This is a genomic window from Streptomyces taklimakanensis, assembly GCF_009709575.1.
Taxonomy (GTDB): domain Bacteria; phylum Actinomycetota; class Actinomycetes; order Streptomycetales; family Streptomycetaceae; genus Streptomyces; species Streptomyces taklimakanensis.
In genome coordinates this window covers 2283015-2397857 of the sequence record NZ_WIXO01000001.1, presented here as the reverse complement: position 1 = coordinate 2397857, position 114843 = coordinate 2283015, and the positions used below count along the sequence as shown (strand labels likewise).

Annotated in this window: 98 protein-coding genes, 2 tRNA genes and 5 pseudogenes (2 of these 105 running past the window's edge); 56 read left to right on the top strand and 49 right to left on the bottom strand. The window is 72.9% G+C overall.

Features of this window, described 5'->3' with window-relative positions; genetic code table 11:
* Positions 1 to 1659, top strand: a pseudogene (gene afsK, locus F0L17_RS10405) (protein serine/threonine kinase AfsK) (it extends 889 nt beyond the left edge of the window).
* A gap of 212 nt (positions 1660 to 1871) precedes the next feature.
* Entirely contained in the window at positions 1872 to 2366 is a 495-nt protein-coding gene (locus tag F0L17_RS10400; protein WP_155070854.1) for a hypothetical protein, read from the top strand.
* A gap of 74 nt (positions 2367 to 2440) precedes the next feature.
* Here F0L17_RS10400 and F0L17_RS28040 read toward each other — a convergent pair whose 3' ends face one another.
* The 4 genes from F0L17_RS28040 to F0L17_RS10385 all read right to left on the bottom strand — a co-directional run bounded on the left by F0L17_RS28040 (position 2441) and on the right by F0L17_RS10385 (position 7856).
* A complete protein-coding gene (locus F0L17_RS28040) occupies positions 2441 to 2569 on the bottom strand; it encodes a hypothetical protein (RefSeq protein WP_274389092.1) in 129 nt (42 codons plus the stop codon).
* A gap of 193 nt (positions 2570 to 2762) precedes the next feature.
* The gene (locus F0L17_RS10395; protein WP_155070853.1) at positions 2763 to 2921 is read right to left on the bottom strand and encodes a sigma-like protein; all 159 of its coding nucleotides are present in this window, start codon (positions 2919 to 2921) and stop codon (positions 2763 to 2765) included.
* Positions 2922 to 3143: 222 nt separating this feature from the next.
* Positions 3144 to 6113, bottom strand: a complete 2970-nt coding sequence (afsR, locus tag F0L17_RS10390) for an SARP-family global regulator AfsR (RefSeq protein ID WP_238419319.1) — start codon at positions 6111 to 6113, stop codon at positions 3144 to 3146.
* A gap of 207 nt (positions 6114 to 6320) precedes the next feature.
* Entirely contained in the window at positions 6321 to 7856 is a 1536-nt protein-coding gene (locus F0L17_RS10385; protein WP_155070851.1) for a CehA/McbA family metallohydrolase, read from the bottom strand.
* A 368-nt stretch (positions 7857 to 8224) separates the two neighbouring features.
* Here F0L17_RS10385 and F0L17_RS10380 point away from each other — a divergent pair, with 368 nt between their 5' ends.
* Both F0L17_RS10380 and F0L17_RS10375 read left to right on the top strand, forming a co-directional pair.
* On the top strand, positions 8225 to 10843 hold the full coding sequence (locus F0L17_RS10380; protein ID WP_155070850.1) for a bifunctional FO biosynthesis protein CofGH: 2619 nt from the start codon (positions 8225 to 8227) through the stop codon (positions 10841 to 10843).
* Between the two features lie 214 nt (positions 10844 to 11057).
* The gene (locus tag F0L17_RS10375; RefSeq protein WP_162466036.1) at positions 11058 to 12182 is read left to right on the top strand and encodes an ADP-ribosylglycohydrolase family protein; all 1125 of its coding nucleotides are present in this window, start codon (positions 11058 to 11060) and stop codon (positions 12180 to 12182) included.
* Between the two features lie 210 nt (positions 12183 to 12392).
* On the opposite strand, the gene F0L17_RS10370 is transcribed toward F0L17_RS10375, so the two are convergent.
* The 3 genes from F0L17_RS10370 to F0L17_RS10360 form a co-directional block, all read right to left on the bottom strand.
* On the bottom strand, positions 12393 to 12602 hold the full coding sequence (locus F0L17_RS10370; RefSeq protein WP_155070849.1) for a DUF397 domain-containing protein: 210 nt from the start codon (positions 12600 to 12602) through the stop codon (positions 12393 to 12395).
* A 199-nt stretch (positions 12603 to 12801) separates the two neighbouring features.
* The gene (locus tag F0L17_RS10365) at positions 12802 to 13662 is read right to left on the bottom strand and encodes a Scr1 family TA system antitoxin-like transcriptional regulator (RefSeq protein WP_162466035.1); all 861 of its coding nucleotides are present in this window, start codon (positions 13660 to 13662) and stop codon (positions 12802 to 12804) included.
* 259 nt (positions 13663 to 13921) lie between these two features.
* Positions 13922 to 14683 carry a GOLPH3/VPS74 family protein gene (locus F0L17_RS10360; RefSeq protein WP_155070848.1) on the bottom strand — a complete coding sequence of 254 codons (762 nt, stop codon included), beginning with the start codon at positions 14681 to 14683 and terminating at the stop codon, positions 13922 to 13924.
* Between the two features lie 233 nt (positions 14684 to 14916).
* Here F0L17_RS10360 and F0L17_RS10355 point away from each other — a divergent pair, with 233 nt between their 5' ends.
* On the top strand, positions 14917 to 17058 hold the full coding sequence (locus tag F0L17_RS10355) for a serine hydrolase (protein WP_162466034.1): 2142 nt from the start codon (positions 14917 to 14919) through the stop codon (positions 17056 to 17058).
* A 69-nt stretch (positions 17059 to 17127) separates the two neighbouring features.
* Positions 17128 to 18168, top strand: a complete 1041-nt coding sequence (locus F0L17_RS10350; RefSeq protein WP_155070847.1) for a YihY/virulence factor BrkB family protein — start codon at positions 17128 to 17130, stop codon at positions 18166 to 18168.
* On the opposite strand, the gene F0L17_RS10345 is transcribed toward F0L17_RS10350, so the two are convergent.
* From F0L17_RS10345 to F0L17_RS10330, 4 genes and pseudogenes are all read right to left on the bottom strand, one after another.
* Complete coding sequence (locus F0L17_RS10345) at positions 18133 to 18528, bottom strand: DUF3618 domain-containing protein (RefSeq protein WP_155070846.1); 396 nt, start codon at positions 18526 to 18528, stop codon at positions 18133 to 18135. The genes F0L17_RS10350 and F0L17_RS10345 overlap by 36 nt on opposite strands.
* Positions 18525 to 18947, bottom strand: coding sequence for a phage holin family protein (locus tag F0L17_RS10340; protein ID WP_155070845.1), 423 nt, complete (start codon positions 18945 to 18947; stop codon positions 18525 to 18527). Before F0L17_RS10340 ends, F0L17_RS10345 begins: the two co-directional genes overlap by 4 nt.
* Before the next feature lie 145 nt (positions 18948 to 19092).
* Positions 19093 to 19254 (bottom strand): annotated as a pseudogene (locus tag F0L17_RS28310) (helix-turn-helix domain-containing protein); the annotation flags it as partial.
* Positions 19254 to 19832, bottom strand: a complete 579-nt coding sequence (locus tag F0L17_RS10330) for a hypothetical protein (RefSeq protein WP_155070843.1) — start codon at positions 19830 to 19832, stop codon at positions 19254 to 19256. The gene F0L17_RS10330 and the pseudogene F0L17_RS28310, both read right to left, overlap by 1 nt.
* 292 nt (positions 19833 to 20124) lie before the next feature.
* Between F0L17_RS10330 and F0L17_RS10325 the strand changes: the two genes are divergently transcribed.
* The 6 genes from F0L17_RS10325 to F0L17_RS10300 all read left to right on the top strand — a co-directional run bounded on the left by F0L17_RS10325 (position 20125) and on the right by F0L17_RS10300 (position 23325).
* Positions 20125 to 20565: a helix-turn-helix domain-containing protein gene (locus F0L17_RS10325; RefSeq protein ID WP_155070842.1), complete on the top strand. Its 441-nt coding sequence runs from the start codon at positions 20125 to 20127 to the stop codon at positions 20563 to 20565.
* A gap of 341 nt (positions 20566 to 20906) precedes the next feature.
* Positions 20907 to 21323 (top strand): hypothetical protein, encoded by a 417-nt coding sequence (locus F0L17_RS10320; RefSeq protein ID WP_162466033.1) that lies wholly within the window; start codon positions 20907 to 20909, stop codon positions 21321 to 21323.
* Between the two features lie 97 nt (positions 21324 to 21420).
* Entirely contained in the window at positions 21421 to 22005 is a 585-nt protein-coding gene (locus tag F0L17_RS10315) for a phage tail tube protein (protein WP_155070841.1), read from the top strand.
* A gap of 127 nt (positions 22006 to 22132) precedes the next feature.
* The gene (locus tag F0L17_RS10310; RefSeq protein ID WP_155070840.1) at positions 22133 to 22423 is read left to right on the top strand and encodes a hypothetical protein; all 291 of its coding nucleotides are present in this window, start codon (positions 22133 to 22135) and stop codon (positions 22421 to 22423) included.
* 215 nt (positions 22424 to 22638) lie between these two features.
* Positions 22639 to 22890: a hypothetical protein gene (locus F0L17_RS28305; RefSeq protein WP_338018028.1), complete on the top strand. Its 252-nt coding sequence runs from the start codon at positions 22639 to 22641 to the stop codon at positions 22888 to 22890.
* Between the two features lie 213 nt (positions 22891 to 23103).
* The gene (locus F0L17_RS10300; protein WP_155070838.1) at positions 23104 to 23325 is read left to right on the top strand and encodes a hypothetical protein; all 222 of its coding nucleotides are present in this window, start codon (positions 23104 to 23106) and stop codon (positions 23323 to 23325) included.
* Positions 23326 to 23370: 45 nt separating this feature from the next.
* Here the strand turns inward: F0L17_RS10300 and F0L17_RS10295 are convergent, their stop codons facing one another.
* Positions 23371 to 23778 carry a DUF3592 domain-containing protein gene (locus F0L17_RS10295; RefSeq protein ID WP_155070837.1) on the bottom strand — a complete coding sequence of 136 codons (408 nt, stop codon included), beginning with the start codon at positions 23776 to 23778 and terminating at the stop codon, positions 23371 to 23373.
* A gap of 142 nt (positions 23779 to 23920) precedes the next feature.
* On the opposite strand from F0L17_RS10295, the gene F0L17_RS10290 reads away from it, so the two are divergent.
* From F0L17_RS10290 to F0L17_RS10245, 11 genes are all read left to right on the top strand, one after another.
* The gene (locus tag F0L17_RS10290; protein WP_155070836.1) at positions 23921 to 24466 is read left to right on the top strand and encodes a hypothetical protein; all 546 of its coding nucleotides are present in this window, start codon (positions 23921 to 23923) and stop codon (positions 24464 to 24466) included.
* 30 nt (positions 24467 to 24496) lie between these two features.
* The gene (locus F0L17_RS10285; protein WP_155070835.1) at positions 24497 to 25711 is read left to right on the top strand and encodes a phage tail family protein; all 1215 of its coding nucleotides are present in this window, start codon (positions 24497 to 24499) and stop codon (positions 25709 to 25711) included.
* A 64-nt stretch (positions 25712 to 25775) separates the two neighbouring features.
* Entirely contained in the window at positions 25776 to 27107 is a 1332-nt protein-coding gene (locus F0L17_RS10280) for a hypothetical protein (RefSeq protein WP_155070834.1), read from the top strand.
* A gap of 25 nt (positions 27108 to 27132) precedes the next feature.
* Positions 27133 to 28086, top strand: coding sequence for a phage distal tail protein (locus F0L17_RS10275; protein ID WP_162466789.1), 954 nt, complete (start codon positions 27133 to 27135; stop codon positions 28084 to 28086).
* 46 nt (positions 28087 to 28132) lie between these two features.
* Complete coding sequence (locus F0L17_RS10270; protein WP_155070833.1) at positions 28133 to 29260, top strand: hypothetical protein; 1128 nt, start codon at positions 28133 to 28135, stop codon at positions 29258 to 29260.
* Positions 29257 to 30357, top strand: coding sequence for a hypothetical protein (locus F0L17_RS10265; protein ID WP_155070832.1), 1101 nt, complete (start codon positions 29257 to 29259; stop codon positions 30355 to 30357). The genes F0L17_RS10270 and F0L17_RS10265 overlap by 4 nt, the downstream gene beginning before the upstream one ends.
* A 3-nt stretch (positions 30358 to 30360) precedes the next feature.
* A complete protein-coding gene (locus F0L17_RS10260) occupies positions 30361 to 31071 on the top strand; it encodes a hypothetical protein (RefSeq protein WP_162466032.1) in 711 nt (236 codons plus the stop codon).
* Between the two features lie 41 nt (positions 31072 to 31112).
* Positions 31113 to 32570, top strand: a complete 1458-nt coding sequence (locus F0L17_RS10255; RefSeq protein ID WP_155070831.1) for a phage tail protein — start codon at positions 31113 to 31115, stop codon at positions 32568 to 32570.
* A gap of 121 nt (positions 32571 to 32691) precedes the next feature.
* On the top strand, positions 32692 to 33579 hold the full coding sequence (locus F0L17_RS10250; RefSeq protein ID WP_155070830.1) for a peptidoglycan-binding protein: 888 nt from the start codon (positions 32692 to 32694) through the stop codon (positions 33577 to 33579).
* A 35-nt stretch (positions 33580 to 33614) separates the two neighbouring features.
* Positions 33615 to 33740: a hypothetical protein gene (locus F0L17_RS28035; RefSeq protein WP_274389091.1), complete on the top strand. Its 126-nt coding sequence runs from the start codon at positions 33615 to 33617 to the stop codon at positions 33738 to 33740.
* Entirely contained in the window at positions 33737 to 34000 is a 264-nt protein-coding gene (locus F0L17_RS10245) for a hypothetical protein (RefSeq protein WP_155070829.1), read from the top strand. The genes F0L17_RS28035 and F0L17_RS10245 overlap by 4 nt, the downstream gene beginning before the upstream one ends.
* Positions 34001 to 34059: 59 nt before the next feature.
* On the opposite strand, the gene F0L17_RS10240 is transcribed toward F0L17_RS10245, so the two are convergent.
* From F0L17_RS10240 to F0L17_RS10220, 5 genes are all read right to left on the bottom strand, one after another.
* Positions 34060 to 35142: a C40 family peptidase gene (locus F0L17_RS10240; RefSeq protein ID WP_155070828.1), complete on the bottom strand. Its 1083-nt coding sequence runs from the start codon at positions 35140 to 35142 to the stop codon at positions 34060 to 34062.
* A 22-nt stretch (positions 35143 to 35164) separates the two neighbouring features.
* Complete coding sequence (locus F0L17_RS10235; RefSeq protein WP_155070827.1) at positions 35165 to 35647, bottom strand: poly-gamma-glutamate biosynthesis protein PgsC/CapC; 483 nt, start codon at positions 35645 to 35647, stop codon at positions 35165 to 35167.
* The gene (gene pgsB, locus F0L17_RS10230; protein WP_162466031.1) at positions 35644 to 37416 is read right to left on the bottom strand and encodes a poly-gamma-glutamate synthase PgsB; all 1773 of its coding nucleotides are present in this window, start codon (positions 37414 to 37416) and stop codon (positions 35644 to 35646) included. Before pgsB ends, F0L17_RS10235 begins: the two co-directional genes overlap by 4 nt.
* Positions 37417 to 37422: 6 nt before the next feature.
* On the bottom strand, positions 37423 to 39684 hold the full coding sequence (locus F0L17_RS10225) for a cache domain-containing protein (protein ID WP_155073437.1): 2262 nt from the start codon (positions 39682 to 39684) through the stop codon (positions 37423 to 37425).
* A 231-nt stretch (positions 39685 to 39915) separates the two neighbouring features.
* On the bottom strand, positions 39916 to 41148 hold the full coding sequence (locus F0L17_RS10220) for a CapA family protein (RefSeq protein WP_420802405.1): 1233 nt from the start codon (positions 41146 to 41148) through the stop codon (positions 39916 to 39918).
* A 53-nt stretch (positions 41149 to 41201) separates the two neighbouring features.
* Between F0L17_RS10220 and F0L17_RS10215 the strand changes: the two genes are divergently transcribed.
* From F0L17_RS10215 to F0L17_RS10205, 3 genes are all read left to right on the top strand, one after another.
* A complete protein-coding gene (locus tag F0L17_RS10215) occupies positions 41202 to 42119 on the top strand; it encodes a hypothetical protein (RefSeq protein WP_155070826.1) in 918 nt (305 codons plus the stop codon).
* Between the two features lie 136 nt (positions 42120 to 42255).
* The gene (locus F0L17_RS10210; protein ID WP_155070825.1) at positions 42256 to 43659 is read left to right on the top strand and encodes an FAD-dependent oxidoreductase; all 1404 of its coding nucleotides are present in this window, start codon (positions 42256 to 42258) and stop codon (positions 43657 to 43659) included.
* Positions 43660 to 43734: 75 nt separating this feature from the next.
* The gene (locus F0L17_RS10205; protein WP_155070824.1) at positions 43735 to 44415 is read left to right on the top strand and encodes an HAD family hydrolase; all 681 of its coding nucleotides are present in this window, start codon (positions 43735 to 43737) and stop codon (positions 44413 to 44415) included.
* Between the two features lie 175 nt (positions 44416 to 44590).
* Here F0L17_RS10205 and F0L17_RS10200 read toward each other — a convergent pair whose 3' ends face one another.
* The 3 genes from F0L17_RS10200 to F0L17_RS10190 all read right to left on the bottom strand — a co-directional run bounded on the left by F0L17_RS10200 (position 44591) and on the right by F0L17_RS10190 (position 46892).
* Positions 44591 to 45067 (bottom strand): subtilase-type protease inhibitor, encoded by a 477-nt coding sequence (locus tag F0L17_RS10200; RefSeq protein ID WP_155070823.1) that lies wholly within the window; start codon positions 45065 to 45067, stop codon positions 44591 to 44593.
* 1347 nt (positions 45068 to 46414) lie between these two features.
* Positions 46415 to 46573, bottom strand: coding sequence for a hypothetical protein (locus tag F0L17_RS10195; protein WP_155070822.1), 159 nt, complete (start codon positions 46571 to 46573; stop codon positions 46415 to 46417).
* A 157-nt stretch (positions 46574 to 46730) separates the two neighbouring features.
* Entirely contained in the window at positions 46731 to 46892 is a 162-nt protein-coding gene (locus F0L17_RS10190) for a hypothetical protein (protein ID WP_155070821.1), read from the bottom strand.
* 270 nt (positions 46893 to 47162) lie between these two features.
* On the opposite strand from F0L17_RS10190, the gene F0L17_RS10185 reads away from it, so the two are divergent.
* A complete protein-coding gene (locus tag F0L17_RS10185) occupies positions 47163 to 48092 on the top strand; it encodes a helix-turn-helix transcriptional regulator (RefSeq protein ID WP_155070820.1) in 930 nt (309 codons plus the stop codon).
* A gap of 57 nt (positions 48093 to 48149) precedes the next feature.
* Here the strand turns inward: F0L17_RS10185 and carB are convergent.
* From carB to F0L17_RS10140, 9 genes and pseudogenes are all read right to left on the bottom strand, one after another.
* Positions 48150 to 51452: pseudogene (gene carB, locus F0L17_RS10180) on the bottom strand (carbamoyl-phosphate synthase large subunit); the annotation flags it as partial.
* Complete coding sequence (carA, locus tag F0L17_RS10175; protein WP_155070819.1) at positions 51445 to 52581, bottom strand: glutamine-hydrolyzing carbamoyl-phosphate synthase small subunit; 1137 nt, start codon at positions 52579 to 52581, stop codon at positions 51445 to 51447. The gene carA and the pseudogene carB, both read right to left, overlap by 8 nt.
* A complete protein-coding gene (locus tag F0L17_RS10170) occupies positions 52582 to 52908 on the bottom strand; it encodes a branched-chain amino acid transporter permease (protein WP_155070818.1) in 327 nt (108 codons plus the stop codon).
* A gap of 2 nt (positions 52909 to 52910) precedes the next feature.
* Positions 52911 to 53639: an AzlC family ABC transporter permease gene (locus F0L17_RS10165; RefSeq protein ID WP_155070817.1), complete on the bottom strand. Its 729-nt coding sequence runs from the start codon at positions 53637 to 53639 to the stop codon at positions 52911 to 52913.
* A gap of 138 nt (positions 53640 to 53777) precedes the next feature.
* The gene (locus F0L17_RS27025) at positions 53778 to 53924 is read right to left on the bottom strand and encodes a hypothetical protein (RefSeq protein ID WP_155070816.1); all 147 of its coding nucleotides are present in this window, start codon (positions 53922 to 53924) and stop codon (positions 53778 to 53780) included.
* Positions 53925 to 54049: 125 nt separating this feature from the next.
* Entirely contained in the window at positions 54050 to 55885 is a 1836-nt protein-coding gene (locus F0L17_RS10155; RefSeq protein WP_155070815.1) for a carbamoyltransferase family protein, read from the bottom strand.
* A 61-nt stretch (positions 55886 to 55946) separates the two neighbouring features.
* Entirely contained in the window at positions 55947 to 58103 is a 2157-nt protein-coding gene (locus F0L17_RS28300) for an iron-containing redox enzyme family protein (protein ID WP_162466030.1), read from the bottom strand.
* A gap of 183 nt (positions 58104 to 58286) precedes the next feature.
* Positions 58287 to 59315, bottom strand: coding sequence for an SGNH/GDSL hydrolase family protein (locus tag F0L17_RS10145; protein WP_155070814.1), 1029 nt, complete (start codon positions 59313 to 59315; stop codon positions 58287 to 58289).
* 152 nt (positions 59316 to 59467) lie between these two features.
* Positions 59468 to 60631, bottom strand: coding sequence for a trans-sulfuration enzyme family protein (locus F0L17_RS10140; protein ID WP_155073434.1), 1164 nt, complete (start codon positions 60629 to 60631; stop codon positions 59468 to 59470).
* A gap of 282 nt (positions 60632 to 60913) precedes the next feature.
* Between F0L17_RS10140 and F0L17_RS10135 the strand changes: the two genes are divergently transcribed.
* Positions 60914 to 61927: a PDR/VanB family oxidoreductase gene (locus F0L17_RS10135; RefSeq protein WP_155070813.1), complete on the top strand. Its 1014-nt coding sequence runs from the start codon at positions 60914 to 60916 to the stop codon at positions 61925 to 61927.
* 262 nt (positions 61928 to 62189) lie between these two features.
* Here F0L17_RS10135 and F0L17_RS10130 read toward each other — a convergent pair whose 3' ends face one another.
* Both F0L17_RS10130 and F0L17_RS10125 read right to left on the bottom strand, forming a co-directional pair.
* Positions 62190 to 62906 (bottom strand): hypothetical protein, encoded by a 717-nt coding sequence (locus F0L17_RS10130; protein WP_155070812.1) that lies wholly within the window; start codon positions 62904 to 62906, stop codon positions 62190 to 62192.
* Positions 62907 to 63210: 304 nt separating this feature from the next.
* Positions 63211 to 63435: a cold-shock protein gene (locus F0L17_RS10125; RefSeq protein WP_155070811.1), complete on the bottom strand. Its 225-nt coding sequence runs from the start codon at positions 63433 to 63435 to the stop codon at positions 63211 to 63213.
* A 217-nt stretch (positions 63436 to 63652) separates the two neighbouring features.
* On the opposite strand from F0L17_RS10125, the pseudogene F0L17_RS27020 reads away from it, so the two are divergent.
* Positions 63653 to 64771: pseudogene (locus F0L17_RS27020) on the top strand (IS630 family transposase); the annotation flags it as partial.
* Positions 64772 to 64846: 75 nt separating this feature from the next.
* Here F0L17_RS27020 and F0L17_RS26805 read toward each other — a convergent pair.
* The gene (locus F0L17_RS26805) at positions 64847 to 65224 is read right to left on the bottom strand and encodes a nuclear transport factor 2 family protein (protein WP_162465597.1); all 378 of its coding nucleotides are present in this window, start codon (positions 65222 to 65224) and stop codon (positions 64847 to 64849) included.
* A gap of 54 nt (positions 65225 to 65278) precedes the next feature.
* On the bottom strand, positions 65279 to 65818 hold the full coding sequence (locus F0L17_RS10115) for a hypothetical protein (protein ID WP_162466028.1): 540 nt from the start codon (positions 65816 to 65818) through the stop codon (positions 65279 to 65281).
* Positions 65819 to 65861: 43 nt separating this feature from the next.
* Between F0L17_RS10115 and F0L17_RS10110 the strand changes: the two are divergent.
* Positions 65862 to 66489 (top strand): annotated as a pseudogene (locus F0L17_RS10110) (tyrosine-type recombinase/integrase); the annotation flags it as partial.
* Positions 66490 to 66560: 71 nt separating this feature from the next.
* On the opposite strand, the gene F0L17_RS10105 reads toward F0L17_RS10110, so the two are convergent.
* Together F0L17_RS10105 and F0L17_RS10100 are read right to left on the bottom strand one after the other, a co-directional pair.
* Positions 66561 to 66633, bottom strand: a tRNA-Arg gene (locus F0L17_RS10105).
* A 97-nt stretch (positions 66634 to 66730) separates the two neighbouring features.
* Complete coding sequence (locus F0L17_RS10100) at positions 66731 to 68539, bottom strand: glycoside hydrolase family 3 protein (RefSeq protein WP_155070810.1); 1809 nt, start codon at positions 68537 to 68539, stop codon at positions 66731 to 66733.
* A 376-nt stretch (positions 68540 to 68915) separates the two neighbouring features.
* Between F0L17_RS10100 and F0L17_RS10095 the strand changes: the two genes are divergently transcribed.
* From F0L17_RS10095 to F0L17_RS10085, 3 genes are all read left to right on the top strand, one after another.
* Positions 68916 to 69584 carry a TetR/AcrR family transcriptional regulator gene (locus F0L17_RS10095; RefSeq protein ID WP_155070809.1) on the top strand — a complete coding sequence of 223 codons (669 nt, stop codon included), beginning with the start codon at positions 68916 to 68918 and terminating at the stop codon, positions 69582 to 69584.
* 143 nt (positions 69585 to 69727) lie between these two features.
* On the top strand, positions 69728 to 71314 hold the full coding sequence (locus F0L17_RS10090; RefSeq protein ID WP_155070808.1) for an MFS transporter: 1587 nt from the start codon (positions 69728 to 69730) through the stop codon (positions 71312 to 71314).
* Between the two features lie 490 nt (positions 71315 to 71804).
* Positions 71805 to 72821 carry a sigma-70 family RNA polymerase sigma factor gene (locus tag F0L17_RS10085; protein ID WP_155070807.1) on the top strand — a complete coding sequence of 339 codons (1017 nt, stop codon included), beginning with the start codon at positions 71805 to 71807 and terminating at the stop codon, positions 72819 to 72821.
* A gap of 153 nt (positions 72822 to 72974) precedes the next feature.
* Here the strand turns inward: F0L17_RS10085 and F0L17_RS10080 are convergent, their stop codons facing one another.
* Positions 72975 to 74045 carry a P1 family peptidase gene (locus F0L17_RS10080; RefSeq protein ID WP_155070806.1) on the bottom strand — a complete coding sequence of 357 codons (1071 nt, stop codon included), beginning with the start codon at positions 74043 to 74045 and terminating at the stop codon, positions 72975 to 72977.
* A gap of 92 nt (positions 74046 to 74137) precedes the next feature.
* Here F0L17_RS10080 and F0L17_RS10075 point away from each other — a divergent pair, with 92 nt between their 5' ends.
* Entirely contained in the window at positions 74138 to 74341 is a 204-nt protein-coding gene (locus tag F0L17_RS10075) for a hypothetical protein (protein WP_155070805.1), read from the top strand.
* 64 nt (positions 74342 to 74405) lie between these two features.
* Here F0L17_RS10075 and mscL read toward each other — a convergent pair whose 3' ends face one another.
* The 6 genes from mscL to F0L17_RS10045 all read right to left on the bottom strand — a co-directional run bounded on the left by mscL (position 74406) and on the right by F0L17_RS10045 (position 80587).
* Positions 74406 to 74954 (bottom strand): large conductance mechanosensitive channel protein MscL, encoded by a 549-nt coding sequence (gene mscL, locus F0L17_RS10070; RefSeq protein ID WP_155070804.1) that lies wholly within the window; start codon positions 74952 to 74954, stop codon positions 74406 to 74408.
* 159 nt (positions 74955 to 75113) lie between these two features.
* Positions 75114 to 75452: an RcpC/CpaB family pilus assembly protein gene (locus tag F0L17_RS28295; RefSeq protein ID WP_338018027.1), complete on the bottom strand. Its 339-nt coding sequence runs from the start codon at positions 75450 to 75452 to the stop codon at positions 75114 to 75116.
* A 644-nt stretch (positions 75453 to 76096) separates the two neighbouring features.
* Positions 76097 to 76957: an S-methyl-5'-thioadenosine phosphorylase gene (locus tag F0L17_RS10060; protein ID WP_155070802.1), complete on the bottom strand. Its 861-nt coding sequence runs from the start codon at positions 76955 to 76957 to the stop codon at positions 76097 to 76099.
* 97 nt (positions 76958 to 77054) lie between these two features.
* Positions 77055 to 77378: an FmdB family zinc ribbon protein gene (locus F0L17_RS10055; RefSeq protein WP_162466027.1), complete on the bottom strand. Its 324-nt coding sequence runs from the start codon at positions 77376 to 77378 to the stop codon at positions 77055 to 77057.
* A 66-nt stretch (positions 77379 to 77444) separates the two neighbouring features.
* A complete protein-coding gene (locus F0L17_RS10050) occupies positions 77445 to 78821 on the bottom strand; it encodes an MFS transporter (protein ID WP_162466026.1) in 1377 nt (458 codons plus the stop codon).
* Between the two features lie 284 nt (positions 78822 to 79105).
* A complete protein-coding gene (locus F0L17_RS10045; RefSeq protein WP_155070801.1) occupies positions 79106 to 80587 on the bottom strand; it encodes a potassium/proton antiporter in 1482 nt (493 codons plus the stop codon).
* 405 nt (positions 80588 to 80992) lie between these two features.
* Here F0L17_RS10045 and F0L17_RS10040 point away from each other — a divergent pair, with 405 nt between their 5' ends.
* Complete coding sequence (locus F0L17_RS10040; protein WP_155070800.1) at positions 80993 to 83827, top strand: penicillin acylase family protein; 2835 nt, start codon at positions 80993 to 80995, stop codon at positions 83825 to 83827.
* Positions 83828 to 83910: 83 nt separating this feature from the next.
* On the opposite strand, the gene F0L17_RS10035 is transcribed toward F0L17_RS10040, so the two are convergent.
* The gene (locus tag F0L17_RS10035; RefSeq protein ID WP_162466788.1) at positions 83911 to 84480 is read right to left on the bottom strand and encodes a 5-formyltetrahydrofolate cyclo-ligase; all 570 of its coding nucleotides are present in this window, start codon (positions 84478 to 84480) and stop codon (positions 83911 to 83913) included.
* A gap of 328 nt (positions 84481 to 84808) precedes the next feature.
* Between F0L17_RS10035 and galU the strand changes: the two genes are divergently transcribed.
* The 8 genes from galU to F0L17_RS09995 all read left to right on the top strand — a co-directional run bounded on the left by galU (position 84809) and on the right by F0L17_RS09995 (position 91716).
* A complete protein-coding gene (gene galU / locus F0L17_RS10030; protein WP_155070799.1) occupies positions 84809 to 85711 on the top strand; it encodes a UTP--glucose-1-phosphate uridylyltransferase GalU in 903 nt (300 codons plus the stop codon).
* A gap of 4 nt (positions 85712 to 85715) precedes the next feature.
* Entirely contained in the window at positions 85716 to 87146 is a 1431-nt protein-coding gene (locus F0L17_RS10025) for a molybdenum cofactor synthesis domain-containing protein (protein ID WP_162466025.1), read from the top strand.
* Positions 87147 to 87219: 73 nt separating this feature from the next.
* Positions 87220 to 87729 carry a cyclic pyranopterin monophosphate synthase MoaC gene (moaC, locus tag F0L17_RS10020; protein WP_155070798.1) on the top strand — a complete coding sequence of 170 codons (510 nt, stop codon included), beginning with the start codon at positions 87220 to 87222 and terminating at the stop codon, positions 87727 to 87729.
* Complete coding sequence (locus F0L17_RS10015) at positions 87726 to 88322, top strand: MogA/MoaB family molybdenum cofactor biosynthesis protein (protein WP_155070797.1); 597 nt, start codon at positions 87726 to 87728, stop codon at positions 88320 to 88322. The genes moaC and F0L17_RS10015 overlap by 4 nt, the downstream gene beginning before the upstream one ends.
* Positions 88319 to 88963 (top strand): GNAT family N-acetyltransferase, encoded by a 645-nt coding sequence (locus F0L17_RS10010; RefSeq protein WP_155070796.1) that lies wholly within the window; start codon positions 88319 to 88321, stop codon positions 88961 to 88963. Before F0L17_RS10015 ends, F0L17_RS10010 begins: the two co-directional genes overlap by 4 nt.
* Positions 88964 to 89135: 172 nt before the next feature.
* Entirely contained in the window at positions 89136 to 90281 is a 1146-nt protein-coding gene (gene sepX, locus F0L17_RS10005) for a divisome protein SepX/GlpR (RefSeq protein WP_162466024.1), read from the top strand.
* A gap of 104 nt (positions 90282 to 90385) precedes the next feature.
* Positions 90386 to 90459: transfer RNA gene (locus F0L17_RS10000), tRNA-Ala, on the top strand.
* Between the two features lie 630 nt (positions 90460 to 91089).
* Positions 91090 to 91716: a class F sortase gene (locus F0L17_RS09995; protein WP_338018026.1), complete on the top strand. Its 627-nt coding sequence runs from the start codon at positions 91090 to 91092 to the stop codon at positions 91714 to 91716.
* A 69-nt stretch (positions 91717 to 91785) separates the two neighbouring features.
* Here F0L17_RS09995 and F0L17_RS09990 read toward each other — a convergent pair whose 3' ends face one another.
* Complete coding sequence (locus F0L17_RS09990; RefSeq protein ID WP_155070794.1) at positions 91786 to 92265, bottom strand: GNAT family N-acetyltransferase; 480 nt, start codon at positions 92263 to 92265, stop codon at positions 91786 to 91788.
* Between the two features lie 22 nt (positions 92266 to 92287).
* On the opposite strand from F0L17_RS09990, the gene F0L17_RS09985 reads away from it, so the two are divergent.
* The 3 genes from F0L17_RS09985 to F0L17_RS09975 all read left to right on the top strand — a co-directional run bounded on the left by F0L17_RS09985 (position 92288) and on the right by F0L17_RS09975 (position 94785).
* Positions 92288 to 93085, top strand: coding sequence for an exodeoxyribonuclease III (locus F0L17_RS09985; protein ID WP_162466023.1), 798 nt, complete (start codon positions 92288 to 92290; stop codon positions 93083 to 93085).
* A gap of 710 nt (positions 93086 to 93795) precedes the next feature.
* Complete coding sequence (locus tag F0L17_RS09980) at positions 93796 to 94083, top strand: GntR family transcriptional regulator (protein ID WP_238419315.1); 288 nt, start codon at positions 93796 to 93798, stop codon at positions 94081 to 94083.
* Between the two features lie 453 nt (positions 94084 to 94536).
* Entirely contained in the window at positions 94537 to 94785 is a 249-nt protein-coding gene (locus F0L17_RS09975) for a GntR family transcriptional regulator (protein WP_155070793.1), read from the top strand.
* 145 nt (positions 94786 to 94930) lie between these two features.
* On the opposite strand, the gene F0L17_RS28290 is transcribed toward F0L17_RS09975, so the two are convergent.
* The gene (locus F0L17_RS28290; RefSeq protein WP_338018025.1) at positions 94931 to 95281 is read right to left on the bottom strand and encodes a peptidoglycan-binding domain-containing protein; all 351 of its coding nucleotides are present in this window, start codon (positions 95279 to 95281) and stop codon (positions 94931 to 94933) included.
* A gap of 359 nt (positions 95282 to 95640) precedes the next feature.
* Here F0L17_RS28290 and F0L17_RS09965 point away from each other — a divergent pair, with 359 nt between their 5' ends.
* Positions 95641 to 96165, top strand: coding sequence for a hypothetical protein (locus F0L17_RS09965; RefSeq protein ID WP_155070792.1), 525 nt, complete (start codon positions 95641 to 95643; stop codon positions 96163 to 96165).
* Positions 96166 to 96246: 81 nt separating this feature from the next.
* Here the strand turns inward: F0L17_RS09965 and F0L17_RS09960 are convergent, their stop codons facing one another.
* On the bottom strand, positions 96247 to 97473 hold the full coding sequence (locus F0L17_RS09960) for an FUSC family protein (RefSeq protein WP_162466022.1): 1227 nt from the start codon (positions 97471 to 97473) through the stop codon (positions 96247 to 96249).
* Positions 97474 to 97705: 232 nt separating this feature from the next.
* Here F0L17_RS09960 and F0L17_RS09955 point away from each other — a divergent pair, with 232 nt between their 5' ends.
* From F0L17_RS09955 to F0L17_RS09930, 6 genes are all read left to right on the top strand, one after another.
* A complete protein-coding gene (locus tag F0L17_RS09955; RefSeq protein WP_162466021.1) occupies positions 97706 to 98533 on the top strand; it encodes a nucleotidyl cyclase domain-containing protein in 828 nt (275 codons plus the stop codon).
* Entirely contained in the window at positions 98530 to 100854 is a 2325-nt protein-coding gene (locus F0L17_RS28030; protein WP_155070789.1) for a hypothetical protein, read from the top strand. Before F0L17_RS09955 ends, F0L17_RS28030 begins: the two co-directional genes overlap by 4 nt.
* 1 nt (position 100855) lies before the next feature.
* Positions 100856 to 102598, top strand: coding sequence for a vWA domain-containing protein (locus F0L17_RS09945; protein WP_155070788.1), 1743 nt, complete (start codon positions 100856 to 100858; stop codon positions 102596 to 102598).
* Positions 102599 to 102719: 121 nt separating this feature from the next.
* On the top strand, positions 102720 to 103397 hold the full coding sequence (locus tag F0L17_RS09940) for a vWA domain-containing protein (RefSeq protein ID WP_155070787.1): 678 nt from the start codon (positions 102720 to 102722) through the stop codon (positions 103395 to 103397).
* Between the two features lie 11 nt (positions 103398 to 103408).
* Entirely contained in the window at positions 103409 to 104398 is a 990-nt protein-coding gene (locus F0L17_RS09935) for a protein phosphatase 2C domain-containing protein (RefSeq protein ID WP_155070786.1), read from the top strand.
* Positions 104395 to 106065: a hypothetical protein gene (locus F0L17_RS09930; protein ID WP_155070785.1), complete on the top strand. Its 1671-nt coding sequence runs from the start codon at positions 104395 to 104397 to the stop codon at positions 106063 to 106065. The genes F0L17_RS09935 and F0L17_RS09930 overlap by 4 nt, the downstream gene beginning before the upstream one ends.
* A 20-nt stretch (positions 106066 to 106085) precedes the next feature.
* Here F0L17_RS09930 and F0L17_RS09925 read toward each other — a convergent pair whose 3' ends face one another.
* Together F0L17_RS09925 and F0L17_RS09920 are read right to left on the bottom strand one after the other, a co-directional pair.
* Positions 106086 to 106793 carry a Crp/Fnr family transcriptional regulator gene (locus tag F0L17_RS09925; RefSeq protein WP_155070784.1) on the bottom strand — a complete coding sequence of 236 codons (708 nt, stop codon included), beginning with the start codon at positions 106791 to 106793 and terminating at the stop codon, positions 106086 to 106088.
* A gap of 275 nt (positions 106794 to 107068) precedes the next feature.
* Positions 107069 to 107815, bottom strand: coding sequence for a MerR family transcriptional regulator (locus F0L17_RS09920; protein ID WP_420802469.1), 747 nt, complete (start codon positions 107813 to 107815; stop codon positions 107069 to 107071).
* 365 nt (positions 107816 to 108180) lie between these two features.
* Here F0L17_RS09920 and F0L17_RS09915 point away from each other — a divergent pair, with 365 nt between their 5' ends.
* Genes F0L17_RS09915 through F0L17_RS09905 form a run of 3 tightly spaced genes read left to right on the top strand, consistent with a single transcriptional unit; the run spans position 108181 to position 111551 of the window.
* Positions 108181 to 109722, top strand: a complete 1542-nt coding sequence (locus F0L17_RS09915; RefSeq protein ID WP_155070783.1) for a flavin-containing monooxygenase — start codon at positions 108181 to 108183, stop codon at positions 109720 to 109722.
* A complete protein-coding gene (locus F0L17_RS09910) occupies positions 109719 to 110666 on the top strand; it encodes an alpha/beta fold hydrolase (protein ID WP_155070782.1) in 948 nt (315 codons plus the stop codon). Before F0L17_RS09915 ends, F0L17_RS09910 begins: the two co-directional genes overlap by 4 nt.
* Positions 110667 to 111551: an SDR family oxidoreductase gene (locus tag F0L17_RS09905; protein ID WP_155070781.1), complete on the top strand. Its 885-nt coding sequence runs from the start codon at positions 110667 to 110669 to the stop codon at positions 111549 to 111551.
* A gap of 71 nt (positions 111552 to 111622) precedes the next feature.
* On the opposite strand, the gene F0L17_RS09900 is transcribed toward F0L17_RS09905, so the two are convergent.
* A protein-coding gene (locus F0L17_RS09900) for a S41 family peptidase (protein WP_155070780.1) crosses the window boundary here: on the bottom strand, positions 111623 to 114843 show its 3' portion. Its footprint extends 190 nt past the window's final position; 3221 of the gene's 3411 nt are visible here — the last part of the coding sequence; the start codon falls outside the window, past its right edge — the gene reads right to left on this strand; it ends in the stop codon at positions 111623 to 111625.

The window sequence follows — 114843 nt, the reverse complement described above, 5'->3', positions numbered from 1 at the left end:
GCGGCCGGTCGCGCCCGGTGGGCCCGCCGTCCGGGGAACCGGGACACGGGCCCCGCCCCGAGCCCCACCCCGGCCCCCGGCACCGGGCCCCGCGGCACGCCTCCGCCCCGGAGCCGGCCGCGGCGGCGCGGCGCACGGCGGCGACTGGCGTCCCCGTCGTCCCCGCCGGTCGACCCGCGCGGCGGGGGAGCGCCCGCCGCGGCCGTGGCCGCCCCGCCCCACGGCGCGCCGATCCCACCGCCGCCCCCGTCGCCTCCCGCTCCTCCCCCGCACGCGCCGAACGACGGCCCCGTACGGCTGTCGGGCGCTCCGGTGCCCATCGGTCCCGGGCCGCGCCGCGTCCTGGGCCGCGAGCCGGAGGTCGGCGCCCCGACGTCATGGGTGCTGCGCGCGCCGAACGGCCCGAACGACCGGAGCGGCGGAACCGGGGGCGCGGGCGGCGGGGTCGGCGGTGGAGTCGGTGCCACCACCGGCGCCACCGGCGGCGCGACGGTGCCCCACGGCCCGTCCGCGGGCGACACCGCCGCCCCGCCGCGCTGGCGTCCGTGGCGCTTCCGGATGTCGAACGACGTGTGGGGCACGCCGGTCGTCGCGGACGGCCTGCTGTACGTCACCTCCTTCGAGGTCCACGCGCTGGACGTGGCCACCGGTCGCCGCCAGTTCAAGACCCGCGAGGTGGCCTGGTCGATGGCCGTCGCGGGAGGACGCGTCCATGCCTCCGACGGTCCCGGCCTGTACGCGCTGAACGCCCGGGACGGCTCCGAGCACTGGCGGGCGGCGGCGGACGGCTGGGTGTACGCGCTGGGCGCCGACCGCGGCACGGTGGTCACGGCCACCCGGGGCGGCGGCGTCCAGGTGTGGGAGGCCGCCACCGGGGAGAGGCTGTGGGAGCTGTCCGGCGCGCAGACCGAGTTCGAGACCGCCGAGGCGGGACCGGTGATCCGGAACGGCTCGGTCTACGTGTGGGGTGACGGACGGCTGTACGCGCTGGAGGCGCGCACCGGCGCCGAGCAGTGGTCGTACCCGGTCGGCGACACCTCGGCCACCGGCGGCGTCGCGGTACGGCTGCTCCCGGCCGACGACGGCGTGGTGTACGTGAGCGCGGGCTCGCGCGTCTTCGCCCTGGACGCGGCGACCGGCACGGAGCGGTGGCGCTTCGACGCGCCCGCCGCGTTCCTGTGCCCGCCGGCGTTCGTGCCGGGCGCGGCGATCGCCGGGGGCGGCGTCTACACGGTGGACTACCTCGGCACGGTGTACGCGCTGGACGCCGTCAACGGGCACGACCGCTGGCGGATCGCCACGGAGGCGCGCCAGTCCGTCGAACCGGTGGTGGTGGCCGACGGGCTGGTCCACCTGGGCAGCGGCAGCGCGCTCTACACCCTGGACGCCGTCAGCGGCACACCGCGCTGGCGCTTCGCGACGGGCGGCGAGATCACCGGGGCCCCGGTGGTGTCGGACGGCCGGGTCCACTTCGGCTCGACGGACCACTGCCTGTACACGGTGGACGCCGTCGGCGGACAGTTGCGTTGGAAGCTCGCCACGGAGGGCGAGATCACCGGATCCCCGGTGGCGGCGGACGGAGTGGTCTTCGCGTGCAGTCGGGACCGTTGCGTCTACGCGCTGGACGCGGCCAAGGGGACGGGACAGGCGCGCTCCTGAACGTCCGGGGCCGAGGCGGGGCGGGGCAGCGGGCTTCGGGCGCCCCGCCGTCCGGTCGTGCGCGGTTCCGGCGCCTCCGGGGGAATCCGCTCCCGACTCCCTCCGGGTGGAACCCCGGTGGGGGAGCGGCGCGTGAACCATGGTGGAAAACGCGGGAGTTCGCGCCGGGTGCGCGAGCACGCACCGTCACGTCCTCCGGGGGAGAAGCGGACATGCAGCATCGTGTGAGGCGCCATCTGAAGCTGGTCGCCGTCGTCACCGTGGTGACGTTGGCCCTGTCGGGCTTCAGCCAGGCGCGTTCGTCGGGTGGGAGCGGCAAGAGCCGCGGCGGCGGCAGCAGCAGTGGCGGTGGCGGCTGCGGCAAGGACACGTCGTCCGGCCGGTCGAGCCAGAGCAGGAGTTACGTCGACACCGACGGCGGATCGTCGAGCGGCACCTCCGGTTCCTCCTCACGCGACCGCGAGCCGAGGGTCGAGATCGTCGACTGTCTGGCCACGGACGGGAAGACCGTGGTGGAGATGGTCTCCCGGGGCGGTACCGAGTGGTACACCGTCCACGTCTCCTTCCTCGACGACGGCGGCGCCATCGGAACCGGTTCGGAGCGCGTGCGACTGGGCGCCGGTGAGACCAGGCGCGTCGAGATCGACCCGAACGACCCGGGCATCGCGTCGCGGGTCGACGACTGCGAGATCACCAGGGTGGTGTGAGCCGGGTCGGGTCGGAACCACGGCAGTGGTTCCGACTCCGACGGGTGTTTCGGTCCGCTGACGGAGCGGGTGTCTCAGAATCCGGCCGGCTGGGACGGCGCGGGGGAGTAGGCGTGGTTGTCGGCCAGCGCCGGTGCCGCACCCACACCGACCATCGCCACCGCCACCGTCAGGGCGGTCAGGATCTTCTTCAAGCGGGTCATGCCGACTCCTCGGTGATAACAGAAAACGAGACATGCGGTTGGCAGAAGCGAAGACGCTCTTCGCGGCTGTGTCTACCTTCTTTCCGCATGTCATTGTCCGATAATCGCTTTTGTGTACATGACAGGGACCGGCCACGGCGGCTCCCCCTCATGCCGCCGGGACCGGTCCCGTGCATCCCCCGTGATGTGTGGTCTACTGCGCACCCTCGCCGGACGCGTGGTTCTCCTGGGTGGAGAGCTCGCTGCCCGAGGCGTGGTTCTCCTGGGTGGTCGGTCCACCCTCACCCGGGGCCGAAGCGTGGTTCTCGAGCTGCGGGCCGTCCTTCGCGGTCTTCTTGGCGATGTCGCTCATGCGGGCCAACTCCTATGGTCGGTGGCGGGGAGTTCCCGGGTGCGTCCAGCGGCTCCCCCGTGGGCCGCCGGACGCACCCTCTGGGCCGCTCATCCTGATGGTGCAGGGTTGCCGGGCCCGCCGACCCGCTTGCCCCCCGACGCGGCGGATCGACATGTACGAGCATGTCGGATGGCGATAAACGATCGATGAACGCCCGCTGGGCGGCGCGGGCACGGCCGTTCACGCGGCCACGGCGGGCGACAGCAGCTTCCGCACCTCGTCGGCCTCGGGGGAGTCCAGGGACTCGAAGATGGCGAGCGCCTCCTGCCAACAGGCCCGCGCCCGGTCGGTCTGGCCGAGCGCGTCCAGGGCGCGGCCCAGCACCGTCAGGACGTTGCCGCGCCGCCAGTCCCCGCCGATCACGCGCAGCGCCAGGGCCTGTTCGGCGTGGGTCGCCGCCTGTGCCGGGCGGCGCGCGACCATGTAGGCCTCGGCCATCCGCAGATGGGTGGCGCCCTCCCACATCGGTTGGCGGCTGTCGCGGAAGAGGGCGAGGGCCTGGTCGAGGTGGTCGAGGGCCTCGGCGGCGCGTCCGGCTCCCGTCAACGCGATCGCCAGGGCGTAGCGGGCGTTCGCCAACCGCATGGACATGCCCAGTTCGGCGTAGATGGCCACGCCCTGCTCGGCGAGCCGGATCGCGCTGTCGGTCCGGCCCAGCCCGACGTGGATCCGCGACAGGTTGCACAGCACGCTGGCCTCGCTGGGGCGGTTCCCGTCGGACCGGAACACCTCGATGGCCTCCTTGAGGTACTCCTCGCCCTCCTCGTAGCGGCTGCGGGAGAGGGCGACGATGCCGCGGTCGTTGGGGGCGTAGCCCCCCGCCATCGGGTCGCCGGTGGAGCGGGCCAGCTCCATGGCGCGCCGCGCGTTGTCGTCGGCCCGGTCGAAACGGCCCGTCACGCTGTGCACGTGGGTGAGCATGATCCGGGCGCGGCCCTCGGCCCAGGCGTCCCCGGCCTCCTGCGCCGCCCGGCACACGGCGTCGGCGGCCCGCTCGTAACGCAACGAGTGGATACCGGAGTCGGCCAGGTCCTTGGCGGCGATCAGGAGGTCGGCCGCGCGCCGCAGGGCGCCGCGCTCGGCCGCCTGCTGCACGCAGGCCAGCAGGCAGTCGGCCTCGGCGAAGAGCCAGTCCAGCGCGGCGGCGCGGTCGTCGAAGGAGAGCCCGGGGTGTTTCGCGGTCGTCAGGTGGGCCACGGCGCGGTCGCCGGGGCGCGACAGCGCGAAGACCTCGTGCCCGGTGGCGAGGTAGAAGTCCAGCAACCGGGCCATGGCGGCCTCGCATCCCTGGCCTTCGGCACGGGCCGCCCCAGGGGGCGGCTCGTCGCGCTCGGCGCAGGTGCGCGCGTAGAGCCGCACCAGGTCGTGGTAGCGGTAGCGGCCCGGGGCCGCCGACTCCAGCAGGGAGGCGTCGACCAGGGACTCCAGCAGGTCCTCGGCGTCCTCGACGGGACGGTCCAGCATGGCGGCCGCGGCGTGGACGGAGATGTCGGGGCCGTCGGCCAGGCCCAGCAGGCGGAAGGCACGGGCCTGCTCGGGTTCCAACTGGCCGTAGCCCAGCTCGAAGGTGGCCTTGACCGCCTGGTCCCCGGCCTGGAGCTCGTCCAGCCGGCGGCGCTCGTCGGCCAGCTTGCGGGCCAGCACCGAGACCGTCCAGGTACGGCGAGCGGCCAGCCGGGAGGCGGCGATGCGGATGGCCAACGGCAGGAAACCGCAGGCCGCGACCACGTCCATGGCGGCCTCGCGCTCCGCGCCCACCCGTTCGGACCCGACGATCCTGGTGAAGAGCGTCATGGCCTCCTCCGGGCTCATGACGTCCAGGTCCACCAGGTGCGCCCCGGCCAGGTCCACCATCCGCGTCCGGCTGGTGATCAGCGCGGCGCAGCCCTCGGTGCCCGGCAGCAGCGGACGTACCTGGGCGGCGTCGCGGGCGTTGTCCAGCAGGGTCAGGATGCGGCGGCCGGCCAACAGCGATCGGTAGAGCGCGGCGCGTTCCTCCACCCCGTCGGGGATGGTGGAGTCCGAGGTGCCCAGGGCCCGCAGGAACGAGCCGAGCACGGCCTCGGGCTCGGCCGGGGCCGGGCCCGCGCCCTGCAGGTCGACGTAGAGCTGACCGTCGGGGAAGTGGTCGCGGGCGGCATGGGCGACGTGGACGGCCAGGGTGGTCTTGCCCACCCCGCCGATGCCCGCGACCGCCGAGACGGCCATGATCCGGCTCTCGGCGGTGGCCAACTGCTCGCCCAGCTCGGCCACGAAGGGGGCCCGTCCGGTGAAGTCCGGCACCGTCGCCGGAAGCTGGGCGGGGCGCACGAAGCCGGCCGCGTTCCGCTGCGCCGTCTCCTGCGCCGGCAGGGCCAGCTCCTCGTCGGCCCGCAGGATGCGGCTCTGGAGCTCCGCCAACTCCGGGCGGGGGTCCACCCCGAGCTCCTCGGCCAGCAGCCGACGGGTGTCGGCGTAGACGGCCAGCGCCTCGGCCTGCCGGCCGCTGCGGTACAGCGCCAGCATCAGCAGCTCGCGCAGCCGCTCCCGCAGCGGGTGCTCGGCGGTCAGGGCCGTCAGTTCGCTGACCACGTCGGCGTGGAAGCCCAGTTGGAGGTCGAGGTCGAGGCGGTGCTCCAGCAGGGACAGCCGCCACTCCTCCAGCCGGGTGCGCTGGTTCTCGGCGTACGGGCCGGGGACGTGGGCGAGGGCCTCGCCGTCCCAGCGGGCCAGCGCCTCGCCGTACAGCTCCCGCGCCCGGGGCCGGTCACCGGAGGCGGCGGCCTTCTCCGCCTCGGCGGCACGGGCGGTGGCGGTGTCCACGTCCAGGCCGGTGTCGGGGCCCAGCCGAATCGCGTAGCCGCCCGACTCGCTGATCAGCGCATCGGCGCCCAGCACCTTGCGCAGCCGGGAGGCGTAGGTGCGCAGCGCGGCCAGGGCCCGCTGCGGCGGCTCCTCGCCCCACAGCGCGTCGACCAGCTCCTGCGCGGTGGCCGTCTGCCCGCCGCGCAGCAACAGACAGGCCAGCAGGGCCCGCTGTTGGGGAGAGCCGACGTTGACGGCCTCGCCGTCGCGCCAGGCGCGCACCGGTCCGAGCACGGCGAACCACAGCCGGTGGCGATTCTCCGGCTGCCGCAGTCGTTCGCGTTCGGTGTGCCCCTCGCCGTCCATGGTGCCCCCTGCGAAGTGTGACGACCCGCAGCGCACAGTTTGCCCTGTCGAGGGGTGCTCCGTCAGCCGTGCTCCACCCTCTCCCCACAGTCGCCGCGAACCCGCGACAGAATCGGTGGTCGATGACATGACAGATGCTTCGATACCTGACTCATCGCCAGGAAGCATCCCGTTCCGGGGCGTTGGCAGCCGCATGGTGGAACTTCGTCAACGCACCTCCAGCCAGATCGGGTTCGTCATCGCGGCCATCGGGCCCGGCAGCTCCGGCGGCGCGCCGTCCGGACGCGGCCGACGGACCTCGGCGCGGACGTACGCGGCCGACGACGCGGTGGTGCTCCACGAGACCGTGCCGGAGCCGGAGGCGGGCAGCCGCTCCGAGCGCATCTCGCCCTGGTCCGTCAGCAACCGCACCGTGCCCCCCGGCACTCCCGACACCCTCAGCCGCACCGTCACCTCCGCGTCCGACGCGACGCGCAGCCGCTCACCGATGCCGGCGTGCTCGCCGCGCGGGCCGACGGCCGACAGGGCCGACTCGACCGCCGAGGACTCCGCCAGCCAGCTCCGGCCGGCGCGTATCGCCTCCAGCACGGCCGCGCGCGACAGGTCCTCGGCGTGGACGACCGTCTGCGGCAGCCCCACCACCTGCGGCTCGCGGTGGGCGTCGCTGTTGCCCATCGCGGGGATCCACCGGTGGTGTCCCCGCCCGCCCGCCCGACCGCCCCGGCAGGCCGCCGACAGCATGTTGTCCCAGGCGGCCAGGGCCAGTTCGTCGTCGACCGTCCATGGGCCGTTCCACACCTCGATCGCGTCCGCGCCGGCGTAGCCGAACTTCCACTGGCACCCCACGAAGGGACAGTTGGGATGGGCGGGGACCACCAGGCCGCCCGCCCGGTGCACGGTTCGCACGTACCGCTCGTACGCGTCGTCACGCGCCCGGTGGCGCCAGTCGACGAACGTGCCCGGGTCGGTGCCGAGCGCCAGGTAGTGGCCGTTGCGGGTGGTCACCTCCTCACCGCACAGGATCAGCAGATCCTCCCCCCACAGCCCTTCCCAGGCGCCGTGCCCGGAGGTGGTGTTGTGCTCGGTGGTGGCGATGAAGTCCAGCCCGGCCTCCCGTGCCGCCGCGGCGACCTCGGCCGGGGTGCGCCGGCCGTCGGAGTGGACGGTGTGCAGGTGGCAGTCGCCCCGGTACCAGGCGCGCCCCCGCCCCCTCGCCCGCTCCGGCGGGTACCCGGGCCGGGGGGTGCGGCCGGGCTCGCCGTACCGCAGGGTGACGGTGACCTCGTACTCCATCCCCTGGGGCGCGACGGTGTACGGCCCCAGGACCACGTGCCAGGTGCCGGGGCGCACCGGACCGGCCAGGTACCCCGGTGTCGCCTTCTGCGCGCCGATGACGAACGCGTCGCGGAAGCCGCCGGACCAGCCCCGGAAGCCACGCCCGCCCGGGGCGGTGCCGCGTTCGTCGAAGATCCCGATGTCCAGGGCGTTGCCCGGTGTGCCGGTGGGCACCTCGGGCCTGTCGTAGGTGTAGGAGACGGCGATCTCCCGCACCCCGGGCGGAACCTCGACGGGCAGGTACACGAAGTCCGGCGCCCCCGTGGGCAGCCGGCCGCGGACCGTCCTGCTCTCCTCGTCCCCTTCCCGCCGGCCGCCCTCCTCCGCGCGGGCGAAGGTCACGGGGCGGAGCGTGAGCGCGCCCGCGACCCCCGTGGCGGACAACCTGAGTACGTCGCGCCGGTCCATGTCGGATCCCGCCTCCCGCCCTGTCGTGCCGGGGCCGCCCCGTCGCCCGACGCGGCCCGGTCGTGCTCCGGCCGTGCCCGACGGTGCCCGACGGCGCCCCAGAACCCCTCCGTCGTGGTGCGTCCCACCCTTCCACGCCGACGTGACGGGCGGGCGAAGGCTGTGGAAAACCCGGCCCACTCGGCGCCACACCGAGTGGGCCGGGGCCCTCCGGGCGGCTCCCCGCTCCGTCCCCTTCCACCGTCCCGCCCGCCGTCACGAGACCGTTCGCGCAGGGCCGACGGGGCGGGGCCGGAGCCGCCCCGATGTGAGAATCTCCTCCCCCGGTGCTCCGGCCGCGGCCCGGAGGGCACTCGTATGCTCGGGACATGACTTCGAGCGCGCAGGCAGCCCCCACCGTCAACGCCATGCGGCGGGCCCTGAGGAGGGCCCGGGACGGGGTCGCGCTGGACACCACCGAGGCGGCCGTACTGCTCCAGGCGCGCGGGGACGACCTGGCCGCCCTGACGACCTCCGCGGCCCGGGTGCGCGACGCGGGACTGGAGGCGGCGGGCCGTCCGGGAGTGATCACCTACTCGCGCAAGGTCTTCATCCCGCTCACCCGACTGTGCCGGGACCGCTGTCACTACTGCACCTTCGTCACCGTGCCCGGCAAACTGCGCCGGGAGGGCCACGGCATGTTCCTCTCCCCGGACGAGGTGCTGGACATCGCCCGCCGGGGCGCCGCGCTGGGCTGCAAGGAAGCGCTGTTCACCCTCGGCGACCGGCCCGAGGACCGCTGGCCCGAGGCCCGCGAGTGGCTGGACGCGCACGGCTACGACGACACCCTCGCCTACGTCCGCGCCATGGCGATCCGGGTGTTGGAGGAGACGGGCCTGCTGCCGCACCTCAACCCCGGTGTGCTGTCCTGGACGGACCTCCAGCGACTGAAGCCCGTCGCCCCGTCGATGGGCATGATGCTGGAGACCACCGCCACCCGGCTGTGGTCCGAGCCCGGTGGCCCCCACCACGGCTCGCCCGACAAGGAACCGGCGGTCCGGCTGCGGGTGTTGGAGGACGCGGGCCGCTCCTCCGTCCCCTTCACCACCGGCATCCTCATCGGCATCGGGGAGACGTACACCGAGCGCGCCGAGTCGCTGTTCGCGATCCGCCGTGTCCAACGCGCCTACCACGGCGTGCAGGAAGTCATCGTGCAGAACTTCCGCGCCAAGCCCGACACGGCCATGCGCGGGATGCCCGACGCCGAATTGGAGGAGCTGGCCGCCGCCGTCGCCGTCGCCCGTCACGTGCTCGGACCCACCGCCCGCATCCAGGCGCCGCCCAACCTCGTGGACTCCGAGTACGCGCTGATGATCGACGCCGGCATAGACGACTGGGGCGGCGTCTCGCCGCTCACCCCCGACCACGTCAACCCCGAACGCCCCTGGCCGCAGATCGACGAACTCGCCGAGCGCACCCGCGCCGCCGGCTTCCGGCTCCGGGAACGCCTCACCATCTACCCGGAGTTCGTCCGGCGCGGCGAGCCCTGGCTCGACCCCCGGCTGCTGCCGCACGTCACCGCGCTGGCGGAGCCGGCCACGGGGCTGGCCCGCGAGGACGCGACCGTCACCGGACGGCCCTGGCAGGAGCCCGACGAGGGCTTCACCACCACCGCCGGCGGCCGCACCGACCTGCACCACACCATCGACACCGACGGCCGCACCGCCGACCGCCGCACCGACTTCGACGAGGTGTACGGCGACTGGGAGGCGCTCCGCGAGCAGGCCGCGCCCGGCATGGCCCCCGGTCCCCTCCGGCCCGGGGACGGGCGAGGCGGGAGCATGGACGCCGACGTGCGCGCCGCCCTCGCCACCGCCGCCGACGACCCCACCCGTCTCACCGACGAGCAGGCGCTGGTCCTCTTCCACGCCGACGGTCCGGCCCTGGACGCGCTGTGCCGGATCGCGGACGACGTGCGCCGCGACACCGTCGGCGACGACGTGACCTACATCGTCACGCGCAACATCAACTTCACCAACGTCTGCTACACCGGCTGCCGCTTCTGCGCCTTCGCCCAGCGCCGCACCGACGCCGACGCCTACACCCTCTCCCTGGACCAGGTCGCCGACCGCGCGGCGCAGGCGTGGGACGTCGGCGCGGTCGAGGTGTGCATGCAGGGTGGCATCCACCCGGACCTGCCCGGCACCGCGTACTTCGACATCGTGCGGGCGGTCAAGGAGCGCGTGCCGGGCATGCACGTGCACGCCTTCTCCCCGATGGAGGTCGTCAACGGCGCCACCCGCACCGGCATGTCGATCCGCGACTGGTTGACGGCCGCCAAGGAGGCCGGGCTGGACTCCATCCCGGGTACGGCGGCCGAGATCCTGGACGACGAGGTGCGCTGGGTCCTCACCAAGGGCAAGCTGCCCGCCGCCACCTGGATCGAGGTGGTCACCACCGCGCACGAGCTGGGTCTGCCGTCGTCCTCGACGATGATGTACGGGCACGTGGACCAGCCCCGGCACTGGCTGGGCCACCTGCGGCTGCTCGCGGAGGTCCAGCAGCGCACCGGCGGCTTCACCGAGTTCGTCACCCTGCCGTTCGTCCACACCAACGCCCCGGTCTACCTCGCGGGCATCGCCCGTCCCGGACCGACGGCGCGCGACAACCGCGCGGTGACCGCCATGGCCCGCCTCCTGCTGCACCCGCACATCACCAACATCCAGACGAGCTGGGTGAAGCTGGGGACCGAGGGGGCGGCGGAGATGCTGCGCTCGGGCGCCAACGACCTGGGCGGCACGCTGATGGAGGAGACGATCTCGCGCATGGCGGGCTCCTCCTACGGCTCCTACCGCTCCGTGCGGGACCTGGTCGCCATCGCCGATGCGGCCGGACGTCCGGCCCGTCCCCGTACGACGGTCTACGGGGAGGTCCCCGAGGAGCGCGTCCGGGCCGCCCGGGCCTTTGACGGGCACCTCCCGGAGCTGCTGCCGGTGCTGGAGGACTGAGCGCGACCGTGGAGGGCGCGCGTGTCCCGAACGCGCGCCCCGGCGCCTTCCGGACGTCTCCCGAGGGCTTCCGGCCCGGTCCGCTTTCGTCCCCTTTCCGGCCGCGGAGGGTCGATTACAGTGCGGACCGACACGGGTCTCCCCCACCGGGCGGGGCGGCCGACGGCACCGAAGGACCACGGAACGCACGGGCCGCACGGGGAGGGACGGCGCAGTGACCGCGACAGCGGGCGGCGGCATCTGGGGCCGCGCCGAGCAGCAGGACTTCCGCAGCCGCGTGCGCGGTTGCCTCCTGGGCGGGGCCATCGGCGACGCGTTGGGCGCGGGCGTCGAGTTCGACTCGCTCGACGCCATCCGCGAGACGCACGGCCCCCAGGGGATCGTGGACTACGTCCCCGCCCACGGACGGCGCGGTGCCGTCACCGACGACACCCAGATGACCCTGTTCACCGTCGACGGGCTCATCCGCGCCCACGTACGGCGCGACACCGGTGCCTGGCACCCCCCGAGCGACGTGCACGCCGCCTACCGCCGCTGGGCCGCCACCCAACGGGACTGGGGCCCGGACGAACGCAGGGCGGAGGACGGCTGGTTGGCCCGTCAGGAATGGCTGTACGCGCGGCGCGCCCCCGGCCGGGCCTGCCTGACCGGGCTCGCCGACGAGCGGATGGGCACCCTGGACGCGCCGAAGAACCCCGATTCCAAGGGCTGCGGCACCGTCATGCGCTCGGCGCCCTTCGGGCTGCTCGTGGGGTGGGAACCGCAGTTGGTCTTCCAACTCGCCGTCGAGTGCGCCGTCCAGACGCACGGCCACCCCACCGGCTACCTGGCGGCCGGCGCCTTCGCCGTCATCGTCCACGCCGTCGCGCGCGGGGAGAGCCTGGACGGGGCGGTGCGGCGCGCCCTGGCCCATCTGGCGGCGCACCCCGGCCACGAGGAGACCACCGACGCCCTCGAACAGGCGTTGGGCGCCGTGCGTCAGGGGAGGCCGACCGCGGAGCGCGTGGAGTCGCTGGGGGAGGGCTGGACGGCGGAGGAGGCACTGGCGATGGGCGTGTACTGCGCGCTGGTCGCCGAGGACGTGCGGCACGGGCTGCTGCTGGCCGTGAACCACGGCGGGGACTCCGACTCCACCGGTTCCGTCTGCGGAAACCTGCTGGGCGTCCTCCACGGGGAGACGGCCCTGCCGCCGGGGTGGGTCGCGGAACTGGAGGGGCGCGCGACGATCCTGGAGCTGGCCGACGACTTCGCCATGGAGATGACCCAGGGGCCGGCCCTCCACGGCCCCGCGACCCCGGCCGGCTCGCCGGGTTGGCTGACCCGCTACCCACGGGCCTGACCCGGCCGCGGGGCCGACACGCCCCCGGACGCGCCGAGCCCCCTCGGCCGGGACGGCGAACCAGACGAGAGGGCTTCGGTCGGTCGTGCGGGGACTCCCGTACGTTCTTCCGCGCCCCGGTGCGGTGGCACCGCGACGCGGCCGGCGCACGCCGTACTGAGCGGTTCGGTACGGCGGTGCGGACGCCGTGGTACGGGGGGTGGGGAGCGATCAGTCGAGGGTGAGCGTCCCGTGGCCGACGGCCCCCACGAACGCGGTCCACGTACCCGGCGCGAACGCCAGCGACGGTCCCTGCGGCACCTTGGAGTCGCGCACGGCGACCTCCCGCGGCTCGGGTGACCGCACCTCGACGCACGCCCCGTTCCCGGCGGAGTGGCTGGACTTGGTCCAACGCTCGGTCGTGCCCTGTCGGATTGCCATGTCTGCTCCGGTTCTTTCCGAAAGGTGAAGAGTGCCGGGTGAGCCCGGCGTGCGGCAGACGGTACCCCCCGACCGGAGGTTTGGAAGCCGCCGTTCACTCGACCGGATGGCATATTCCAAGACGGGCTTCACGTCGGCCCGACGCGAGGTGTACCGTGCCGCGCCGTCGGCACGGCACGGGCTGTCTCGACGCCCGCCGTCAGCCCCGCGTGTACTCCTTGGCGATGCCCTCGACGAACTCCCGCGTCTGGTCCACGTTGAGGGCCTGCGCCCGCAGGTGCTCGTACATCACGCTGTAGCTGTGCACGTCACCGGCCTTCTCCAGGTAGAGGTCGCTGGTGACGCCCTCCAGGTAGACCACCGTCGAGTCCACGGCGTCCGGGAACTCCAGGATCGCGTACTGGCCGTTGAGTCCGGGGTGCGCGCCCATGGCGAAGGGCAGCACCTGCACCGTCACGTGGGGCAGTTGGGAGAGCTCCAACAACCGCTCCAACTGGTCCCGCATGATCTGCCGACCGCCGACCGTGCGGCGCAGCGCGGCCTCGTCGATCACCGCCCACAGGCGCAGCGGGTTCCTGGTGTCGTGGATCCGGTCCTGACGCCGCAGCCGCACCCGTACGCGCTTCTCGACGTCCGCCGCGGACGCCTCGGGCAGCGCGCCGGCGACGACGGCCTCCGCGTACGCCTGGGTCTGCAGCAGGCCCGGCACGACCTGCGGTTCGTACACCCGCAGGGACGCCGCGTCCGTCTCCAGACCGATGTAGACGCTGTAGGGGATGTCGCCGAACGCGTGCCACCACCCCTGCTGCCTGGACTCCTTGGCCATCTGCATCAGGGACTCGACTATCCGTCGGTCCTCGACCTCGTACACCCCGCACAGGTCGCGGACGTCGCGCTGGCTGATGCTGCGGCGGCCGTTCTCCAAACGGCTGATCTTGGACTGGGAGACCAGCAGCCGCTCGGCCACCTCCTCGGCCGTCATCCCCTTCTGTTCGCGGAGCCGGCGCAGCTCCTGGCCCAGTCGGCGCCGTCTGACGGTGGGATTGACATTGGATGCCACGGTGCGCACACCTCCGCTTGTGCCGAACACGACCGTCCTTCCAGCAGGTTGCCACCATCGGCGGCCGCTCCGCCGGGAAACGGCCACAGAGGGTGCGCACGCACGAGCGCGGGGTGGCGGTCCGACGCCGTTCTCGACGTGTGGACCACCACCCCGCGCCGCCGGGACTCCGGGGCCGGCCGTCGGCCGGCCCCGTTGAAGCCCGATGCCGGGCCACGGCTCGTCCGGCACCGGTGTGCCGGTGTCGGGGCGTGAGGGGTCAGCGGGCGCCCGCGCGGGCCATGCCGCCCCGCCGGGCCTGTCCGGCGAGTGGCGGCGGCGGGGCCGCGGACGGCCGCGCGACCGTCGCCCGACCACCTCCGCCCCGGCCCTGTGCGGTACGCCGTGGCTGCTGGGCCGCGACGCCGTTCTGCACGTCCATCACGGCGTGCGCGACGAGGCCGCCCATCGGGTCGTGCCTGATCAGATCCCGCAGCCGGGAGCGGGATGACCGCCCCTCGTTGCCGGGATAGAGGTGCTTGCCGAGGCCGACCGCGTGGGCCAGCGCGGCGAGCGCCGCGGTCCGCGGGTCCGGCGGTACGCCGGTGCGGATCGCGTTGTCCAGCCGGGCCCTGATCTCCCGGCTCACCGCCGTGTCCGTCGCCTGGTAGCGAGTCGTCGGCAGCACCCCGCACATCTGGCTCGATACGGCGTGAACCATGCCGCAGCGCTCCAGGTGAGTGAGATAGGTTTGACGCAGGCCCAGCCTGGGCCCGCCGATCCAGTGGACCGCGCGTACCGGACTGCCGCGCCTGCGCAGCAGTTCCAGCGCGGAGTCCAGTGTCGGATCTCCGGTCGGCCGTGGCAGCACCACGGCTATTCGGTCCCCGTCAGGGGCTATCCGTCCTGCGAGAGCCAGCTCGACGAGCTGGGCCCCGGCCAAGCCGAGGTCGAGCGACTGCGGCTGCGCCGTGGTACCCGTGGCCGGGTCCAGGGCCAGCAACAGAAGCTCCTCCGGAATTGTTCTGCGGCTCCTGCCCATCCATGCCTCCCCGCGTGGATGCATGACAGGGTGACCCCTCTCACAGAGATCTGTCGAGAGTGCCTGTGTGCTTTGTCATGGAACCAGTAGGTATGTCGTTACCGTCTGGCAATTTAGCGGCCCCTTCGCGGCCCCTTCGCGGCCCCGTGAGGAGCCGGAGAGCCGGGGGAGGGCCGGCGTTCAGGACACTGTTTACTGATATGACGAGCGGCGAGAGCAAGCAGGAGGCATAGGTGGCGGGCAAGTCCCCCGACAGGTCGGTCCGGCAGATTTCGTTGGGGGAGACGACGGAGGAGGCCGGAACGGTTCCCGAGCGGTCCCGCGACCCTCGGGTGGCGCTGTACGAGGCGCCCCGTGAGTCGGAGGAGTCGACCGGGGAGACCGGGGAGGCCGACAAGGAGCCGGAGACCGGGGCGCCCGGGAGGGCCGAGGGGGCCGAGAGGGCCGCCGGATCCGCGGCGGCAGGGAAGCCCGCCGACACGGACGGTGCGGACGACGCGGACGGTGTGGAGGACGCGGAGGACGCGGAGGACGGCGCGGCCCGGAGCGCCTCCGGGGAGGACGACCGCGACGCGGCGGCCGGGCCGGAGGAGAGCCGGGAGGAGGCCGACGGACCGGAGGAGGCCGAGGCGGAGGCCCGGAAGGAGCCCGCCGGAACCACCACCGAGCCCACCGAGCCCACCGAGCCCGCCGAGGCCGACCAGGGGGAGACGGTGGAGGAGACCGGTGAGGCCGCCTCCGACGAGGACCCGGACGGGAGCCGGGGCGGGAAGGAGCCCGCCGCCGACGACCGTCCGGCCGACGGGAGGCCGTCGACGGCCAAGCCGGTCGACCAGACCACCGCCATGCTCCGGGTACGCCCCGACCGGACGGGTTCCGCCGATGGGGAGAGCGACGTCGAGCGGACGAGCCGCTTCGTGCCGCTGCGGTCCCCCGACGCCCCCCGGCCGCTCACGCCCACCCCCTCCGCCCCGTCCGCGCCCACCACCGCGTCCGACGGAGCCGCCGGGTCCACCGGTGCCACCCCCTCTCCCGAGGCCGCGGCGGCATCCGAGCCGCCCGAGGCCGAGCGGACGAGGCAGCAGCCGCTGCCGCCGCACCGTCCCCTGGAACTGCTGGCCGAGCTGACGAACAAGCCCGCGCCGCCCCCGACCCCGCTGCGGACCGCGTTGCGCCGCCTCAAGATCTGGTCGCCGCTGGTCGCGCTGCTGGTGATCGCCTTCGTGGTGGTCCAGCTCCTGCGCCCGTTGCCCGAACCCGAACTGAGGCTCACCGCCCCCGCCACGTACTCCTTCGGCGGGGAGAAGCCCGAGCTGGCCTGGCCGCCGGAGGGCCAGGCCGTCGTGGAGGTCGAGGGGCTCGGCTCCCTCGGCACCTACGGGGAGCAGAAGCCGGTGCCGATCGCGAGCGTGGCGAAGGTGATGACCGCCTACGTCATCCTGCGCGACCACCCGATGAAGGCGGGTGAGGAGGGACCCCTGATACCCGTGGACAAGCAGGCCGAGGAGGAGGCGGCCCTCAGCGCCCAGGGGGAGTCGACCGTCGAGGTCGAGGAGGGCGAGGAAATCACCCTCAACGAGGCGCTCCACGCCGTGATGATCGCGTCCGCGAACAACGTGGCACGGCTGCTGGCCCGGTGGGACACCGGCGGCTCGGAGGAGGAGTTCGTCAAGAAGATGAACGCCACCGCCGAGGAGCTCGGAATGACCAACACCACCTACACCGATGCCAGCGGACTGCGGCAGGACACCGTCAGCACCGCCGCCGACCAGGTGAAGCTGGGCAAGAAGGTGATGGACTTCGAGGTGTTCCGGGAGATCGTCAAGAAGCCCTCCTACGAGGACCGCAACGGCCACAGCCACCGCAACTGGAACGGTCTCGTCCCCTACAACAACGCCATCGGCATCAAGCCCGGCACCACCACCGCGGCCGGCGGCAACCTGCTGTTCGCGGGGGAGAAGGAGATCGGCGGCACCACGCAGCTGATCGTCGGAGCCGTGCTCGGCCAGCACAAGCCCCCGATCATCGACACGGTCGTCCACGAGAGTCGGGAACTGCTGATCTCCACGCAGGAGGTCCTGCGGACGGAGAAGGTCGTCGCGAAGGGCGACGTGGTCGGTTACGTGGACGACGGCCTCGGCGGTCGGACACAGGTGGTCGCCACCGAGGACGTCACGGCCGTCGGCTGGTCCGGGCTGAAGGTGGAACTGGCCCTCACCGACGGCGGCGAGGGTGTGCCGGGCACCGCGGAGGCGGGCGAGACCGTCGGCACCCTGACCGTCGGCAGCGGACCGGGCCAGGTGAAGGTACCGGTGGCCGTCCGGGAGGAGATGACCGAGCCGGACGTGGGGACGCGTCTCACCCGCGTCCTGTGACGCCCGTGTCGGACGCGGCGGGTGCGGGTCGGCGGCCGTGCCGCCTCCCGCCCCGCCCCGCCCGCGCACATGACCGGGCCCGCTCCGGCAATCCGTAGGGGCATGGCGAAGACGTGGTGGACCGTACTGCGCGGCACGGTCAAGGAATTCCTCGACGACGAGATCGCGGACCGGGCGGCGGCCCTCACGTACTACGGCGTGCTGTCGATCTTCCCGGCCCTGCTGCTGCTCGTCTCGCTGCTCGGTGTGGTCGGCGAGACGGCGACCAGGCACATCCTGGACAACCTGGAGCAGCTCGCCCCGGGGCAGGCCCGCGAGATCCTGCGCGACGCGGTGGACGAGATCCAACGCGGCGGCGGCGGTTTCCTGGCGGTCGTCAGTCTGCTGGCCGCCGTGTGGGCCGCTTCCGGTTACGTCGCGGCGTTCATCCGCACCGCCAACCACATCTACGACATCCCCGAGGGGCGCCCGGTGTGGAAGCTCACGCCGCTGCGCATCGGCGTCACGCTGATGCTGATGGTGCTGCTCGCGCTGAGCGCGCTGATCGTGGTCTTCACGGGTGGGGTGGCCGAGCAGGTGGGGACGGCCATCGGCATGGGCGAACAGGCGCTGCTGGTGTGGTCGATCGTGAAGTGGCCGGTGCTGGTGCTGCTGGTGGCGTCGATGATCAGCATTCTGTACTGGTCGGCGCCCAACGCCCGGCTGCGGGGGCTGCGCATGGCGCCGGGCAGCGTGCTGGCGGTGTTGCTGTGGGTGGTCACCTCCGCGGGGTTCGCCCTCTACACCGCCAACTTCGGCTCGTACAACAAGACGTACGGCACCCTCGCGGGCGTCGTCGTCTTCCTGGTCTGGCTGTGGCTGTCGAACCTGGCGATCCTCCTGGGTCTGGAACTGGACGCGGAGCTGGCCCGGCGGCGGGCGTACGCCGGTGGTCTCCCGCGGGGCGAGGAGCCGTACGTGGAGCCGCGCGACACCACCAAGTGGCCGCGCTCGCTGCGGCGGGAACTCAGGGCCCGCCGAAGGGAGCGCCGCGGGGGCGGACGGGCGCCCGAGACGCCGGACGCTCCCGGCGCCTCAGCGCGCGAGGCGCGCGGTGAGGCGCCGGAATGAGGCCGAGGGCCGCGGGTCGTACACGGGGATCCGCCGCCACGGTCGCCCTCCGCCGCCACCCGGGCCACCGTGTCGCAGGTGCCGCGCAGCCACCAGCGCCGCCACCGTCACGGCCAGGGTGGCGCCGCCCACGACGGCCAGGGTGCGCGCGTTGCGCCGGCCGGCCCGTGCCGCCTTTGACGCCTTCCGGCGGGCCATGGCCCTGACGTCCGTCTTGGCCGTCAGTTCCTCGAGGGTGTCGCCCAGCTCCCGGCGGGTGCGCTCGATCCGTTCGCGGAGTTCCGCGGGGGTCTCCGGATCGGAGGGGATGCCCGGGGCCTGGAGGTCCGAGCCGGCCGGCACGGTGTCGCGGGCGCTCATCGCCGTACCCTTCCCCTGATCTCGTGAAAGTCGTCCTGCACGCCGCGCAGCGCCCGTTCGGGCTTCGCCGGAGTCGCCCTGCGCACTTCCTGCCGGCCCAGGACGGCCAGCACCCCGGCGACGAGCAACAGCACCACCATGACGACCAGGGCGGACAGCCACACCGGCCACACCACGGCCAGACCGGCGATCGCGGCCGCCACTCCGGCCTGCACCGCGATGAAGGCGATGGTCGCGGCGGCGCCCAGCATTCCGCCGCCCAACCCGGCCCGCTTGCCCTTCTCGGTCATCTCCATCTTGGCGAGTCGCAACTCCTCGTGGAGGAGCTGCGACATCTGCGTGGTGGCGCGCGCCACCAGTTCGCCGACGGAGTGTTCGTCACCTCGTCGGTGCCCGTCCGTCCGATGTGCCGTGGTCATCGTCGTTGCGCTCCCCTCGTGGGTCGGCACTTCGGGTACCTCCGATCACCGCCCGCTAACCACGACTCACCCGTTCGTCGGGTCCGAGGGCGCGGTGCTCCGAGCCGGCGGCCGTGTCGGCGGCCGTGCCGACGACCGCTCCGCCCCGGTGGACGGAGCGTTCCGCGGCGAAGACGTCCTCCAGGCGGTAGAGCAGGGCGCGCCCCTGTCGACCGGCCGGGGCGAGTCGACCGAGCTGGACCCACTTGCGGATGGTGGCCGAGGAGACCGACACCTCACGGGCCGCCATGGCGCCGGTGACCAGCATCAGACCTCACCGCCCGGCAGTTCGTGCCGTTGCCAGGCGTGCCGGTGGGCGGGGTCGGTGCGGCAGTCGCACTCGGGGTCGTCACAGCGGCAGCCGGGGTTGATGCACAGCACGGCGCGGCGTTCGGGGAAGGCCCGCAGGGAGACGGAGTCGCACCACGGGCAGCGGCCGGCGACGGCCGTCATCGGCTCGCTCTCCCCCAGCACCCGCGCGCAGCGGCGGGCCATCCTCCGGGCCTCGTCCCGGACGTGCTCGGCGAGGACGGGGTGCTCCCCGACGCGGTCGAGCAGGTTCAGCACGCGTCCGATCCGCTGCGGGACCCGGGCCCGTCGCGGGCGGGGGAGACCGAGCCGGTCGTGGACGGCCTCCTCCAGTTCGGTCACGCCGTCGGTGATGTCGCGGACGGCGTCGGAGACGTGCAGGCGTAACGGGGCGGTGGCGCGGCTGGGGTTGACGGGCCCGGGGGTGGCGGCGGGTACGGCGGGGCTGCGGCCGCCGGGGGCCAGTTCGCCGAGGAGCTCGGGGAACTGGCGGCGCAGCGCGCCCAGCCAGTGGGCCGTTTCGGTGTGGAGGCTCATGCTGTTTCTCCCGCTTCTCCCGCTTCTCCCGCTTCTTCCGACCGTCGCGGCCGGCTCGGACCGGGGCGGGACGGTCGGTCGGTGCTCGCCGACGCACGGACGACGGACGCCATGGGGCGACCCCCTTGATCTGGTCGGGTGTTCGAGGCGAAGCCCCATGATCGTATGTTGCGTGCAAGCACGCAACAAGTTTTCACGAGAGCGTCGCCCGGGCCATCCATTTCGCGCTCGATAGCACGTAATGCCGCGCGCGAAAGCACGTTATGCTGAACGCTCACGAAGGGGGCGAGTCATGGCGGCTGCTCAGGACCTTGAAGGCTTCGCGTCCTGGATCGAGGGGCTGATCCGGGAGCGGGGCTACGACATCGACAGCCCGCGGGGCGGCGGCAAGTCGCGACTCGCCGACGCCGCGGGCGTGCACCGTGCGGCGATCACCCGGCTGCTGCGGCGGCACAGCATGCCCGACCTGGAGACCATGCGCCGCCTCGCCCGGGTCCTGCGGGTCCCGGTCCGGGAGATGCTGATCCGTTCCGGGCAACTCACCGCGGAAGAGTTGCCGCCGGCGTCCGCCGCGCAGCCCCCCGGGGAGGGGGCGGACGGGACGCTCACCCTGCGGCGCGCCGCCGAGTTGCTGGGCATCCCGGTCGAGCAGCGGGAGATGTTCGTCCGGGTGGCGGGTCAGTTCCTGCCGGAGGGCGGTCGGCCGGAGGTGCCCGCGCGCCGTCGCGCCTGACCGGGGGCGGGCCGTCCGGCCGGCCCCCGGGGTCCGCCGACTCCGGGGACGCGGATGTGGTCGGCGCGTGGGGTGTCGTGCCCGGCCGCACGGGCGCCGGACACCGGACACCGGGCGCCGCGCGGCCCGCCGGTGGCTCGAGGAGAAGCCGGGAGGGAGCGGGGGAGTGGCGTTCCGTGGGCGCTTCGGGAGATTTTCTTCCGCCACCTAGTTGCGCGCGCGCACGATCTGGTTCACACTTGGAGGCAGCGGCGGAGCTGTACCCACATCCGGGTCACGGCCCGCCGTTCGTCATGGGCGGGCCGCACGGCCCGCCCGCCTCTCAAGGAAGGAGGAGGCGTGTGGTCGATCCGCTGCTCACGTTCCCGGACGTCGAGCGCCTGATCGTCGACTTCCTCAGCGACCGGCCGGAGCTCGTCGGGGTGACGGTGGACAACGTTCCACCGGCCGACTTCGACGGGACGCAGCGCGTGGTGCTGGTCTCCCGGGTCGGCGGGGCGTGGATCGACGATCTCCACCTCGACAACCCACTGGTGGAGTTGGAGGTCTACGGACCGGACAAGACCACGGCCCACACCGACTCGCTGGGCATGCGCGCCGCGCTGCTGCGACTGCGCGGCACCACCCACGGGACGGCCACGGTCACCGACGTGGTCGAGGCGGACGGTGTCCGCTGGCTGCCCGACTACAACCGGCTCGACGCCAACCGCTACCTGACCACGGTGCGGCTGTCGCTCACCCCGGCCCGACCCGCCTGACGGCGGTCGCGCCACCCCATCCAGGGCCCCGCCCCCGGCGGGGCCCTTCGCATGCGCGCGGGACGGCCCGCGCGCCCGAACCGAGGAGTCGCCTCACATGGCAGGTATGAACCCCAACCAGATCCGCGTGGCCGGCAACGGCCGCATCCTCGTCGCCCCGGTGGGCACCGCCGCGCCGGCCGACACCGCCTCCGAGTGGGGCACCGGCTGGACCGACGTCGGCTACACCAGCTCCGACGGCGTGAAGTTCGGCCGCAAGGAGAAGACCTCCCAGGTCGACACCTGGCAGTCCGTCGGCCCGGCCCGCTTCATCTACGAGGACCGGGACATGACGGTGAAGTTCAGCATGCTCCAGTTCAACCCGGACACCCTGCCGCTGTACTTCGGCGGCGGCGAGGTCAGGGAGACCGCGACCGGCTCGGGCGTGTACCAGTACGACGTGCTCTCCGACCCGATCCCGGACGAGCGGTCGCTGGGCCTGGAGTTCACCGACGGCGAGGAGGTCGTCTACCGCTTCGTCCTGCCGCGTGGCCAGGTCACCGACACCGACGAGGTCGAGATGAACCGCAAGGGTTCGCTGAAGCTCGGCGTCACCTTCACGGCGATGGCGGTCGACGCCGCCACCCCGCTGGCCACCTGGCTGGTCAAGGACCCCGACTTCGCCGGCACCACCCCGGCCTGATCCGGCCCGCCCGCGGGACCGCACCGCACCACACGGCACAGCACCGGCGCCGGGCCCTCGGGCCCGGCGCCTTCCGCTTCCGTATCGATCCCGACACCCCGACACCCCGACAAGGAGTCGACCGGATATGACCACGTTCGACGTCAACGCCGCACGCGCCCAGCGCAGGGAGGCCCAGGGCCGCGCCTGGACCTTCACCATCGACGGCGACACCTTCGAGATGCCCGGCGAGCTCAGCCGCCGCACCGCCCGCGCCCTGCGCGAGCTGGACGACAACGACATCGACGGCCTGCTGCGCCTGCTGCTGGGCGAGGAGCAGTTCGACCGCTTCGACCGGCACGACGTCTCCATGCAGGACGTCGCCGCGATCCTGGAGGCGTACGGGAAGGCCACCGGGCTCGGCCTGGGGGAAGGCTGAGCCTCGACGCGTTCGTCGACGAACACGCCGAGGCACTGGAAGCCGACCTGCTCCGGTACTACGGGGTCGATCTCCTGGACTGGTACCGCGGCGGGCTCTCCTCCCGCCGCCTGGCCGTCCTGATCCGCCACCTGCCGCGCGACAGTGCGGTCAACCTCGCCGACCACGGGGAGGCGGCCCAGTGGGGTGCGGCCGAGCACCTGCTGGCCGCGGCCGTGGACCACCTGGCGGCGGCGAACTGGATGACGGCCGCGCTCCACCGCGACGAGGACGACGAGCCGCCGGAGTACCCGGAGCCGGTCCCCCGGCCCGGACAGCGGCCGGAGGGGCCGGAGGAGTCGGAGGGGCCGGAACCTCGGGAACGGGGTCCGGATGAAGGGGAGTTGGGCGACACGCCCGGCGCCGCGCCGGAGCGCGCGCCCGTCTCCGGCCCCTCCGCGCGGGAGCTGGCCCGCTTCTTCGGCTGAAGGAGGCCGCCGGCGGGCCGTCCCCGCCCGCTTCCCGGTGGACGGGGACGGCCCTGGTCCGTACCAAAACGAAACTGTGTTCGATTTTTTGCTCGGTGCGGCCGTATGATGACGCTGGGTACGCAACATCCCCCACTCCGTTGCGCGCCCACAACCCCCGTGTACGCATCCAAGCAGGTCACATGGCACCAGGTGCCGGAGAGGGTGATAGGGGTGGCAACGGAGAGCTACGAGGACCACCAGGACACGGCCCGGACGGAGGCCGCCGGGGAACTCCAGCGTCTGCTGGGCGGGATACTCCGGCACCTCGACGGGCCCACCGCCGAGCGACTGCTCCTCGCGATCCGCGTGGAGCTGGACGCCCGCGACGCCCGCGCCTACGCCGCCGGCTGGCAGGACGCGATGGAGGCCGCCGGGAGCGATCGGGCCGGGTGAGGGGGTGCCGGGGCCGGGCCGGGGCGCCGCCTCCCCGTCCCGGTCTCAGACCAGCAGGTAGTAGAGCCCCATGACGCCGAAGGTCAGGCTGACGCCGATCGGCACCATGCAGAAGGCGTAGAACCCCTTGGGCGGCATCTCGCCGTTCACGACCGCCTGGGCCTGACCCCGCGGATCGTAGTAGACCTCGGCGGTCCCCCCCAGGTGCACGGGGATGGTCGGACGGGCGCGGGTGGACGCGAACCGCCGCTCCCCGTCGGCGTCCTCGTAGGCGATGATGCTGGACACCCAGCCGCCCGAGGTCCAACGCATGTTGACGCACTTGCCCGTGGTGCGGACGCCGGAATCCCCCCGGGCGAACCTGTCGTTCCGCAGGTGCGGAAGCAGGAGCCTGACCCCCAGGGTGCCGATCGCGATGCTCAGGATCGTGAAGAGCAGGCCCACAAATTCCATCCCGGCAGATTACTTTTCCATCCGGTGCTCCGTCAACGCCCGCCCGGGAAAGGGAAATCACGATTCCGCGGCGCGCTCCCGCGAGTGGCGGGGCGTTTACGGTGCGGGCCTTTCGAAACGGTTCGAGTGAAGAGGAGGAGAAATGTCGGAAGCCGATGGGGAGAACGTTTTTTACATCGCGCCGGGCGCCGAGGAGACGACCAGTGCCCTTGAGAGCGTCCAGCAGTGGTGGTCCGAGCACTTCAAGGTCGTCAACGACTCGGTGCAGGGGCTGTACGCCAGTTTTCAGGCGTTCAAGACGGACATCTCGCTGGGCACCTTCGCCTATGACCTGGTGAAGTTCGACGAGAGCGGATTGACGGTCGCCGGTGTGCAGGTCTGGAAGCCGAATTACATCCAGGATCTCGAGACCGAGCTGAACCGGAGGTGGCCGCAGCTCGGAAACGAGCCGCCGGTCACCAGGGCGGAGGTCGAGCAGAGCGTCGCGACGGTCCGCCGGACGGCGGCTTCCGCACAGGAGGAGGCCCGGCGGACGTCGAGCGACCTGAGGAACATGCGTCAGCGGGTGTCCGAGGCGCGCGCACCGCGACAGGAGCCGAGTCGGGGATTCATGGGACTGGGCCGCACGCGAGGGGACATCGCGCGCCTGCGTGCGGAGATCGAGTTGTTGAGGGCCGCTCTGGGCTAGGGCCGGCGAGCGGGCCCGGGAGGGTTGACCATGTCACTCAGCAGTGCGCTGCAACGGGCCTCGGGCACGTTGCGGCAGTTCAAATCGGCCTCGGACACGGCCGGACGGGCCGCGACCGGCCTGGGCCGGCAGGCGGCCGCCGCGGACCGGAGCGTCACGCGGATCACCACCGGCGCGAGACGCACCAACAAGGAACTGACGACGATGAAGAGGGCGGCCGACCAGGCCGCCCTCTCCGTTTCCAAGCTGGGCCGCGAGGCCGCCAAGAGCGGTCCGCGGATGACGCGGATGCAGCAGGGGGCCAAGAAGGCCTCCGGCGGCTTCAAGCAGCTCAACAAGGAGATGAAGGGCAACATCTTCGGGACGCTGCTCTCGCTGCTGACGCCGGTCATCGAGAAGATCGTCGCGATGGCCACCCAGTCGAAGACCATGCAGCGGGTGATGAAGAAGGTCTTCACCGTGGTCGGCGAGGTCCTCAAGAAGGCCATGAAGGTCATCGGGCCGCTGCTGAGCAGCCTGGGCAGGATCTTCAAGTCGGTCTTCAACGGCATCAGGACGGCCGTGTCCGTGGTGGTCAAGGCCATCGTGAAGGTCGTCAGGACCTACTTCGCCATCTGGAAGGCCGTCATCACCACGGCCGTCCGGGCCGTCCGCAACACCATCGGCGCCGTGATGAACGGCATCAAGAAGGTCGTCCAGCCCGTCGTCAACTGGATCAGGACCACGATCCCGGCCGCGTTCCGCGCCGTCCGGGACAGGATGAGCCAGATCTGGGGCCGGCTCGCCGGCATCGCCTCACGGGCCTTCGGCAAGGTCAAGAACGGTGTCAGGGGGCCGGTCAACGGCGTCATCGACATCATCAACCGGGCGATCCGGCGCATCAACGGCATCAGGGTGTCGATCCCCGGCTGGGTGCCGATGGTCGGCGGCAAGACCTTCGGCGTCAGCCTGCCCACCATCCCCAGGCTCGCCGAGGGCGGTGTCGTCACCCCCCGGTCCGGCGGCGTGCCCGCGATCCTCGCCGAGGCGGGCGAGGCCGAGGCCGTCCTGCCGCTGTCCAAGCTGGACTCGCTGCTGGGGCCGACCGCGGCCAGGGCGGGCCGGGGGACGCCCGGCCCCCACGGCACGGGCGCCGCCGCGGCCGGTGCCGGCGGACTGCACATCGAGCACTACTACGCCGCCGAGACCGGCGACCCGCAGCGGACCGCCGACGCGCTGATGCTCCTGGCCAAGGCCCGCGGATGAGGGCCCCGAGCGCACCGCGCCCGGGGCCGGAGGGTGCGGGGGGAACGAGAGGAGGTGGCAGACCGTGCCGCTGAACCAACTGGCCCTCGCGAGCCCCGCGTTCGCCGGCTTCGGTGGAGCGCTGGGCCGGACCCGCGCCGGTCTGGCCGCCAACACCCGGGCCGTACGGGCCGCGCAGCGGGCGGCGGCGGCCGTACGCGGCTCCGTCCAGCGCTCCGCGACCGAACTGCGGCGCACGCTCCCCGCGGCCGGGGCCGCCGGCCAGGGGCTGGCGGGCCTGGGGCGCCGGGCGGGCGCCGCGCACCCGCGGCTGACCGCCGCCCGGCCCAAGGCCACCGCCGCCAACCGGGAACTGAAACGGATCAGGAGCGGCGCGGCCCAGGCGGCGACGCTCTCCGGCGGCATCTCCAAGGGCGCCGGCCTCTTCGGTCGGCTCGGCGGCGTGTTCGGCGTCGGACTGCGCCTGGGCGCCGGGGTGATGAAGCTGGTCAACACCGTGATGAAGGCCAATCCGTGGGGGTTGGCGCTCTCCCTGGTCGCCCCGCTGGTCCTCTACCTGGTCGACGCCGCCGCGCGGTCCGAGGCCGGGCAGCGGATCATCCGGCAGGGCAGCGCGGCCCTGGCGCAGGGCGTGCGGACGGTCGCCAAGGTGATCGAGCCCGCCGTGCGGACGGTGGTGAAGATCGCCACCGGCTATGTCCGGGGCTATCTCACGGTCGTCACCGCGGTGGTGAAGTGGCTGGCGAACATGGTGCGCGACCCCATGGGCACCCTGCGGCGGACCGTCTCCTCCGCGGGCGGCGCGCTGCGCTCGATCGCCGGCCGCACCATGGGCCGGATCAGGAGCGCCGTCCGCTCGGCGCTGAACTGGCTCACGACCGGGCCCCGCGCGATGTTCGACCGGGTCGCCGGAGCGACGCGCCGCGTGCTGGGCGGGATCGCCGGATTCCTGGAGTCGGGCATGCAGCTGGTGCTGCACGTCCTCAAGGCGCCCATCAACGGGCTGATCGCCTTCGCCAACTGGTTGATCGACGGCCTCGACAGCCTCGGCGTCAGCATCCTCGGCAAGAAGTTCGGCGTGAACATCCCCAAGATCCCGCAGCTGGCCGCCGGCGGTGTCGCCCTGCCCCGGAGCGGGGGAGTGCCGGCGGTCGTCGCCGAGGCGGGCGAGGCCGAGGCCGTCCTGCCGCTGCCCGCGCTGCGCCGGCTGATGGACCGCGCCGCCCGCCACACCGCCTCCGCGCGGATGCGGGGCGGACGGATCGAGCACTACACCGAACCCGCCGAGCGCGGGCCGCTGGGCGTCGCCGACGACCTGCTCTTCCTCGCCCGCACCGCCCACCCCGCGCAGCCGGGCGCCGAGGTGCTGCCGGCGGGGACGGGAGCGGCACCGTGAACAGGAAGCGAGGACACCGACCGTGATCGACACCGGACAACTCCACAACGGCCAGGAGACACCCCCCGGCTCACTGATCACCCGCGACGGGCAGATCCAGTGGGCCGGGGCTCTTTTCGGCCCCGGCACCCCCTACCAGATCGACGCCAAGGGCATCACCGGCTGGGACGACCTGCCGGACCTGGAGACCGGCGACGTCGCCCTGCCCGACCGGCACGGCGCCTGGCCCGGCGCGCGCTGGGCCAAGCCGCGCACCGTCTCGGCGACCGTCTGGCTGCTGCCGGACACCGTCGAACAGGCGCGCGGCACGATGCGCGGCTTCCGGACCGCCACCGTCCCCGACGGCGGCGAACGGTGGCTGGCGGTGCGGCTGCACGGCGAGACGCTGGCCTGCCGCGCCCGCGTCAGCCGCCGCGTCGTCCCCCAGGGGCGCGGCTACGTGGTCCAGGGCGCCGCCAGGGCCGAGCTGCAGTGGGTGGCCACCGACCCGCGCCGCTTCGGCGTCCGGGAGCAGCGGACCGTGCTGCGCCTGCCGCAGCCGGAGAGCGGCCTGGCCTGGACGGCCCCCGGCGCCCCGGACGGCACCCCGGGGGCCGGTCTGGCCTGGCCGCTGGACTGGGGCACCGTCGGCTCCACCGGCTCCGCGACCGCCCGCAACTCCGGGGAGACGGCCGCGCACCCGGTCGTCGAGTTCCGCGGCCCGGTGCACCGCCCGTCGCTGACCCGGCTGACGGACGGGCTGCGGCTGAGCTACGGCATCACCCTCGCCGCCGGCGAGGTGCTGACCGTGGACACCCAGGCCGGGACGGTCGTCCTCAACGGCACCGCCTCCCGGCTGTACACCGCCACCGCCCGCTCGGCCCCCGAGCAACTGTTCCTGCTGGAACCCGGCGAGACCCCGCTGGCCTTCCGCTCCGAGGACGCCGTCCCCGACCCCGGCGCCACGGTCACCGTGCGCTGGCGCGACGCCCACTGGTGACCGGTCCCGACCCCGGCACCCACCACCACGACCACAGGAGGACCCCATGCCCGTGCGCACCGCATGGCTGCTCAACCGCACCGAGAACGGCACCGGACAGTCCCGCGCCGACACCCGTCTGGCCCCCACCGGCACCATGACCCCCGCCGGACAGCTCGCCACGCGCGGCGGCGTGATCCCCGGCTCCCCGGACGGCGCGTGGGCGCTGTCCGGGCTCTACGTCTACGGCCAGTCCGCGGGGATGACCGCCATGGTCGCCTCCGGCCGCGCCGTGGTCCAGGGCGACGAGTCCGCCGGCGCCTACCCGGTCGCCGTCACCGAGTACACCCCGCTCACCTTCGCCGACGGCGACCCGAACAATCCGCGCATCGACCTGGTGGTGCTGCGGGTGTACGACGAGACGCAGGACACCGAGTCCGGCCGCGCCGAGGCGGCCCTGGAGATCGTCCAGGGCACCCCGGCCGCCACCCCAAAGATCCCGGCCACGCCGCGCGCCGCGCTCGCCCTCGCCGCGGTGCGGGTCCCCGCGGGAGCCTCGGAGGGCACCGGCGGGATCGACTGGACCTCGGCCGTCGGCGACCTGCGCCGCGCCACCGTCGCGGTCGGCGGCATCGTGCCGGAGGAGTGGCCCAGGGACATCCCCGGCAGCTACCCCGGCCAGTACCGGGACATCGGCGCCGGCGGCCTGCAACGGTGGGACGGCACCGCCTGGCAGCCCTACCCGCCCACTCCCCGGTGGCGGGAGTGGACGCCGGAGTGGACCACCAGCACCGGCCGGTCCACCCCTTCGTTCGGCAACGCCACGGTCCAGTGCCGCTACGTCCACACCGGCACCCTGGTGCACGCCTCCCTGGGCCTCTACTTCGGCTCGACCACCCGGTTCGGCTCCGGGGGCTCGGGCGACAACTGGCGGTTCTCCCTGCCGGTCCGGGCGTCCGGAACCAGTCACGCGGTCGGCTTCGCCGGACTCCAACTCGGCCTGCGGGAGCGGCGCATCGCCCGGGTGCGCCTGACCACCCCCGGCCACCTGGAGCTGGAGGTGTCCTCCGGCGACCTCGACGGCACCGCCTCCCGGCACGGCGGTCTGGTGGACGCGGTCACCCCGTGGGTCTGGGAGAGCGGCACGCACATCGCCGCGACGCTCACCTACGAGTCCGCGGAGCCGGCCGAATGAGCGGGCGGACCGCCGTCTACCGCGCCGTCTTCTGCGACCTGCGCACCGACCGGGTGGTGGACGTCCTGCCGCTCACCGAGGCCAAGTTCGACGACTACATCGGCAAGCCCGGTTCGCTCACCGCCACCGTCCCGCTGCCGGACGCGGCGCTCGCCCGCCGGGCGCGCGCCGCGCTCCGCCCCGGCCGCACCGCGGTCTGGTTGGAGCGCGACGGGGACGTGTGGTGGGGCGGCGTGCTGTGGACCTGCACCCCGCAGTCGGACGAACAGGGCCGGACGAAGGTCGAGTTCCAGGCCGCCACCTTCGACTCCTACCTCGACCACCGGATCCTCTCCGGCGACGTGGTGGGCACGGCCACCGACCAGTTCGACATCGTCCGCGCGCTCGTCGACCACGTCCAGGCCCAACCGGGCGGCGACATCGGCCTGACGTACGGGACGGAGGCGTCCGGGGTGCGGCGGGACTTCGCCTACGCCTACACCGGCCTGGCACGGGTGCGGGAACTGATCGACAAGCTGGCCCGGCTCGACGACGGCTTCGAGTGGCGCGTGCACTGCCACCGCGACGCACGGGGCCGCCGCGTCAAGCGGCTCCGGCTCGGCCACCCGAGGATCCACACCGGACACGGCGACATCGTGCTGGACCACCCCGGCGCGGTCCTCACCTACAGCCTGCCCTCGGACGCCACCGTGCAGGCCAACGTGTGGGTCGCCCGGGGCGAGTCGGCCAACTCCGACCAGTCCCAGGAGTCGGTGCCGCTGACGGCGCGGCGGGTGGCCGCCGCCGACATCGCGGGCGGCTGGCCGCGGCTGGAGTCCAGCTCCGACCACTCCTCCGTCCGCGAGGAGGCCGTGCTGGACTCCGTCGCCCGCGCCGAACTGGCCCGGCACCGCCGTCCGGAGACCATCCCGCAGGTCACCGTGTTGATGGACGGCCGGATCTCCCCGGCCCTGCTGGGCGCCCGGCTGCGGCTGCGCATCCACGACCTGTGGCACCAGGAGGGAGCCGACGACCGGTACCGGATCGTCGGGCTGGCCGTCACACCGCCGCAGCGCACCAAGGCCGAGACGGCGACCCTCTACCTGGAAGGAGCCTGATCCGTGGCCATCATCCCCACCGATCTGCTGGACCGGCTGCGCACCCTGGAGCGGCAGGTGCGCGACCTGATGGGCAGCGCCAACACCAGCCCGCCGATGAACCGGATCAGCGGCGGTGACGTCGTCATCGGCGACGGCGGCCGGCTGCGGGTGCGCACCCCCGGCGGCGAGGACCTGCTCTACCTGGGGCGCGTCCAACCGGACCGGCCCGGCAGCGAACCGCAGCAGGGCCTGGTGGTGCGCCGCGACGACGGCTCCCTGGCGCTGACGGTGTGGACCGGCAGCCCCGACACCCTGCCCGACCAGCCGGTGCAGATCCTCGACCGCAAGGGCAACGTGGTCGTCGCCGACGACGCCCGACACCGCGGCCTGGCCCGCCCCTACGTGCCCTATCCGCTGCCCGCGCCGGTGGCGGTGGGCCGCTGGGAGTCCACCGACTCCGCCGCCTGGACGACGCTCTTCCGCGGCCCCGGCATCGTCCAGCACCCCAGGCTGTACTGCCACGTCGCGGCGGAGGGCACCGCGGACGCCCGGATCCGGCTGGTGTGCGACGGCGAGCGGGTGGGCCCGGAGGGAGGGCCGGAGGGCCTGGAGTTCACCGAGCTGCTGAACGCCGAGTACGGCGCGACGGTCACCTTCGAGGTCCAGGCCGTGGCGACAGCGGGCGGCACCGTGCGCTGCCGCCCGCTGGCCCTGTACGGCGTCCAGTCCTGACGCGCCGCCACTTCCCCACCGACGAGCAAGGAGGCACCTCGATGCTGCCCGAATCCATACCCACCGTCACCGTCACCGCGCGGTACCTGACCCCCGACGGACGGCCGATGACCGGCACCGTCGAGTTCCGGCCGCCCGCGCTGCTCACCCACGCCGACACCGACGTCATCCTGGGCGGCCCGACCGTGGTCGCCCTGGACGACGAGGGCCGGATCGACACCGTCCTGCCCGCCACCGACGGGGAGGGCTGGAATCCGTCCGAGTGGGCCTACACCGTCACCGAACAGCTCTCCGGACTGTCCCGGAAGCGCACGTACCGGATCGTGCTGCCCACCGCGCGGCCGCGGGTGGACCTGGCCGACATCGCTCCGGTGGACCCCGCCACCCCCGACTACGTCGCCGTTCCCGGCCCGCAGGGCCCGCCCGGCGAGCCCGGTCCGCAGGGCCCGCCCGGCGAGCCGGGGGCGGTGCGGTCGGTCAACGGACACACCGACGCCGACATCGTCCTGGACGCCGCGGACGTGGCCGCCGTACCGGCCGCCTCGGTGGGCGCTCCCGGCGGTGTCGCCTCCCTGGACGCCCAGGGCCTGGTGCCCGCCGAGCACCTGCCGGCCGGTACCGGGGGCGCGGTCGCCTCCGTCAACGGACTCACCGGCGAGGTGGTGCTGACGGCCGCCGACGTCGGGGCCCTGGATCCGGCGACGGCCGACGGCCGCTACCTGACCGCCGACGAGGTGCCCGTGAGTTCCGTCAACGGCCGCACCGGCGCGGTGGAGCTGAGCGCGGGCGACGTCTCGGCCGTGCCCGCCGGCGAGGCCGTGCTGCTGGCCGGTGGCCAGACGGTCACGGGCGCCAAGACGTTCACCGTCCCGCCCTCGACCTCCGCCGACCCGGCCACCGGCGACCAGCTCGCCCGCCGCTCCTACGTGGACGCCGTGTCGGCGGCCGGCACCTGGGCCCCGGCCGCCCTGGGCTTCGCCGGGTGGTCCTTCGACCCGGCCACCACGAGCGCGACCACGCCCCAGTACTGCATCAACGGCTGGCTGTACCTCATCGGCGTCCCGTTGCACGCGCCGCACACCGTCTCCAACGTGGTGTTCTACACCCCCGGGTACGTCGGGGGCACGCTCAGCAGCAACTCCTACGCCGGCCTGTACACCAGCGCCGGGCAGCGGGTGGGCGTCACCGAATCCCTCTCCGGGGCGATCCCGGCCAACCGGGGCCGCACGATCGTCATCCCGCTCGACGCCCCCTACTCCGCCCAGCCCGGCAGCTACTGGATCGCGCTGCTGGTCAACGGCCCGTCCGACAAGGGCGACGGGCCCGGCTTCGCGCGCGGCGCCGGCATCGGCAACGCCCCGGCCGGCAGCGCCCGGATGCCCGGCGCCTTCGTCCGGCACGGGCGACTGTCGAGCACCGGGCAGACCTCGCTGCCCGCCTCGTTCAACCCGTCCACCGTGGTGGCCGACTCCAACGCGATCTGGGCGGCCCTGTCCTGACCCGCGGCCCCGTGGGCACGGGCCGCTCCCGGACCGGACACCGAGCCGGGCGCCGACACGAACACCGAACCGGACCCCGCGCCGCCCGGCGCGGGGTCCCCGCATGTGGAAGGAGCCTTCCATGGCCGTACCCCTGACCCCCGCCCGGCTGCTCGACGCGCTGCGCGCCGAGGGTCTGCGCGTCGTCGAGCACCGCGACTGGCGCCGGCACCACCGCAACCACAAGGGCGCCTGGGGGCCGGTGAACGGGGTGATGGTCCACCACACCGTCACCCGCGGCACCGACGCCTCCGTGGACCTGTGCTACCACGGCCACTCCGGCCTGCCCGGCCCGCTGTGCCACGGAGTCGTCGACAAGGCCGGCACCGTCCACCTGGTGGGCGGCGGACGCGCCAACCACGCCGGTCTCGGGGACGGCCACGTCCTGCGCTCGGTCATCGCCGAGGTCGCCCCTCCGCGGCCGCGCAGGGACGACACCGACGGCAACGCCCGCTTCTACGGCTTCGAGGCGATCAACCTCGGCGACGGACGGGACCCGTGGCCCGAGGAGCAGTTGGACGCCATCGCCCGGTCCGCCGCCGCGATCTGCCGCGCCCACGGCTGGAACGAGCGCTCCGTCATCGCCCACAAGGAATGGACCCGCACCAAGATCGACCCGCGCGGCTTCTCCATGGACGGCATGCGCTCGCGCGTCGCCGCCCGACTCGGCTCGCCCGCCGCCGGCTCCGGGGCGGGCGGCCCGTCCGCCGGCCGGCCCGCCCTCCAGCCGTTCCCGGGGGCCGCCTGGTTCCGCGGTGCGCCCCGTTCGCCGATCGTCACCGCGATGGGACGGCGCCTGGTGGCCGAGGGCTGCTCACGGTACGCGGTCGGCCCGGGACCGCAGTGGACGGACGCGGACCGGCGCTCGTACGCCGCGTGGCAGCGCAGGCTCGGCTTCACCGGTGCCGACGCCGACGGCTGGCCGGGGGAGGTGTCGTGGCGGGCGCTGCGGGTCCCCCGCGCCTCCTGACTCGGATCCGGCTCCCAGGGAAGGAGGGAACCACCATGTCCGAAGAGGCCGAGTGGGCCCCGCGCACCGTCGTGCGGGCCGCCGTGGGACCGGCCGTCGTCCTCCCCGCCGCGGGCGGACTCGCGCGGCCGACGGCGGGCGGCGGACGGGAGCGCTCATGACGGACGGCGACCCGAACAGCCCCGCCGTCGTCGCCGTGGAACTGGAACGGTTGCGCGGCACGGTCGAGGCCGGCTTCGCCCGGGTGGACGGAGCGCTGGCGCTGCTGGTCCAGCGCAGCGACCAGATCGACAAGCAGCTCGCCGACCACGAGGCGCGGTTGGACGCGCTGGAACGTTCGCGGTGGCCGCTGGCGAGCGTCACGGCCCTGGCGGCGGTGGGCGGGCTCGCCCTCGGCGCCTGGCAGCTCACCGGCGGCTGACCCGGCCCCGGCGGTCCCCCGGGACATGCCCGTGCCCGGGGACCGCCGGGGCCGTGCGGCTACAGACGCTTGGCGCTGCGCAGCGCCTTGGCGTAGTAGCCGTTTCCGTCGAGACGGGAGGTGCCGCCCTTGTCGCCGATGGTCGGGCCGTTGACCTCCTCACGGCTGGAGATGAAGATCTTGTGGCCGTCGGTGTCGTGGCCCAGGTAGATCCCGACGTGGTCCAGGCGCTCCTTGGTGCGCTCGTCCAGCCAGAAGAAGACCAGGTCGCCGGGTTGGAGGACGTCGATGGAGGACGGCCGGTCGTACCGGGGGGCGTCGCCGGAGAGCGGGATGACGTCCGTGCCCAGGTCGGAGCGGGCCATGCCGTTGGCGGTGCGGGGCAGACCGTCGCCGATCCCGTCCTTGGCCCGCAGGGGGTAGCGGGCCCGGTAGCCGAAGACGGTGCGGATGAAGCCCGAGCAGTCCATCGCCCGGTACCGCCGGGACTCGGGCTGGAGCGTGGTGCCGTCCCGGAAGGTGTAGGGGATGCCGAGGTAGTCGTAGAAGTCGGACTGCTCCAGCCGGTAGTCGGCGCCCTCCGCGCCCTCCGGGTTGATCGGGCCGAAGTCGGCGTCGCCGGCGTACGGGACGCCCTCGTCGTCCTTCTTCACCGGGGCCTGGTCGACGTACTGGAAGGCCATCGCGAAGAGGTCGTCCTCCTCGCTGCCGAAGTACTCCTTGAACCAGTCCTTGAACCACTTCTCCTTCTCGGCGCCCTTCTTCCAGTGTTCCGGCATCAGCCGCACCCAGTTCTCGGTGACGACCCTGGAAGTGGTGTTGGCGGGCTCGGTGAAGGTGCGGCTGGGACCGGTGAGGGTGGCGGTGCGCGAGCCGTCGGTGAAGGTGGCCAGCACCTGGCCGCTCTCGGCCCGCAGGACCGAGCGGTCGGGGTTCTTCAACCGCTCCCACCGCTGCTCGCCGGCCTGCTGCGCGGTGCCGGACTTCACCAGCGGCGTGTCGGTGACCGCCTGCACGGCGGGGGCCTTGGCCTGCTCCTCCTTGCGGAGTTCCACCGTCAGGTACGTGCTGCCGGCCAGCAGGGCGATGATCGTCGCGGCGTGGAGTGCGGGACGGGTCCCGCGCTTGCTCTTGGAACTCATCAGATCGACTCCGGTCGGTTGGTCAGGCGGACGGCATGACGCCGAGCAGGATTCCGGCGGTGAGGACGACGTAGGTCGTCAGCGTCACCGAACCGGTGGCGAGGATGGTGGCCCCCTTCGGCTGGCGGACCAACTGGTACGCGATCAGGCCGGGGACGATGAAGCCGAGCGTCTGGTTGGAGTACATCAGCGGGAACTGCTGCTGCAGCACGATGACCAGCGTCGCCTGGAAGGTCACGCCGGTGAGCACGACGGCGGAGAAGAGCCGCTTGCCGTACAGGATCACCACGCGCTGCATCAACAGGGTGGAGACGTAGGTCAGGACGGTGACGCCGACGACCATCGAGGCGCGCTGGAGGTCCTCCACCAGGGTCAGGGCGAGCCACCCGGGGGTGATCATGCCGCCCGGGGAGAGGTTGGTCGTCAGGTAGCAGACCAGCGAGAACAGCAGCCCCAGGGCGATGCCGATCGCGGCGATCTCGGGGGTGAGGACGGCGGGGATCAACGGGGCTCTCCTGGGTTCTGCGGTGCGTCGGGGTGCGAGGGGCGCCGGGCGTACGGCGGGGGCTGGAACCAGGAACTCGCCTGCCGGGACTCGTCGTCGTGCGGGGCGGGCTCCCGGTCGGTGTCCCCGCCGGTGTCCCGGTCGGTGGTCGGGGTGGTGTCCGGTGCCGGTGCCGGTGCCGGGATGGCGTCCGTCTCGTGGACCCGTTCCGGCGCGGGCTCCGGCGGGTGCGCGGTCCGTGGCTCCGGGGCCGGAGCGGGTGCCGGTGCCGGGGCCGGCTCCGGGGCGGGTGCCGGCTCGGGCCTGCGGATCACCCGCAACTGCTGCGTCTGCTCCGTGTTCCGGTACCGCTCCTCGTAGGCGTCCGGGTAGGCCAGGTACGGGTCGATGTGGGGCGCGTACGGCTCGGCCACCGGCCGTCGGGCGTCGTGTCCCGCGTGGTGCTCCGGTGCCGGTGCGTCCGGTGCGTCCGGCGGGACGGTGCCGTCCCGTTCGACCGTGTGGGTGTCCCCGCCGTCCGTGCGGCCGTTCGTGTCCGTGCCGTCCGTGCCGTCCGTGCCGTCCGTGCCGTCCGCGCCGTCGTCCGTGTCGTCCGGCGGCAGTTCGGCCAGGTGCTCCAGGAGTATCTCGCCCTGCCCGTGGATGTTGCCGATGGCCACCAACGACGAGTCCGGTCCGAGCCGTCCCAGCAGTTCGGCCATGAACTCCTCGGGGTCACGGCGGTCACCGCCCAGGTCGACGGCGCGGGACCGCCACTCGGCGGGGATCGCGTCCAGGGCGCTCTTGGTGGGGTGCCCGATCAGGAAGACCTTCTCCGGCGCCAGGTCCGGGATCAGGTTGCCCATCTGGCCGTTGCGCTCCACCCGGTCCGGGCGGCAGTTGATGACCACGTGCAACGGCCGGTGGATCGCCCCCAGGTCGAGCAGCTGGTTGATGTTCATCAGGGTGGACTCGGGGTCGTTCGCCGCGAAGACGTTGGCGAACCGCAGCCGCTTGCCGTCGGGGGTCAGGTACCGCTCGACGGAGAGCACGCCCGGGTCCGGCGGTGCGTCGTACATGCCCTGGAGCGCGGTCTGCCGGTCCACGCCCAGAAGCTCGGCGACGGCCAGCGCGATGGCCACGTTCTCCTTGAAGGTGAACCAACTGAAGCCGCGCAGCTCCTCGTCGGTGACGGTCTCGGGATCGGCGTAGATCAGCTTGCAGTCCCGCGCGTCGGCTTCCTCCTGGAGGATGTCGAAACGTTCCTTCTCGGCGGTGACGCAGATGCCGCCCTCGGGCATCGACCGGGACAGCGAGCGCGCCACGTCGTCGAGGGTCGGGCCCATCTCGGCCAGGTGGTCCTCGCGCACGTTGCACAGCACGCCGATGGTGGAGCGGATCAACTTGGACTGGTTGATCTCCTGGAGGGCCGGCATGACGGCCATGCACTCGATCACCAGGGCGTCCGGATCGTAGGCGGCGGCCCGCCGGACGATGCCGATCTGCTCCACCACGTTGGCGATGCCGAACTTGCGGTAGACCGGCTCCTCGGTGGCGTCGGGGTGGATGAACCGGGCCGCGGTGCCGGTGGTCTTGGCGACGGTGGTGAGGTCACCGCCGCGCAGCGCGCCCGCACACAACCGGGTGATGGAGCTCTTGCCGCGGATGCCGTTGACCAGCACCCGGGTCGGGATGTGCTCCAGGTTGGCGAAGTGCCTCCGCTGTTCGACGATGCCCGCGACCAGCAGGACGGCACCGCACGTCACCAGGACGGCGTAGAGGAAGAGCACGGACGATCAGATCCTTCCCACCGGGCTCGGCGCGGCCGCGCCGTCCCGTCTGCGCTGCTCCAGCAGGGCCTGCCGGATCAGCTCCAGGCTGCGTACGACGGCGCCGACCTCGTCGTGGTGGCGCGGATAGAGGACGGTCCGGCGGTCCCCGTCGGCGAGTGCCTCCGCCTGGCGGGCCAGCTCGCGCAGCGGACGCACCACCACGATGTGGAGCCAGCCCAGGCAGGCCGCGGCCGCGGTCAGGCCGAGCAATCCGGCCAGGATGGTGCGGTTGCGGAAGGTGTACTCGGGGATCTCCAGACCGGAGGCCGGCTGCCAGCTCACCACCGTCCAGCCCAGCGGCTTGGCCGCGCCGCCGCCGACGAACGGCGCGGAGGCGGCCACCTGGGGCCCGTCGCCGTCCCGGTACAGGACGCTGCTGGGGCGCGGACTCATGCCGACCTGCTGGTTGCTGCCCGCGACCAGGGCGTCGAGCCGGTCCGACGGCAGCTTCTGGAAGGCCCGGTAACCGGTGTTCCCGCCGATCACCCGCCGTTCGGCGTCGACGACCCGGACCTCGCCCAGACCCGGCCGCTTGAGCAGGGAGTTGAGGAAGTCGATCCGGAACTCGCCGACCACGGCGGCCCCTTCCCGGCCGGGCACCTCGGCGTAACCGGCGATGATCGGCTCCTTGCCGCCCTCGCCCAGCACGGCGATCGGCTCGACGCCGGGCCCTTGACCGGCCGGGTGCCGGGGCTCCTCACCGGCCTGCGCCAGGATCTTCCCCTCGGCGTCGAGGACGTACAGCGACTGGTAGCGCAGGTGCTCGTAGGCGGTGCGCTCCAGGACGGTGGCCATGGCCTCGGGCGCCGTGCGGTCGCCGATCAGGGAAGCCACCGAGACCAGGTCGGCGTGGCCCTCGTTGAGGGCGCGCCGGACGCGGTCGGTCAGGGTGTCGGTGCGCTCCCGCTGGTCGTTGACGAGTTGCTGGGGGATGACGGCGGTGTCCTCGGCGCGGTTGAGCAGCAGGACCATCGGCGCGGACCACAGCAGCAGCAGGGCGGCGCAGACGGCCAGCATGGCGCGGGTGCCCAGGCGCCGGGAGGCACGGGCCGGAGCGGGCGCGGCGTCCGCGTGGCCCGCTCCGTCCGGGCCGCCGGTTCCGTCCAGGAGCTGGAGCCGCAACCGCTCCAGCGCGTGTCCGATCCGGGCCGTCTCCCCGAACCTCGGCACGCTCACCGGCCTGCGCAGGTCACCGCGGGTGAGGCGGCGGCTCTCCAGGAAGAGTCGGATCAGGGGGCGCTGCACGGTCCCCAGCAGCAGCGTCACCGCCAGGGCTCCGATGACGAGCAGGACGCCGGCGGCGGCCAATCCGAAGACGGTGTCGGTGGTGCGGGTGGGATCCTCGGCGACGCCGACCATGGCGACCACCGTCAGGCCGAGGCTGGTGGCGACGGTGCTCTCGCCGGGCTTGGGCGCGGCGAGGGTGGCGTAGCCCGCCGCGGAGCGCTCGCCCTGGTAGACCTCGCCGACCAGGCTCCCGCTGACCCCCAGGAAGCCTCCGGAGCCGGGGTCCTTGGCCTTCAACGGATGCGCGCGCGCCTTCTCGGCCGCGGTCTCGGCGAAGGCCTTCAACTGCTTGTTGGACTGTTCGACCTCCTTGCGCTGGAGGTCGGTCAGCACCTGCTCGGGCTCGGGGATGCCGTCGCTGCTGAGGATCGATCCGGAGGAGTCGATGACGGCGATGGCGCGGAACTTGCCGAGGCTGATGCCGGGGAAGCGGAGGCTGCCGGAGGCCACCAGCAGCTGCTGCGGCTGTCCCTCCCAGGACAGCAGGGCGAAGGAGAGCAGACGGGTCTCGCCGTTCTCCAACCGCACCATCCGGGGCGCCAGGCCGTTCTCCTCGCCCAGCTTCCCGCGGTCGATCGTGGTGAGCGGCAGGTTCTCGCCGCGCGCGGCCAGCAGCCGGCCGGACTCGATCTCGATGATCGCCGTGCCGCGCCACTTCTGGTAGACGCTGCCGATCTTGTCCAGGACGGCGTCGGGCGAGACGGGCTCACCGGCGTTGAAGAGGGCGGCGGCTCGGTTGAGGTCGGTGACGCTCTCGTCCAGGGAGGCGCGCAGTGCGATGGCGCCGTCCTCGGCGAAGTGCTGCTGGGAGGTCAACACCGCCTCGGGGAGCGGCTTCTCGTCCACCCGGCCGAGCGTGAAGGCGGTGACGCCGGCCACGAAGAGCAGCAGGGCGGCGAGAGTCGCGATGGGGGGCCGTATGCCACCGATCAGGGACATGTCGGCTCTTCGGCGGACCTTGCGCCGCCGCTTCGGCTGCGAAGCGGCCACGACGGACGCTCCTCTCATGGGGGGACGGGTGATACGGGTGTTGCGGTCGCCGAATGGAGCGTCCTGTGACACCACAGCGGTGTGACTCACGCGTGGTGCGAAAGGTTGTACGACCAACGGAAGTGTGAGCGGGACCTCTCGGCGGGCCGTGCGGGCCCTTCCCGGTGGGCTGCCGCGGGATCAGTCCGGGAGGTCGTTCAGCGGCCTGAGACCGTCCTCGACCGCGCCGCGGTTGAGCATGGTGCCCTGAGTGCGTTCGAAGGCGAGCCGGTAGCGGGAGCGTTGCTCGTCGGTGAGCCCCTCGTCCTCCCGCAGCGCCGCGGCGACGTCCACCAGTCGGTGGTCCCGCACCTGCGGTTCCTCGTCCTTCGCCCCGGCGGGGTCGGCGGCGACCGTGTCCTCCTCCGGGTCCGGCGGGATGTCGACGAGGGTGGGCACGTAACGGGCCTCCACGTCCCAGTCGTCGCCGCGCTCGGTGAACTCGAACCAGCCGATGGCGCCCTCCTCGGTGAGACCGGTGGGGACGTCGTGCCGGGCGAGCTGGTTGCCCAGGCCGTAGGCGATCCAGGTGCCGTTCACCTTCTCCATCGGCTGGACCACGTGCGCGTGGTGGCCGATCACCAGGTCGATGCCGGTCTTCTCGACGATCCTGCGGCCCAGCTTCAACTGGGAGGTGCTGGGGTTGGGCTGGTGCTCACGCCCCCAGTGGATGCTGAGGATCACCACCTCGGCGCCCGCGTCGCGGGCCGCGCGCTCCGCGGCGGCGATCGCCTTGAAGGAGGTCTCGTTGGTGATCCACGGCATGTCCTCGGGGATCTCCCGGCCGTTGAAGCCGAAGGCGAAGGAGATCTGCGCCACCTTGACGCCCTTGACGTCGAGGATCAGCGGCTTCTCCGCCTCCGCACGGCTGCGGGCCGAGCCGGTGTGCTTCACCCCGGCCCGGTCGAGGGCGTCCAGGGTGCGCTTCACGCCGGCCGGGCCGTGGTCGAGGGTGTGGTTGGAGGCGGTCGAGCAGGTGTCGTAGCCGACCTCGCCGATCGCCGAGGTGATCTGCGGCGGCACGAGGAAGTCCGGGTAGCTCTGGAAGGGGCCCTGCGGCAGGCCGACCACCGGTTCCATGTGGCAGATCGCCAGGTCCGCCTTGCTGATCACCGGCTGGATCCCGGCCATCAGCGGGCCGAAGTCCAGCCCTTCCTCGCCCTGGCCCGTGACCTTGGCGTCCTTGGCCGCCTGATCCACCAGCTGGGTGTGGATCAGGATGTCGCCGGCGGCGGCGACGGTGAACGACCTCCCGCCGGCGGGGGGCTTGTCGTCGGTCTCCCCGGATGTCCCGCACCCCGTCACGGCGCCCAGGAGGAGGGCGAGGACGAGGGGGAGACCGGATCTGTACAGGCGGGCGGGACGTCTACTCACGCCGGTATTTTTATCTCACCATGAGCTTCTTTCCTGCCACGAAGATAACGATCGTGACAACGGCGCTGGTCACGGCCGTGTTGGTGGGAAGCGTGACAACCGCCACGCTGTGGGGGAAGCGATCCGCCGAGCCCACCGGACCGGACCGGACGGCCACCGAGGGGATCCGGGTCGACCTGGAACGGCGGATCACCGACTTCACCTCCACGTTCCGCCGGGACGGCGGTTACCGGCCACCCGACCGTGCGGCTCGGCGGACGGTCGCCGACGGCGTCGGCCTCCTCCTGGACGGGCGGTGGCGGGACGCGGCGCGGCGCCTGTCGTCCGTCGACTACGACCTGCTCGTCCTGACCGACCGGACCACCGGGCGCAGGTACGCGGAGGTGGCCGAGGACCTCCCCACGGCCCGCGGCTGGGGCCGCGTCTACGTCGATCTGGACGCCCCGCCCCGCTGGTCCGTGCAGGTTCCGCACCCCGTGGCCGACCGGGACACCGAGCGGCTGGGCGTCGGCGTGCTGCGCCGGACCCCGGGAGGCGTCCTGGTCCTGGCGGGCGCGCACCGCGCGGCCGGCTCCGGCGACGAGGCGGACGTCGCGCACCGCCGCGACACGGTCTTCCACGCGATCTGCGACGAGCTGGTGGACCGCGCGATGCCCGGCCTGCAGGTGCACGGGTTCGCCGACGACTCGGCGCCGGAGTACGACGCGATCGTCTCGACCGGGAAGGGCGACGACGCCGTGGCGGAGGCCCGCGCGCTGGCCCGCGCCCTCCGTGCCGACGGGCTGGAGGTGTGCCGGGCCTGGACCCGCCGCTGCCCGCTGGAGGGCCGCACCAACCGGCAGGGACGGCGGGCCGCCGCCGAGGGGGTGCCCTTCCTCCACCTGGAGTTCGCCCGCGGGGTACGGCGCGACGAGGAGCGCACGGCACGGGTGGTCGAGGCGCTGGCGACGGTGACGACCGATCGGCGGTGACGACCGTCCGCGCCGGCCGGATGTGCCCGGCGCCTTGGCGACGGCCGGATACGCTCGCCGTCGCGGAGCCCGCCCGCGCCCGCCGCGCCGGGCGGCCCGCACCGTCCGGACCGCCCGCACGGAACGGAGTCCGCCCATGCCCCCCACCACCCCACCCGGTTCCGACGCGGCGACGCCCCGCTCCCACGCTGTGGTGATCGGTGCCGGGATGGCGGGACTGACGGCGGCCCGCGCGCTCGCCGACACCCACGAGCGGGTGACCGTCGTCGACCGGGACACCCTCCCCGACGGTCCGGAAGCCCGCCGGGGCGTGCCGCAGGGCCGTCAGCTCCACGTCCTGCTGGCACGGGGCGCGCAGGCCCTCGACGAGCTGTTCCCCGGCATCCTGGACGAGCTGGTCGGCGCCGGAGCCACCCACGGGGACACCCAGAACGACGCCCACTGGTACCTCGACGGCCACCTCCTGCGCCGGGCCCCCTCCGGGGTGTTCTCCTACGGCGCGAGCCGCCCGCTGATCGAGCACCGGGTGCGTGCCCGCGTCACCGCGCTCGCGGGCGTCGACGTCGTGGGGGAGACCGAGGTCCTCGAACCGGTCACCACACCGGACCGTCGCCGGGTCACGGGGGTGCGGGTGCGGTCGCGCGCCACCGGAACGGCGAAGACGCTCGACGCCGACCTGGTCGTCGACGCCTCGGGCCGGGGGTCGCGGGCCCTCACCTGGCTGGCCGGGACGGGGCTGCCCCGCCCCACGACGTCGCGGGTCAGCGCCGACGTCGCCTATGTGACCCGCCACTTCCGGCGCGAGCCCCACCACATCGGCGGCCTGACCGGCGTGGCGGTCGTCGGCTTCCCGGGGATGCCGCGCGGAGGCGCCGTCCTCGCGGAGCGGAAGGACCGCTTCGCGGTCGTCCTCTTCGGGCAGTTCGGCGAGGAGCCGCCCACCGACCACGCGGGCATGGTGGCCTACGCCGAGAGCCTGCCCGGACCCGAGGTGGCCGAGGTGCTGCGCACCGCCGAACCGCTGGACGAGCCCGTGAGGACGCGCTACCCCGCCAGCGCGCGCCACCACTACGAGAAGCTCACCCGCCACCTCGACGGCTTCCTCGTGACCGGCGACGCCCTGTGCACCTTCAACCCGGCCTACGGGCAGGGCATGACGGCGGCCGCCCTCCAGTCGCTCACCCTGCGGAGACTCCTGGCACAGGGCACCGACGACCTCCCCCGGCGCTTCTTCCGCGCGGTGGCGAGGGTCGTCGACGCTCCCTGGCTGCTGGCCACCGGCGGCGACCTGCGTTTCCCCGAGGCGGAGGGGAGGCGCCGGCCGGTCGACGGTCTGCTCGACGCCTACCTCACCCGCTACCGCGCGGCGACCTCCGTCGATCCCGTGCTGGGCAGGACGTTCCTGACGGTGGCCCACATGGTCGCACCGCCCACCCGTCTGATGGCGCCCGGCCACGTGCTGCGCGTCCTGCGGAGCGGCCGGGCGCTCCGCGCGGCGAGCCGCCGGGCGCCGGGCGGTCGGGGAGGGACCTCCCGGTGAACGGGCGACACGCCCCGCCCGCGGCAGTGGGAAGGCGCCCCGCGCCCCGGGCCGCCCACCGTAGGCTAGCCCCCGATGACCCAGACGACGGAGACCCCCACCACGCCCCCGGGCGCCGCCGTCACCACCGTGGCGCTCGACATCGGCGAGACCCTCGTCCGTGACGACCGCTACTGGGCCGGCTGGGCGGACTGGCTCGGCGTGCCCCGCCACACCCTGGCCGCGCTGGTCGGAGCCGTCGTCGGGCAGGGCCGCGACAGCGCCGACGCCCTGCGGCTGCTCCGGCCCGGCCTCGACGTCGGGACCGAGTACGCCGCCCGGGAGGCCGCCGGACACGGCGAGCACCTGGACGAGACCGACCTCTACCCCGACGTCCGTCCGGCCCTGACCGCCCTGCGCGAGGCGGGGGTCCGCGTCGTCGTCGCCGGCAACCAGACCGCCCGCGCCGGGGAGCTGCTGCGCGCCCTCGACCTGCCGGTGGACGCCCTGGCCACCTCCGACGAGTGGGGCGTGGCCAAACCGTCGCCGCACTTCTTCGCCCGCGTCCTGGAGCTGGCGCAGGCACCCCCGCACCGCACCGTCTACGTCGGCGACCACCCCGTCAACGACGTGGCCCCGGCCAAGGCGTGCGGCCTGCGCGTCGCCCACCTGCGGCGCGGACCGTGGGGCCACCTGTGGGCCGGCACCCCCGAGGCCGCGCCCGCCGACTGGCACCTCGACTCGCTCCACGACCTGCGGGCGCTGGTGACGGGCTGAGCCGAGCGGCACCGCCCGCGCCGACCGGGTGGCGCCGGTACGGCGCCCCGCGCGCCCGACCGGGCCCCCGGATCCTCCCGGACCGCCGATCCCCGCTCCCCTCCCGTCACCGACCGCGAGGCCCCCGGACGCGGGTGAGGTGTCCGGGGGCCGAGGAACCTGCCGTTCCGCGGTCTCAGAAGGCGAAGACCCGGTCGGTGGCGTCCGCCATCACACAGGAGTTGGCGAAGGTGTGGGAGTAGGAGACCCTGCGACCGTCCCAGACCCCGTCGGCGGTGACGGTGACCGGATCCCAGACCATCGGGCAGAACCGGTCGCCGTCGGTCTCCACCAGCGAGGCGAACTCGCCGTCCACGGCACGCAGTTCGGCGCACGCCCGTTCGGGGGCCGGGTGGTCGCCGCCGGGGGCGGGCGAGCAGCGCAGCACGACGGCCCGTTCCACGGTGGCCGTCGCCGGGTCCTCGCCCTTGCCGACGGTGAGGACCAGCGCCGAGGGCGCGTACAGCCCCTCGGCCCCCTCGGTCCTCTCCGCGACCCCGGCGGTGCCCCTTCCGGACTCCGCGGGTGCGGCGGTCGCGGTGGTCGCCGCTCCCGCCAGGAGGGCGGCGGCCAGCGCGGCGCTCAGCCCCAGACCCTTGATGGCGTACCGCATTTCGAACACTCCTTGGCTCGATGTGGCAGATACCGGACGGCAGTCTTGCCAAGGCAAACGGCGACCGCACATCCGACGGAACACTTCAGGTCACCCTTTACGGTGACAGAGTGGCCTGGAGGGGCATCCGCCCAGTTCGTGGCGCGCCCGAGCGCTTCACGGAACCGTGTCCACCATGTGGACACCTTGCCGTCGCGTGGCTCTCCAACCGTCTGTGAGCTGGGATTCTCCATCCGTCGGATCGTCTCCCAGCCGCCTCACCTCGACCGGAAAGCATCCCTCCCTTTCTCGTTGGGCGCGCTCCCGTCCGCACGGCCGGCAACCGGGCGACGGTTGCGGACGCGCACATCCGGCGTTTGCCTCCGCCCGGGCTGTCCCACGAACGACGGAGGCGGTCCCCCGGAACGCTCCGGGGGACCGCCTCGCGAGGTGCCGGTGGGGTGCCGGTGGGGGTGTCGGTCGGCGGCGCGGCGCCGACGGTGACGGCGGCGGACCCGATGAACCCCACGGTGTGCCCCTTGCTGCCCCGGAGTGAACTCGCGACGCCGACGGTGGCCACCCCGTGTCCGTGCGTCAGGGGAGGAGGGGTGCCTTGGTCGACCATTTTCGGACATTCATGCGCGGTGGATCCGGCGCATACGAGCCCCTCGGCATGAGCACATCGTCCGGAAGGCGCCCCCTCCGCACACGACCGTCTCCGACGGACGACCCGGTCCGGGACTCGGCCGGGAAGCCGACCGGCGGACTCGACCGGTGGACGCGTCGAGCCGACCGCGCCACCGGGCCGGCGCGGGCCCTGGGCCGCGTGCGAACGGCTTTCTCCGAGGCGGCTCGACACCGTGGAACGAGATGGACGCGAACATGCCACTCACACCTTCACCGGAAGGCGGGGAGCCCGATCGGGAAGAAGGCCGGCGGGGCGGCGCCAATCCACCGGACGCGGCGCCCGGCTCCACGTTGTCGGCGCGCCCTCCGCCTGCTGCGGTCGTCCGCTCGCGAAGCGCAGGGGGGCGCGCGGGGGGCGGATACGCGGAATCCGGTACGCGAGGTGGGCGAGGTACGCGTCGTTCGGGTGGGACGGCCGAGGCGCACCCGTCCGATGCGAATCCGTCGAACTCGTAATGTGCGAACGCCTGCCGCGGATTCCGAGGACATCGGTCCGAGGGCCGGCGATGGGACGCCCGACCCGACTCCCCACGGGGCGTGGCCCGTGTCCCATGGACGGGGCTCGGCACGCGCGGCGCGCGGGAACCACGGAACCGCTGGTCGCCGACCGGCCACACGCCCTCGCCGCCGGGCCGGGGGCAGGGCCTCCGCGGCGGGGGTCGATCGCCCCGGCGGCCTCCGTCAGTCCCACGTGTTGGCGTCGCCCGAATCCTCCGACGGCTCCTGCGCGGTCTCGGTCGCCTGCGCTTTGGAGACCGCCTCGGAATTATCGGCGCCGGCGGTAAGGAAAGCGGTGCACCCGAACAGGACGGCAAAACCGAACAGAAGGATCTTACGCATTCTCGTCAATCTCCCCTTCAGGACCGGCATGAAATGCGCGGAATTTTCTCTGCGGGGGTTCCCGCGATGTCCCCAAGCCTGCCGGGGGAGAAGGGGTGGTGTCGCGTGTTTTCACTGGCACAAAGAGGCAACGACACGTTCGTGTCGGGGGGACTCCTCAGATCTCGATGTTCCAGTCGGCCAACTGCTCGGCACTGGAGAGGGCCGCCCCGCACAACTCCCGGCAGCTCGCCTGCGCCTCCTCGAACGACTGGGCCGCGGAGCAGAACGCGATGCCCCGCGCGCCGAACCGGCTCGGGTGCGCCCTGACGTGCTCCACCCCTTTCGTCCGCCTACGTGCCTGTTCGAGTGCGGTGAGTGCGATGTCCGCTACCTCTCGATGTACCGGCAGCGGCACCCCGACGAGTCGGAAGGGAATGAGGTGCATGGGATGTCTCAATTCTTTCGTATGGGACGAGGTCCACTGCTCGGACACCTTCTTGACCTGGCACGGAGATACCTCAACAATTCCCCGGGGCCATCGACTGGGGGAAAAGGGATGCTGACGAATCTGGGGATGACCGCACGTTCGGATACGCTCTATCGAGCGATGCTCGCGCATCCCGGTGCAGGGGTACTCGAATTCGTCCATATTCTTGGGTGGTCCGAGGAGGAGATACGAGCGGCCCTTGACGAACTGGCGGACCTCTCCCTGCTTCACCTGCACACCGACGGCGGTGCGCTCCGCGTGGTCAGCCCGCGGGTGGCTCTCGAGACCCTGATCGCCCGCCAGCAGGCCCGGGTCGCGGAGCAGCAGCTCGCCCTCGCGGAGAGCCACGCCGCGGCCGAGGCGTTCATCGCGCACTACTCCGAACTCCTTCCCCGGCGGCCCTCCGGGACCGCCGAGTCGATCATCGGTCTCCAGGCGGTCCGACAGCGGATCGCCGAACTCGGGGAGCAGGCGGAGAAGGAGGTCCTCTGCTTCTCCCCCGGCGGCGGGCAGAGCCCGGCGAGCATCGAAGCGGCGAAGCCCCTCACACAGGAGCAGCTGAGCCGCGGCGTGCGGGTGAGAACGGTGTACCTGGACAGCGTCCGCAACGACGCCGCCACGTACGAATACGCGCGCTGGGAGACCGAGCAGGGAGGGGAGACCCGCACCGTCCCGGCCCTTCCGCTGCGGATGCACATCGTGGACCGCGAGGCCGCGCTGGTGCCGCTCGACCCCGAGGACACCTCCAAGGGCGCCGCCCTGATCAGGGAGCCAGGTGCGGTGGCTGCCTTCCGCGCCCTGTTCGAGGCCGTCTGGGAGGGAGCCCAGCCCTTCGGCGAGCCGGTGCGGCGCGGCCTCGACGACCCCGGTTCCCAGTTGCGGGAACTGTTGAGGCTGCTCGCCCAGGGCTACACCGACGAGGCGGCGGCCCGCCGGCTGGGCGTCTCACTGCGCACCGAGCGTCGCCTCATCACGGAGCTCATGGAGCGACTCGACGCTCAGAGCCGATTTCAGCTCGGCCAGCGCGCCATGGAGCACGGGCTCCTGTAGCAGGGGGCGCGTCGCCGCGCTCCGCGCCGCGGAGGTCGCGTCCGTGTCCGGACTCGGGCGCGTCGCGTCGATGGTCCGGTGATGTTCCTGGAGGGAGCGGACGCGCACTTCGCTGTGGTTGAGAGCGTCGATGCCTTGGACGGCGGCGGCCAGGGCCTGGACGGTGGTCAGGCAGGGCACCGCGCGGGCGACGGCGGCGGTGCGGATGTCGTAGCCGTCCAGCCGGCCGCCGGTGCCGTAGGGGGTGTTGACGATGAGGTCGACCTCGCCGTCGTGGATGAGTTGGACGATGGTCTTCTCGCCGTTGGGTCCGGTGCCCTCGCTCTGCTTGCGCACCACGGTGGCGTCGATGCCGTTGCGGCGCAGCACCTCGGCGGTGCCGGAGGTGGCCAGCAGTTCGAAGCCCAGGGCGACCAGCTCGCGGGCCGGGAAGATCAGCGAGCGTTTGTCCCGGTTGGCGACCGAGACGAAGGCGCGGCCCTTGGTGGGCAGCGCGCCGTAGGCCCCGGCCTGGGACTTGGCGTAGGCGGTGCCGAAGGCGGTGTCGATGCCCATCACCTCGCCGGTGGAGCGCATCTCCGGGCCCAGCACGGTGTCCACGCCGCGGCCGTGGACGTCGCGGAAGCGGCTCCAGGGCAGCACGGCCTCCTTGACCGAGATCGGCGCGTCCAGCGGCAGGGTGCCGCCGTCGCCGGAGGCGGGCAGCATGCCCTCGGCGCGCAGCTCGGCGATGGTGGCGCCCAGCGAGATGCGGGCGGCGGCCTTGGCCAGGGGGACGGCGGTGGCCTTGGAGGTGAAGGGGACGGTGCGCGAGGCGCGCGGGTTGGCCTCCAGCACGTAGAGGATGTCGCCGGCCAGCGCGAACTGGATGTTGATCAGTCCGCGCACCCCCACCCCGCGGGCGATGGCCTCGGTGGAGGCCCGCAGCCGTTTGATGTCGTGGCCGCCCAGGGTGATGGGGGGCAGCGCGCAGGCGGAGTCGCCGGAGTGGATGCCGGCCTCCTCGATGTGTTCCATCACGCCGCCGAGGTAGAGCTCGTGGCCGTCGTAGAGGGCGTCGACGTCGATCTCGACGGCGTCGTCGAGGAAACGGTCGACCAGCACCGGCCGGGAGGGGCCGATCTCGGTCGACTCGGCGATGTACGCCTCCAGCCGGGACTCGTCGTAGACGATCTCCATGCCGCGGCCGCCCAGCACGTAGGAGGGGCGGACCATGACCGGGTAGCCGATCCCGGCGGCGATCTCCTTGGCCTCGGCGAAGGTGGTGGCGGTGCCGTACTTGGGCGCGGGCAGCCCGGCCGCGGCCAGGACCCGGCCGAAGGCACCGCGGTCCTCGGCGGCGTGGATGGCCTCCGGGGAGGTGCCCACGATGGGCACGCCGTTGTCCTTGAGCGCCTGGGCCAGCCCCAGGGGGGTCTGGCCGCCGAGCTGGACGATCACACCGGCGACGGGGCCGGCCTGCGTCTCGGCGTGGACGACCTCCAGCACGTCCTCCAGGGTGAGCGGCTCGAAGTAGAGCCGGTCGGAGGTGTCGTAGTCGGTGGAGACGGTCTCGGGGTTGCAGTTGACCATCACCGTCTCATAGCCCGCCTCGCGCAGCGCGAAGGAGGCGTGGACGCAGGAGTAGTCGAACTCGACGCCCTGGCCGATGCGGTTGGGCCCCGACCCCAGGATGATCACCGCGGGCTTCTCGCGCGGGGCGACCTCGCTCTCCTGGTCGTAGGAGGAGTAGAAGTACGGGGTCCTCGCGGCGAATTCGGCGGCGCAGGTGTCGACGGTCTTGTAGACCGGCCGCACCCCCAGGGTGTGGCGGACCTCGCGCACGACGTCCTCGCGCAGCCCGCGGATCGCGGCGATCTGGGCGTCGCAGAAGCCGTGCCGCTTGGCCTCGGCCAGCACCTGGGGGTCGAGGCGGTCGGCGGCGGCCAGCTCGTCGGCGATCTCCTTGATCAGGAACAGCTGGTCGACGAACCAGGGATCGATCTTCGTGGCCTCGAAGACCTCCTCGGGGCTCGCGCCGGCTCGGATGGCGTCCATGACGGTGTTGATCCGGCCGTCGGTGGGACGCCGGGCGGCGGCCAGCAACTCCTCCTTCTCCCCCACCGGGGAGGCGAAGTCGAACTGACTGCCGGCCTTCTCCAGCGAGCGCAGCGCCTTGTTCAGCGCCTCGGGGAAGTTGCGGCCGATGGCCATCGCCTCACCCACCGACTTCATGGTGGTGGTCAAGGTGGAGTCGGCGCCGGGGAACTTCTCGAACGCGAACCGCGGAACCTTGACCACCACATAGTCCAAGGTCGGCTCGAAGGAGGCCGGGGTCTGCTCGGTGATGTCGTTGGGAATCTCGTCCAGGGTGTAGCCCACCGCCAGCTTGGCGGCGATCTTGGCGATCGGGAAACCGGTGGCCTTGGACGCCAACGCCGAGGAGCGCGAGACCCGCGGATTCATCTCGATCACGATGACCCGGCCGTCGACGGGATTGACGGCGAACTGGATGTTGCAGCCACCGGTGTCCACCCCCACCTCGCGGATCACCGCGATGCCGACATCCCGCAACACCTGGTACTCGCGGTCGGTCAGCGTCATCGCCGGGGCCACGGTGATGGAGTCACCGGTGTGCACCCCCATCGGGTCGAAGTTCTCGATGGAGCAGACCACCACGACGTTGTCGTTGCGGTCGCGCATCAGCTCCAGCTCGTACTCCTTCCACCCCAGGATCGACTCCTCCAACAACACCTCGGTGGTCGGCGAGAGCGCCAGGCCCTGCCCGGCGATGCGGCGCAGCTCGGCCTCGTCGTGAGCGAAACCGGAACCGGCACCCCCCATGGTGAACGAGGGACGCACCACCACCGGATAGCCGCCCAGCTCCTCCACCCCCGCCAGAACCTCCTCCATGGAGTGGCAGATCACCGACCGGGCGGACTCGCCGTGACCGATCTTCGCCCGGACCTCGGCCACGACCTCCTTGAACCGGTCACGGTCCTCGCCCTTGCGGATCGCCTCGACATTGGCGCCGATCAACTCCACCCCGTACTCGGCCAAAGTGCCGTCCTCGTGCAGAGAGATCGCGGTGTTCAACGCCGTCTGGCCGCCCAACGTGGCCAACAACGCATCGGGACGCTCCCGGGCGATGATCCTCTCCACGAACTCCGGAGTGATCGGCTCCACATACGTGGCATCGGCGATCTCCGGATCGGTCATGATCGTGGCGGGATTGGAGTTGACCAGGATCACCCGCATCCCCTCGGCCTTGAGGACACGACACGCCTGGGTGCCGGAGTAGTCGAACTCGGCCGCCTGCCCGATCACGATCGGACCGGAGCCGATGACCAGGACGGACTGGATATCGGTGCGCTTAGGCACGCTGGCCCTCCATCAGGGAGACGAAGCGGTCGAACAGGTAGGCGGCGTCGTGCGGACCGGCCGCCGCCTCGGGGTGGTACTGAACACTGAAGGCGGGCCGGTCGAGCAGGCGCAGCCCCTCGACCACGCCGTCGTTGAGGCAGACGTGGGAGACCTCGGCCCGGCCGTAGGGGGTGTCGCTGGGCGCGCCCACGGGGGCGTCCACGGCGAAACCGTGATTGTGCGCGGTGACCTCCACCCGACCGGTGAGGCGGTCCTGCACCGGCTGGTTGATGCCCCGGTGGCCATACTTCAACTTGTAGGTGCCGAAGCCGAGCGCACGGCCCAGGACCTGATTGCCGAAACAGATACCGAACAACGGCGTGGACCGCTCCAGAACGGAGCGCATGACGGAGACGGGACGGTCCGCGGCCGCGGGGTCGCCCGGACCGTTGGAGAAGAACACCCCATCCGGATCGACCGCGTAGACGTCCTCGACCGTCGCCGTCGCCGGCAACACGTGCACCTCGATACCACGCTCGGCCATCCGCCGCGGCGTCATCCCCTTGATCCCCAGATCCACCGCCGCCACCGTGAACCGCTTGGCGCCGATGGCGGGGACGGTGTAGGGCTCGGCGGTGGCGACCTCGGCGGCGAGGTCGGCCCCGACCATCTGCGGGGCGGTACGCACCCGGGCCAGCAGGGACGCCTCGTCGGCGAGCGCCTCACCGGAGAAGATCCCCACCCGCATCGCCCCACGCTCACGCAGATGCCGGGTCAGCGCCCGGGTGTCGACACCACAGATGCCGACCACCCCCTGGGCGACCAACTCCTCGTCCAACGTGCGCACCGAACGCCAACTGGAAGGCACCCGGGCCGGATCACGCACCACATACCCGGCCACCCAGATCCGCCCCGACTCCGGGTCCTCGTCGTTGACGCCGGTGTTGCCGATGTGCGGAGCGGTCATCACCACCACCTGACGGTGGTAGGACGGATCGGTCAACGTCTCCTGGTAACCGGTCATCCCGGTGGAGAACACCGCCTCGCCCAGGGTCTCGCCCACCGCCCCGTAGGCGCGGCCACGGAAGATACGGCCGTCCTCCAAAACCAGTACGGCGGTGGAACCAGGTGTCTTCGCGTTGCCCATTCAGACCACCACATTGACGAGAGTCATGTACAGAGCCACGCCACCGCCGATGGACAACAGCGAGTTGTCCGTCTTCCAGTACATGACCGCCGCGACGCAGAGCGAGACCAGCGTCGGCAGGCCGTACGGATAGACGCTGACGTCCAGGTCCTTGATGGTGTAGGCCACCAGGAGGACCATCACGCCGGTCGGCATCTTCTCGCCGATGTACCGCATGTAGCCGCTCTGCGAGAGCTTCCCGAGGACGAAGAACGGCGCCACCCGGAGGGCGATGGTCACGACCGAGATGACGGCGACGACGGTGAACGCGTGAGTGTCGGAAACCATGGTCACTTCGCCTTCTCCTTCTTGTACATGCAGCTGATCGCACCCACGTAAAGGAGCAGGCTGACGATGAGGAAGGACTCCTCGATGAGGTACTTGTCCACGAAGTACGCGATGGCTCCGGCGGCCAGAGCCAGCAGGACGAGGCCGACGCTCCGGCGGGAGCGGACCGCGTTGACGGCGAGGGTCAGGAACATGGCCGTGAGCGCGAACTCGAAGCCCTTGACGCTGTCCGGGATGACCTGACCGATGAGGGAGCCGAGCAGCGCCCCGAGGAACCACCACACATGACTGACCGCTTGGAGAATGGTTATCTGCCTGCCCGTCAGGTCCATGCCGGGGCCGGCCGTCGTGATGCCGTACGTCTCGTCCGTCAGCGCGAAGACGCCGTAGACCTTCTGGGTCCGGGTCCGCAGTCGCTCTATCGGGAAGGACAGGCCGTAGAAGATGTGGCGGAAGTTCACGATGAGCGAGGTGAACGCCACCTGGTAGATGGGCAGCCCGGCCACCATGAATCCGACGGCGAGGAATTCGATGGATCCCGCGTAGATGAGCAGGGTGGATATCGGCGCCCAGTACCAGCTGATGCCGCTCGCCGTGAGGAGCACGCCGAACGCCACCCCCAGTGGGATGTAGGCCATGGCGACGGGAACGGTGAGCCGGACCGCTTCCGCGGCCCCTCCCTTTCCCTGTTGGTAGTCCACTCCTTCTTGAGGGGACGGCGATGCGCGCATTCCTGCTCCTGCGAATCGTGTGGTCGTGTCTCGTCGGCGGAGACGGGTGTGCCGGGTGGGGCCGGGTGAACTGTCGTTCGGACCGTGTCACCCCGGCCCCTCGTGGCGCTGTCCGTCTTCCTCTGCGGGCCGGTGGGCTCAGGCCGCCGGCGGGGTGGGTGTCACCCAGTAGGTGCGGGCCCCGCGGTCCCAGCCGCGGGCGAGCGGGTCACGGACGACCCGGGCCAGTAGGCCGACGGGGGTGACCACCAGGTAGTAGACGATGGCCAGGAGTACGGTACGCACGGTTCACGCTTCCTTTCTCTCGGTTTCCCGGTTCTCTCGGTTTTTCTCGGTTCTCGTCTCGGAGCGTTCGGGGCCCACGGTTCTCAGCAGACCACGGGGTCTCGCCGAGGGGCGGTGCGCACGTGTCAGTCGAGGGGAATCTCGTCGCGCCAGTCCGTCTCCTCCCGCCATTCGGGCTGCTCGCTCTTGCGCAGCAGGAAGTTGCCGACGGCCAGGAGGTCGATGTTCGTCCGCATGAAGCACGCGTACGCCTCGGCCGGGCTGGCGACGATCGGTTCGCCACGTACGTTGAAGGACGTGTTGACCAGGACGGAGCAGCCGGTCTGTTTCTTGAACGCGGTGAGGAGCCGGTGGTACGGAGCGTTCCGCTCGGGCGTGACGGTCTGCACCCGGGCCGAGTGGTCGACGTGCGTGACCGCCGGAATGGTGGAGCGCTGCACCTTGAGCAGGTCGAGTCCGGCGGCGTCGCCGCCGCCCGTCGCATCGACCCGCTGGGAGGGTGCGACGCCGGTGACCACCAGCATGTAGGGACTCTCCTGGTGGAGCTCGAAGTAGTCCTTGGCGTCCTCGGCGAGCACCGAGGGGGCGAAGGGGCGGAACGACTCCCTGAACTTGATCTTGAGGTTCATCGTGGACTGCATGTCCGGGTCACGCGGGTCACCGATGATCGACCGGGCGCCGAGCGCCCGCGGCCCGAACTCCATCCGGCCCTGGAACCAGCCCACGATCCGCCCCTGGGCGAGTTCCCCCGCGACCTGCCGGGAGAGCTCCTGCGGGGTCAGCCGGGTGTAGGGGATGTTCTCGCCGTCCAGGTAGGCGGCGATCTCGTCGTCGTCGAACTCCGGGCCGAGGAGCGAGCCGGCCATGCCGTCGGTTCCGTTCCCGAGGTGGCCGCGGGGCGCGCCGCGCTCCGAGGCGACGGCGAGCGCCGCGCCGAGCGCGCCGCCGGCGTCGCCGGCGGCGGGCTGGACCCACACCTCGTCGAAGATGCCGGCGTTGATGATCTTTCCGTTGGCGACGCAGTTGAGCGCCACACCGCCGGCCAGGACGAGGTTGCGCTCGCCGGTGACCTTGCGGGCGTGCCGGGCCAGCAGGATGGCCACGTCCTCGGTGACCTTCTGCACCGAGGCCGCGAGGTCGAACTCGCGCTCCGTGAGCGGGCTCTCCGGGGTGCGCCGGGGGCCGCCGAACAGCGCCTCGAAACCACGCCCGGTCATCACCTGACCGCGCAGGTACTCGAAGTGGTCCATGTCGAGCCGGAAGGAGCCGTCGGGCTTGACGTCGATCAGCTTCTCCCGGATGAGCTCCGCGTAGCGGGGCTTTCCGTAGGGCGCGAGGCCCATGAGCTTGTACTCGCCCGAGTCGACCTTGAAGCCGCAGAAGTAGGTGAACGCCGAGTACAGCAGTCCGAGGGAGTGCGGGAAGCGGATCTCGGAGATCGGTTCGAGCCGGGTGCCCCGGCCGTGCCACAGCGTGGTGGTGGCCCACTCCCCGACCCCGTCGATGCACAGCACGGCGGCCGACTCGTAGGGGCTCGGGTAGAAGGCCGAAGCGGCGTGGGACTCGTGGTGCCGGCGGACGCTGAGCTCCGGGACCTCACCCAGGCCGAGGCCGGCCAGCTCCTTGCGGACGACGTCCGCGGTCCTGCGCTTCCAGGACAGCCAGCCGGGAAGGGTGTCCCGGAAGGAGGGGAAACCGTTCGGCGCCGCGCCCGCGAAGGTGGTCAGGACGCGCCGGTACTTCAGCGCGGGGTCCTCGTAATAGGCGACGGCGGACACGTCGTCCAGCGAGACGCCGGCCTCTTCCAGGCAGTACCGGGTGGCGAGGGCGGGGAAGGCGGCGTCGTGCCGCACCCGGCTGAACCGCTCCTCCTGGGCGGCGGCCACCGGAGCGCCGTCGACCACCAGGGCGGCGGCGCTGTCGTGGTAGAAGGCGGATACGCCCAGTACCAGATCGGACATGGGAATGCTCCTTGTGTGAGGGGAAGGCCGGCGGGGTCCGGGTGGTCGTCCGGGCAGGTCGTCAGCGGGTCTTCGCCGCACTGCGTGCGGCTCGGCGCGCGGCCTGGCGGGCCCGGAAGCCCGACGGCGGGTTGAGCGAGCGGTAACCCGTGCGGACGCGTTCCCACGCGGAGTCGAGGGCGCCGGCGCCCTGGGACGCCGTGATCGACGACAGGTACGTGTCGATGGCGTCGGCGGCCCACGCCGAGTGGCCCGTCGCGACGTTGTCCACGGTGTTGTGGATGTCGACGAAGCGGGTGCTGAACCCGTACTTCTTCAGTGCCAGCCGCGCCTTGCGGTACGTGCCGCCGACCCCGGACAGCTCCATCGCCAGGTTCAGGCCGAGCACCTCGGGCATGAAGGTCTGCGGGAACCGGCCGATGCTCAGCCAGTACACCGGCAGGTCGAAGGAGGCGTCCCGGAAGCCCTCCCACTCGGCGAAGGCGCGGGAGGCGGTGGGCGGGACGTCCACCCCCATCTCCTGGAGCACCTCGCGGTAGATGAGGGGGTGGTTCAGACGCGCCTCGCCGTTGCCCAGCTCGTCCCAGTAGGTATCGAACAGGGAGTGGCCGATCTCCGACGACGCGTGCTCGTAGTCGGTGAACCCCTGGATCCAGGCACCGTCGATCAGGGTGAGGGGAGCGAGCTGCACCGTGGAGTCGACGAGCGCCTCCCGGCTCGGCAGCTCCTGCTCCGCGCCCTGTTCGAACGCCTCGTTGTGCCGGTCGTGCATGTCGACCAGCCAGGGGCGCAGCCCGCGTGTGGTCCACCGCGCGGGGAGCGAGCTCTCGCACGCGTCCATCCCGTGGCGTGACCTCCCCAGCCAACCGTGCACGTACTCGCGTGCGTAGGCGCGCACCGCCGGGGTGTCCGTGCGGTTGAGGAGCAGGTGGTAGGCCTCCCGGACGGTCGCCGGCGGCCGGCCGTCGTCCTCGGCCCGCCAGGTGCGCAGCCCGAGGGGCCGCGCGGGGGAGAGGGCGGCGCCGGCCTCCGGCGTACCGACCGCCGGACCGGGCAGTGAGCCGATCCAGCGGCGCACCACGTCCAGGTCCTCGGGCGAGAACACCCGGAACATCCGGCCGTTCTCCTCCACCAGCCCGTTCACCAGCCGGCTCCGGTCCGGCCGGCCCGGCCGCACCAGGCGACTGCGGGACAGCGCCGCCAGCATCGGTCGGGGATCGGTCTGGCTCTCCCTGAGCCAGTCGGCCAGCGGCCGACCCTCCAGGGGGAAGGCGTGGTGGTACACCGAACCCTCACGGGCCCGCCGCCTCATCAGCTCGGCCATTTCGAAGACCGGGTCGCAGGCGGCGACGAGTTCCGTGTGCAGCCGCCCGGTCCACTCCTTCAGCGCCGTGAGGGCCCAGCGGAAGCCGGTGACGCTCCGCGCACGGGCGTCCTCCCCGTCCCGCGCCACCAGGTCCTCGACGGCGGCGAGGGCGAGCTCCACACCGCCGGGCGCTTCGCCGCGGGGCGTGGCGGGGTCGACGACGTCCCAGTGCGTGACGGTCGGTTCCTCGGCCCGCACCAGCGTGAGGGCGGGCAGCAGACCGACGGAGCGCAGGCACAGGTCCGCGCCGAGGATCTCCGGCGTGAAGTCGTCGGGACGCCTGCTCATGGCGAGCAGCAGGGCGGGCAGCCGGAAGTGCCCGTCGTCGATCCGCTGGTCGGCCGCGAGCCGGCCGGCGGGTACGGCGTTCTCGGAGACGCCGAGGTGCCGCAGCACCGGCAGGTAGGCGTCCCCGCGCGAGGCGCGCGGGTTGCCGACGCCCAGGTCCGAGGCGTACAGCGCGAGGATGCGCAGGACCGCGGGGTCGTCCCCGTTGCCCGGAGCGCTCAACCACTGCAACCAGGCGCCGGACATCAGGGCGAGCGGCGCGCAGGCCAGGGCGGTACGCCGTACCAGGACGGCCCGCGTTTCGGCGTCCAGCGGGCCGAGGAGTTCCCGGAACCGCAGGGCTTCCCCCGCCGACCAGGAGGCCGCCCGCCGGCGCAGCCGGTCCAGGTCGCCTTCCGTGTCCTGGCAGCCGTCCAGCTCGGCACGTATCTCGGCCGGGAAGCGGCCTCCGGGCAGAGCCGCCTCGGGGTCGACGACCCTTCCGTAGACGGTGCGGGACGCTTCGGCGACGGCGGAATCCGAGCGGTCGGGGGGGAGTGGTGCGGCCACTGTGGGCGCTGACACGTCAGTCCTCTCTCTCGTGGTTTCCCAGCGGGTGACGGCGGGACGGACCGGCCGGTCAGAACATCGGGTATATGGAGGCGTCGTTCTTCGGCTTGGGCTTGCGGCCGAGCAGCTTGTTGATGAGGGCGCGCAGGAAGGACATGAGGAATCCGCTTTCGTGGAGGTGGGAGGTGAGCCGGACGGTCAGGAGAGGCCGAGTTGCCGCGCGAGCAGGCCGGCGACGAGGTCGTGGCCCTCGTCGGTGAAGTGGATGCGGTCGACGAAGAGCCAGTCGTCCTTGCCGATGGCGTCGGCGATGACGGGGTTGAGGTCGAGGTAGCGCACGCCCATCCGCTCGCAGCCGACCTGCAGCTCCTTGGAGTACGCCTCGCGTGCGGACATGGCGGAGATGTCGCCGTACACCTCGCCGAAGTTCGAGATCCTGTCGAGCTCCTCGAAGATCAGCTTCTCCTGGGGCGCCGGCTCCTCCCGGACCCAGGTGGCGAGCGGCTGGAGCACGAACGTCAGCTTCGCGCCCATGCCCTCGGCGAGCAGACGCCAGCTGTCCAGGTGGCGCAGGGTCAGCTCGGAGGCGAGGTCGATCTGCTCCGCCAGCTCGGGCACCGCGGTGTCGGCGGGCTCGGGCGCGGCCTGGCGGCGTCCTCCGAACCGGCCGAAACCACCGGACGCCTTGCGGTGGCGGGCCCGCAGCTCCTCCATCTGGCCGTAGAAGTCGTTGCAGTTGAAGAACGCGCCGTGGTCGCCGCGGACGGAGGCCGGCAGGCGGCTCAGGCCCAGGTTGTTGAAGCCGGAGAACAGGACGATCTCGTCCACCTTCGGCAGCAGGTGGCGGTAGAGGGTGAAGAGCAGCAGCTCCTGGGCCGAATTGTGACTGCGGCCGGCGAAGTTGAGCCACGGGACGGACGGCGCGTGGCGGCTCCACAGCGCGGAGGGCAGCGTGTGCCGGTCGGAGCCGGCGCCGATGCCGAACGCCGTGGAGCTGCCCGCGAGCAGACGGACCGGCCCCTCGGGGAGCGGGCCGCCGGGCGCCGCGACCTGACCGTCGGGGCCGTGCGACATGCGGAAGCCGAGCCGGTCGGTGTTCACGACCTCCGAGCGGTGGTCGGCCGCGTGGAAGTACATCAGGTACGGCAGCCAGCGGATGTCACCGCGGTCGTCGAACTTCTCCGCGTACTGGAGCATCTGTGGCGTGAGGGTGGCGCGATGGGACATGGGAATTCTGCTCCTTTTCACCGGAGGGGGAAACAGAGGAAGGGAATTCGCGGAGCGAGTGCGGGGCGGGCGCCGGGCAGGGACGGCCGACCGCGCCGGCCGACCGCGCGGGCCGAAAGGGGGGACCGCCGAAAGAGCGATATCGGAACCGGTCAGCCCAGGGCGGCGGAGAAATCCGCCTTCAGGTCGTCGAGGTGCTCGAGCCCGACGGCGATACGGACGGTCCCCTCCGTGATGCCGATCGCCCGGAGGCCCGCGGCGTCCATGGAGCGGTGCGACGTGGCCGACGGCTGCTGCACCAGCGTCTTGAACCCGCCGAGGGAGACCGCGCGGTCGGCCAGGCGCAGGCGCCGGGTGAACTCCAGCGTCTCCTCGCGGCCACCGGCGACGTCGATCGCGAACACACCGCCGTACCCGTGCGGCAACAGGCGCCGCGCCACGGCGTGGCCCGGGTGCGTGGGAAGGCCCGGCCAGTGCACCTCCGCCACCCTCGGGTGGGTCGACAGGAACCGCGCCAGGCCGTCGGCGTTCTCGTGGTGACGGCGCATGCGCAGCCCCAGGGTGGCGATCCCCCTGAGCGTCAACCAGGCGGCGAACGGGTCGGCGATCGGGCCCGTCTCCAGGGAACGCGACCACACCCGGCGGTGCAGGTCGGCGTCGGCGAAGGCGGCGATGCCCCCGAGGACGTCACAGTGCCCGGACAGGAACTTGGTGGAGGAGTGCACCACCACATCCGCCCCCATGGAGATCGGCCGGCAGCCGATCGGGGAGGCGAAGGTGTTGTCGACGACGCAGGTCAGGCCCGCGGCCTTGCCGACCGCGAAGAAGGCCGGCAGGTCGGTGATCCGGGCGGTGGGATTGGAGATGGTCTCCAGGTACAGCGCCTTGGTCGACGGACGCAGAGCGGCGGTGACCTCGGCGGGATCCTGGGCGTCGATGTAGGTGACGTCGACACCGAAACGGGCGGCGAGGTCCTTGAGCAGGGCGAACGTACCGCCGTAGAGGTGCCTTTGGACGATGATGTGGTCCCCGCTGCCCAGCAGGGTGTGCAGCACGGTGTGGATCGCGCCCATCCCGCTCGCGGTGGCGAGGCTCGCCGCCGCGCCCTCCAGCGAGGAGATGGCGTTCTCGAGCGCACGCACCGTCGGGTTGGAGTTGCGGAGGTAGGCGAACGACTCGGGACGGTTGATGGCCTCCGCCAGCTCCTCGGGGTTGTCGTAACCGAAGTTGGCGGTCTGGTAGAGCGGCACATTCAGCGGTCGTGCTCCGTCCAGATCCGGGACATCCACATGGATGGCTCGGGTCTCGGGGTGCATCTGGGTCGGCACAGTCGTCCTCTCGGTGTCGACGCTCAAGCGGCGTGGTGATTGACGGCGGGACCCAGCTTCACCCGGCGTGGAACAGCTGTCACCGATTTCCCCGTGCCACAAAAATGCGATGGCACACCTGTGCCACCCCCTTCTGTGGAATTCCGTCCCGGGTTTTCGGCAATTCGGTGCCAGAGCATTTTCGTGCCACCCGGACAACGTGACGTTCCCGCCGCCGCGGCACAGGATGGCGTCCACCGCACCCGACCGCCACAGGAAGGCCCGACTTCGATGGACAACGCAGCGCCGGCGCGCGAGCTTCTGGTCGTCCGTGCCGAGAGAGAGGCCGAGGGGGTCGTCGGGCTCACCCTGGCCGATCCCGGCGGCGCCGAACTGCCCGAATGGGAGCCGGGGGCACACGTCGACATCGAGCTGCCTTCGGGGCTGACCCGCTCGTACTCGCTGTGCGGCAGTCCGCGGGAGCGCCACTCCTACCGCGTCGCCGTGCTGCGGGTCCCGCGGAGCCGGGGCGGGTCGGCGGAGATCCACGCGACGGACCTGGTCGGGCGGCGACTGAGGGTGCGGGGGCCGCGCAACCACTTCCCGCTCGTCCCGGCCGACCGGTACGTGTTCATCGCGGGAGGCATCGGCATCACGCCCCTCCTCCCCATGCTCCGCAGGCTCTCCGAACAGCCCGGCTCCCCCCGCTGGACGCTCCTCTACGGTGGACGGTCACTGGAGACCATGGCCTTCCGCCGTGAAGTCACCGGCCTGCGCGGCGGAGAGACGACACTGTGGCCGCAGGACAGCCACGGACTGCCCGACCTCGACCGTGCCCTGCGGGGGCTGCCGACCGGTACGGCTGTCTACTGCTGCGGCCCCGAGGGCCTGCTGCGCGAGGTGGAGGCGAGAGTGGACCGCCGGCTGCCGCCGGGAGCGCTGCACACGGAGCGGTTCCGGCCGCCCGGGGCGGCGGACGCGGACCCCGGCTCGCCGGGCGGGACGGACCCGGCGGACGGGACCGGCGGGACCGGTGACGCCCCCTTCGAGGTGGAACTGCGCCGCACCGGCGTCACCCTGCGGGTCCCCGCCGAGCGACGCTTGCTCGACGTGGTGCGCGAGGCGGTGCCGGCTGTGCCGTACTCCTGCGAGGAAGGAACCTGCGGCACCTGCGAGACCAAGGTGCTGGCGGGGGTGCCGGACCACCGCGATCTGCTGCTCGACGACGACGAACGGGAGGCGGGGAGCACGATGATGATCTGCGTGGGCCGGTCGAAGGGACCCCGGCTGGTGCTCGACCTGTGACGCGGGGAGGCGCCCCGCCGCCGTCGGCCGCCGCCGGGGTGGCTCCCCGGGGGTGCCGGGCGACCCGGGGCGCGGCCGGATCGGCAGCACCACGGACGTCCGCACGCACCTGGCACAGGACACCCGGCGGGAGACGGCCGGCCCGTGGACCGGCTGCTCAAACGCCGGACCGGTACCGGTCGATCCCCGCCGGTGACAGTGCGAGGCACCCGGAAGCCCTGGGCCGTGATCGGTCCAGGGCTTGCGCGGTGGTCGTGGCCGATCAGTGCTCACGCTCCCCGCACGCGGCCGGGTGGAGCGCGGAGCCCGCTACGGCTTCCTCCGCGGGAACACCCTTGAGCAGCAGGCACGCCTGCCCGGTGTCGTCCGCGGGCGGATATTCGGTTTCAACCGTCGGCACAGGGAACCGAGCCGGCCCCGCATGCAGTTCGCCTCCGACCGGAGGGCTCGGGAGCACCCCTTCCAAGACGCCGAACGCTGCGACCACGCCCTCGGACACCGGCAAGGCTTCTTCGATGTCGAACCGCCAGTGCAGTCGCGCCTCTGTCAGTAGTCCCTTTCCGGGACGGCCCTGGGCGAGAACGACGTCTCGGCGGCTGCGTACGCTCCGGGCCACGGCGCAGCAGATGGGTACGTGCGTCTCGTGCTCCGTGGCCACCCGGTTGTAGCCGGCCAGTGGATGGAAGCGCAACGCGTCGTCCAGCAAGCCCACGGCGGCCGCCCGAGCACGCGGGTGGCCCTGCGCCATGATGCCCAGCAGCAAAGGAGCGGCCCGGCTTGCGGAGGGGAACACCATGCCGCTGTGGTCGTGCACGATGCCGCCGCCCGCGAGGCGGGACGCCGCATCGGCGACCTGGTCGAGCGTGGTGGCGGTGGCCAACTCCTTGAGACTGTCGGCGATCACCTCGGGGCGGTACCGCGGGTTGGGAGGAGCCGGTACGGCCGACCAGTCCACGGCGTCGATGGCGTCGGAGAGCATGTGCGCATTGTGCCGAGGACGCAGGACCGCGCGGTCTCCTTTACGCACCTCACGGGCCGCTCGCGCAGGAAGCGCATCGACCGCGACCGATTGTCCGTTGGCGTCGGACCTGGAGGTCAAAGGCCACCCGGGAACGTTCCCGGGTGGCCTTTGCGCCGGTGCCCCCGGCAGGATTCGAACCTGCGACACCCGCTTGGGAGTTCGATCAACGGGGCGTCATCGCATGCCGCGGTAGGGAGTGCGAGGGCAGGACGAACCGCGGGAGACTGTGGGCGTTCGCCGTCGTTGACGTCGGATGCGGATGTCAGGCCGGCCGGGGCACGATGCTCACCGCACGGTAGTCGTACCCGTCCTGCTTGAAGCCGGGAGCCTCCCACGTGAGGTCCACCTGTTGCCCGGGCGACAGCGTGCGGAAGCCGGTTGCCTGGATGTTGGAGAAGTGGCCGAAACAGCCGCCAGGGGTCTCGGGGCAGTCGAGCACGCCCCACCCCTCCTCATCGTCCCACTCGCGGACAGTCGCAGTCACCATGAGCTAACCCTACAAGCGCCGTCCGCGCTGACACCTGCCTGACTCTCAGCTTGGGAAGCTCGGGTTCTCCAACGGTAGTTGCTGCGCCGACCTGCGGCTGGGGTGTGGTGGAGCTCTCGTCGATCAGCGCCTAGTGCTGTGACCGCATAGGTTCACCGGGTTGGCGGTCGTGGCGGTTGGATGTACGGCGACGTCCGATCCGATCGCTGGAGGCCCGGTGGCCGAGCCTGTCCGTGTACGCGGACCGACCGACCAGGAGGGGCAGAAGCCGCAGCAGAACATGCGCAGGGGGCAGCACGAGTTCGGTGCGCTACCGGCGCGCGATGATGCTGCTCGCCTCGGCGGGCGGGAACCGGGTGCCGGTGATCGCCCAGTTGGTCCAGGCCGACGAGGACACCGTGCGCGATGTGATCCACCGCTTCAACGAGATCGGCCTGGCCTGCCTGGACCCTCAGTGGGCGGGAGGTCGTCCCCGCCTACTCAGTCGTGAGGACGAGGACTTCGTCATCCGGACGGCCACCACTCGCCCCACCAGGCTCGGCCAACCCCTCACCCGCTGGTCGATCCGCAAACTCGCCGCCCACCTGCGGAAAGCGCACGGCCGCGTCATCCGCATCGGCCGTGAAGCCTTACGGTGCCTGCTCCGGCGCCGCGGCATCACCTTCCAGCGCACCAAGACCTGGAAGGAGTCGCCCGACCCCGATCGCGACGCCAAGCTCGACCGGATTGAGCAGGCGCTGAACCGCTTCCCGGACCGGGTCTTCGGCTTCGACGAGTTCGGGCCCCTGGGGATCCGGCCCACCGCGGGCTCCGGCTGGGCGAAACGGGCAAGCCAAACCGGCTGTCGGCGATCTACTGCCGCACTCACGGCGTCACCTGCTTCCACGGCTGCCACTCCGTGGGCGACGACCGCCTGTGGGGCGTCAACTGACGTCGCAAGGGCACCGCCGACACCCTGACCGCGCTCAAGTCGATCCGCGCCGCCCGACTCGACGGCGCCTCGATCCACATCATCCTGGACAACCTCTCCGCCCACACCGGCGCGGACATCCGCCGCTGGGCGAGGAAGAACAAGGTCGAGCTGTGCCTCACCCCGACCTACGCTTCCTGGGCCAATCCGATCGAGGCCCACCTCGGCCCGCTGCGGCAGTTCACCCTGGCCAACTCCCACCACCGCAGCCACCCCGCGCAAACCCAGGCACTGCACCGCTACCTGCGCTGGCGCAGTACCAACGCCCGCCACCCCGACGTACTCACCGCCCAACGCAAGGAACGCGCCCGCGTCCGCAGCGAGAAGGGCATCCGCTGGGGCGGACGCCCCCTCAACACCGCGGCCCGACCAACCGCGAACCGCAGCCCCCGAGCGCCGAAGGGGGCAAGTTCAGGAGAAGGACAGCGACAGAAGGATGACTCAGGAGGCCGACGGTTCGATCTCCCCCGCAAAGACGATGACCTGGTCGATGAGGCTCCGCCGCAGATGGACGACGTCCGTTCCCGCCAGGCGGGGACCTCCGTCCGGCGTGGTAAAGACCCACTGGTACCGGGCCCACTCGTCAGGCATGTCCACCGCCGAGCAGCGCACCATCGTGCCGGTCCCCGCCGGGTGGCGCCGGATGTCCAGCACGAACCGCTCGACCGCCGCGATTCCTTCGCTGCGACCCAACGGCCCCCAGAAGACCACGTCTGAGGTCAGAGCCTGGGAGAGCAGGGCAGGCACATAGCTGTCGTCCGAGGCGTTGAACGCGGAGATGAACGTGTCGATCGCGGAGCGTGCAATCTCTTCCTGCATGCCCCAGTAATACCAGCCGTGTCGCGTGCGCTCGTCCCGCGAGCCGCCTTCCGATCACGGTGAACCATCCCGGTCACAGCACTGGACGGTGCCCCGTAAGTGTTCTGGGGCATGCCAGTTGACCTGCTTGTTTGCCTGCCACCCGGCGAGGGTCAGGTTGTACGGGCGAGCGATACCGAGCATGGCGTGGTGGACGCCGTCGCCCCTGAGGCGGCAGCCGCGCGGAATCTTCCAGGTCTTCATGCGGGCGAAGGTGTGCTCGACGCGGGCGTGGACCTTGCGGTGGGAGGCGTTGTGGTCCTCTTTCCAGGCGGGCAGGTCCTCATCCTTGTACCGGCGGTGGTGCGGGATGGTCAGGCCGGTGCCGCGGTAGCCGCCGTGCGGGGCGAGCCGGCGCAGGGTGAGGTTGGTGCGCCAGTACGCGGCCACCAGCAGCACCCGGTCCTGAAGCGGCAGCGACCACGGCCGACCCCGGCGCACCGGATCGGCGCCCTCGCGCCGCAGCGCGGTGATCAGCCTGCCGAACTGCCGCGGGCTCAGCCCGGTGAACGGGGCTGTCCAGGACGGCTCCGAAGCCGTGATCACACCAGTCACCACAAGATCATCTCACCCGTGACCGGCAGTTACGGGACACCATCTAAAGTCCTGGAGCCTGGACGAGACGCTCGACTTCCTGACGGCCTCCCGAAAGGACCCCGCTTTACGCGGCCTTCGTGCTCGCCATCGCCATGGGGATCCGCCGGGGAGAGGCCGTGGGCCTGCGCTGGTCGGACGTCGACCTTGACGGCCGGGACCTCTACGTCCGCCGGCGGACGCAGCGGCGCCGGGGCGTGCTGTACGACGACGATCCCAAGGGCCGTCGTCGCCGTGCCGTTCCGCTGCCCGCGCTCTGCACCGCGCCGCTGCGTTGGTACCGGATGCGGCAGGTGGCGGCTCGGGCGAAGGCGGGGGAGATCCGGCGGGAGTCGGACCACGTCTTCACCACCCGGACCGGGCGCCCGGTCGAGCCGCGGGTCCTCTACCGCTCCTTCACCCGCGTCGCCCGGTCTGCCGGCCTTCGGGTGATCCGGCTGCACGACGCCCGGCACGGCACGGCGACGCTGCTGACGGCGGCCGGGGTCGCGCCCCGCGTGGTGGTGGAGATCCTGGGGCACTCCCAGATCAGCATCACCATGAACGTCTACACGCACGTCGTACAGGACACCCGGCGGGAGGCGACCAGCCACATGGACCGGCTGCTCAGGAGACGCCCCGACCACGGCTGACCGCTGCCGTTGATGTCACCTGTGGATGTCAAAGGGCACCTACTGAATCCAGTAGGTGCCCTTTGCGCCGGTGCCCCCGGCAGGATTCGAACCTGCGACACCCGCTTTAGGAGAGCGGTGCTCTATCCCCTGAGCTACGAAGGCGTGACGCAGGACAGGTTAGCGGATGAGCGCGGGACGTGCCGAACGTGTCGGAGGGCGGGCGTGGGTGCCGGTGGCTCCCGGTGGCTCTCGGTGGGGTTCAGTAGGTCAGGCCGTGGCCGAAGGGGTGGAGGGTGCCGGTGGAGTCGGAGGTCGGGATGGCGACCGGCAGCTTCCCGACGGGGGCCAGATCGCCGTAGACGGTCCGGACGGCGGCCCGGAGCGAGGGCGCGCCGTAGGAGTAGGTGGCCAGGTAGGCCGGGACGTCGGGGAAGTGGCGGATGTCGTACGGGTTGCGGACGGCGATCGCCACGACCGGTGTGCCGGTGTCCATCAGGGCGCGCACCAGGCGGGCCTGGGCCGCGCCCCCGTCGGAACCCGACGCGGCGGCGTTGACGGAGACGACGACCAGGTCGTGGCCGGACGCCGCGCCGGTCGCCTCGGCGATGCGGGCGGCGGAGGGGATCGCGCCGGTCTCCAGGGCGGTGGCGCGCTGGTCGGAGCGTGCGGCGACGGCGGCGGCGAGGGTCCGGGTGGTGCTCACGCCCCAGCCGGTGACCAGGATCGACCGGGCGGCGGGGGCCAGCGGCAGCAGTCCGCCCTCGTTCCGCACCAGGGTGATCGTGCGGTCGGTGACGGCCCGGGCCGCGGCCTCGTGCTTCTCGTCGCCGACGACGCGGACGGCGCGTTCCTCGCTCACGTACGGGTCCGTCACCAGGCCGCGGTGGATCTTGTGGGCCAGGATCCGCTCGACCGACGCGTCCAGGCGGGAGAGGGGGACCTCGCCGCCGCGCACCGCCGCCAGGACGGCGTCGTAGGCGGTGTCCAACCTGGGGGCCAGGACGAGTTGGTCGCAGCCCGCCTGGAGTGCCCGGACGGGAGCGACGTCCTCGGGGAACTCGCCCGAGGCGCCCCGCATGTCGAGGGCGTCGGTGACGATCAGCCCGTCGAAGCCCAGTTCCTCGCGGAGCAGTCCGGTGATGATCGGTCGCGACATGGTGGCCGGTACGCCCGACGGATCCAGGGCCGGGACGACGATGTGGGCGGTCATGATCGTGTCGACCCCGCGCGCGATGGCGGCCCGGAAGGGCGGCAGGTCGATGCGGTCGAGTTCCTCGCGGGTGTGGTTGATCTGCGGCAGGCCGGTGTGGCTGTCGGTGTCGGTGTCGCCGTGGCCGGGGAAGTGCTTGGCCGCCGAGGCGACCCCGCCGCGGTGGTACCCGCGCACCGAGGCGGCGACGAGGGAGGCGGTCAGATCCGGGTCGGAGCCGAAGGACCGGACGCCGATGACGGGGTTGGCGGGGTTGACGTTGACGTCGGCGACGGGGGCGTAGTTCTGGGTGATGCCCAGGGCCGACAGTTCCCGGCCGATGACCTCGGCCGAGCGTCGGGTGTCGGCTTCGGACCGGCCCGCCGCCAACGCCATGTTCCCGGGGAGGAGGGTGGCGGGCTCGGTGAGCCGGTAGACGACGCTGCCGCCCTCCTGGTCGATGGAGATCAGCAGCGGTACGCGGGCGCCGGTGGAGCGCGCGGCGCGTTGGAGGCCGTTGGAGAGACGGGCGATCTGACGGGGGTCGCGGACGTTGTCGGGGCCGCGCCGGGCATCGAAGTAGATCACTCCGCCCGGCCGGTACTTGGCGATGACCTCGGCCGGGGTGTCGACGCCGTACAGGACGCGGTTGCCCGCGGCGGCCGTGTCGGCGGACTGCCCGTAGACCTCGACGACGAAGAGTTGCCCGACCTTCTCCTCCAGGGACATGCGGCGCACCATGGCCCGGGCCCTGGCGCGTGCGCCGCCGTGCGCGTGCGCCGGGGAGGCGAGGGCGCCGGAAGCGGTCAGCGCGGCGGCGGCACCGAACAGACCGGTGGCGATGGCTCGTCTGCGGCTGGGGTTCGCGGGCTGCTGCATCGAGGCTCTCCTCACAGGGGACGGGATCCGGCGGTGCCGGACGCGCGGGGAACGGCCCGTGGGATGCCGGAGCCGTGGCGGCCACATCGTTCCAGCGAGCCGGGGCCGCGACCAGGGGTGTGGACGACTGTCAGTGGTCCGGCCATTGGCGGTGGGTGACGGGTGGCGGAGGTGGTCGCCTCCTCCGCCGACAAGCGCATTCTGGCCGCCAGGGGCGGGTGGGACGTGGCGGCGCGCGGCGGAGGCCGGACGGAGACCCCCGGAGATGTGACCCAGGACACGGTGGCCGCCGAAATAACCGGGGGCCGACTCCCCGTTCACGAGAGCGTCGGACGAAGCGGGGAGTGTCTCCCCGGATGTGCGGAAGGGGTGCGGCATGGCGGACGCGGCGGGTGGCGGGCGGAGTACGGGGGTCTCCGCCGCGCCACACCTGCGTGCCGACGCGGCCCGCAACCGGGAGCGGATCGTCGAGGCGGCCCGTGAGGCGCTCGCCCTGCACGGCACCGAGGCGTCGCTGGACGAGATCGCCCGGCGCGCGGGTGTCGGCAATGCCACCCTCTACCGCCACTTCCCCGACCGTTCCGCGCTCGCGCACGACGTCGTGCTCGCCGTCGCGGAGCGGATCGCGGACCGCGCCCAGGACGCCCTCGACGAGGAGGGCGGGGGGTGCGATCCGTTCGACGCGCTGAGCCGTTTCGTCGCCGCCGCGGTGGAGGAGCGGATCGGTGCCCTGTGTCCGGTGCTCTCCGGAGGGGTCGACGAACGGGAGCCCCGGCTCCTGGCGGCCCGGCTCCGTCTGGAGCGACTGGTCGGGGAGTTGTTCGACCGGGCGCGCCGGGCCGGTCGGCTCCGTGCCGACGCCGACGTCGGCGACCTGCTGGTGGCGCTCGGTCAACTGACGCGACCACTGCCGGGCACAGAGTGCGCGCAGCTCGACCGGTTCCTCGGGCGTCACCTGCGGATCTTCCTCGACGGACTGCGTGCCCCGGCGAGGTCCGAGCTGCCCGGACGGGCGGCGACGGTGGAGGCCTTCCGGCAGGGCTGACACGGGGCCCGGCGCAGGGCCCGACACGAGGAGTCGATCGAGGAAGCGGCGGGTTCCGGCGTCCGTGCCGGCCGTCGTGTGAGTGCCTCCCCCGCATGAAGTGACTGTTTTGTCTGTTTTCTTACTGTGAAGTGGGTCCACCCATGCCAGAAACCGCCACCCCGCCCTCGACCGCCGATCCGGCCGGAGCCGGCGCCCCTCCCGACCCCGGACGCTGGAAGGCACTGGCCTTCATCGCCATCGCCCAGCTCATGGTCGTGCTCGACGCGACCATCGTGAACATCGCGCTGCCCTCCGCCCAGGCCGACCTCGGCATCTCCGACGGGAACCGGCAGTGGGTCATCACCGCCTACGCCCTCGCCTTCGGTGGCCTGCTCCTCTTCGGCGGACGCGTCGCCGACCTGTGGGGACGCAGGCGCGCCTTCGTCACCGGACTGATCGGCTTCGCCGCGGCCTCCGCGCTCGGCGGCGCGGCGACCGGCGCCGCGACGCTGTTCGGCGCCCGGGCCCTCCAGGGCGTCTTCGGCGCACTGCTCGCACCGGCCGCGCTGTCCCTGCTGACGGTGATGTTCACCGACGGTCGGGAGCGGGCCAAGGCGTTCGGCGTCTACGGTGCCATCGCGGGCGGTGGTGGTGCCATCGGCCTGATCCTGGGCGGTGTCCTCACCGAGTACCTGGACTGGCGCTGGACGTTCTACGTCAACATCCCCTTCGCCGTCGTCGCCGCCGTCGGCGCGTTGCTGGTGATCACCGAACCGGGCCGGAGCCGCGGCCGCGGGTCGCTGGACGTTCCGGGCGTGGCGCTCTCCACCCTGGGCCTGGTCGCGTTGGTCTACGGCTTCACCCGTGCCGAGTCCGACGGCTGGAGCGACGGGCTCACCCTCGTCGTGTTCGCGGTCGCCGTCGTCCTGCTGGCCGGTTTCGCGCTGGTGGAGTCCCGGGTGAGGGCGCCGCTGCTGCCGCCGCGGGTGCCGGCCGACCGCAACCGCGGCGGGGTCTACCTGGCGCTGGGGCTCGCGGTCATCGCGATGTTCGGCCTGTTCCTCTTCCTCACCTACTACCTCCAGATCGTCAAGGAGTACTCGCCGGTCAGGACCGGTCTCGCCTTCCTGCCGATGGTCGCGGGCATGATCACCGGATCGACGCAGATCGGTGCCCGGCTGATGACCCGGGTGCGGCCGCGGACGTTGATGGTCCCCGGTTTCCTGACCGCCGCCACCGGCATGCTGCTGCTGACCCGGCTGGAGGTGGACAGCTCCTACGTCGCGCTGATACTTCCCGCGCAGGTGCTGCTCGGGCTGGGCATGGGCACGGCCTTCATGCCCGCGATGAGCCTGGCCACGCTCGGGGTGCGGCCGAGCGACGCGGGTGTGGCCTCCGCGATGGTCAACACCTCCCAGCAGGTCGGGGGCGCCATCGGCACCGCGCTGCTCAACACCATCGCGGCCGGCGCCACCACCTCCTACCTGGCGGACCACCTCGCGGGCGCGGCCGGTGAGCCCGGCGGGCGACTGGTGGAGCTGGAGGGCATGGTGCACGGCTACACCTCGGCGATCGGCTGGGCCGTCGGCATCCTGCTGCTCTCGGCGCTGATCACCGCCGTCCTCGTCACCGCCGACGGCCGCCGGGGCGGGGCCCGTGGCGCCTCCGGCGACTCCCGGGACGGCGGGGAGGGCGGCGCGGCCGGCGAGGAGGCCGGCGAGGAGGGGGTGCCGGTGTTGGTCCACTGACCGCGCCTCACCGACCGGTGACCACCGGCGCGCGGAGCCCGTCGGGTGCTCCGTGCGGCCGGTGACCGGCCCCCACCGCGGATCCTCCCGGGGCGTCCGCGGTGGGGGCCCTCGCGCGTCCGGGGGTGGGAGCCGGCGCGGACCGTCCTCGGAACAGGCGGCGGCCAAAGGCGTTCCGGCCCCGACGGCGGCGTGGGGGCGACTCCATGTGTGACCGAGGTCTCACGGGTGGGCCGGTCGCAGGGCGCGTGAATCTTGGATGGGAACCCTCCTCGCCCACGCTGACCTGCGCTTCTCCGTGTTCCGTCGGGAAGGGGGCCCGCCGAGGGCGGCGCAGAATACCGCAAGATCACGAAAAATGGCGTGCGCCATGGGAATTCTGTCCCGATTGGAGTCGTTGTTTCCATCGGAACGGGCACCCGAGCGAGGAGAGACGCCGGGTGGCTGGACCGCCACCGACCAGATGTAGACCACTCGTAAGGGAGTACGCATGGCAACCCGTGCCGTCGCCCGTCGTCAGGCCACCTCCAACGGCGCTGACGAGGCACGTCCCGCACGTACCTCGTCGGCCGGGGATGCAGCGGACCGGGACCTGGTCGGCATGTACCTCGACGAGATCGCCCGCACCCCCCTGCTGGACGCGGCGAAGGAGGTCGAGCTCTCGCTCGCCATAGAGGCGGGCGTGTACGCCCGGCACCTCCTGGACGGCGAGGTCGAGAGCCCATCGGACGACTCGCCCAGCGCCGGCGCGACCCGCGAGGAGCTGGAGGCGATCGTCGCCGAGGGCGAGCGGGCCAAGGACGTCTTCATCCGTTCCAACCTGCGCCTGGTCGTCGCCGTCGCGCGGCGTTACCCCCGCAGCGGACTGCCCCTGTTGGACCTGATCCAGGAGGGCAACGCCGGCCTGGTGCGCGCGGTGGAGAAGTTCGACTACCGCAAGGGCTTCAAGTTCTCCACGTACGCGACGTGGTGGATCCGTCAGGCCATCACGCGGTCGATCGCCGACCAGTCGCGCACCATCCGCCTCCCCGTCCACCTGGTGGAGGAGCTGGGCCGGATCCGGCGCGTGCAGCGGGAGTTCAACCGCGAGCACGGTCGCGACCCGGAGCCCGCCGAGATCGCCGAGGAACTGGGCTCGACCGCCGAACGCGTCACGGACGTGCTGGACTGGGCGCGCGACCCGGTCAGCCTCAACATGTCCGTGGACGACGAGGGCGAGACGCAGTTCGGTGATCTGCTGGAGGACACCTCCGCCACCTCACCCGAGGACTCGGTCCTGGTGATGCTCCGTCGCGAGGAGCTGGAGGGCATGATCGGACGACTCGACGACCGCACCGCCTCCATCATCCGGGCGCGGTACGGCATCGAGGACGGCCGCGAGCGCACGCTGACGGAGGTCGGCAAGCAGCACGGCCTGACGCGGGAACGCATCCGACAGATCGAGAAGCACGCCCTGCTGGAACTGAAGAAGATGGCCCATGACACGGGCTTCGACGCGGCGGCGTGAGCGGACACGGCGCGGCGGAGACCACCGCCGTGCCGTGAGGCACCACCGCCACAGACGATTTCGGTCCCGGACACGGCAGAGCCCCGACGCGACTCCCCCCGCGCGTCGGGGCTCTGCTGTGCCCGGAGCCGGACGACGGCGGGCGGGCCCGCCTCACGAGGCGCCGTAGAGATCCCGGTAGGAGGGGAAGACCCCGCCGGGGCCGGCCACCCCCTCGGCGGCCCGCACCGCCTTCACCACCGCCCGTGTCAGGGTGTCGGCACCGGCGGCCAGGATGTCGTTGAGCTCTTCCGCTCCCGGCTCGCGCGTCCCGGTGGACAGGGCGAAGACGGTGTCTCCGTCGTTGAGCAGGTGCACCGGACGGACCGCGCGGGCCAGCCCGTCGTGGGAGGTGCCCGCCAGCTTCTGCGCCCGCGCGCGGCACAGGGCCGCGTCGGTGGCGACCACGGCCAGGGTGGTGTTGAGCGGCGCGCGCACGGTGGCGGTCGAGCGGCGCTCCGACTCCCGCCGGGCCTCGGCCAGCCGCCGCCGGGCCTCGGAGTGCACGGCCGGGGGCGGGGGCGCCGGGCGTCCGCCGTACAGCTCGCCGTAGAGCACACCCGTCGCCGGGTCGAGCACCGAGCCCACCGCGTTGACCACGGCCAGCGCGCCCACGACCGCCCCCGACGGCAGTCTCGTGCTCGCCGTGCCCACCCCGCCCTTGAGCCCGCCCGCCACGGCTCCCGTGCCGGCGCCCACGCACCCCTGGGGAACCGGTGCGCCCGTGGGGGCGCGGGACGCCGCCTCGATCGCCTCCCGGCCCAGCGCCGCGTCCGGGCGGGCCCGCCAGGAACCGCCGCGGCCGAGGTCGAAGAGGCAGGCGGCCGGCACCACCGGCACCACCTGGTGCGGTTCGGGGCCCACCGGGAAGCCCCGGCCCCGCTCCTCCAGCCAGGCCGTCACCCCGCAGGCCGCGTCCAGGCCGAAGGCACTGCCCCCGGTCAGCACCACCGCGTCCACCCGCTGGACGAGGTTGCGGGGATCCAGGGCGTCGGTCTCCCGGGTGCCGGGGCCGCCGCCCCGCACGTCCACGGCCGCGGTGGCCCCGCCCTCGGGGGCGAGTACGACGGTCGTTCCCGTCAACCATCCGCGGTCGTTCCGCTGGGCGTGGCCGACCCGTAGGCCCGCCACGTCCGTCAGCGCGTCCAGAGGGCCCGGGGTGCTCTCGGTCTCCAAGGCGTCCATGGTCGTCATGATCTCGCGGCGGTGACGGACCGGCGCCGCGGTGCGGGCCGGGGCCCCCACACCGTGGGCCGGGGTGACCGTACTGTGGGGGAATGAGCATCTCCGCCGCTGCCGGCCCCGGGCCGGACCACCGTGACCCGGTCTCCGCGCTGGACTTCACCGATCCGCTGAGCCGGCCATCGGCCGACGACACCGACCGCGGTTGGGGTGAGGGGTCGGAAACGTGGACGGGGAGCGACACGGACACCGCCGACCTCTCCCGCTTCCTGGAGGAGAGGCCCCCGCACCACCTGTGAGGCGCGGTACGAAGTCCGGGGAGGCCACGACGGCCCGGCCCCGAAGCCGGGGCCGGGCCCGGGGTCAGGACTTCGACCGGTCCTCGGAGCCCGGCCGGGATCCACTCTCGGCGGTACCGAGCCGGGAGGCCAGGACGGCGGCGTGCGCGGTGCCACCGTCGCGCTGGGCCAGCAGCGCGTCGCGGATCTCGGTGAGCAACCGCACCTCCGTCTTCTCGACCGGGTTGGCGGCGGCCTCCGCCGCCTCGGCCGCGTTCTTGGCGTCCAGCCGCTCCTTGAACTTGTTCATCGGGAGGATCATGAGGAAGTACACGACCGCCGCGGTGATCAGGAAGGTCAGCGAGGCGCTCAGCACCGAGCCCCACTTGATCGTGATGCCGGTGACGACCTCGCCCGCCTCGGTGACCTCGCACGGGCTCTGGAGACAGAACTGGTAGCGCTCGAGGTCCTTGGGACCGATGGAGCCGACCACCGGGTTGATGACGCCCTCCACCACCGAGTTCACGATCTTGGTGAAGGCCGCCCCGATGACGACGGCAACGGCCAACTCGACCACGTTGCCCCGCATCAGGAATGCCTTGAACCCGGCCAGGACGCCCTGCTTCTCGCTCAACGGACCGCCTCTCTGCGCAACACCTGTCCCGACTCCCGTCGGTCGAACGGAGCAAACGCTGCACGAGCGGCACGAGGGATGTCCAACCGAGGGGACGTGGCCGCGGCCCACGGGACGCCGGGCGGCGCGGAAGGCGGGCCCGCGAGGCGTTCGTTCCGATCAGCACAGCGTCACCGCCAGCCGGGAGTGTGCTGCGGCGCTCAGGATCCGGGCGGCCGTCGACCTGGTCACCGAGAGCACCACCAGCGCCCCCGCCTCGCCCGTGGGCTCGGCGGATCCCTCCGGGCCGCCGTGCTCGGGGACGGAGGCGGGAAGGGGATCGGGCACGGCCGCCACCCGCACACCGCGGGCGACGGTCCGCGCGGGGGCCGGTGACGGCCCGGACGGGGCTCCGGCGACGGACCCGCCGCCGGGAGGGGAGCCGGCGGGGACGGCCAGGACGTCCACCCGGTCGCCGGGACGCAACAGGCGCACCACGGCGGCGTCCGGAACGCGCACCGGAGCCTCGACCCTCGGGCCGTCCCCGCGCCCGGTCCCGCCACCGCCGCCTCCGGGTGAGGAGCGGGACGACGGCGGACCGGGGGACGGCGACCGCTCCGGTGCGCTTCCGGACGCCGACCGGGCCCCAGGGTCCGTGGAGGTCGCCGTCCCGCCCCCGCCGGAGGCGCCGCCGGGCTCCCAGAGCCCGACCCCCGCCAGGATGGCGATCGACAGCAGGAACGCCGTCCACGCCGGCCGGCCCGCCCTCACCGGGAACCGGAAGGGACCGCGCCCGCAGCGCACCGGCTCGAACTCCGGCACCGGGCAGGGCGCCGGGGGAGGGGAGGCCGGCGGATGGGCGGAACGGTGCGGGGAGCCGGGCGCGCCGGTGGCTCCGGGGACACCGGAGACTTCGGAGGAGGGGAGCGGGGCCGACGGGGGAGGGCCCGGCGGGAAGGGAGAGGACATCGTGGTCACCGCCTCGTGGAGGGATACGGCCCCACGATGACCCCTTCCGGGAGAATCCGCCGGAGCCTGTGGACCATCCACGGAATGTGGACAACTCGCTCACCCACAGGGATCACAAAGGCCCCGGACGACACCGCCGCCCCACCGTCCACGGGATTCGCGGTCGGTGGGGCGGCGACGACGCAGGGGAGGGGCTACGGCAGGCGGATCCCCGGATCCACCCCGTCCAGCGCCCGCGCGCAGGCGCAGTTCCGCTCCACGGGCAGCCCGGCCACCGTGTCGAAGAGGACCCGGCGCAGCCGTCCGACGTTCCGGGAGAAGACCTCCAGGACCTCCTCGTGCGAGACGCCCTCGCCCGTCTCCGCACCGGCGTCCAGGTCGGTGACCAACGCCATCGAGGTGTAGCAGAGACCGAGTTCGCGGGCGAGGACGGCCTCGGGGTGACCGGTCATCCCGACCACCGACCAGCCCTGCGCGGCGTGCCAGCGCGACTCCGCGCGGGTCGAGAAGCGAGGCCCCTCGATGACCACCATCGCACCGCCGTCCACCGGCTCCCAGCCCTGCCCGCGCGCCGCCGCGACGGCGGCCGCGCGCCCCGCCTCGCAGTAGGGGTCGGCGAAGGACACGTGCACCACGTTCGGCACCGAGCCGTCGGGCAGGGGTTCGCCGTCGTAGTAGGTCCGGACGCGCGACGTGGTGCGGTCCACCAACTGGTCCGGCACCACCAGCGTGCCCGGCCCGTACTCGGGACGCAGACCGCCCACCGCACACGGCCCGAGCACCTGTCGCACGCCGAGCGAGCGCAGGGCCCACAGGTTGGCGCGGTAGTTGATCCGGTGCGGGGGCAGGTGGTGCTTGCGCCCGTGCCGCGGCAGGAAGGCGACCCGCCGCCCGGCGATCTCGCCGAGGAAGAGGGAGTCGCTGGGCTCGCCGTAGGGCGTCTCCACCGTGATCTCGACCACGTCGTCCAGGAACGAGTAGAACCCGGACCCGCCGATGACGCCCGTCTCCGCCTGGGGGGCTCTCGGGGAGGGGCTTTCCGCCTGTGCGTTCATGCCCGTCACCCTAGCCCCGCCCCCGCGCGGCGAGCCCCGCCCGGCGAGCCCGCTTCCGGACTCCGTCGGGTGGTCGCCGGGCCGTGGGGCCGTCGGGTCAGGCGGCCGAGGAACCGGCCTTGGACGACGAGTCGCCGCTCTTCTTCTCGGACGACGCCGAGGAAGAGGAGGACGAGGACGACGTGGACGACGACGTGGACGACGAGGACGACGCCGAGTTCGACCCCTGGCCGCCGGACGAGGAACCACGGCTGTCGTTCCGGTAGAAACCGGAGCCCTTGAAGACGATGCCGACCGCCGAGAACACCTTCTTCAGGCGGCCCTGGCAGCTCGGGCACTCGGTGAGCGCGTCGTCCGTGAACTTCTGAACCGCTTCCAGGCCCTCGCCGCACTCGGTGCACTGGTACTGATAGGTCGGCACTTGCTCCTCCTGGCACTCTTACCTGTGGAGTGCTAACGACGCACCATGGTGCAGCATTCCGGCGCCTTAGTCCACCGGGAACGTCGCACGGTGACCCTCACCACGCCTTCCGGGTTCCCCGCCGTCCTCCTTCCGGGGGGCCTCCGGCCCCGGCTTCAGCCACCCGCGCAGCAGCGTGACGGTGACCAGCGCCAGGGCCGTGGCGACCAGCGGGACCGTGAAACCGGCGCTCGCCCCGAAGTCGTCCGTCAACTGTCCGGCCGCCGTTGCCGCGCCCGCCTGCCCCAGCGCCACCGCCCCGGTCAGCCAGGTGAACGCCTCGGTGCGGGCGGTCTGCGGAACCAGCCGCTCCACCAGCGTGAAACCGGTGATCAGGCTCGGTGCGATGCCCAGGCCGGCCAGCAGGCCCAGAACCGCCAGCAGCGGTACGGAGTCCACCGCCCACAGCGGCGTGGTGGTCAGCGTCAGCGTCGCGTACGCCGTCAGCAGCCGTCGGTGCGGCGCCGAACGCCAGGCGAGGGTGCCGTAGACGACACCGGCGAGCATGTTGCCGCCGGCGAAGACGCCGTACAGCAGACCGTTGATGCCCGGCTGCCCGATGTGGTCGGTGAAGGCGGCCAGGGACACCTGCATCCCGCCGAAGACCGCGCCGATGCCCAGGAAGGCGACGGCCAGCACCCGCACGCCCGGCACCGACAGCGCCGAGGCGTGCCGGACGCCGTGCTTCCGGCCACGGCGGTGCGCGGGTGGTGCGGTGCGTCGCTGAGCGGCGAAGACCAGCCCGCCGGTGACGGTGAGGGTGGCTTCGGCGATCAACCCGGCCGCCGGGTGCACGGTGGTGCACAGCGCCGTGGCCAGCACCGGGCCGATGACGAAGGTGAACTCGTCGGTGACGGACTCGAAGGCGGCCGCCGTCGGCAGCAACCGGGCCCTTTCGGGGGCGCCGGAGGCGCGGGGCCCATCGGACGGGCCGGACGGGCCGGACGGTCCGGGGGCACCGTCCCGCAGCAGGTGCGCCCAGCGGGCCCGCACCATGGGTCCGACCTGCGGCACCGACGCGCCCGCCGGCACGGCCGCCGACAGCAGGGCCCACAGCGGCGCGTCCGCCAGGGCCAGGAGGACCAGTACGCCGACGGCCGCGGCGTGCAGCAGCACACCGGGCAGCAGGACGGCACGCTGGCCGAAGCGGTCGGCGAGCCTGCCGCTGCGCGGCGCGAACAGGGCCATCGAGACGCCGGTGGCGGCGGAGACCGTGCCCGCGGTGCCGAACGAGCCGGTGGTGTGCTCCACCAGCAGCACGATGCTCAGCGTCAGCATCGCGAAGGGCTGACGGGCCAGGAAGCCGGGGAGCAGGAACGTCCAGGCACCGGGGGTGCGCAGCAGTTCCCGGTAGCCGGGCTTCCGAGCCGGGGCAGTCGGGTCAGGAGTGACCGTGGCGGCCACGGCCGTACCTTTCTGCCGCCTGGTAGCGCGCCGCGGTCCCGTGGACCGGGAGCTCCCGGTGGGTACGGCGGGCACGCCGAGGGCCGTCCTCTCGCGCGAAACCGCGGCGTGTGGTCAGCCGGGCGGCCGCGCCGGCCCTGCATCAGGCGGAGTCGAGACTCCGGGGATCCAGAAAGTCGGACAAACGTACGGCCTCAGGGTAACCGATCGTGTCGGCGGCACCGGAGCGCTCCCGGCGTGTCCCGGTGCGTCCCGGCGTGTCACGGTCCGGCCCCGCCCCCTCCTCAGTGCCGGTGCAGCGCCGAGCTGCCCGCCGTGCCCAGCCAGCCGGCCAGTTTGCCGCCGCGCCCCACGGCCATCAGCCGTCGCTCCGCCGCGTCCCGCACGGCGTCGGTGGCCACCACGAGCAGCTCGTCGCCGTGCCGCAGCGCGGTCGTCGGCGTCGGCACGAAACTGCTGCCGTCCCGCACGACGAGGGTGACCGCCGCGCCCTTGGGGAGCCGGAGCTCGGCCACCTCCACACCGTGCATCCGCGAGCCCTCGGGGATGGTGACGGAGATCAGGTGACCGCGCAGCCGTTCCAGTGGGGCCGACTCGATCTCCAACTCCGTCGTGCCCGCGTCCTTGCCCAGCCCGAGCTTCCGGGCCACCCAGGGCAGTGTCGGCGCCTGGATCAGGGTGAGGACGACGACCAGGACGAAGACGATGTTGAAGATCCGTTCGCTGTCCCGGCCGGGGTTGGCCATGGGGATGGTCGCCAGGATGATCGGCACCGCTCCCCGCAGTCCCGCCCAGGACATCAGGGCCAGCTCCCGCCAGGGCAGTCGGAAGGGCAGCAGGGACAACACCAGGGACACCGGCCGGGCCACCAGCGTCAGCACCACGGCGATGACCAGCGCGGCCCCGAAGTCGTCCAGCAGCTTCGAGGGGGTGGCCAGCAGTCCGAGCAGCACGAACAGCCCGATCTGCGCGATCCACGCCATGCCGTCCGCGAAGCCCCGGGTGGCGGGGCGGTGCGGCAGCTTGGCGTTGCCCAGGACGATGCCGCAGATGTAGGTCGCCAGGAAGCCGCTGCCCTGCGCCAGCGCGCCGCCGGCGTAGGCCAGGACGCACAGCGCCATCACCGCGATCGGGTACAGGCCGGAAGCGGGCAGCGCCACCTGCCGCAGCCCCCACTCGCCGAGCCTCCCGACGAGCACTCCGACCGCGACGCCGATGGTGAGCTGCAGCAGGATGTTCCCGAGCATCAGGTACCAGGGGTCCGGCTGTCCGGTCGTCGAGAAGGCGACGACCAGGATGACCACCGGAGGGTCGTTGAAGCCCGACTCCGCCTCCACCCGCCCGGCCAGCCGCCTGGGCAGCGGCACCTTGCGCAGCACGGAGAAGACCGCCGCGGCGTCCGTCGACGAGACGACCGCGCCCATGATCAGGGCGAAGCGCCACTCCAGTCCCACCAGGTAGTGGGCCCCGGCCGCGGTGACGGCCACGCTGATGCCCACGCCCACGGTCGCGAGTACGGCCGCGGCGGGCATGACCGGTCTGATTTCGCGCCATGTGGTGCTCAGACCGCCCTCGGCGAGGATCACCACCAGCGCCGCGTAGCCCAACACCTGCGTCAGCTCGGCGTTGTCGAACTCGACCCCCAGGCCGTCCTGCCCGATGGCCAGGCCGATGCCCAGGTAGATCAGGAGGCTGGGGAGGCCGGTGCGGGACGACAGCCGGACCGCCGCGACGGCCACGAGCAGCACGAGCGCGGAGACCAGCATCAGTTCGTTGAGGCGGTCGACAGTCAGAGGACGGCTCCTTCCGTGCGGGCCGCGTGGGCGAAGCGGGCCGTGCGGGCAGGGGGTTCCGTACGGAGCGGGACGGGGGTACGGAACCGGGTGGCGGGTGGTGTGAGCGGTGCGGATGGTGCGAGCGGTACGAGCGGCGGAGCAAGGCGGACGGCACGGGCGCTACGGGAGGCAATGCGAGCAATTCGGGCGGTGTGGGCGAGGCGGGAGGGGGTGGGCGTCGGACCTCACCCGCGCGAAAGTCATTTCATTGTCTAACAATTTACCAGTGCTTGAAGGTCGCGGCTCCGTTGCCAGGACTCCCTGTCACTCCGGGCCACCGCTCGGCCTAGTGTTGCTCCAGCACCTCTGGTCCCACCCTGCCCTCGAAGGACAGCGATGCCCGCCAAGAAGAAATCGCGACGTGCCCGTCTTCTCGTGATCGCAGTCGTGCTGCTGATCGTGGCGGGTGTCGGCTACGGCACCTACTGGAGCGTGGGCACCGCCCGTGCCTCCTTCCCGCAGACCACCGGATCACTCCAGTTGGACGGGCTGTCCGCGCCGGTGACCGTCAAGCGCGACGGCCACGGCATACCCCAGCTCTACGCCGACAGCGCCGAGGACCTCTTCCGCGCCCAGGGCTACGTCCACGCCCAGGACCGCTTCTGGGAGATGGACGTCCGCCGGCACCTGACCGCCGGACGGCTGTCGGAGATGTTCGGCGAGAGCCAGGTGGAGACCGACGCCTTCCTGCGCACCCTGGGATGGCGGAAGGTGGCGCAGGAGGAGTACGACACCAAGCTGTCGGAGACGACGAAGAAGTACCTCCTGGCGTACTCGGAGGGCGTCAACGCCTACCTGGCCGACCACAGCGGCGCGGAACTCTCCCTGGAGTACGCCGCCCTCGGCTTCACCAACGACTACGCGCCGCAGAAGTGGACGCCGGTGGACTCCGTCGCCTGGCTCAAGGCCATGGCCTGGGACCTGCGCGGCAACATGCAGGACGAGATCGACCGGGCCCTGCTCTCCAGCCGTCTGACGGAGGAGCAGATCGAGCAGCTCTACCCGGACTACCCGTACGACCGGAACAAGCCGATCGTCCAGGAGGGCGCGGTGAGCGCCACGGACGGCGCCTACGACCCGGAGAACGACCAGGGCACCCAGGGCACCCAGGGCACCCAGGGCGGTACCGGGCAGAACGGAACCACCCCCGGGGTCACTGTCCCCGGCGGCGCGGCCGGCACCGGCACCGCGCAGCAGCAGGGCGGCGCCGGCCAGGGGACGGGCGTCGGACAGGGCACGCAGCAGGGCGTCCAGGGCATCCAGGGCGCGCGGACCCAGCTCGTCGCGCTCTCCGAGACCCTCTCCGCCATCCCCGCCCTCCTCGGCCCCAACGGCGACGGCATCGGCTCCAACTCCTGGGTCGTCTCCGGCACGTACACGACCACCGGCAAGCCGCTGCTCGCCAACGACCCGCACCTGGCGCCGCAACTGCCGTCGATCTGGTACCAGATGGGCCTGCACTGCAACGCGGTCAGCGAGGAGTGCCCCTTCGACGTGGCGGGCTTCACCTTCTCCGGCATGCCCGGTGTGGTCATCGGCCACAACCAGGACATCTCCTGGGGCTTCACCAACCTCGGCGCCGACGTCACCGACCTCTACCTGGAGAAGATCGAGGACGGCGCGTACGTCTACGACGGCGAGAGGGTCCCGTACGAGACCCGCGAGGAGGTCATCAAGGTCGCCGGCGGCGAGGACCGAAAGATCACCGTCCGCTCCACCCGCCACGGCCCGATCGTCTCCGACCGCAGCACCGAACTGGGCACCGTCGGCGACCACGCCCCCGTCGGCGACGGCGCCCCCGACCGCGGCAAGGGCTACGCGGTCTCGCTGCGCTGGACGGCGCTGGAGCCCTCCAACACCATGGACGCGGTCTTCAAGCTCAACGCCGCGAGGAACTTCACCGAGTTCCGCGCCGCCGCCGCCGACTTCGCCGTCCCCTCCCAGAACCTGATCTACGCCGACACCCAGGGCAACATCGGCTACCAGGCGCCCGGCCGCATACCCGTCCGCGCCGAGGGCCACGACGGCCGTTACCCGGCGCCCGGCTGGAACCCGGACTACGAGTGGCGGGACTGGATCCCGCAGGAGGCGCTGCCCTGGGAGTACAACCCCGAGCGCGGCTACATCGTCACCGCCAACCAGGCCGTCGTGGACGCCGAGAAGTACCCCTACCTGCTCACCGAGGACTGGGGCTACGGCGCGCGCAGCCAGCGGATCGACGACCTGATCCAGGCCAAGATCGAGGACGGCGGCAAGATCTCCACGGACGACATGCAGTCCATGCAGCTCGACAACAGCAGCGAGATAGCCAAGCTCCTGGTCCCCCACCTGCTGAAGATCGACGTCGACGACCCCTACGTCCGCGAGGCGCAGGAGCTGCTGGAGGGCTGGGACTACAGCCAGGACGCCGACTCCGCGGCCGCCGCGTACTTCAACGGGGTGTGGCGCAACCTCCTCAAGCTCTCCTTCGGTCACAAGCTCCCCAAGGAAGTCCGCGTCGAGGGCGAGTGCCTGTGGGTCCGCCCGGCCGACGACTCCGGCCCGCTGGAGGACCTGGACGGCACCCCCCGCACCGTCCGCGAGTGCGGCGTGCGCGCCGCCGAGTCCGCGCAGCCCGACGGCGGCGACCGCTGGTTCGAGGTGGTGCGCACGCTGCTGGAGCGTCCCGACAGCGGCTGGTGGATCACCGGCAGCCGTTTCCAGGAGGGCGAGGGCGACCGCGACGAACTGCTGGCACGCGCGATGAAGGACGCCCGCTGGGAGCTGACCACCAAGCTCGGCAAGGACATCGACACCTGGAGCTGGGGCCGTCTGCACCGGCTGATGCTGAAGAACCAGACGCTGGGCACCGCGGGCCCCGGCTTCGTCCAGCACCTGCTCAACCGAGGCCCCTGGGACCTGGGCGGCGGCGAGGCGACCGTCAACGCCACCGGTTGGAACGCGGCGGGGGGCTACGACGTGATCTGGGTGCCGTCGATGCGGATGGTGGTCAACCTGGCCGACCTCGACAAGTCGCGCTGGATCAACCTCACCGGCGCCTCGGGCCACGCCTACCACCCCCACTACACCGACCAGACGGATCTGTGGGCCGAGGGCCGGCTGCTGGACTGGCCGTTCGGCGAGGAGGCCGTCGAGGACGCCACCGAGGACACCATGGCCCTCACCCCGTGACACGGGGGCCTGTCGGAAGCGGCCGGAGGGCCGGGACGGAACCACGTCCCGGCCCTTTGGCCGTCGTGGGCCCGACGGACCCCTCACACCGCCGCGAAGCGGCGCACCCCCTCGGGAGTCACCGCGGCGTGCACGGGACGGTCGTGGGGTTCGGCGGGCACCTCGGCGAGCAGCTCCCCGGAGTGCAGCAGCACCACGAGCGCCGGGCGCCGTCGGGCCGCCTCGACGCGGGCCAGCACCCGGTCGTAACTGCCGCCGCCGCGCCCCAGGCGCATCCCGTGCCGGTCCACGGCCAGGCCCGGCAGCAGGACGGCGTCCGCCCCGGTCACCGCCTCCGGGCCGAACCGCCGTCCGGTGGGCTCCAGCAGTCCCTTGCGGGCGGGGGAGAGGTGCTCGGCGCCCTCGTACGCGGCCCAGTCCAGGTCGTCGTCGGGCAGCAGCACCGGCAGCAGCACCCGTGTGCCGCGGGCGCGCAGTTCCTCCAGGAGCGCCCGGGTGTCCGGCTCGCGCCCCACCGAGACATACGCGGCGACCGTGCGCGCCCCGGCCAGCTCGGACAGCTCCAGGGCGTGTCGGGCGAGCGCGCCGGCGGCCCGCCGCACCTCGTCCTCGGTCAGGTGGGCGCGCGTGGCCAGGAGGGCGCGCCGCAGCACGCGCTTCCGCTCGGCGAGGGTGGGACCCGCCTCCGGTTCCCCGCCCGCGCGCGTGCTCCCCGCCGTCCCCGCTGTCTCCGCCGTCCCCGCCGCGTGCCCCGTGCGGGTGTCCGCGCCGGCCCGCGGCGCCCTCCCGGTGCCGTTGCCCGAATCCCTCACGCCGTGTTCACCTCCCGGGCTCGGTTCCGCCCGGCCTCCACCGAGGCGCGCGGATTATCATCCTGACGACCCGGCATTGTGCTTTCCCCGCCGGGACGAACGTCCACGAACCGCAGCAGAGCCACAGGATCTGCGCGTTCCGTATCAAACCTACGGCTATGGTGCTGACATGACTACCTCACGTACACGGATCACCAAGGCCGTCATCCCGGCCGCAGGGCTCGGAACCCGCTTCCTTCCGGCGACGAAGGCCACTCCCAAGGAGATGTTGCCGGTCGTCGACAAGCCCGCGATCCAGTATGTGGTGGAGGAGGCCGTCGCCGCCGGACTCCCCGACGTCCTCATGGTGACCGGTCGCAACAAGCGTCCACTGGAGGACCACTTCGACCGCAACTACGAGTTGGAGGAGGTGCTGCGGAGCAAGGGCGACGAGGCCAAGCTCACCCGCGTCCAGGAGTCCACCGACCTCGCCACCATCCACTACGTGCGCCAGGGCGACCCCAAGGGCCTGGGCCACGCGATCCTGTGCGCCGCCCCGCACGTCGGCGACCAGCCCTTCGCCGTGCTGCTCGGCGACGACCTGATCGACCCGCGCGATCCGCTGCTGGAGCGCATGATCGAGGTGCAGGCCACCCACGGCGGCAGCGTCGTGGCGCTGTTGGAGGTCGATCCCTCCAGCATCCACCTCTACGGCTGTGCCGTCGCCAAGCCCACCGGGGACGACGACGTCGTACGCGTCTCCGACCTGGTGGAGAAGCCCTCCCGCGAGGAGGCCCCCAGCAACCTGGCCGTCATCGGCCGCTACGTCCTCGACCCGGCGGTCTTCGAGGTGCTGCGCAAGACCGAGCCCGGCCGCGGTGGCGAGATCCAGATCACCGACGCCCTCCAGACCCTCGCCGCCGACCCCTCCATCGGCGGCCCGGTGCACGGCGTGGTCTTCAAGGGCCGCCGCTACGACACCGGCGACCGCGGCGACTACCTGCGCGCCATCGTGCGTCTGGCCTGCGAGCGCGAGGACCTCGGCCCCGAGTTCCGCTCCTGGCTGCGCGACTTCGCCACGAAGGAGCTGTAGGACCGTGGCCGGGACCTGGACCGTCGACGACCACTTGGCCGACGTCCTGCGGTCGGTGCGCCCCCTGGAGCCCATCGAGCTGCACCTGCTCGACGCCCAGGGGTGCGTACTGGTCGAGGACGTCCTGGCGTCCGTCTCCCTGCCGCCCTTCGACAACAGCTCCATGGACGGCTACGCCGTCCGCGCGGACGACGTGGCGAAGGCGAGCGAGGACGAGCCGGTGGTGCTGGAGGTCGTCGGGGACGTGGCGGCCGGCAGCGGCACCGTCCCGGACGTCGGCCCCGGCCGGGCCGCCCGCGTGATGACCGGCGCCCCGCTGCCGCCCGGCGCCGACGCCGTCGTGCCCGTGGAGTGGACCGACGGCGGCACCGGTGGCGGCCCGGTCGACACCATGGCCGCCCACAGCGCCGACCCGTCCGGCGCGGGTGGCGAGGTCCGCGTCCACCGGCCCGTGGAGGCCCGGCAGTACGTGCGCGACAAGGGCGGCGACCTGCGTGCCGGCGCGGTCGCCCTGGAGGCCGGGACCATCCTGGGCCCGGCCCAGATCGGCCTGCTGGCCGCCGTCGGCCGCGCCACGGTGCGGGTACGGCCGCGCCCGCGCGTGGTGGTGCTCTCCACCGGCAGTGAACTCGTCCGGCCCGGCCTCCCGTTGGGCCCCGGCCGGATCCACGACTCCAACAGTTACGTCCTCACCGCCGCCGCCCGGGCCGCGGGCGCCATCGCCTACCGCGTCGACGCGGTGGCCGACGACGCCACCACCCTGCGCACGGTGATCGAGGACCAGCTGGTGCGCGCGGACGCCATCGTCACCAGCGGTGGCGTCAGCGTCGGGGCGTACGACGTGGTCAAGGAGGCGCTGACCGACCTGGCGGGCACCGCCCTGGGCGGCGGTCTCCCCGAGGAGTCCGACGACCGCGACCGTGGCCGCGACGGGGACGGGGACGGGCACGAGGACGGGCCGGACCGCGAGAAGGGCCGCCGGAAGCCCCCTCCACCCACCCGGAGCGTGGAGTTCCGCCGGTTGGCCATGCAGCCCGGCAAGCCGCAGGGCTTCGGTCTGGTCGGCCCCGACGCCGTTCCGCTGTTCGCCCTGCCCGGCAACCCGGTCAGCTCCTACGTCTCCTTCGAGTTGTTCGTCCGCCCGGCCCTGCGCGCCCTGATGGGGCTGGACCCCGCGGACCGGCGCACCGTCCGCGCCCGCGTGGAGCCGGACGACTCCGCACCGCTCACCTCCCCCGAGGGCAAACGGCAGTTCCTGCGCGGCCGGTACGAGCCTCCGGCGGACGGCGAGGAGATCGGCACGGTACGGCCGGTGGGCGGCCCCGGATCCCACCTGCTGGGCTCCCTGGCGCGCGCCGACGCGCTGATCGTCGTACCCGAGCGGACCACCGAGATCGCCCGGGGCGACGAACTGGAAGCCGTGCTCCTGGACTGAGGCGGCCGGGCCCACGAACCTGCGGGTACCGTTGACGCCCACTGTGGTCCACATGGTCCGACGCGGGAGAGCGATGAGCAGCGTGCGACAGGCGGGCACCGGCGACTCGGCCGGGAGCCTCACCCACATCGACGAGGCGGGAGCCGCCCGGATGGTCGACGTCTCGGCCAAGGAGGTCACCGCCCGCACCGCGCGTGCCACCGGACGCGTGCTCGTCGCGCCGCGCGTGGTGGAGCTGCTGCGGGGCGAGGGCGTGCCCAAGGGCGACGCGCTCGCCACCGCCCGCATCGCCGGGATCATGGGCGCCAAGCGCACCCCCGACCTCGTACCGCTGTGCCACCCGCTGGCCCTGTCCGGGGTGAAGGTGGACCTGTCCGTGGCCGACGACGCGGTGGAGATCACCGCGACGGTGCGCACCACCGACCGCACCGGAGTGGAGATGGAGGCGCTGACGGCGGTGTCGGTGGCGGCACTCACCGTCGTCGACATGGTCAAGGCCGTCGACAAGGGGGCCGTCATCACCGACGTGCGGGTGGAGGAGAAGACCGGGGGCGCCTCCGGGGACTGGGAGCGGGCCCGATGAGCGCCGGGCACGCACCCGTCGGCGACACGGCCGCCGAGTCCCTCGAACCCAAGGCGCGCGGAGCGCACGACGCGCGGGGTCGCGCCCTGGCCGTCACCGTCTCCAACCGTGCCGCGGCCGGCGTCTACTCCGACACCACCGGCCCCCTGCTGGTGGAGGCCCTGGACCGGATGGGCCTCACCGCCGACGGCCCCCGCGTCGTCCCCGACGGCGAACCGGTGCGTCAGGCGCTGCGCGAGGCCGTCGCCGCCGGCTACGACGTGGTGCTCACCACCGGCGGCACCGGCGTCTCGCCCACCGACCGCACCCCCGAGATGACCCGGGCCGTGCTGGAGTACGAGATCCCCGGCATCCCCGAGGCGATCCGCGCCGCCGGACTCGCCAAGGTCCCCACCGCCGCCCTCTCGCGTGGCACGGCGGGCGTGGCGGGCACCACGCTGGTCGTCAACCTCCCCGGCTCCACCGGAGGGGTGCGCGACGGCCTCGCCGTGCTGGAGGGCCTGCTGGCGCACGCCGTGGACCAGATCCGCGGCGGCGACCACCCCCGCGAGGACGCTCCGACGGGGAAACCGGGAAAGGACACGGAGCGTTGACCGCTCCCTGGCCGGTCGAGCTGACGGAGGGCGATGTGACCCTCCGCCCCATAAGGCTGCGCGACCACCGCGCCTGGCGCGAGGTCAACCAGCGCAACCGCGACTGGCTGCGCCCCTGGGAGGCCACGGTTCCGCCCGCCCCGCCCGGCCATCTGCCGGCCCGGCGGCCGACGTACCGGCAGATGGTCCGCCACCTGAGGTCGGAGGCGCAGGCGGGGCGGATGCTGCCGTTCGTGGTCGAGTACCAGGGGCGGCTGGTCGGGCAGTTGACGGTGGCCGGAATCACCTGGGGCTCGATGTGCTCCGGACACATCGGTTACTGGATCGATCGCGAGGTGGCCGGACGCGGTGTGATGCCCACGGCCGTCGCGCTCGCCGTCGACCACTGCTTCGGCGCCGTCGGGTTGCACCGGATCGAGGTCTGTATCCGTCCGGAGAACGGGCCCAGCCGTCGGGTGGTGGAGAAACTCGGATTCCGCGAGGAGGGGCTGCGGCCGCGTTATCTCCACATCGACGGCGCCTGGCGCGACCACCTGGTCTACGCCCTGACCACGGAGGAAGTGCCGGAGGGGATGCTGAACCGCCTCCACGGGAGGACGAACCACGGAAGCCCGGGAGCCCCGGGAACTCCGCGGAAATAAAATAAATGTTCGATATTGACTGCGGATTGAGCATCTTCGGTTCATGAGTCGGACGCATTCGCGACGACAGGCCGACGCAATCACAAAAAACGGTTGAGATATCAGCCAGATCGTGCGACACACCGCGCCAATTGGCGTATGGCCCTCACCAAACCCCTCTACGGTGTGAGACGTGAGCAGCAGCGGCCTCATCTACGCAGCCCTCGTCGGAGCCTGGGCCGCCTACCTGGTACCGATGTGGCTCCGCCGGCAGGACGAGCTCAACGAGGCTCGTCCGACGGAGCGCTTCGGCACGGCCATCCGGCTGCTGTCCGGCCGGGCGGCGATGGAGCGTCGATACGCCAGGAGCCTGAAGGGCTCGGACGGGTTCGACGGGCTCGGGGAACGCGGCCAGGCCGACGGTGACGACCCCGTCGCCCCGGACGGCGTCGACGTCCGGGCCCTCGCCAACCCCGCGACCGAGCGACACACCGTGCCCGGTCCGGCCACGATGGCCCGCTCCGAGGCGCCCACCGAGATCCGCCACCCGCTGTCGCCCACCCGCGCCGACCACTTCGCCGCCCGAGCGGGACGCGCCGACCACGAGGAACGCACCGGCAACAAGCGCCGGGCCAAGCTGCTCGCCCGCCGCCGCCGCACCACCATGGTCCTCTTCCTGGCCTTCACGCTCGGCGCGGTCGTCGCGGCGGTCGGCGGCGTCGCCTTCCTCTGGGCCCCGGCGATCCCCGCCGGACTGCTGAGCGCCTACATCGCCCACATGCGGGCCCAGGAACGCCGCCGCTTCGAGTTCGTCATGGACCAGCGCCGTGCCGAAGCCGCCGCCCGACGGCTGCGGGAACGCCGCGCGGCCCCCGCCGGCGCCTCCTCCCCGGCCCCCGCGTCCGCCTCCTCCGCCTCCTCCGCCTCCTCCGCCCCCAAGGCCCCGGCACCGCCCGCCGAAGCGCGACCCGAACCGGCGCCCGGACCGGAGGACACCGAACGACGGGCCCTGGTGGAGCAGACCGACCACGCCGAGTGGGTGGACGCCCAGCGCCGCGAGCGCGCCCCGGCGCAGAGCGGCTGGGAGCCCACCCCCGTACCGCTGCCCACCTACGTCAACGCCCCGGTCGCCCCGCGCACCGCGGGCGGTGTCGATCTGGGCGCCCCGGACGCGTGGAGCTCGGCCCGCTCCACTACGGCCGCCACGCCGTCCCCCTCCGCCGCCTCCTCCTCCGCCGCCACACCGTCCCCCTCCTCGGCTGGGCCGGCCCCGCGCCGGCAGACCCCGCTGTTCGACCAGTACGCCGACGAGGACCGCCCCCGCGCCGCCAACGAGTGACCGGCGCCCGTCCGGCCCCTCCCCGGCCGCCGCGCGACGACGGCCGGCACGGGAACGGATTTCTGCGCACGGCGATGGGGATGCTAAGGTTTCACCCGTTGCAAGGGCCTGTAGCGCAGTCCGGTAGCGCACCTCGTTCGCATCGAGGGGGTCAGGGGTTCAAATCCCCTCAGGTCCACATCAGGGCCTCTCCCGGGTTCACTCGGGAACGGCTGACGAGATCCCGTCCGATCGTGCAGATCGGGCGGGATCTCTGCGTTGACGGGGGCCGTTCGGCGCGTGTTCGGGGCGGGCGGACGGCGGGGGATCGACCGCCCGCCCGGTGCGGAGGCGTCGACAAGTGGCAGACCACCGTGCGGCATCCCATACTGGCTCAGGCGCCACCCCGATCGGCTCGTGAGAAGGAGAAGCGCAGACGCCGCCGGTCGTTGGGGGGCGGCGCGACGGGCTCCGCCCGAGGAATCCGAACGGACCGACCCGATCCCACCCGTGACGGCGACGCTGTGTGCCGGTGTGCCGGGTGTCGGCGTGCCCGCCGGCTGCCGCAGACACCGGCGGAAGATCCCGTCACGCGATGTGTCCGACGAGGCCGGCCGTTCGGAGCAGTGGTGAAGCCCCCGGTCGAACAGGGCCTTCACGAAGGGAAGTCCCGCCGCCGGTCCTCTCGGAGCGGCTGACGGCCGTGCGCGGCACACCCGGGGGCACGGCTCCCGGCTCACCGGAAAGGCCCCCAGGCCCGCGCGGAACACCGTGCGGGCCCGGGAGAGCGGCGCGGCCGTCCGGGGCGGCGGTCGCGGCCGCCTGGGCCGTGGCCGCGACCCTGGCCGCGCTGTCGGCCTGGACGGCGCTGTGGCCGTCCGGAGCGACCGTCCCCTCGGCCCCCTCGGATTTCGGCGACCGGCCGCGAGCCACCGAACCCGCTGTGGGCCGGTCGTACGGGGGCCATGACGGTGGCCCGACGGGCACCGCGCCCAAGGAGACGGCCGAACCGGCCGCCGTGCGCGTCCCCGAGGTCTCCCTGAACGCGCGGACCGTGCCGGTCGGCGTCGACGGCGACGGCACGACGGAGATCCCCGAGGACGCCGGTGAGGCGGGCTGGTACCGCCACGGACCGGCGCCGGGCGCACCGGCCGGCTCGGCCGTCCTGGTCGGCCACGTGGACGACCGCACCGGGGAACTGGGCGCCTTCGCCAAGCTGTACGCGGTCCGCGAGGGCGACTCGGTCACCGTCGAGCGACGCGGCGCCCCACCCGTGCGGTACGAGGTGACGGCCCGCGAGACGGTGGCCCGGGACCGGCTGCCCGAGGAGGTGTTCCGGCGCGACGGGCGTCCCGTCCTGACATTGGTCACCTGCGCCCCGCCCTACGACCGAGACCGCGGCGGCTACCGGAACAACCTGGTGGTGTACGCGGAACCCGTCACGGAACGGGGCTGACCTCGTGGTGGGCGGCACAGGCCGCCGGGCGCCCGGCTCGACGCGACGGCCGGGCGTGGTCGCTGCGGCTCAGCGCAGCGGCTTGGCGTAGCAGCGGCTGCCCGGCTCGTGGCGGTACACCCCGAACTTCTCGGTCGGGACGTAGCCACTGGACTCGTACAGCGCTATCGCCTCCGGCTGCATGGTGCCGGTCTCCAGCACCATCCGGAGCCGTCCCGCCTGCCGGGCGTCCTCCTCCAGCAGGGCCAGGACGCGGCGGGACAGCCCCTGCCGGCGGGCCTCGCGGACCACGAACATCCGCTTCAGCTCGGCGTCACCGTCCCGGTAGTTCTCCTCGTTCTCGTCCATCGCGCGCCAGCCGCCGGTGCCCACGGGACGCTCCAACTCGTCGTAGGCGACCAGGAACAGGCCGTTCGGTGGCCGGAACATCGACGGGTCCAGCGGGGTGATGTCGCCCTCGCTCCCGTACCGCTCGGCGTACTCCTGCTGCACCAGGTCGTTGAGCTTCACGGCGTCGGGGTGGTCGAAGGGGGTGGGCACGATGCGCATATCCGCATCGTAAAGTGCCCGGGTGCTGACGATTTCGACGGTCAACGTGAACGGGCTGCGGGCCGCGGCCAAGAAGGGCTACGCACAGTGGCTGGCCACCACGGACGCGGACGTGGTGTGCCTCCAGGAGGTGCGCGCCGAGCCGGACCAACTTCCGGACGCCGTGCGCGAACCGGAGGGTTGGCACGCGCTGTACGCCCCCGCGGCGACCAAGGGACGCGCGGGAGTGGCGGTGCTCACCCGGCGTGCGCCGGAGCGCGTCCAGGTGGGGTTCGGCGTGACGGAGTTCACCGACTCCGGCCGCTACCTGGAGGTGGACCTCCCCGGCCTGACCGTCGCCAGCCTCTACCTGCCCTCGGGCGAGGTGGGCACCGAGCGCCAGGAAGAGAAGGAGCGCTTCATGGCGGCGTTCCTGCCCTACCTGGCCTCCCTGCGCGAGCGGGCGGCCGCCACCGGCCGTGAGGTCCTGGTCTGCGGCGACTGGAACATCGCCCACCGCGAGGCGGACCTGAAGAACTGGAAGGCCAACCGGAAGAACTCCGGCTTCCTGCCCGAGGAGCGCGCCTGGCTCGGACGTGTCTTCGACGAGGCGGGCTACGCCGACGTCGTCCGCCGCCTCCACCCCGACCAGGACGGACCGTACTCGTGGTGGTCCTACCGTGGACGGGCCTTCGACAACGACGCGGGCTGGCGCATCGACTACCACGTGGCCACCGAGCCGCTGGCCGAGCGGGCGGTGAAGGCGTACGTGGAACGGGCCGCCGACCACGCCGGGCGGTGGTCCGACCACGCGCCGGTGACGGCCGTGTTCGACCTGTAGGACGGCCACCCGCCCGCTCTGGGCCGGTGCGACGGACGCCCCGCCGCCACTCGTGGTGGGCGACGGGGCGCCGGGGACGTCGGCGGCTATGGGCAAGAGCGCCGGTCCACGGCGCGCGGTGAGGACGGCGCCCGACGTTCGCGCCTCCGCGCCGGCTCGCAGCGCGGGCACTCGCACGGGGGCCACGCCATCGTGTCGAGTACGGGCAGGTGGTCGCCTTCGCGGACGACGACCGGACGGGACCACGTGCGGCCGCCGTCACGGGACACGCGCAGGGTCATGCGGGAGTCGTCGGGTTCGCTCATCGACCGACCACCACCAGACGGCGGCGCGGCCGTGGTGACCACGGACGGACGAGCAAGCCGTCGACCACTACGGCGGGTTCCGGTCGGTGGTTCGCGGCCGATGGCAACGGTGGTGGGAGCCGCACTGTCGACAGCCGTGCCGGTCGGCGGCCGCGAGGACGGCAGTGTTTTCCGGTCCCGGAGCGGAACCGGTTCAGGATGTTGAAGGTACGCTTTCGCACCGTCGGCTACTCCTTCGCAGTAGACGGCCACTGCCCCCGGCCGGGTCGCCTCCGGCGCGGGGGTTCTTTGCGCTCATACTGCACCACACCGCTATACCTGCGCCACACCGCTCTATGGAGCAGTAAGAGCGGCATGCAGCTACCTTATGATGCGCGCCGCACCAGGTGCGCTTACGTTCGCCGCATGGATGAGCGCGGACCCGTGGACTTCATGTCGCCGGAGTACATCTACCGGCAGGTCGCGGCTGCGATCGTGGCGGACATCCGCTCGGGCAGGCTGCCCGTGGGCGCTCGGTTGTCGGGCGAGCGTGCCATGGCGGAGGAGTACGGCGTCGCCGTCGGCACCGTCCGGAAGGCGGTGGCGCTCCTTCGTGAGCAGGGCGTATTGGTCACGATGCCCGCGCGTGGCACCTTCGTGGTGAAGCAGCCGGACGACGACGCGGATGCGGAGAGGTCGGCGGCGGACGAGTGATCGCGTGCCGGTGACGGCCGTGTTCGACCTGTAGGATGCCCCGCCGCCGCTCGCGTTGCCGTCGGCGTTCCTGCGCGCGCTCGTACGCGACGAGGTACGGCCGAACCATGGCGATGGTGTCGCCGTCCAGCGGTGTGAAGTGTTCGCCCTCTCGCGGGAGCGAGGCCGGACGCGGGACGGTGACCGGTGCGGCGGCCGTCGGTGCGGCGCGGTGCCTGCCACGGGCAGGCAGGAAGACGCCCAGGAGGGCGGCCAGTAGGCTTCGCAATGTCGTTCGCTCCAACCAGCGATCGGCCATGCCCCGGGACGCCTTGCCCGCGTCGCCGGGGTGTTTTCGTGTCATCGCCGACGGTAACCGCTGTTGGTAGCGACCGATATTGGTTGGTAGTAGTCGACAGCTATCGACCGCAGTTGGTAATGCGTGACTACGGCCGGCCGCTTACGGTCGTGGACATGAGCGACAAGATCGACCCGACGGCTCCCGAGTACGCCTATGAGCAGCTCGCCGGGATCATCGAGCGGCGCATCAAGGCCGGGACATACCCGCCAGGGTCGAAGCTCCCCGGTGAGTTGGACATCGCTTCGGAGTTCAGCGCCGGGTCGCAGACCGTCCGACGGGCGTTGGAGATCCTGCGGGAGCGTGGGCTGATCGTGACTGTCCGGGCGCGTGGGTCGTTCGTGAAGCGCGACGTGGAGGTGTGACCGATCACCAGGACAGTGGCGCTGACGGAGCGATCGAGTGCCGGTGACGGTGGTCCCCAGGGACTGAACGCGCCCGTGCCCCGCCTCCCGGCCCGACTCGAAGTCGGGCCGGGAGGCGGGGTGGACGGGGCGGTGGGCGGCCGGTCTACCAGTTGACCATCCGCTCCAGCTCCCCCCAGGTCCGCGGGCCGACGATGCCGTCGACGACGAGGCCGTTCCGGCGCTGGAACTCCTTGACCGCGGCCAGGGTCTGCGGCCCGAACAGGCCGTCGAGCGCTCCGTGGTAGAAGCCGCCGAAGGCCAGCATGTACTGGGCGCACTTCACCGCGCTGTGGTTGGAACTGCCGTAGGAGACGGTGACGTTCGGGGCCAGGTGGCAGTAGTAGGCGGCCGCGGTGCCGACGGGGGCGGGGACCGCCAGGGCGGGAGCCGTCGCGGCCCCCAGCAGCGCGGTGGCGAGTGCTCCCACCACCGCGGCGGTGACACGTGTTCTCACGGGTGATCGGTGTCCTTCTCGTTGGGTGCCGGCCGGAGTCGGCGGGGAGGATGGGTCGAACCCCGAGTGGGGCTCGCGGTCCGCTCCGGCGCGCCGCTTCGGAAGGGGTGGCGGGACGGGCGGCCGCACCACCGATCCTGGTGCGGCGACGGGCCCTCCCGCACCGGTCCCACGGACACCGTGGACGTCCCGGGACGGTCCGCCGCCCGAGCTGCGGCTTCGCCATCCGGTGGGAACGCGGGGCGGGACGGGTGGGACGGTGACGCCGCTCTCCCCGGAGCACGGACGAGGACGGAACCGTACCGCCCGGTGGGGAGTTACGGTCTCGTCCCCGACGCGCCCGGCAGGAGGCGAAGCGCATGTGGTCGTTGTCCGAGCCGTACCAGCCGCACAACTCCCTCGTCGTCCTCCTCCTGGTCATGGTCGGTGTCGTCGGCACCCCGACGCTCGCCCTGCGCGGACTCTGGATCGGGGTCACGCTGCTGGTCCGTGCCGGAAGGGTCCCGGCCGCGGTGACGTGGACGGCGGCGGTGAAGTCCGTCGCGCTCCTGGTGTGGGCCGGGGCGGCCGGCGTGTACACCTGGGGAGTGCTGTACCTGGCGTTCACCGACGACTATGGCCAGTCCCTGGAGTGTGACGCGGTGGCCGGGGAGGGACGGGTCGTCGACTACGAGCCCTCGTTCGTCCCGCTGCGTTTCGGGTGCCGCCTGGACGACGGACGGACGGTCGACGTGATCGTCCCCGACCACGTCAACGCGTGGGCGTTCCCGTTGGCCGGGTGTGCCCTGGTCCTCACCCTGATCGTGCGGGCCCGCGACAACCGGAGCGCGAAGCGGGGAGCCGACGGCCGTCGGGGGGCCGGGAGCCGCCGCCACCCGGACTGAACACCGTGGCCCCGCGCCACCGCCCGCCGGTGGCGACGTGCTCGGTGCCCCGGCTCCTGCCGGCCGGATCGCCGTCTTCCGTCACGTCCTCGACGAGTCCTCCCGGGAGTCCTTCGACGCGGCGTCCGAGGTGGCCAGGGCGCCGGCGAGGCGGCGGGCCTCGGCCATGAGCGGGCCGAACACCGTCAGGTGCGCGTTCTCGGGAGTGGACTCGACGTACCGGGAGATCTCGGTGCGGACCTCCTCCTGGGTGTCCCGGGCTTCGGCGATGGCCTCACGCAGCTCCCGTCGGGCCGCCTCGGGGGCGTCGCCGGTGGTGGAGCGGCCGTAGGCGTCCAGGGCGTCGGCGACCTTCCGGAGGAAGGCGGAGTAGGGGCGGGTGACGGCGTGGTCGGGCCGGGGGATCTCCTCGTCGTTCTCGTCGGCGGCCTCCACCAGGGTGCGGGTCAGGCCCTGGAGGCGGTCGGAGACCTCCTCCAGGGTGGCCAGGGCCTCGCCGTACTTGTCGCTCTGCCGCGCCGCCTCCGCGCGGCGCCGCCGGTCGGGGTTGAACCACAGGCTCTCCCGGCTCCAGTCGATCGCGGACTGCCCGCTGTTGATCGCGCGCGGGAGGCGGCGGGTCCGTTCGTGCCAGGTGCTGACGCGGTCGTACTCCCAGGGTTCGTCCAGGCCGTCCGCGAGGTCCGTGATGACCTCCCGGGCCTCGCGGACCGCGGCGTCCACGGCCTCGCGGGCGCTGCGCAGGTGGGAGGGCGGCAGGACCAGGGCGTTGACGGCGATGCCGATGGCGGTGCCGAGCAGTGCGGCCAGCAGGCGGGAGACGGTGGAGTCGAGGGTCGCCTGGCCGGGGACGAGGGTGAACAGGGCGGCCGTGGCGGCGTAGATGCCCTGGTTGCCGAAGCGCGGCCAGTTGCCCACCAGGGTGGTGAGGGGCAGGACGACGATCATCACCAGCACCGGGTGGCCGAAGGGAATGCCCAGTGCGGCAGCGAGCACGGTTCCGGTGGTGATCGCCAGTGTCTGTTGGAGGCCCTGCCACACCGAGCGGTAGACGGTCGACTGGACCAGGACGACCGCCACCCAGGGGGCCATCAGGGCGAAGGCGTTGGGCAGCAACCAGGCGGCGGCCAGCCAGGCCAGGATGGCGGCGAGCGCGGCCTTGCCGGACTGGATGACGATGTTGCGTTCCCGCCCCGGGCTTCGCCAGGCGCGGCGCAGCGCGCGCGCCCCCCAGGCCACCTCGGCCCGCACGGTGTGCGCGGCGCGTCGTACGGGGGCGGATCGGGTCGCGGACTGCGTGTGCACCATGCACTTACCGGTTGCCGCACGGTGCCCGGTCATGCCGGCCGGAGCGGCCGGGTCGGGGCGGAACGGGCGCGTGGCCCGCCGCCGGTGGAGGCGCGCGCCGATGACGGACGAGGGGAACGTCTGGTTCCTCCGGTTCCCCGCAAGAGTCGTCTTTCACTCGTAAGAGTGATGGCATGGACCCCTTTTCGCTCAGTGCGCCAACTGGCGTAGAACGTCCCCCGAACGGTGCCGTATGACTGACACATCAGCAGCACACGGGCGCCGGGAGGACGACATGGCGGCTGGGGCCAGGCACCACTGGATCATGGTGCTGGACATAGAGAACTTCAGCACTCGAACCGATCCGATCCAGCGGTCGCTCCGCGGGGCCATGTACGGGGTGCTCCGGGAGGCGGTGGGTCAGGCAGGGCTCCCCGAGGCGGAGGTCGTCGTCGAGGACCGGGGCGACGGCGTCCTCATGCTGATTCCGGCGACCGTCTCGCCGGTGGACCTGGCGGGCAGCCTGGTCCGGGCGCTGGACGACGGTCTCGCCGAGGCCGCCGCCATCTTCAACGAGGCGCACGCCATGCGGTTCCGGGTGGCGCTGCACCAGGGGCTGGTCACCCGGGACGGCGAGGGGTGGTCGGGGGACGCGGTCAACACCGCGTCCCGGCTGGTGGACGCCCAGCCGCTGCGCGAGGTGCTCAGGGCCGCGACGGGCTCCCGACTGGTCTTCGTCGTCTCGGACGAGATCCACCGGAGCGTGATCCGGCACGGGTACCGGACGATCGACCCGGCCGCCTACCTCCCCCTGCGGTTCAGGGACAAGCAGGGCAAGCTCATCGAGTGCTGGGTGACCGTCCCCGGCCGTCCGGCGCCGCCCGGCCTGCCGGTGCCGTCGGACGAGCGGCCCGACGGGGACGGACCGGCGGGCGGCGCCGCGCGGGGCGCGGACGGCGGGAACGGCGGGGGGCCGGCCGTCCCGGGCGGTGTGACGATGTGGGCGGAGAAGGTCCACGGTGACCAGGTCGGCGGGGACAAGAACGTCACCGTCCACGCTCCGGGCCAGGTGCGCCTGTGACGGCGGGAACGACGGAGACCACCGGAGGGAACCCGGCCGGGGGACCGGGGGGACCGGTCCCGCGGGCCCGGGAGGCGGGCGCGGCGCGGGGGGACGCCGCGCCCGCCGCGGAACGCGAGGACGCGGCGCCGGGCGCGTCGGGCTCGCCGGGGCCGTCCGAAGGGGCCCGAGCGGAGGGCGAGGAGGCCGCCGAGCGGGACTCCGACCGGGTGGGGCCGGGCGCCGAGGCGTCCGAGGCCACCGGTGGACTCGGCCAGGGGTCGCAGCGGTACGGCCATGTGCGCGACGCCTTCGCCAACGTCGAGGGCGACGTGGTCGGCCGCGACAAGTACGTCGTCCTCCTCGGCGGCCGGAAGGAGAGACTCCGCAGGCTCTCCCCCCTGACCGTGGAGCGGGTGCGTTTCGCCTACCAGGAGCCGGGGCAGTTGGCCGACGCCCGCGAGGTGCTCACCAGACGGCGCGTACTGCTGCTGCGGGGGCCGGAGGGATACGGCAAGACGGCCATGGCGGTGCGGCTGCTGCTGGGGCTGGGCGACGGCCCGCTCTACCACCTGGACAGCGGGGTGGACCTCGCCTCGCTCTCCGAGCGGCTGGAGGACCACGGCGGGGACATCGAGCGCGGAGCGGGCTATCTGCTCGACCGGCCCGCCGACCTCGCGCGCCTGCGGGGCGACGTCTACGAGAAGGTGCGGGGCGCGCTGAGCGAGGCGGACGCCTCGCTGGTGGTGACGGTGCCGGACGACGAGGCGCCGGCCGACAGCGAGTTGCTCGCCGGCGTCGTGGACCTGACGGACGCCCCCGACCGGCGGATGATCGTCTCCCGGTACCTCCAGTGGCGCCTGGGAGACCGCACCGCCGGCCGGCTCCTGGCCGAGCACACCGTGGTGGAGCTGCTCGACGAACAGCTCGACGGCGACCCCCCGTGCCGGCTGGCGGCCGAGCTGGCCGTGGCGGTCTGCGACGAGTACGAGGCGGGCGCGTACGGCACCGGTGCCCTCGGGGTCGAACGCGTCCGGGCGCGCCTGGCCCGGATGGAGGCCGAGGACTTCGACATCTGGGCCGACGGGCTGGGCGGTGTGCCGCTGCGCTGCTTCGCCATCGCCCTGGCCGTGCTCAACGGACTGCCGCAGGAGCACGTCGCGCGGGCGGCGCGCTCGCTGGAGAGACGCCTGGGCACCGACCGCCGGCCCGTGGTCGTGGTGGGCGGGGACGGCCGGCCGCCGGGCGGGGACGGGCCCTTCGCCCTGCCCCGGCGCAAGCAGCTCACCCGGTTGCGGGCCCGCGCCGTGCCCGACCCCGACGGGGCGCCGGGGGAGGCGCTGGAGTACAAGGACCCGGCGTACGCCCGGCTCGTGGTGCTGCACGCCTGGTCGCAGTACGGGATCCAGGACGAGCTGCTGGACTGGCTCGGGGAGCTGGTGGGCGACGCCTCGGTGCGGGTCCGGGCCTATGCCGCCGCCGCGCTGGGCGTGTTGGCCCGCGCCTCCTTCGAGTACGTCCGCGACCGCGCCCTGGTGCGGTGGCGGGACGACGAGGACGCCCGGCGGCGGGAGGCGGTGGCCTACGCGCTCTCCCTGGCGGCCGAGGACGACCGGCTCCGCGACGGGATCGCCGCGCTGACCTCCGACTGGTACACCGACCGGGACAGCCCCCGGAGCCAGGCGACGGCGGCCCGGGTGTACGGCATGGGGCTCGGGCCGGGAACGGAGGGGAGCGTCCGGGCCCTGGGCCGGCTCACCCTGGTGGACCGCCTCACGGTCGCCGTCGCCGTCGGGCAGGGGTTCACCGACCTGCTGGCCGAGGAGCGCTGGGCGGCCCCCGAGGTGCTGTGGGAGTTGGTGGAGCGCGTCGCCGACCACCGCTCCAGGCCGGCCGCGCTGCTGGCCTTCCTGGTGATCGCGGCCCAGTGGGCGGTGGACGGCGAGCGGTGGGGTGACGGCCGGGGCGACGCGCGGGACGACGTACGGGAGGACGTACGGGACGCGGCGGAGGCGGACGGCTGGCCCGCCCTGCTCTACCTGGCCGGGGCCGAGTCGAGCCTGCGCGACCCGCTGGTGCTGCTCTGGCGGGAGGCGCTCAACCAGGCGCTCTTCCGCCCCCAGACGGAGCAGGTGTTGGGGAACTGGGCGGCGCTGGCGGAGCGGGACGCCCGGTTCCGGGACGTGTTCGAGCTGATGGTCGGAGCCGTGGTGCACGGTGACGGGCGGTCGGGGCGGATCCTGCGGCAGGCGGTCGCGGAGTGGGACGACCCGGAGTCGTTGGCGCCCCTCCCGCTGACGGCGGCGGTGGTGACCACCGTGCTCGACCGGGAGAGGGTGTGAGATGACCGCGGAACTGTCGCTGATCCTGAACGAGAGGCCGCTTCCCCGGAACCGGCTGGGCGAGGTCGAGACCACCAGCACCAACATCGCCGTGCTGTACCCCGTCGGGGACGGCGCCTGGGAGATCGAGGGCACCCGGCCGCGCCGCTGGTGGCAGCGGCCCGTCGAGAAGAGCCGTCGCCCGTGCTACGCGGTCGACATGGGCGACCACCGACGGACGGGGGAGTTCCTGAGGACCCCGCTGCCCTGTCGCGACCAGGCGCACCGGTTCGAGGCGACCGTCGACATCGGGTTCCGGGTGCACGATCCGGTGGAGCTGGTCCGCCGTGGCGTCCGGGACGGTCTGGACGTGGTGTACGGCCACCTCAGGCGCCGGCTGCGGGCGCACACCCGGAAGTTCGCCATCGACCAGGCGGACCGGGCGGAGGAGCACATCAACGCGGACGTCGAGTCGGGGATGCGGCTTCCCGAGGGGATCACCGTCTTCCACTGTGTGGTGCACCTGGAGCCCGACGCCGAGGCCCAGGAGTACATCCGGGAGTTGACCAGGAGCGACCGCCGCAACGTGCTGGAGCGGTTCGGGCACCGGAACCTGGTGGAGGAGACCCGGAACCGGGCGGAGATCGAGCGGATCGAGCAGGTGGCGCGCCTGGAGCGGGAGGAGGCCGAGCGCCGGGCACTGGAGAGCCTGCCCTCCGGGGTGTGGGCCCTCCTCCAACGGCACCTGATCAAGCACCCCGAGGACACCGGCTACGCCGTGGAGGCGTTCCGCGCGTACCAGGAGAGCGTGGGCGCCCGGGAGGAGATCCAGGACCAGCGCCAGACCGAACTGCTGAAGTTCCTGGTGGAGAAGGACGTGATCCGGCAGGCCGACGTCCCCGCGCTCCGCGAGGACATGCGACGGCGGATCGAGGGGAGCGCCGGTGCCGGTGCCGGCGCCGGAGCCGGAGACGGGACGCCGGCGGCGCGGCGGTCCCTGCCGGCGACGGGCACGGACGGCGCGCCCGTCATGTGGGGCGGCTCGGGCGGACCGGGCGTGGTGCGGGAGCCCGCGGCGCCGGCCGCCACCGGCGTCGTCCCGATCTACGTGGCCCTGGACACCTCGTACGCGACCCAGGAGTGCGTCGGCGAACTCGGCGACGCCCTGCGCTCGTTGCAGACGGCCCTGGCCAACAGCCCGGACGTCAGCCGTGCCGTGCGGCTGTCCGTGGTCCCCTTCGCCGAGCGGGCACGGGTGCGGCTGCCGAGCACGACGGTGGGCTGGGACACCGACGTGCCCACCCTGTCCGCCGGGGGAGACCGCCGCTACGGGGCGCTCTTCGAGACGCTGCTCGACCGGGTGCCGGCCGACGTCGAGCGGCTCAAGCGGCAGGTGTCGCCGGTGCACCGTCCGGTGGTCTTCCTGCTGACGGCGGGGGAGCCCGAGGACGCCGCCGACTGGCCGGAGCGGTACCGGCAGCTGGGGGAGCACCGCTACGCGCCGATCATCGTCGCCTGCGGCATCGGCCGGGCGGACCCCCGCACGGTCGTCCGGCTCGCGAACCCGTCCGAGCTGGCCTACGCCGCGGAGTCGCCCGGCGCCCTCGGGGAGGCGGTGGGGCAGTACTCGGTCTTCCTGCAGAACGCGGTCCTCCACATCGGGCGCGGCGCGGTCGCGGGGAACGTGGACCTGCTCCTGACCTGTCCGATGGGGCTGCGCCGGATCACCCCGGACAGGGTCGCGGGCCCGACCGCGGACCACTGAGCCACATCCCGACACACCCAGCCGACATCCCGTCGGGCCACGCCCGCCCGCCACTTCGGCCCCCGGCCCTTCCGGTCCGGGGCGGCGGGCGGGCGGGCGACAGCACGAGAAGGGAACGACCATGGCCGAGAACCAGGGCCACCTGCTGCCGGTGTACATGGTGGCGGACGAATCGGGGTCGATGAGCCCGTACGTGGACGACCTCAACGCGGGACTGGCCTCGCTCCGCCGCGTCCTGCTCGGCGAACCGATGACCGCGGCCAGGATCCGGTTCTCCGTGGTGGGCTTCGCCGGCGGCACGACCGAGTACCTGCGCCTGGCCGACCTGCGGCAGGGACAGGAGCCGCCGCCCCTGGGCGCCCACGGCGGCACCAGTTACGCCGCGGTCTTCCGGGACCTGCTGCGCCGTGTCCCCGAGGACGTCTCCGTCCTCAAGGGGCAGGGCTACCGGGTCCACCGGCCGGCGGTGTTCTTCCTCAGCGACGGCCGGCCCGACCGGAACGAGGACTGGCGCACGCCCCACCGCCGGCTCACCGACCGGTCCGTCACCAGGGCGGCCCCGAACATCGTGGCCTGCGGCATCGGGGACGCCGACGCCGAGACGATCCTGGGCGTCGCCACGGAACGGCACTTCGCGTTCGTCTCGGTCCCCGGCGCGGAACTCGGGGACTCGGTCGCCGGGTTCTGCTCGGAGCTGACCAGGAGCGTGGTGGAGTCGGGCCGGTCCATCGCCTCGGGCACCGCGGAGTTGACCTTCGACAGGCCCGAGGGGTTCCGCATGGCGATCGACGTGATCTGAGCGTGTGGTCGATGGGAAGACACCGGAAGCAGCGCGTCGAGTCCTCTCCCGAGGGATCCGCCCCGGAGCCCTCGCCCCCCTCGTCCTCCTCGTCCCCCTCACCGGGACGGCCGGAGGGGGAGGCGTCCGGGGCGTGGCGGCCCGTGGTGATCGGGACGGGGATCGCGGAGTTCGAGCCTCGGCCCACCGCCGGGCTCCCCTACCGTCCCGACACGCTCTGCGACGGCTGGTCCACCGACCGCCTCACCGTGCGCGTCGCCTCGCTGCGCGGCTACGCCCACCGGTACGACGGCAGGCCGCGGGAGGACGACGTCGCCGTGGCGGTCCACGGGGCGACGGGGACGCTGGTGTTCGCGGTGGCGGACGGCGTCTCCGGCGCGGAGCAGCCGCACCTCGGGGCGGCGCTCGCCTGCCGGGGCGTGCTGGCCCAGCTGGACGCCGGCGCGGCGGAGACGGACTGGCGGCGCACCGTGACGGCCGCGGCCTGGCAGTTGTTCCTGCGGGTCACGGCGGGTCGGGAGCCCGCGCCGGAGGACCGGCGGGAGGCGGAGCGGCTGTTGGCGACCACCCTGGTCGCGGGCACGGTCGTGCCCCTGCCGGCGGGAGGGCTGCGCTGCCGCCTGGCGCGGGTCGGCGACTCGGGCGCCTGGCGGCTGGGAGACGACGGGTACGAGCGTCTGCTGGCGGGCTCGGCGGACGACTCGGCCGAGGGGGTGTTCTCCTCGGCGGTGACGCCGCTGCCCCGGGTGCCGGAACGGGTCGAGTCCCAGGGGGCGGACCTGCCGCCGGGCACCGTGCTGCTGGTGGGCACCGACGGCTTCGGTGACCCGTTGGGCGACGGCACGGGGCGGGTCGGGGAGCTGTTCGCGCGGGTGTTGAGGACACCGCCCCCGGCCCTGGCGTTCGCCCACGCCCTCGACTTCTCCAGGGAGACCTTCGACGACGACCGGACGCTGCTCGCCGTGTGGCCGCGCGTTCCGGGAGAGGGGGCCGGACGATGACCGGAACCGGAGCTCGCCGCGTGGACGTGGCGCGACTGACCCGCGGCGGACTGCTGGGCAGAGGAGGTCAGGGCAGCGTCTGGGACGTCGGGCTCGGCGCGCCCGACGACCCCCGTCCGACGGCCTTCAAGGAGTACGCGCCGGCCTGCCTCGACGCGCTGGACGTGTCCGCGCTGGAGGAGTTGGTGGCCTTCGCGGCCGGGGCGGCACCGCACCGGGCGGAGTGGATCCACCGGCACGCCGCCTGGCCCACCGCTGTGGTGACCGACGGGGACCGGACGGTGGGCTTCCTGATGCCCCGGGTGCCGGAGCGGTTCTTCCTGCGGCTGAGCCACGACCCCGAGGAACCGCGGACCGCCGGGGTCGAGTACCTCCTCAACAGCGACGCCTACCTGGACGCGGTCGGCATCCGCATCACCCTCGAACAGCGGCTGCTCCTCCTCCGCGACCTGGCGGCCACGTTGGCACGGCTGCACGTCCTGGGAGTCGTGGTCGGCGACATGTCGCCGAAGAACCTGCTGTTCTGCCTCGAACCGGAACCCGCCTGCCTCCTCATCGACTGCGACGCGGTGCGGCTGCGCGGTCGGACGGTGCTCCCCCAGGCGGAGACCGTGGCCTGGGAGCTGCCGGAGGGGGAGGAGTTGGGCACGGCGGCCGGCGACGCCCACAAGTTCGGCCTCCTGGCCATGCGGCTGATCGACGGTGACCAGGACAGCGACGATCCGAGCGGGCTGGAGGCGCTGGATCCGGAGCTGGGGCGGCTGGCCGCGGCCGCCCGGGAGACCGACCCGGAGCGGCGTCCCCGGATCGTGGAGTGGATCGAGCCGCTGGACCGGGCGGCGAGCGAGGCGGCCCGGCGGCCGATCGGATCCGCCGCCCCAGGGGCGGACGCGGGCGGCCCCGGCGCGGACGGCGAGGGAGGTGGGGACGGCGGGGACGGCGGGGACGGTGCGAACACCACCGTGCTCCCCCGGGTGGGGGGCACGGTCCTCCCACCGGCCCCGAGGCGGGGGCGGGCGAGCCGGGTGGCGGCGGCCGCGGTGCTCGTCGGCGCGCTCGTCGGCGGCACCGCGATCTGGTCGGGGTGGGGATCCGGGGACGAGGGGACGACGGGCGGGACCAGGATGACCGGCGACCTCCCCACCGCCCCCCGGCCGGAGCAGAGCGAGACGGGAGAGGAGACGGCGGAGGAGACGGCGGCGGAAACGGAGTTCGAACAGGCCAGGGCGTTGAACGGGTTGCTGGTCCACAACTCCGGGACGCGGTCCGGGGTCTCCGACGCGGTGGCCGTGGTGCAGCGGTGCGGGGGGAACACCGCCCTGCGGAACGCCAAGGGCGTGTTCGACGCCGCCGCCCGCAGCCGCGACGACCTGGTCCGCAGGCTCGACGCCCTCGATCTGGACCGGGTGCCGGGCGGGGAGTCGGCCGCCGAGCGGCTGCGGGACGGCTGGGAACACTCCGCGGCCGCCGACCGTGCCTATGCCCGGTGGACCGAGGACCTGATCGAGGGAGGCTGCGTGCCGGGGCGCACGTCCTCCTCGACGGACTGGAACGCGGCCGTCGACCACAGCGAGCGGGCCACCCGGGCCAAGAACGACTTCGTGGCGGCGTGGAACCCGATCGCGGTGGAGCACGGGCTGCGGGAGTGGAGGTGGGACGAGCTGTGAGGCGCGGCCGGTTCGGGCCGTCAGGCCGACTCCGCCCGCGGAGGGTGGTCCTCCGCCGTCCGCTTCAGCGCGTCGGGGTCGCCGATCACCAGGCGGTGGCGGCCCGTCCGCACCCAGCCCTGCCGGCGCCACTGCTCCAGGACCCGGCTGACCGTCCGTCGGGAGCTGAGGACGAGGCCGCTCAGGTCGTCCTGGGAGAGAGGCAGCCGCACCACCGTCTCGCCGGAGCCGAGCGGGGCGCCGTAGCGCTCCGCCAGGTCCAACAGGAGGGAGGCCAACCGGGCCTGCACCGACCCGGCGCCGACGGCGGTCCGGTACCGGTCCGCCTCCCGTAACCGGGCCGAGAGCACGCTCTGCACCCCGGTGGCGATGGTGGGCATCGAGCGCTGGGCGGCGGTGAACGCCCGCGCCGGCACGATCAGGGCCGAGGCGTCGGTCAGGGCGGTCACCGTGGCCGACCGCGGCCGACCCTCCAGACAGGCCTGCTCGCCGAGCAGGTCCCCGGGGTCGCGGATGCCGAGCACGGCCTCGTACCCCAGGTGGGAGGCGGCGGTCACCTTCACATGGCCCCGGCGGAGCACCAGGACGTGCTCGGACTCCTCGTGCTGGTGCAGGAGCACCTCGCGCGGCGCGTAGGAGCGCTCCTCGCCGAGGCGGAGCAACTCCGTGCGGGCCGGCGGGTCGAGGACGGACCAGAAGGCCGTTCGGCGGGGAAACTGGCTGGACAACGGATCCCCTTCACATGCGGCGGGCCGACGGCACGGTGGCGTGTGGGTACGCCGGCCGTGGGTGGGAGCGGAGGAGGCGGAGCACGTGGGCGTGCTCGGGGACGGGCGCGGGACGTCGGCCGGGACCGGCCTCCGGCGTCGTGGGGTCCGCCGGGCCTCTCGTGGGGCCGCCGGCACGCGCTTCTGACGTACGGTCACTATAGCGACGGGGCGGGAATGGGGAACGGGGTTCGGGCGATCCCTTCCCGCGCGGCCGGGACGGTGCGCGACGGGGTTCAGGCGCCGGCGGAATCGTCCCCGGCGTCCCCGGCGTCCCCGGTGCCCCCGGCGTCCGCCGCGCCGTCCCGCGGCCGGGACCAGTTCTCCACCTCCGCGCGGACGCGGCGGTCCATGGCCAGCGCCAACTCGGCGTCGACGACCTGTTTGGCCAGCGGACGCAACCGGTCCATGACCTCGTTCAGCCGCCGGAGGTCAGCGGGGGAGAGCGTGGGGACGTCCGTGAAGAGCCGGGCGCGGACGAGGGAGGTGAACAGGTCGGCGATGGCGTCGGCGTGCTCGCGCACCACGCGCCCGGCGTCCAGCACCGCGGCCAGCGGTATGCCCTCGCGCACCAGCGCGGTGGACGCGTCCAGCAGACGGTGGCTGACGTGGACGACCTCGTCGCCGTCGACCGCGATGTAGCCCAGGTCCAGGGCCGCGGCGAGGTTCTCGGAGGTGACCTCGTCGGGGAAGTGGGCGGCCAGGTCCTCCGGGGTGAGGCGGACGGGGGTCTCCTCCGACCAGGGCGAGGTCAGGGCGCTCTCCAGGCCGAGCAGCTCGGCGGCGCGGCTCGCGTCGCGCCCCTTCTCGAAGGCGTCGATCAGGTCGGCGATGCCGCCGAGGGTGTGGCCGCGGGCCAGCAGTTCGGAGATCGTCCGCAGTCGGGCGAGGTGGTGCTCGTTGTACCAGGCGATGCGGCCCTCGCGGCGCGGCGGCGGGAGGAGCTTGCGCTCGCGGTAGAACCGCAGGGTGCGCACGGTGATGCCCGCGGCCCTGGCGAGTTCGGCGGTGCGGTACTCGACGGGTGCCCGTCCGTCCGGGTCCGGTGCCTCCGCCTCCCGTGCGGCCGGCTGTTCCGGACCGTCCGGACGGTCCGGACCGCTCGGACGCCCCGGCGCGTCGTCCCGCCCGTGCGTACCGCCGTCCGGCGTGCTGTCCTTCGGTGCGCTGTCGACCACGACGGAAGCCTATGCGGCGGGGGCGGCCCACGATCCGGCCACGGAGGTGCAACCGGCGGTAACTTTCCCCGTCGACCCCCTACCCACCGGTACGGTCCTGCTCTACTCTCCCATCACGCCAGTGATTACTGGCGTGATGGGTCCGCGAGAGCGCAGAGTCGGGAGGCGGCATGACCGGACACGAACACGTACGGGTGGCGGTGATCGGATCGGGGTTCGGCGGCCTGGGTGCCGCCGTCCGGCTGCGCCGCGCGGGCGTCACGGACTTCGTGGTCCTGGAGCGCCGCGACTCCGTGGGCGGCACCTGGCGGGACAACAGCTACCCCGGGTGCGCCTGCGACGTCCCCTCCCACCTGTACTCCTTCTCCTTCGCCCCCAATCCCGAGTGGCCGCGGAACTTCTCCGGCCAGGAGCACATCCGCGCCTACCTGGAACGGGTCGCCGACACCTTCGGCCTCCGCCCCCACCTCCGCTTCGGCGCGGAGGTGACCGAGGCGCGCTGGGACTTTGAGACGCTGCGCTGGGAGGTCGAGACCACCGACGGCACCCTGACCGCCGACATGCTCGTCTCCGCCACCGGCCCGCTCTCCGACCCCAAGATCCCCGACATCCCCGGCCTGGACGGCTTCACCGGCAAGGTCTTCCACTCCGCGCGGTGGGACCACGACTACGACCTGCGCGACAAGCGCGTCGCCATGATCGGCACCGGCGCCTCCGCCATCCAGATCGTCCCGGCCATCCAGCCCGTCGTCGGACGGCTCACCGTCTTCCAGCGCACCCCGCCGTGGGTGATGCCGCGCATGGACCGGGAGATCAGCGACTTCGAGCGCCGGCTGCACGCCAAGGTGCCGTCCACCCGTGCCCTGCGCCGCCGGATGCTCTGGCTGATCAGGGAACTCCAGGTCGGCGCCTTCACCAAGCACCCCGCCCGGATGGGGCTGGTGGAGAAGCTCGCCAAGCGGCACATGACCAAGGTCGTCAAGGACCCGGAGCTGCGCGCCAAGCTCACGCCGGACTACCGCATCGGCTGCAAGCGCATCCTGCTCTCCAACACCTACTACCCGGCGCTCGTCCAGCCCAACGTGGACGTCGTCGCCTCCGGCCTGAAGGAGGTCCGCGGCAACACCCTGGTCGCCTCCGACGGCACCGAGACCGAGGTGGACGCGGTGATCTTCGGCACCGGCTTCCACGTCACCGACATGCCCATCGCCCACCGGATCAGGGGCGTCGACGGCACCACGCTCGCCGAGTCCTGGAAGGACGGGATGGAGGCGCTGCGCGGCTCCACCGCCACGGGCTTCCCCAACTTCATGACGATCATCGGGCCCAACACCGGCCTCGGGAACAGCTCGATGATCCTGATCATCGAGGCCCAGCTCAACTACATGATCGACTACCTGCGGCAGCTCGGCACCCTCACCACCGCCGGCGCCGGACGCGCCGCGCTCGACGCCCGCCCCGAGGCCGTCCGCTCCTGGAACGACCGCCTCCAGGAACGCATGAAGCGCACGGTGTGGACCACCGGCGGCTGCGACAGTTGGTACCTGGACGCACAGGGCCGCAACACCACCGTCTGGCCCGGCACCACCGGCGAGTTCCACAGGGTCACCCGACAGGTGGACCTGACCGAGTACGAGGTGCTGCGGGCCGGAGCCCGCCCCGCGGGCGGCACGGCCGGCGCGGACGAGCCGGTGGCGGAGGCGACCCGATGAGAGCGACCCCCCACGTCACCACCGGCCCCTACGCCCCGCCCGCGCCCCGCCACACCACCACCGTGACCTCCGCCGACGGTTCCCGACTGCACGTCGAGGAGCACGGCCGCGAGGACGGCCCCACCGTCGTCCTGGCCCACGGCTGGACCTGTTCCACCGCCTTCTGGGCCCCGGTGATCCGGCGCCTGGCCGACGACCACCGCGTGATCGCCTACGACCAGCGCGGCCACGGCCGCTCCCCGGCGCCGGGACCCGGCGGGTGCAGCACCACCGCGCTCGCCGACGACCTGTGCGCCGTCCTGGCGGCCGCCGGCTCCCGGGCCGTCGTCGTCGGGCACTCCATGGGCGGCATGACGATCATGGCGGCGGCCGGCCGTCCCCAGGTGCGCGAACGCGTCGCCGCCGCCCTGCTGTGCAACACCGGCGGCTCCCGGCTGCTGCACGAGTCCACGGTGGCGCCGCTGCGGGCCGGCGGGCTGCGCTACCGCGTCCAGAAGGCCGTCCTCGGCTCCGACCTGCCACTGGGGCCGGTGACGCCCCTGGGCCGGAAGCTCCTGCGGTACGCCACGATGGGCCCCGCCGCCACCCGCGAGCAGATCGAGGCGTGCGCCCGCATCGTCCACGCCTGTCCGCGCCGGGTGCGCGCCTCCTGGGCCAGGGACGTCCTGGCGGTGCTCGACCTGGAGGCGAACCTCGCCGACCTGGACGTGCCCACGGCCGTCATCGCGGGCGAGAAGGACCGGCTCACCCCGCCGGTGCACGCCCGCCGCCTGGTGGAGGCCCTGCCGAACTGCGTCGGGCTCACCGAACTGCCCGGCCTGGGACACATGTCCCCCATCGAGGCGCCGCAGACCGTCGCCGACGCCGTGGCGGCCCTGGCGCGCGACCACCTGACGCAGGGCGCCCCCTCGTCCGCCCCCTCAGCCGAGAAGGAGTTGTCGTAGATGGCACGCTGGAGCCTGCAGGGCCGGGTCGCGGTGGTGACGGGCGCCGCCCGGGGCGTGGGCGCGCTGCTCGCCCGCAAGCTGGCGGCGCGCGGCGCGCGGATCGCGCTGGTCGGCCTGGAGCCGGACGAACTGGAGAAGGTCGCGGCGGCGCTGCCGACGGAATCCGCGCACTGGCACGCCGACGTCACCGACCACGAGGCCATGTCCCGGGTCGCCCGTGAGGTCGGGGAACGCTTCGGCACGGTGGACATCGTGGTGGCCAACGCCGGGGTGGCCACCGGCGGGCCGTTCGTCGACTCCGACGAGTCCGCCTGGCGCCGCGTCATCGAGGTCAACCTGCTCGGCAGCGTCACCACCGCGCGCGCCTTCCTGCCCGCCCTGATCGAGTCGCGCGGCTACCTCCTCCAGATCGCCTCGCTCGCCTCGATCACCCCGGCGCCGATGATGACGGCCTACTGCGCTTCCAAGTCGGGTGTGGAGGCCTTCGCGCACAGCCTCCGCGCGGAGGTCGGCCACCAGGGCGTCCGCGTCGGCGTGGGCTACCTGAGCTGGACGGACACCGACATGGTGCGCGGCGCCGACCAGGACGAGGTGATGCGCGACCTGCGCGGTCGGCTGCCCTGGCCGACCAACCGGACGTACCCGTTGGGCCCGGCCGTGGACCGGATCGTCGCGGGCATCGAGCGCCGCTCGTTCCACGTCTACGGGCAGTGGTGGCTGCGCGGCATGCAGTCCGTCCGAGGCCACCTGCCCGGGATCATCGGCCGGGTCGGGGAGCGCGAGATGCGGCACTTCGCGCCCCGACTGGCCGCCTCGGGCGGTGTGCGCGGCCTGGTCGGCGCGGGCGGCGCGGCGGACGAGAAGGCCCGCGCCGAGGGCTGACTCCACGGGGCTCCACGGGCCCCGCGCGCCCGCCGACCGCACGGCGCCGCGAACACCGCACGCCGGACGGCTCACGCTCCCGGACGGGGCGGCAGCGGCGGGCGGCTGCGGTCGGGGACGTCGTCGTAGCCGGGCGGTTCGGCGGCCGGGTGCCGCTCCAACAGGTCCAGGGCGGTGCGCACGGCCGTCTCCAGCATCGGGTAGCGGTCCTCGGCCCAGTCCGTCGGCGTGCGCGGGATCTCGATGTCGGGCTCCACGCCGTGGTTCTCCACTGACCACTTGTACTCGTCGAACCACGCCGCGTTCATCGGCACCGTGATCACCGTGCCGTCGCCGAGCCGGTGCCGGCCGGTCATCCCGACCACCCCGCCCCAGGTGCGGGTGCCGACGACCGGACCGATCCCCAGCAGCCGGAACGCCGCGGTGATCATGTCGCCGTCGGACGCGGTGGCCTCGTCGGCCAGCGCCACGACCGGACCGCGCGGGGCGTTGGAGGCGTAGCTGACGGGCTGGGCGTCACGCACCAGGTCCCAGCCGAGGACGGTCCGGGTCAGCGCCTCCACCACCAGGTCGCTGATGTGGCCGCCCGCGTTGCCGCGCACGTCCACGATCAGCGCGGGCCGGGAGACCTCCATGCGCAGGTCGCGGTTGAACTGCGCCCAGCCCGAGCCGCCCATGTCCGGGATGTGCAGGTAGCCGCACTTCCCGCCGCTCAGCTCCCGCACCACCGCCCGCCGCCTGCTCACCCAGTCCTGGTAGCGCAGCGGACGCTCGTCGATCAGGGGGACGACGGCCACCCGCCTGGGGCGGGTCGGCTCCGCGTCCGGCGACTCGCCGGGCCCGGTGGTGAGGAAGGCCAGCTCCACGGTGGTGCCGCCGGCGGCGGCCAGCAGCGGGAACGGACCGGTCACCGGGTCCACCGGCCGCCCGTCGACGTGGGTGAGCACCGCGCCCTCGCGGACGCCGGAGCCCGCCAGGGGCGAGCGGGCCCGGGAGTCGGAGGAGTCGCCGGGCAGGATGCGCGCCACCCGCCAGCGGCCCCGCTCGTCACGGGCGAGGTCGGTGCCCAGCAGACCGATGGGCCGCTGGTAGTGGGCCGGCCCCTCGTTGCGGCGGGCGGCCGAGACGTACGCGTGGGAGGTGCCCAGCTCGCCCACCGTCTCGCGGAGCAGGTCGGCGAACTCGTCCGGCGAGGCGACCCGCTCCACCAGCGGACGGTACTGGTCGAGGATCGCCTTCCAGTCGACGCCGGACATCCCCGGGTCCCAGAAGTACGACCGCATGATCCGGCCCGCCTCGTCGAAGGCCTGTCGCCACTCCGCGCAGGGATCGACGTCGTGCAGGATGCGGCGCAGGTCCAGATGGGTGGTGGAGTCGCCGTCGGCCCTCTCGTCGGCCGGGACGGCCCGCAGGTCGCCGTCGTCGTTGACCACCAGACGGGTGCCGTCGCCGCTGACGGCGAACCAGTCGATGTCGCTGGTCAGCTCGGTCCGCTTGGCCTTGATCAGGTCGAAGTGCTCCAGGGTGGGACGGCCGGAGGTGTCGGCGGGGTTGGCGAAGGTCTCGCCCAGCGCCCCGGAGATCGGCCAGCGCAGCCACACCAGGCCGCCGCCGGCGACCGGCTGGAGCGAGGAGTACTTCGAGGCCGCCACGGGGAACGGGGTGACCCGGCTGGCCAGTCCCTCGGCCTCCACCAGCACCGTGCCCTCCTCGCCGGGCGGCTCGCCGAGCGCGTCCGGGTCCAGCCCGCCGGCGGCCGGGCGGCCCTCGGGGGAGAGCGCGAACGGCGAGGGCGTGGCCGAGGAGAGCGGCACCAGGTAGGGGCGGCAGCCCAGCGGGAAGGAGAGGTCGCCGGTGTGCACGTCGTAGACCGGGTCGAAGCCGCGCCAGGAGAGGAAGGCCAGGTAGCGGCCGTCCCGGGTGAAGACGGGCTGTTCGTCCTCGAAGCGGCCCTCGGTGACGTCCAGGATCGTGCGGTCGGACAGGCGGGCGATCCGGATGTGGCCGAGCATGCCGCCGGTGCCGGGCTGGGCCCAGGCCAGCCACTGGGAGTCGGGGGAGAAGGCCAGGTGGCGCACCGGGCCGGCCTCGGAGCGGACCAGCTCGACGACCTCGGTGGTGTCGGTGGTGTCGGCGGTGCCTTCGGTCTCGGTGGCGTCGGTGCCGGTGGGCACCAGCAGCAGCCGGCCGTCGTGCGAGGCGACGGCGAGGGTGGCCCCGTCCGGGGAGGCGACCAGCTCGTGCACCCGTCCCAGCCGCCCGGACGCCACCCGTCGCGGTTCCCGTCCGCCGCTGGCCCGCGGCAGGTAGGCGATCTCCACCGCGTCCTCGCCCTCCGCGTCGGTGACGTAGGCGATCCGTCCGGTGGACCCCAGCATCTCCGGCAGCCGCGCGCGTACCCCGGGGGTGTCGGCGATCACCCGCGCGGGGCCGTCGCGGTGGGTGAGCCAGTACAGGCTGCCGCGTACCCCCACCGCGCTGGCCCGTCCGGTGGTGTCCACGGCCAGGGAGTTCACGTGGCCGGCGGCCGACACCTGGTAGGGGCGGCGTCCGGCGCGCGGCCCGCCCAGTCGCACCGGCAGCCGGCGCGGTCGGGCGTGCGGGGAGAAGTCGTCCACCAGCCACAGTTCGCCCGCGCACTGGTAGACCACGCGCTCGCCGTCGGTGGAGGCGTGGCGGGCGTAGAAGTCGGCGTGGTCGGTGTGGCGGCGCAGGTCGGTGCCGTCGGGGCGGCAGGAGTAGAGGTTGCCGACGCCCTCGTGGTCGGAGAGGAACGCGATCCGACCGGCGACGATCATGGGGCAGTCCAGGTGCCCCTCCAGATCCGGCACCAGCCGCTCGCCCTCCAGCCACAGCCGCCCCATCGCCCCGCCCCGGTAGCGCTTCCAGGCGGCGGGCTCGTGCGGCGGCTTGCCGGTCAGCAGCAGTGTGCGGCGCTCGCCCGCCAGGTCGGCGACGGCGATGTGGGACACCGGACCCCAGGGCAGCCGCTCACCGGGGTCGCCGTCCGTGGGCAGTCGGTAGGCCCAGGCGAAGTGGGAGAAGGGCTGCCCGTGCGAGGCCACGGCCAGCACGTTTCCGTCGGGCGTCCAGCCGCACACCTCGGTGTCGACGGCGCCCCAGTACGTCAGCTGCCGCGAGGGACCTCCGTCGACGGAGGTGAGGTGCACCTCCGGGTCGAGGCTGCGCCAGCTCGTGTACGCGATGTGGCGGCCGTCGGGGGAGAAGCGCGGGTGTCCGATCCGGGTGCGGTCCACCGTCAGTCGCCAGGCGCGCGGCGGGGTCCTCGCCT

Bases quoted from the DNA above. Each gene is read 5' to 3' on its own strand.
- F0L17_RS10400 (WP_155070854.1), top strand. From the start codon at position 1,872: ATGCAGCATCGTGTGAGGCGCCATCTGAAGCTGGTCGCCGTCGTCACC.
- F0L17_RS28040 (WP_274389092.1), bottom strand. From the start codon at position 2,569: ATGACCCGCTTGAAGAAGATCCTGACCGCCCTGACGGTGGCGGTGGCG.
- F0L17_RS10395 (WP_155070853.1), bottom strand. From the start codon at position 2,921: ATGAGCGACATCGCCAAGAAGACCGCGAAGGACGGCCCGCAGCTCGAG.
- afsR (WP_238419319.1), bottom strand. From the start codon at position 6,113: ATGGACGGCGAGGGGCACACCGAACGCGAACGACTGCGGCAGCCGGAG.
- F0L17_RS10385 (WP_155070851.1), bottom strand. From the start codon at position 7,856: ATGGACCGGCGCGACGTACTCAGGTTGTCCGCCACGGGGGTCGCGGGC.
- F0L17_RS10380 (WP_155070850.1), top strand. From the start codon at position 8,225: ATGACTTCGAGCGCGCAGGCAGCCCCCACCGTCAACGCCATGCGGCGG.
- F0L17_RS10370 (WP_155070849.1), bottom strand. From the start codon at position 12,602: ATGGCAATCCGACAGGGCACGACCGAGCGTTGGACCAAGTCCAGCCAC.
- F0L17_RS10360 (WP_155070848.1), bottom strand. From the start codon at position 14,683: ATGGGCAGGAGCCGCAGAACAATTCCGGAGGAGCTTCTGTTGCTGGCC.
- F0L17_RS10350 (WP_155070847.1), top strand. From the start codon at position 17,128: ATGACCGGGCCCGCTCCGGCAATCCGTAGGGGCATGGCGAAGACGTGG.
- F0L17_RS10345 (WP_155070846.1), bottom strand. From the start codon at position 18,528: ATGAGCGCCCGCGACACCGTGCCGGCCGGCTCGGACCTCCAGGCCCCG.
- F0L17_RS10340 (WP_155070845.1), bottom strand. From the start codon at position 18,947: ATGACCACGGCACATCGGACGGACGGGCACCGACGAGGTGACGAACAC.
- F0L17_RS10330 (WP_155070843.1), bottom strand. From the start codon at position 19,832: ATGAGCCTCCACACCGAAACGGCCCACTGGCTGGGCGCGCTGCGCCGC.
- F0L17_RS10325 (WP_155070842.1), top strand. From the start codon at position 20,125: ATGGCGGCTGCTCAGGACCTTGAAGGCTTCGCGTCCTGGATCGAGGGG.
- F0L17_RS10315 (WP_155070841.1), top strand. From the start codon at position 21,421: ATGGCAGGTATGAACCCCAACCAGATCCGCGTGGCCGGCAACGGCCGC.
- F0L17_RS10310 (WP_155070840.1), top strand. From the start codon at position 22,133: ATGACCACGTTCGACGTCAACGCCGCACGCGCCCAGCGCAGGGAGGCC.
- F0L17_RS10295 (WP_155070837.1), bottom strand. From the start codon at position 23,778: ATGGAATTTGTGGGCCTGCTCTTCACGATCCTGAGCATCGCGATCGGC.
- F0L17_RS10290 (WP_155070836.1), top strand. From the start codon at position 23,921: ATGTCGGAAGCCGATGGGGAGAACGTTTTTTACATCGCGCCGGGCGCC.
- F0L17_RS10285 (WP_155070835.1), top strand. From the start codon at position 24,497: ATGTCACTCAGCAGTGCGCTGCAACGGGCCTCGGGCACGTTGCGGCAG.
- F0L17_RS10270 (WP_155070833.1), top strand. From the start codon at position 28,133: ATGCCCGTGCGCACCGCATGGCTGCTCAACCGCACCGAGAACGGCACC.
- F0L17_RS10265 (WP_155070832.1), top strand. From the start codon at position 29,257: ATGAGCGGGCGGACCGCCGTCTACCGCGCCGTCTTCTGCGACCTGCGC.
- F0L17_RS10255 (WP_155070831.1), top strand. From the start codon at position 31,113: ATGCTGCCCGAATCCATACCCACCGTCACCGTCACCGCGCGGTACCTG.
- F0L17_RS10250 (WP_155070830.1), top strand. From the start codon at position 32,692: ATGGCCGTACCCCTGACCCCCGCCCGGCTGCTCGACGCGCTGCGCGCC.
- F0L17_RS28035 (WP_274389091.1), top strand. From the start codon at position 33,615: ATGTCCGAAGAGGCCGAGTGGGCCCCGCGCACCGTCGTGCGGGCCGCC.
- F0L17_RS10245 (WP_155070829.1), top strand. From the start codon at position 33,737: ATGACGGACGGCGACCCGAACAGCCCCGCCGTCGTCGCCGTGGAACTG.
- F0L17_RS10240 (WP_155070828.1), bottom strand. From the start codon at position 35,142: ATGAGTTCCAAGAGCAAGCGCGGGACCCGTCCCGCACTCCACGCCGCG.
- F0L17_RS10225 (WP_155073437.1), bottom strand. From the start codon at position 39,684: ATGTCCCTGATCGGTGGCATACGGCCCCCCATCGCGACTCTCGCCGCC.
- F0L17_RS10210 (WP_155070825.1), top strand. From the start codon at position 42,256: ATGCCCCCCACCACCCCACCCGGTTCCGACGCGGCGACGCCCCGCTCC.
- F0L17_RS10205 (WP_155070824.1), top strand. From the start codon at position 43,735: ATGACCCAGACGACGGAGACCCCCACCACGCCCCCGGGCGCCGCCGTC.
- F0L17_RS10200 (WP_155070823.1), bottom strand. From the start codon at position 45,067: ATGCGGTACGCCATCAAGGGTCTGGGGCTGAGCGCCGCGCTGGCCGCC.
- F0L17_RS10195 (WP_155070822.1), bottom strand. From the start codon at position 46,573: ATGCGTAAGATCCTTCTGTTCGGTTTTGCCGTCCTGTTCGGGTGCACC.
- F0L17_RS10185 (WP_155070820.1), top strand. From the start codon at position 47,163: ATGCTCGCGCATCCCGGTGCAGGGGTACTCGAATTCGTCCATATTCTT.
- carA (WP_155070819.1), bottom strand. From the start codon at position 52,581: ATGGGCAACGCGAAGACACCTGGTTCCACCGCCGTACTGGTTTTGGAG.
- F0L17_RS10170 (WP_155070818.1), bottom strand. From the start codon at position 52,908: ATGGTTTCCGACACTCACGCGTTCACCGTCGTCGCCGTCATCTCGGTC.
- F0L17_RS10165 (WP_155070817.1), bottom strand. From the start codon at position 53,639: ATGCGCGCATCGCCGTCCCCTCAAGAAGGAGTGGACTACCAACAGGGA.
- F0L17_RS10155 (WP_155070815.1), bottom strand. From the start codon at position 55,885: ATGTCCGATCTGGTACTGGGCGTATCCGCCTTCTACCACGACAGCGCC.
- F0L17_RS10145 (WP_155070814.1), bottom strand. From the start codon at position 59,315: ATGTCCCATCGCGCCACCCTCACGCCACAGATGCTCCAGTACGCGGAG.
- F0L17_RS10140 (WP_155073434.1), bottom strand. From the start codon at position 60,631: ATGCACCCCGAGACCCGAGCCATCCATGTGGATGTCCCGGATCTGGAC.
- F0L17_RS10135 (WP_155070813.1), top strand. From the start codon at position 60,914: ATGGACAACGCAGCGCCGGCGCGCGAGCTTCTGGTCGTCCGTGCCGAG.
- F0L17_RS10130 (WP_155070812.1), bottom strand. From the start codon at position 62,906: ATGCTCTCCGACGCCATCGACGCCGTGGACTGGTCGGCCGTACCGGCT.
- F0L17_RS10125 (WP_155070811.1), bottom strand. From the start codon at position 63,435: ATGGTGACTGCGACTGTCCGCGAGTGGGACGATGAGGAGGGGTGGGGC.
- F0L17_RS26805 (WP_162465597.1), bottom strand. From the start codon at position 65,224: ATGCAGGAAGAGATTGCACGCTCCGCGATCGACACGTTCATCTCCGCG.
- F0L17_RS10100 (WP_155070810.1), bottom strand. From the start codon at position 68,539: ATGCAGCAGCCCGCGAACCCCAGCCGCAGACGAGCCATCGCCACCGGT.
- F0L17_RS10095 (WP_155070809.1), top strand. From the start codon at position 68,916: ATGGCGGACGCGGCGGGTGGCGGGCGGAGTACGGGGGTCTCCGCCGCG.
- F0L17_RS10090 (WP_155070808.1), top strand. From the start codon at position 69,728: ATGCCAGAAACCGCCACCCCGCCCTCGACCGCCGATCCGGCCGGAGCC.
- F0L17_RS10085 (WP_155070807.1), top strand. From the start codon at position 71,805: ATGGCAACCCGTGCCGTCGCCCGTCGTCAGGCCACCTCCAACGGCGCT.
- F0L17_RS10080 (WP_155070806.1), bottom strand. From the start codon at position 74,045: ATGGACGCCTTGGAGACCGAGAGCACCCCGGGCCCTCTGGACGCGCTG.
- F0L17_RS10075 (WP_155070805.1), top strand. From the start codon at position 74,138: ATGAGCATCTCCGCCGCTGCCGGCCCCGGGCCGGACCACCGTGACCCG.
- F0L17_RS10060 (WP_155070802.1), bottom strand. From the start codon at position 76,957: ATGAACGCACAGGCGGAAAGCCCCTCCCCGAGAGCCCCCCAGGCGGAG.
- F0L17_RS10045 (WP_155070801.1), bottom strand. From the start codon at position 80,587: ATGCTGGTCTCCGCGCTCGTGCTGCTCGTGGCCGTCGCGGCGGTCCGG.
- F0L17_RS10040 (WP_155070800.1), top strand. From the start codon at position 80,993: ATGCCCGCCAAGAAGAAATCGCGACGTGCCCGTCTTCTCGTGATCGCA.
- galU (WP_155070799.1), top strand. From the start codon at position 84,809: ATGACTACCTCACGTACACGGATCACCAAGGCCGTCATCCCGGCCGCA.
- moaC (WP_155070798.1), top strand. From the start codon at position 87,220: ATGAGCAGCGTGCGACAGGCGGGCACCGGCGACTCGGCCGGGAGCCTC.
- F0L17_RS10015 (WP_155070797.1), top strand. From the start codon at position 87,726: ATGAGCGCCGGGCACGCACCCGTCGGCGACACGGCCGCCGAGTCCCTC.
- F0L17_RS09990 (WP_155070794.1), bottom strand. From the start codon at position 92,265: ATGCGCATCGTGCCCACCCCCTTCGACCACCCCGACGCCGTGAAGCTC.
- F0L17_RS09980 (WP_238419315.1), top strand. From the start codon at position 93,796: ATGGATGAGCGCGGACCCGTGGACTTCATGTCGCCGGAGTACATCTAC.
- F0L17_RS09975 (WP_155070793.1), top strand. From the start codon at position 94,537: ATGAGCGACAAGATCGACCCGACGGCTCCCGAGTACGCCTATGAGCAG.
- F0L17_RS09965 (WP_155070792.1), top strand. From the start codon at position 95,641: ATGTGGTCGTTGTCCGAGCCGTACCAGCCGCACAACTCCCTCGTCGTC.
- F0L17_RS09960 (WP_162466022.1), bottom strand. From the start codon at position 97,473: ATGGTGCACACGCAGTCCGCGACCCGATCCGCCCCCGTACGACGCGCC.
- F0L17_RS09955 (WP_162466021.1), top strand. From the start codon at position 97,706: ATGACTGACACATCAGCAGCACACGGGCGCCGGGAGGACGACATGGCG.
- F0L17_RS09945 (WP_155070788.1), top strand. From the start codon at position 100,856: ATGACCGCGGAACTGTCGCTGATCCTGAACGAGAGGCCGCTTCCCCGG.
- F0L17_RS09940 (WP_155070787.1), top strand. From the start codon at position 102,720: ATGGCCGAGAACCAGGGCCACCTGCTGCCGGTGTACATGGTGGCGGAC.
- F0L17_RS09935 (WP_155070786.1), top strand. From the start codon at position 103,409: ATGGGAAGACACCGGAAGCAGCGCGTCGAGTCCTCTCCCGAGGGATCC.
- F0L17_RS09930 (WP_155070785.1), top strand. From the start codon at position 104,395: ATGACCGGAACCGGAGCTCGCCGCGTGGACGTGGCGCGACTGACCCGC.
- F0L17_RS09915 (WP_155070783.1), top strand. From the start codon at position 108,181: ATGACCGGACACGAACACGTACGGGTGGCGGTGATCGGATCGGGGTTC.
- F0L17_RS09910 (WP_155070782.1), top strand. From the start codon at position 109,719: ATGAGAGCGACCCCCCACGTCACCACCGGCCCCTACGCCCCGCCCGCG.
- F0L17_RS09905 (WP_155070781.1), top strand. From the start codon at position 110,667: ATGGCACGCTGGAGCCTGCAGGGCCGGGTCGCGGTGGTGACGGGCGCC.